Raw genomic sequence first — 115343 nt, 5'->3', positions numbered from 1 at the left:
TGGCTGCGAAAAGAGCGGCCATCAGTACGCCCGCGGTCATTACAGAAGTATGTACTTTCATGATGTGTTCCTCGTGGTTTTAGACTGTCTACGAAACCCATGTTACGCCCTTAAAACGTCAGGGAGCGTCAGGCTTGTGTAAAGGTTGGGTAAAGGGAAAATCTGGCGCACCAGAGGCGCCGGGGCACCGTGCTAGACTAGCTGCAGATAAAGGTTGAGGGGCAGAAATGCAGAATCGGGTATTGCTGGTTGAAGACGATGATGAGCTGAGGCAGTTGCTGGCGCGTTATTTAACAACACAAGGCTTCAGTGTTCGAGAGGCCGCCAATGGTCGTGATGGTCTGTCGCTGGCCTTGGGGCAGGATTGCGATATTGTGGTTCTGGACATCATGCTGCCGGACATTAATGGCTTAGATGTGCTGCGCGAGCTGCGAGGAAAAACCCATCTGCCCGTGATTTTGCTGACCGCCCGGGGGGATGAAACCGACCGGATTGTGGGTCTTGAAGTCGGCGCAGACGATTACATACCCAAACCTTGTAACCCTCGTGAGCTGGTTGCACGCTTGCAGGCCATACTGCGCCGGGTAGCCTGGGATCAGCAGGCTGACCTGGATGCTAGCCGGGTCTATGGAGATCTGCGTGTTGAGCCGGATCAGCGGCGTATCTACCAGAATGAGAAACCCCTTGAGCTGACCGCGACCGAATACGAGGTGTTGCAGGTGTTGCTTGCCCATGCGGGCAGTGTGGTTCGTAAAACCGATCTGATGCAGTGGGCTTTAGGGCGCAGGCTCGAAGCCTACGACCGCACGTTGGATATGCATGTGAGTAACTTGCGTAAAAAACTCGGAAATGACGACCCGCCCAGAATCGAAACGGTGCGGGGCCTTGGATACAGCTATCGGGTGCCCACCGAATGACGCGTTTTAGGTTTCCTTTGTTCTGGCGGATTTTTCTCTCCATTTGGCTGGCGATGGTGGTGACGGTGGTGGCCAGTCAGCTTGCTACCCGTTTCCTGCTGGACCGGGAGCGTCAAGCGATTGAGCGCCAGGTAGGGTTGCATGAAATTGCCAATGAGGCGGTGAATCTAAGGCAGCAACTCGGTAAAAGTGAGGCATGGCGATTCCTTCGCGTTGAAGGTGAGAGGCTGCAGCTTCACTTGATGCTGATTGAAAAGGAACGTGGCCACCATCGTTTGCCACGCAGCGTTCGCGACCGGATTAAATCCAGCTGGCACCCAAGCAAGCCCGCTGTGCTGGATTTGGACGGAGGTTTTCAGTTGATTGCCTGGCCCCGAATGGGCGGCGAAGGCTGGCTGCATCCGGGCTTTTTCCGAATGATTGAACTGGCGCTGGCTTTTTTCATCATATCGTTGGCCTGTTGGTGGATTGCGCGCTTTGTCTCCCGGCCGCTCAAGCATATGGAAGGGACGGCTCGCTCGATCGCCCATGGCGATACCGACTTGCGGGTGGCTGATGCCATTGCCCACCGCCGCGACGAGGTAGGGCAGCTGGCCACGGCGTTTAATGCCATGACCGATCGTTTGTGCCAGTTGCTGGATCGGCATAACCGTTTATTGAGAGACATCTCCCACGATCTGAGAACCCCTCTGGCCCGGCAGCGGGTTGCTATTGAATTGGCCAGCGACGAGGGCGCAGACCCGGCGCTCATGGAAAGTATATTGCGCCAGAATGAGAGGCTCGAAGCCATGACCGGCCAGATTCTGACGCTGTATCGTGTGTCCGAAAATGGAAGTTCTATCGAGCAGCAGCCGCTCAAACCTTTGGCATTGATGAATCGGGTGTTGGGTGATGCGAGTGATTACGCCGAGCAGCAAGGGGTAGATTGCAAGTTAGTGGCGAGTGATGACGTTGTCACCCTTTCCATTTTGGGCGATTCAGGCTTGTTACAGCGGGCATTCGATAATGTTCTGCAGAATGCGTTAGATCACACGCCGCCCGGACGATCTGTTGATGTTGAGCTATCGGTTTCGAGCGGGCAGGTGGAAGTGTCGATTGCCGATGAGGGCCCCGGCGCGCCAGAAGACATGCTCAATCAGCTGTTCGAACCCTTCTTCCGCACCGACGAATCTCGCGGCGGTAAAGGCTGGGGCTTGGGGCTTTCCATTGCTCGGGATATCATCCATGCCCATGACGGGGTTATCACTGCCCGCAATCGGCCGGGTGGTGGTCTTCAAGTCACCGTTCGGCTACCGGTTTTCTTCGGAAGCTGATTGGGCTTTTGCTGGCGGTGCCGTTGGCGCCTGTTCAGCTTCGTCGTCAACGGGTTTCAGGTGAGTGGCATTCGAGAAATCGATGCCTTCCTGCAACTCGTCTTCTTCAAACCGGATGCCGCAACCGGCTTTGCGGAATTTTGCCGGGCTGGCAGTGCCTGGTGTTTTGTTTTCACTGTCGTCGGATGTCATAGGTTGCCTCATGAGTAAAGATTACCCGGTTCCGTCAGGATACCTTGAGCGAGAAACGGAAGTGAAGAAAAGCCGTTTTATCGCCCGGGTGTGTCCGGTTGGTAGCCGTGATGAAGTCCGCGAGCGGGTAGCCGAGGCACATCGGGATTATCCGGATGCCCGCCACGTGTGTTGGGGCTACCAAATTGGCCGCCCCGGCTCGGCGGCAGAGGCCGCGATGAATGACGACGGCGAGCCGTCCGGCACAGCGGGCAAGCCGATTCTCAACGTGATTCAACACAAAGACATGGGCGATGTGCTGGTGATTGTGGTGCGCTATTTTGGCGGCATCAAACTGGGCGCTGGCGGCTTGGTACGTGCCTACGCTGGTGCTGCCGAGAGTGTCTTGTCGGAAGTGGGCAGGGTGGTTCAACAAACCAGAGTTCAGGCCCATGTAGAGCTGGATTTTGCCGATGAGCAGCCGCTGCGGCATTGGTGTGACGGTCACGAAGGAGCGGTTGAGTCGATTGAGTACGGCGCGCAAGTTCGTGCTCTGGTTTCAGTTCCTGAAGCCCGGCAGCATGAATTGTCTGCGTTTTGTGAGTCTCAGAAACTGGATTACCGTTTTGAAACCTGATCAATCTGGCGGGTGGCACTACAGGTACACTGGGTATAATGTGACAGACAACTCCAATGAAGGAGAACATCTATGCGAGTTTTAATGGTGGCGGCCCTGGCCATGATGATGGTCGGTTGTGCCAGCAACGTGGTAACTGATTACAACACAGCGACGGTTTTCGGAAATTACAGCAGCTGGGCCTATGCGCCAATGGAGAAAGGCTCGGGTTTTGCCTCTCTGGATGATGCGCGGGTGCGCAGTGCCGTTGAGCGGGAGCTTAACCGCAAAGCTATGAAGAAAGTGGCGAAGGGCGACGCGGACTTGTTGGTCAGCTGGCAGATTGTGTCGGAAGAGCGTCTGGAGCAAACCGGCGTAGGGCTTGGCTTTGGATTTGGTAGCGGAAACTTTGGTTGGGGCATGGCGGCGCCTGCTCCGGTTCGGGAAGTGACTGAAGGAAAGCTGGTACTGGAACTGGTAGATCAAGACAGTGCTGAAGTGGTCTGGCGCGCAGCCAGTCGTCGTTACCTGAACGAAAACCAGTCTCCTGAAACACGGCGCAAGTTGATTGATGAGGTTGTCTCGGAAATGTTTTCGAAATACCCTCCGGGCTTGAACTGATTAGCAGACAGGATTTCGTTCATGGGTATGAAAAAGCGTGAAGGCGGGCTGGTCTTCTCTACCGAGCAAGGCCGCATGTGCCCGGGCTGCCGAAACCCGGTTTCCGAGTGTTCTTGCGGCGAGCCCGTGCAGCCTGAAGGTGACGGCGTTGTGCGTGTCAGCCGCGAAACCAAAGGCCGTAAGGGTAAGGGTGTGACTTTGATAACCGGCATTCCCATGGACAGTAAAGCCCTGAAAGACTACGCCAAAGTGCTAAAAGCAAAATGCGGCACCGGTGGTACAGTAAAAGACGGCGTAGTTGAGATTCAGGGCGATCATCGGGATCTTCTGGTCCCCTTGCTTCAGCAAAAAGGATGGACGGTTAAGCGGTCCGGCGGCTGAGGCTCTATTCAAACGATTATTAAGGAATAAGAGGTATGCACCTTCTGGTACTGGGCGCTGGGGTCGTGGGAGTTACTACGGCTTGGTTTCTTCAGGCGCAGGGGCACCAGGTTACGGTGGTCGATCGTCAACCTCAATCCGGGCTCGAGACCAGTTATGCCAATGGTGGCCAGATCTCCGTCTCCCACGCCGAGCCCTGGGCGAATCCGGCAGCCCCGCTGAAGGTTCTTAAATGGTTGTCTCAACCCGAGGCACCCTTGCTGTTCCGCCCGGGGCTGGACCCATACCAATGGCGCTGGGCGCTGTCATTTCTCGGCCAGTGCACCTCTTCCAAGGCCGCTCATAATATTCGCCAGATGGTAAATTTGGGCACCTACAGTCGTGCTCAGCTTCAGGCGTTGCGCAAAAACATTGCTCTCGAGTACGACCAGCTCGACAAGGGCATTCTCCACTTTTATACCAACCCCAAAGAATTTGAAGCTGCGTTGGAACCCGCGCGGATTATGCGTGAACTGGGCTGTGATCGGCAGGTCGTCGAAGCCGATCGGGCGGTAGAGCTAGAGCCGGCCTTGAAGCCCATCCATCATCGAATCGCCGGGGCCACTTATACCTCGGAAGATGAAAGCGGCGATGCCCGAAAATTTACCCAAGCATTGGCCGAGCGTTGTCGGGAAGCGGGCGTCGAGTTCCTTTATGGCACCGAGGTGCTGGGGTTTGAGAAAGTAGGTGATCGGATTCTTGGCGTTCAGGCTCTTAGTGAAGGCAAACATCATACGCTACGAGCGGATAGCTACGTGCTGAGTCTTGGGAGTTTCAGTGCGGTGCTCGCCCGGCCGTTAGGGCTGTTTTTGAATATCTACCCGGCCAAGGGTTACTCCATTACGGTACCGGTCAAGAACGAAGAAGCCGCTTTTAAGGTGAGTCTGACCGATGACGAGTTCAAGCTGGTTTACTCAAGGCTGGGCGACCGTATTCGGGTTGCCGGTACCGCAGAGTTGGGCGGTTACAGCCGGACGCTGAACGGCACCCGATGCCGGGCTATCGTGCGCAGGGCGGCGGAACTGATGCCGGATGCAGCGCATTGGGAGCAAGCGGCGTTCTGGACCGGGCTTCGGCCAACAACGCCTTCCAATGTGCCTTACATTGGAAAAAGTCCGTTCAGTAATCTGTATCTGAATACCGGGCACGGCACTTTGGGATGGACGCACTCCTGTGGCTCGGCCGCGGCGCTTGCAGACATCGTCAGCGGGCAAAAGCCCGAGGTGGACTTCGCTTTTAGCGGGCTGTGAATCGTTCATAAAAAAACCGGTGCGCGAGAACGAACACCGGTTTTTTAGTTGGCTGGCGGATTACTCAGCCAGCTGGTCTCGAATCAGTTTCTTGTTGATCTTGCCCACGCTGGTTTTCGGGATGTCTTCCACGAAATCAATCTGGCTGGGAATCGCCCACTTGTTGATTTCACCGCTTTCCACAAATTTCTGCAGGTGCTGCTGAATGTCTTCCAACCCGACGTTTTCGCCGGGTTTGAGTGTCACCAAAGCGTAAGGTCGCTCGCCCCATTTTTCGTCCGGAACACCTACAACGGCGGCACCGGCCACAGCCGGGTGCTGGCTGATCAGGTTTTCCAGATCCAGAGATGACAACCACTCGCCGCCGGTTTTGATCACATCTTTAATGCGGTCTTTGATGGTGAGGGTATTATTCGGCTCCATCGACGCCACGTCACCGGTGTGCAGCCAGCCACCTTGCCAGAGATCTTCGCCTTTCTGTGGCTCCTTGAAGTAATTCTGGGTTAGCCAGGGCGCACGGGCCACCACTTCACCTTTGGCCTGTCCGTCGTGAGCAACCGGCTCGCCACTTGGGTCAACAATCTCCAACTCAACCATGGGTACCGCAATGCCGGTTTTCACACGGATGTGGGTTTGTTCTTCCAGCGGCAATTCCAGATCTTCCGGTTTGAGGTAGGTGGCACTCAAAAGCGGGCAGGTTTCCGACATGCCATAGCCGGTGTACATCTTGATGCCCAGTTTGGCGGCGGCATCACACAAGCCTTTGGTCAGAGCGCTGCCGCCGATCAGAACATGCCAGTTGCTCAGATCGGCGGTTTTGATCGATTCCGTGCCCATCATCATTTGCATAACGGTGGGCACGCAATGGGATGTGGTTACTTTGTGTGTTTTGATCAGATCGACCAGTAATTCGGGTTCGTACCGGCCCGGATACACCTGTTTGATACCCAATAATGTGGCCGCATAGGGTACGCCCCACGCGTGAACGTGGAACATAGGCGTTACCGGCATGTAAACCGAAGACGAGCGCAGGAACGGCATTTCATCGTAGGCAGACAGGGTGCCTGTCATAGCGAGCGTGTGCAGAACCAATTGGCGGTGGCTGAAATAGACGCCCTTGGGGTTGCCGGTGGTGCCGGTGGTGTAAAAGGTGGTTGCGACGCTGTTCTCGTCAAAATCCGGGAAATCGAATTGTGTGTCTGCATTGCCCAGTAACGTTTCATACTCACCCAGTGTTTCTATTGACGTGTCGGCAGCTGACTCGTTATCGGTGAGCTGAATCCAGGTTTTAACCGTCTGAATATCGTCTTTTACGCCTTCAATAATCGGCATGAAGTCATCGTGTACCAACACCACATCGTCTTCAGCGTGGTTCATGGTGTAGACAATCTGTTCCGGTGACAGCCGCACGTTCACGGTATGCAGGATGGCGCCAATCATTGGAATGGCGAAGAAGCACTCCAGGTAGCGGGGCGTGTCCCAATCCATCACCGCAACCGTGTCCCCGGCTTTTACGCCGGCATCCGTGAGCGCGTTGGCCAAGCGGTGCACACGCTCAACCAGATCGCTGTAGGTGTACTTGCTGCGATTGGCGTAGACGATTTCCTGATCCGGGTTGTATCGGGGCCCGGACATCAGGAGTCGTTTGATCAGTAGCGGGTACTGGTAGGCATTATCTGCTGGCTGAAGAATTTTTGTTTTGGCCATCTCTGAACACCTCGTGTCTTTTGTTTTTTGTTATTGCTCCCAGGGATTGCCTTGGGTGCCTTTCATAGATTTGACGCCCATATGCATGGCGGCTTTCGCCAGCATGTTGGCGCTTACTGGTGCTGTCATGAACAGAAATACGGTGATCAGTATTTCTGAAATACCAAAGCCGTGGCTGCTGAAGTAGATCACCGAACTCAGCATGATTGCGCCGACACCTACTGTGGTTGCTTTCGTGGGGCCATGCAAGCGGGTGAAAAAATCGGGCAGTCGTGCTAACCCAATGGCACCGACCAATGTGAATGCGCCGCCTACAATGAGCAGAGCCGAAACAATGTATTCAGTAATTGGACTCATGGAATGCCTCCTTCGGCCCGATTATTCGATAACGCTGCCGCGTTTCAGGTATTTCGCCATGGCGACGGTGCTGACGAAGCCCATAACGGCGATCAGCAGGCCTGACTCGAGGTACATGCGCGAGTTGAAGGCAATGCCCAGCAGAATGATCATGGCGATGGCGTTGATGTACAGCGTGTCCAGTGCCAGAACCCGATCCGGTGCGTCCGGGCCTTTGATCAGGCGATAGACGTTCAGCAAAGCCGCAACCATGACCATGGCGATGGTTAGGTAGAGTGCAGTTGTCATCATCGGAACATCTCCATCAACGGCTTCTCGTATCGTTTGTGGATCGCATCGATGACCTCTTGTTCGCTTTCTGCATCCAGGGCATGGATCAGTAGCGTCTTGTTGTCATCGCTGACGTCGGCACTCACTGTGCCCGGGGTCAGTGAAATCGTACTGGCCAGTAACGAAATGGCCAGCGGGTGCTCCAGCTGAAGAGGATAGTTTACGAACACCGGCTTGGGCGGCCTGGGGTTCAGAATCAACACTGCTACCTTGCAGCTGGCCACCAGAATATCCCAGACCACGATCAGAACGAACATCGGCATTCGCCATACCTTCACGAAAGCCGGCCTTTCCGGCCAGAAGCCGTGTGTGATTTGGGGGATGATCCAGGCCAGCAAAAGACCCATCACCACACTGGCTCCGGAAATACCGTCGCTGAGGAACTGCCAAGTGCTGAAAAGCACCAGACTTAACCAGGGTTGCGGGAAATTCAAACGATCGAACATCAGTTTTTCCCCCCAAAGACTGGCGTTTCGAGAATCTGAGTATAAGCAGAGGTGTCAAACAACTGGGCGGCAGTGGCCACCGTGTATTCGTTGATCGGGCCAGCAAAGGCCACGATCACTACTGTCAGCCCGATTAATGCACCGGTGGATACCGAGACGACGCCTTTCATCGGTTCCGGCGGTTTGATGTGGCCATCAATGGTGCGCCAGAAAAGAATACTCCCGGCACGGCTGTATGCGATAAGCGTCAGGAAACTGCCGATCAGCAGTACCGACCATAGCCAGGCCATTTGCGGACCGGTCTCTACCGATTTCAGAATCAGTACCTTACCGAAGAAGCCGCTCAACGGGGGTAATCCGGCCGCAGAAACCGCGCCGATCATGAATAGAACGCTGATGAGCGTCCGGTGAGGCATTTTGGGTGCAGTGACAATGCGGTCGCCCGCGCTGCCTCTTTGGATGGCGACCAGTTCGGCCACCAGGAACAGGCCAGCCACGGTCCAGGTGGTGCTGAGCAGATAGAACAAAGCGGCTGAAACACCCGCTTCGGAACCCAGGGCAACCGGCGCAAGCAAGGTGCCGACCGAAATAATGACTTGCCAGGCAATGAGCGTTTTCAGATTGTTCGCACCCAAGGCACCTACCACGCCCATCGCCAGTGTAATCAGCGCCAGCGGGAACAGCCAGTCCATGCCAAGAGATGCCAGCTCGCCCGCGCCTTCACCGAAGATCAAAACATAAACCCGGATAATGGCGTAAACACCAACCTTGGTCATAATCGCAAACAAGGCCGCCACCGGCGCAGTGGCTTTGGCGTAAGCTTTGGGGAGCCAAAAGCACAGAGGCAGGATGGCAGCTTTTAAGCCGAACACCACCAGCAGCATCATAGCGCCGGCTTTCACCAGTGCCAGGTTTTCGCCGGTTACCTGCGGGATTTTGACCGCCAGATCCGCCATGTTCAGTGTGCCGGTGACGCTGTAGATCATGCCTACTGCAATCAGGAAGATGGCGGAACCGACAAGGTTCAAGGCCACATAGTGCAGCCCGGGTACGGTTCGGATGGTGCCGCCGCCATGCATTAACAGGCTGTAGGACGCAATCAGCAGCACTTCAAAGGCCACAAACAGGTTGAACAGGTCGCCGGTCAGAAACGCGATGTTCAGACCCATAATCTGGAACAGGAACAGCGTGTGGAACTGCCGATTACCTTCGTCTGCTCCGCCAATCGAGAATATGTGAGCAAAGACAGCCAGTACTGATGTCAGCACCAGCATCAGCGCAGCGAGGCGGTCGAGTACCAGTACAATGCCAAAGGGCGGCTGCCAGTTGCCGAACGCGTATACCCGGTAGCTGCCGTCGTCGGCCAGACCCACCAGAACGATAGAGGCAACCAAAACCAGCACACTGGTGGTAATGGCCAGTGTTCGCCGCAGGCTGATGGGTGCATAGCCCATAAAGGTCTGCAGTATGCCGCCAAGTAACGGAATGGCGATGGGAGCGATGAGCCAGTGATTCATTTGCCGGTTTCCTCCTGTTCCTGCTTTTTCTTGGCAGGCTGTACCGGCGGGCAGCCGTCTACATGATCGTCGTCGTTGTCAGCCAGATTACGCAGAGACAACACCACCACAAACGCCGTCATGGCGAAACCAATAACGATGGCGGTCAGCACCAACGCTTGGGGCAGGGGGTCCGAGTAGCTCTCTGCAGTGCCGAGAATCGGCTGTTGTGCGGTACTCAGCCGGCCCGAGGCAAACAGAAACAGGTTGACCCCGTAAGACAGCAGCGTGAGCCCCATGACAACCGGGAAGGTTCGGGCCCGCAGTAACAGGTAAACGCCTGATGTGGTGAGCGCACCTATAGCCAATGCGAATACGAGTTCCATTATGATTTCCCCCCCGTGCTCTTAATGGCTGAGTGCGGCGAAATCCGGCCGATGCTGACCAAGATCAGCATGGTGGCGCCAATGACCGCCAGGTAAACGCCTAAGTCGAAGATCAGTGCCGAGGCCACTTCAAATTTGCCGACCACCGGCCAGGTAATGTACCCGAACGTAGACGTCAGGAACGGATAGCTGAAGGCCAGGCTGGCTGCGCCGGCAATGGTGGCAAACAACAAACCAAGGCCGATCACGTTGTGGTATTTGATACCGACGCGGTCCTGCGTCCAGATCATGCCATTGGCAACGTACTGGATGACCAGCGCCACCGAGGTGATCAGGCCGGCAATGAAACCACCGCCGGGCAGGTTATGGCCTCTCAGGAAAATATACGCCGACACCATCAGTGCCATCGGTAACATCGGACGCGCGACTTGCTTGAGCATCAGCGGATAGGCGTCTCGGGTCCATGTGTGGCCTTGGCCATCGCCCGGAGGCGGTGTCAGCGCGGTATTTTTGAGCATGGCGTAAATGCCCATAGCGGCAATGGCCAGCACAGTGATTTCACCCAAGGTATCGAAACCTCGGAAATCGACCAAAATGACGTTCACTACGTTGGTGCCACCGCCGCCGGGTTTACTGTTCTCAAGGAAGAACTCGGAGATCGAGGTGAACGGCTGGGTCAGCATGGCCAGGGTAATCAGTGTCATACCGGTACCCGCCAGCAAGGCCAGCACAATATCCCGCACCCGTCGGGTTTTTGGTGTTTCAATCGGTGTCCACGACGGCATGTAATACAGCGCGAGCATCAGCAGCACCATAGTGACCACTTCTACCGACAGTTGCGTCATGGCCAGGTCGGGCGCGGAGAAACGGGCGAATGCCAGCGCAACCATCAAGCCGACCACGCTGAGCAGCACCAACGCGGTGAATCGTTCACGATGAACGAACGCAGTGGCCAGTGCCGACACAATCAGGAATCCTGCGCCAAGCGCTGTGGGCCAGTCGATAGGTGACAGGCCATTGCTACCGACAAAGATACCCAGTTCCATAATGGGGGCGATCGAAACGGCGATGACACTGACCACCATCAACATGGCGTAGCGCTGCAAGGAGCCGTTCTCAATACGCGCCGTTAGCCTATGGGTAAAGCCTTCGACACGCATCAGCAGGGCTTCAAAAATAGCTTTTTCGTCAACTTCCTTGAAACGGGCGTGGAAGTCGAAAAAGCGCTGGCGTTGGCTGTACATCAACAAACCACCGACAAACGCTGCGAGACTCATCATCAACGGCAAGTTGATGCCGTGCATCACCGCCAACTGGTAATCCGGCACCGCGCCACCTAAGGTTGCCTGAGCCGCGGAGAATAACAGCGGGCCAACCGAAATGGCCGGGAACATACCCACCATGATGCAGGCGAAGACCAGAATCTCTACCGGGAACTTCATGTAGCGTGGTGGCTCATGAGGCGGGTAGATCGGCAGGTTTACCGGCTTGCCGTTGAAGAACACGTCGTGAATAAACCGGGCGGAATAAGCTACCGCAAAAATGCCCGCCAAAGTCGCGACGATCGGAGGCAACCAAGCCCAGAGCCCGGGCAGGTTCAGCGCTAGAGATTCGGCGAAGAACATCTCTTTACTCAGGAACCCGTTCAGCAACGGAACACCGGCCATAGACGACGCAGCCACCATAGCAAGCGTGGCGGTGTGGGGCATGTAGCGCCACAGGCCGTTGATTCTGCGCATGTCCCGGGTACCGGTTTCGTGATCGATAATCCCGGCGGCCATAAACAAAGAGGCTTTAAACGTGGCGTGGTTGATCACGTGGAAAAGCGCGGCAACGGCGGCCAGCTTAGTGCCCATGCCAAAGAGCAGTGTGATCAAGCCAAGGTGGCTGACGGTCGAATGCGCCAGCAGGCCTTTCAGATCGTGCTTGAACATCGCGGTGTAAGCGCCGATCAGCAGCGTCGCCATACCCGTGAAACTGACCATATAGAACCAGAGTTCGGTACCGGCAAGAGCCGGATATAAGCGAGCCATCAAGAAAATGCCGGCTTTAACCATGGTGGCAGAATGCAGGTACGCAGACACCGGTGTGGGCGCTTGCATGGCGTGGGGTAGCCAGAAATGGAACGGGAATTGCGCCGATTTGGTAAATGCGCCCAACAGCACGAGCGTCAGAGCGACCGGGTACATGGCGTGTGCTTTAATCAGGTCGCCTGCGGCCAGCACGTCGTCCAGCTCGAAACTGCCAACGATGTTGCCAATGATCAGAATGCCTGCAAGCAGCGCCAGGCCACCGCCGCCGGTTACGGCGAGGGCCATCCGGGCGCCTCGGCGGGCGTCCTGCTTATGAGTCCAGAAACTGATCAGCAAGAACGAAGTGAGACTGGTGATTTCCCAGAAAATGAGCATCAGCAGCAGGTTGCCGGACAGCACGATACCCAGCATCGAGCCCTTGAAGCAAAGAAGCAGCGAGTAAAATTTCCTGACGTTCTCGGTCGCCTTCAAGTAGTAATGGGCATAAATAATAATGAGCAGTCCGATGATCAGAATCAGCAGCGCGAACATCAGCGCCAAACCGTCGAGACGGAACGAGAAAGAGATCCCGATCGCCGGTAACCATTCGAAACTGTGAAGAACCACGCCGCCATCGGCCAGCGTTGCCCAGTGTGGGAAAAGGGCGGCCAACGCAATGAGTGCAGGCACGGAAGAAGCTATAGCAATCGCTGTACGCCCTCCCTGAGCAAACAGGGGAGCAGCAATCGCGCCTAAAAAGGGCAGTAGGACAACCAGCGGTAGCGACATCGCAACCTCGTTTTTGGTGTTTTCAGGCGTGAATGTAGGGCGAAATGCCCCTCAAAGTGTAGTGGGCGGCCAGCCTCACTGCACAAAAAAACCGAGTAAGCACCGGTTTATACAGGGGTTAGCCGAAACGTGGCGGATCCGGAAAATAGGGAAGACGCCCGCGCTGCAAGACAATGTCAGCGGGCGGTTGGAATCCTGGCGAAACTATGCGGCCGGTGGACCTTCCGGTCATGTTTGCTCCGTCAATGAAACTTGAAAGCCGATAATACGTGGCTAGCCGGGTAGGTCAAGTCAACTTGATGTCGATCGAGTGTATACTGCTTCAAAATAATCTTTGAGAGAGAACCATGAGCACACCGTATCCTAACCTCCTGAAACCTCTGGATCTTGGTTTTACCGAGCTGAAGAACCGCGTATTGATGGGCTCCATGCACACGGGGCTGGAAGATCGGTTCTGGAATATTCACAAGCTGGCGCGATACTTTGCCGAGCGTGCTGAAGGCGGTGTTGGCCTGATGGTGACCGGTGGTTTCTCGCCCAACCTGGCCGGGCAGCTGGCGCCGCTGGCTTCAACCATGAACAACCGCGCCACCGCGCTGTTGCACCGCCATGTCACCGGTGCGGTCCACGAGGCAGGCGGTAAAATCTGCCTGCAGTTACTGCACGCAGGCCGTTATGGCTACCAGCCGTTGATTGTTTCGGCTTCGGCCACCAAATCCCCCATCAGCCCGTTCAAGGCTCGTGCGCTGTCAACCAAAGGTGTGGATCGTCACATCAACGACTTTGTGAATGCGGCCAAGCTGGCAAAGTTCGCCGGTTACGACGGCGTTGAGGTGATGGGCTCTGAAGGCTACTTCATCAACCAGTTCCTGTGTGAACGCACCAACAAGCGCAAAGACAAGTGGGGCGGTCCTTACGAAAACCGCATGCGTTTGCCGGTTGAAATCGTTCGCCGTATGCGTGAAGCGGTTGGCCCCGAGTTCATCATCATCTATCGCTTGTCGATGCTGGACCTGGTGGAAGGCGGTCAAACCTGGGATCAGATCGTGACTCTGGGTAAAGCCATCGAGAAGGCCGGCGCCACCATTATTAACACCGGTATCGGCTGGCACGAAGCGCGTGTGCCAACCATTGTAACCTCGGTTCCGCGAGGTGGGTTCGCCGATGTGACCGCCAAATTCTACGGCGAAGTCGATATTCCGGTGTGTACTACCAACCGCATTAACACGCCGGAGAAAGGCGAAGAAATCATCGCCGGCGGCAAAGCCGACATGGTTTCAATGGCCCGGCCGTTGTTGGCAGACAGCGAATTCGTGCGTAAAGCTGAACAAAATCGAAGCGACGAGATCAACACCTGCATCGCCTGTAACCAAGCGTGCCTGGACCATGTATTCCAAGCCAAGCGGGCTTCTTGTTTGGTAAACCCCCGAGCCTGTTTCGAAACCGAACTGGTGCTGACTGTGGCCCCGGTGGTTCGCCGGGTTGCGGTCGTCGGAGCTGGCCCTGCGGGCTTGGCTGCCGCCACAACCGCAGCCAAACGCGGCCACAAAGTGACCTTGTTCGAAGCTGACGACAAAATTGGCGGCCAGTTCAACTACGCCAAACGCATTCCCGGCAAAGAAGAATTCTACGAAACCCTGCGTTACTTCCAGCGCCAGATTGAGCTGTTGGAAATTGATCTGCAGCTCAACACCCGGGTGGATGCCGAATCCCTGAAAGCACAGGGCTTTGACGATGTGATCATCGCCACCGGCGTGAAACCGAGAACGCCGAAAATCGAAGGTGTTGATCACCCGAAAGTGCTCGGATACCTCGATGTACTTCGCCACAACAAGCCCGTTGGTAACACCGTGGCAGTCATCGGTGCGGGCGGGATTGGCTTTGATGTCAGCGAGTTCCTGACCCATGACTTCGAACGTCAGCCGGAAGGCGAGCAAGCCAAAGTCAGCGATTGGCAGGCCGAGTGGGGCGTGCATCCGGAGTTCGAAGGCCCCGGTGGCCTGGCAGAACGCGAAGCAACGCCGACACCGCGCAAAATCTACCTGATGCAGCGGAAAACCAGCAAAGTGGGTGGCGGCTTAGGCAAGACCTCCGGCTGGGTTCACCGCAGCAGCTTGAACCATCGCGACGTAGAAATGCTGAAAGGCTGCAGCTACGACCGCATCGACGACGAAGGCTTGCACATTACGCTGTCAGATAAGGACGGCAAAGAAATTGAGAAGAAAGTGCTGCCGGTTGATAACGTCATTCTGTGTGCCGGACAGGAGTCCTACCGGGAACTATACGACCAGCTTGAAGGCGCGGGCGTGAAAGCGCACTTGATTGGTGGCGCGGATCTGGCTGAAGAGCTGGATGCGAAGCGTGCTATTCGCCAAGGTACGGAAGTAGCAGCAGCGCTCTGATGTAGTCATGTTGGGCCATAGAGTGACCATTAAGGTCACTTTATGGCGCATAGAGCTTGGAGCGTTACCGAACCGCTTTCAATGCGTTCGAGATGGCTTCAGCCTCGGCTTCAAGCACCTGACAACGGAGGCTTTGTCCTTGCTGAAGAGCGTGTTCGATTTGCTTGCACTTCATCTCATAAAGCCGGTTCAGTACCTCGGACTGGCTTTGCCTCAATAATGTGTCCACGGTCTCTTCCCCTTTATACATCTGTCGGGATTCCTTACATTAAGGGCCAGAAACGGACCTTATGCATAATATGCTGCATAACGCGCGCCACAATGACGCTGCTTTCGGTTACCGACCAAAGCGTGAGCGATACACGCCAGGGGCCAATCCCGTGTGTTTTCTGAATAACCGACTGAAAGAACTGACGTCCTCGTAACCCACCAGCCGGGTCACGTCTTCAATGGTGAGTCTCGAGTTTTCCAAATGTTGCCGGGCCGACTCGATGCGCAAAACCTGCAAATATCCGGTTGGGGTGTCACCCGTTGCCGCTTTGAACCGGCGAATCAACGAACGCTCCGTTAACCCACACCGCGATGCCAAAGCCACCAGCGTGATCGACTGGTGGTAATGCGTGTCCAGCCACTCCTGCAGTTTCAGAATGTCCGGGTCGGAATGGTAGCGGCGAGCCTGCAATGCGCTGTACGGGGCCTGACTCGACCGCCCAGCGTCAATCACAAACGCCTTCGCCAACTCCCGCGCGACCTGCGCCCCCGCATGTCGTTCCACCAAATACACCCCAAGATCCCACCAAGCCATACCACCACCGGCGCAGGCGACGTGACCATCCACCGTCACCAGCTTGTCCGGCTGCAAATCCACGCCTGGAAACCGCTGCCGGAATTGATTGCTGAACCCCCAATGGGTCGTCGCTTGCCGCCCGTCCAGAACCCCGGCTTCAGCGAGTAGAAAAGCCCCGGTGCAATTACTGGCAACTCGCACCTGATCGTCGTTCGTGGACTGGAACTGCGAAAGCCAATTCACCAGTCCCGGGTTATCGGCCAATACCTGATCAATCGGCGCGCCGATGGTGGGAATGATCACCAAATCGTTCTCACCCAGCGGTGCAAGATCCAGCCAAGAGCCGTCAGCACCAATGGTCAGCCCATTGATACACCGACAAGCCTCGCCGGTTTCGGTCAGCAAGCGCGTTCGGAAATAGGGTTGCGGCTGTTCACCGTGAACCCTTGCCCAAGTCACACCAGCCATCCGAAACAAATCAATAACACCGGTAATGGCGCTAGCAAGCGCGCCAGTAAAACCAATAATGGTGACAGTTTTCACAAAGATGGCTCCTGATAAAACTGGGTCAGCTATCCCAAAAGTAGGGAGCTTCTGCGGGAGAAGGCTTCCGGGAGTGTGCGCAGCAGGGATGCTGCGCAGAAGCCTACATGGATGTATTCACGGCGTCTCTCGGAAGCCTTCTCCCGCAGAAGCTTCCGGCAGGAAAGTGAATGGTATGGCGATATTCACCAAGAATAAGTCAGAAACGACAATTTCAACAACCGTAACGGTTGTGAGAGGCTATAGCCAATCAACAGGAGAACACGAATGACCGACACCCTGATCGACCGCCGCGACCTGGCATTCCAGCTCTACGAAGTCATGGACACCCAAGCCCTGACCGAGCGCGAGCGCTTCAGCGAACACAGCAAAGAAACCTTCGACGCCGTTATCGAAACCGCCGACAAAATGGCGAAAGAAAAGTTTGCCAACCACAACAGCGCCGCCGACAAAGATGAACCCAAATTCGTCAACGGCCAGGTCGAAATGCTCCCGGACGTAAAAGAAGCCTTCGACGCCTACGCCGAAGCCGGCTTTCTCGCCGGGCGGTACGATTACGAATTAGGCGGCATGCAATTGCCGGAATCGGTCATGGCGGCCTGCAACGGCTTCTTCACCGCCGCCAACCCCGGCACCGCAGGCTACCCATTCCTGACCACGGCCGCCGCCAACCTGATCCGCGTGTTTGGCAACGACCAACAGAAAGCCACCATCCTGCCGAATATGCTCAATGGCCGATTTAGCGGCACCATGGCGCTGACCGAGCCGCACGCCGGTTCCAGCCTTGCCGATATTCGAACCTCAGCTACGCCCACCGATGAAGGGCACTACCTGATCAAAGGCGCGAAAATCTACATCTCCGGTGGCGAGCAAAGCATCACCGAAAACATCGTCCACATGGTGCTGGCGAAAATCAAAGGCGCACCGGCTGGGGTGAAAGGCATCTCACTGTTCATCGTTCCCAAATTCCATGTGGACGAAAACGGCAACCCGGGCGAACGCAACGGCGTTAGCCTGGCCGGCCTGATTCACAAACTCGGCTACCGGGGCACGACCAGTACCGCATTGAGCTTCGGTGATGATGCGCCTTGCCACGGCTATCTGGTGGGCGAACCCCACCAAGGCCTGAAGTACATGTTCCAAATGATGAACGAAGCCCGCATCGGTGTGGGTATGGGCGCGGCCGTGATTGGCTACCGTGGCTACATGCACAGCCTCGAATACGCCAAAGACCGCCTGCAGGGCCGCAAAGCCAGCGAGAAAAACCCCGAAAGCCCGCAAGTACCGATTATCGACCACGCGGATGTGCGCCGCATGTTGCTGGCCCAGAAAGCCTACAGCGAAGGTGGCTTGGCGCTGTGCCTGTACGGCGCTCGCTTGATGGACGAGCAACACACTCATCCGGATGAGCAAAAGCGTGCCGAAGCCGGCAAACTGCTGGATCTGCTGACGCCTGTCATTAAAGCCTGGCCCTCAGAATACGGCCCGAAAGCCAATGATCTGGCCATTCAGGTATACGGCGGCGCAGGGTACACCCGTGAATATCCAGTGGAGCAATGCTGGCGCGACAACCGCCTGAACCCCATTCACGAAGGCACCAACGGCATACAAGCTCTCGACCTGCTGGGCCGGAAAATCTGGCAAGACCAAAGCCACGGCTTGCAGCTGTTGATGCAGGAAATGCAGGCCGATTTGCAAGCGGCCACTACTGACCGATGCCAGCAATGGGCCCTGTCGTTGAGCGAAACTCTGCAGCAAGCGGTGAAAGTCACCCAGAGTCTGGGTAAATCCCTGATGGGCGGAGAAGTGGACAAAACACTTGCCAACGCCAGCTGCTACTTGCACTTGTTCGGGCACATTGTGGTTGCCTGGATGTGGCTGCGTCAGGCGAATGCGGCGGCCAACGCCCTGGCCTCAGCCAACAGCGACAGCGAACGCAACTTCTACCAAGGCAAGCTGCAAGCCGCCCAGTATTTCTTCCACTGGGAATTGCCAACGGTGGCGCAGGACCTTGTTTTGCTGCGCAATCAGGATGATACGTGCCTGAATATGAAAGCTGATTGGTTCTGACTTTGGAGTAGGCACAATCGGCCGGGATCGCTTTCAGGGACACGCTACAAGCACATCCCTGTGCGCTCGACTGTGGCCATCCTTGGCCACAGACGGTCCCTGAAAGCGATCCCAGCCGCTTGTGCCCGCACATGGGCATAGCCTGCTGACAGGAGAACAGGAAAGGAATGCGTTATGGCTCTCGTTAATGTTGATAAGAAAAATCATATCCTGCTGATCGGACTGAATCGCCCCGACAAAATGAATGCCATGAACCGGGCCATGTACCACGAAATCGCGGCCGCTTATTACCAGCTGCAAAACGACCCGGAACTGCGCGTGGCAGTGATGTACGCTGAAGGTGACCATTTCACCAGCGGCCTGCAACTGGACGACTGGGCGGAAGTCTTCGCCAATGGCAAGGGCATCGAACCCGCCGAAGGCGAACTGGATCCATTTCATGTCACAGGCGAAGGGCTCACCAAACCGGTGGTTTTCGCGGCTCAAGGCATTTGTTTTACCTGCGGTGTAGAAATGATGCTCAACACCGACATCCGCGTAGCCGCCAAAGGCACCCGCTTTGCCCAGCTTGAGGTAAAGCGTGGCATTTTCGCCTGCGGCGGTGCCACCATCCGGCTGCAACGGGAAATCGGCTGGGGCAACGCCCAGCGTTATTTGCTGACTGGCGACGAGTGGACCGCTGAACAAGCGTATCAATGGGGCCTGATTCAAGAACTGGTCGAACCCGGTGAACAACGGAACAAGGCCATGGAAATTGCCGAAAAGATCGCGAAAGCCGCACCATTGGGCGTTCAGGGCAGCTTGAAATCGTCCAAAATCGCCGTTAGCGAAGGGCAGGAAACCGCGAAACAGCGCTTGTTTCCCGACCTTGGGCCGGTGATGGCCAGTGAGGATGTAAAGGAAGGTATTCAGTCTTTTCTGGAAAGAAGAGAAGCTGTTTTTAAAGGAAAGTAAGAGTAAAGCTGGTTCCGGTTGCCTGCCGGAACCAGCTCAAGGATTAGGCTGCGTCAGACTTAGGGGCTTTGGCGGCCGCAGCCACCTCAGCCGCATAATCCGCATATTTAGCCATTAGCTCCTCTTTACGATCCGGATCCCAGTTGATCTTCGACAAATCACCTTCGTAGTGATCAATCACCCGCTTATCCATGGTTTCTGACCACCACTTCGGGAAATAGGCTGGTAGCAACATCGACGCGTAACCGCTCGGCAGCTGCGGCGCATTCTCGAAATGACGCAAAGCCTGGAAGCTGCGGCTAGGGTGGGCGTGATGGTCTGAGTGGCGCTGCAACTGATACAGGAACAAATTGGTCACAATATTATTGCTGTTCCAACTATGCTCCGGCTTGGTTCGCTCGTACTTGCCGTTTTCCGTTTTCTGGCGCAGCAAGCCATAGTGCTCAATGTAATTCACGCTCTCCAGCAAACTGGCCCCATACACAGCCTGACCGGCCAGAAACGGAATCGCTCTCGGCCCGCAAATCAGAGTTGTTGCACCAAAGAACCCGGCGCTCATCGCCCAGCCCTGCAACAGCTCATTGTCCAAGCTCCAGAAACTCTTACCTTTACGAGCCAAGCGCGCCTTCTCAATTTTGACCGCAGACTTTAGGCCGCCCACCACAGTGCGCGGCAAAAACTTCCAGAAACTTTCGCCCATCTTGCTGCTGGCCGGATCTTCCGGGGTTGCCACGCGCTTGTGATGCCCGAAATTGTGCTCGACCACAAAGTGGGTGTAACCCGTCGGCGCAAGAGCCGCCATCGCCATCAGTTTGTTCAGCTTGTTCGATTTATGGCCCAGCTCATGGGCCGTGTTGATCCCGATGCCGTTGATCGCCCCCACCGAAAAGGTCAAACCGATTTTGTCTTCCAGCGGGACGTTCTTGCGGCTGGCCAGCCAGGCTCCCATAAACGTCAAAAGGTATTGGCTGGGAATGAAAGCCTTCACGATCCGGTCGTAGTACTTGTCCTGCTCGAGGGTTTTAACGGCATCTTCGGGCGGATTGCTTTTATCGACTCCCACGGCTCGGTCCAGAGCGGGAATCACGCCGTGGATCAAAATCGGGCCGGTCCACGCTAAGGCTTTAAGTTTCTTCGGAGCAATGGCGTAGGCTCCTAGTGCCACCACGCCAATTCCGGGAAGGGCCGGGCCTAGCAGCCACAGATAGCGCTTGGGATCCTTCCAGTCTTTACCAGCCGGGCGGGCTGACGTGGTGTTAGACGTTTTTGGTGTTGTTTTCAGTTTGGCGTTCATAGCGGGCGCTCTCCGTCTCGTTCGATGTCTCTCTCAATTTATGTCGGACAATATAGCAATACAACAAGATTGAATGCTTATGGCCTGTAATGATAAATCTGACGAGTTGGCGTAAATCGCCACAGTGGTCCATCCTTCCGTTAATAAAAACAACAAGGAAATGGCGACATGAGTACTACAAACGCGTCTCGGGAGGTTATTTCCTGGAGTGCTCAGGAGTGGATTCGGGAGTACATACGAACCAAGCGGCAAGCTGAAATTGTTTATCAGGATCCATCCGGGCAAATGATGATTGTGCACGAGGTTCTGCACGATATTTTAAGTCGGGCGGGCCATGACTTTTTGGTACTCGGGACTGGGAAAGTGTTGGGTGTAGAGCGGGTACTGCTGATCGACGGCAAAGAGTTAACCAAACAGTAATTCTGCGGTAATTGCGATTGACCGGCTGGGGCTCTACGCTAGAAACACTACAGACATGTATCAACAGAAGGAAATGTTATGAACAAGCTTACACTAAGTGCACTCGCGCTCCTGATGACGCTCGGCCTTGCCGCTTGTAGTTCCGAAAGCGATGAAGGCGCTGATTTCGAGCAAGCGGGCGAAAACGCTGCGGAAATGATGGACGATGCGGCTGATTCTGCTGAAGAGGGCATGGAAGAGGCGACAGGTACAGACGAGAGCGCCTTGGGTGAAATTCAGGAAGGCTTCGAAAATGCCGGTGACAAAATGGAAGAAGCCGCCGATGACACCAGCGATGCTTTGGAAGAAGCAGCAGACGATGTTGCCAAATAAGGCCATCGTTTAAGCTGTTTGTGAAAGGCGCCCAAGGGCGCCTTTTTTTATGGGCAATGGAAGGGTAACCGAACTGACACCCAATCGTTGTGAAGCTGTCATATGGACTGACGACACTGATCTCTCGACAACGCCGGATGGCCCAATCCTTCAAGAGAGAGAATGTATGGCTAAGCATGACCTAGACCCTAATTATCTGGACCCGAACTACGAGCCGGTGGTAAATCACTCGGGTAATCAGCCGTTTGATCAGGTATTGACCACCCGCATGCAGCGCCGGGCTGTGTTGAAGGGCTCAGTTGGTGCCGCTTTGGCCAGCCTTGTGGGCGTAGGGCTTGCGGGCTGTGGTGGCAGCAGTGATGACGATGGTTCAGTATCCACACCGGATGGCACGGGAGGCGATGGAGCGGCCGACCTGTCTATGGCCTTTGAAGCCGTACCTGTTTCCAATGCTAACCGCGTTGTCGTACCCGAAGGCTATGTCACTGAGGCTTTCCTGCCTTGGGGCACCCCGATTACCGGTAGCTACCCGGCCTACAAGCCGGATGGAACCAATAGCGGTTCAGATCAAGAGCAGCAAATGGGTATGCACCACGATGGCGTGCACTTCTTTCCTATCGATCTGAAAGCGGGCGGCAACAGTTCCACAGAGGGGCTGTTGGTGATGAACCACGAATACATCAATCAGGCCGCCTTGCATGCCAATGGTGCCACGGGCGCAAGCAGCAATGGCGGCGTGCGCCCTGCCGATGAAGTGCGCAAGGAAATTGCCGCTCATGGTGTATCGGTGGTTCATATCAAACAAGATAAAAACGGCACGTGGGACATCGTATTTGGCAGCCCGTTCAATCGTCGCGTGACTGGCGGCACCGAAATGGAAATTCGAGGCCCGCTCCGTGGCTACAGCAAGCTGGCCACCAAGTTCAGCCCGAGTGGTGAGCGCACGCGCGGCACCCTGAACAACTGCTCGATGGGGCCAACGCCTTGGGGTACCTATCTGGCTGCTGAGGAAAACTGGCACGGTTACTTTGCCAACAAAACCCAGGGCTTGCGTCCCCGTGAACAGGTTCGTCACGGGGTTGATGGCAACTCCCGTTACGACTGGGAACTGGCGGATAACGGTGCCGATGCGTATGTGCGCTTTGATGTGACCCCCGGAGCCGGAACGGCCGCGGATGACTACCGCAACGAAGCCAACACCTTCGGATATATGGTTGAAATCGACCCCTTCACTCCGGAAAGCGCGCCTCAGAAGCGCACGGCCCTGGGGCGCTTTGGCCATGAAGGCGTGATTTTCGCCCCGGTGAAAGAAGGGCAATCAGTGGTGTGTTACTCCGGTGATGATTCCCGGTTTGAGTACATTTACAAGTTTGTATCATCGAAGCCTTACTTCGCGGCGACGGCGGGTGGTTACCTGCTGGACGAGGGCACTTTGTATGTAGCGCGCTTTAACGATGACGGCTCGGGTGAGTGGCTGCCGTTGGATCTGAGTGATGCCGGCTTCGCCTCAAAAGTCACCGCAGCAATTGGCACTACCGTGGGCGAGATTGCCTTTGATGGTTTCGACGGTCAGGCGGATGTACTGCTGAATACCCGTCTAGCGGCCGATATTGCCGGTGCCACGCCTATGGACCGGCCGGAGTGGGGCGCCGTTGACCCGAACTCGGGTGAGGTGTACTTCACCCTGACCAACAACTCCAGGCGCACCGAAGAACAAACCGACGCCGCCAACCCGATTGCCAACAACCGAAATGGCCACATCATTCGCTGGAAGGAAGCAGAGAATAACCACGTGGCCACCCGTTTCGAGTGGGATATTTTCGTGTTCGCCGGTGAACAAGGCACGGAAACGGTGGTTGATGGCGAAGCCGTTGTCACACTGAACGACGACAACATTTTCAACAGTCCGGATGGCTTGTGGTTCGACTACAACGGCCGGCTGTGGATTCAGACTGATGGCCGCGACGAGGCACCTTACCAGAACAACATGATGCTGGCGGCCAACCCTGAAACCCGGGAGATCAAACGATTCTTCGTCGGCCCGGTCGGTTGTGAGGTGACCGGTGTAACCGGCACGCCGGACATGGCAACCCTGTTCGTGAACATCCAGCACCCAGCCGCAAACTGGCCGGATGCCAACGACCCACGACCAAGGGATGCAACGGTGATCGTGACCCGTGAAGACGGTGGCGTGATCGGAAGCTGATTCAATCGGCGGGCCAAGGCCGGAACATAGCGGGCTTTGCGGGAGGGCAAGCCCGCTATGCTAGACTTGGGAAAACCCATTTCTAGGAGCTGTACCCTTGGCAGAACCGGAATACATTCCCCGTAACGATGACCCCCAACACCCTTCCACGGACTCTGCGCGCAATTTGGCGATTGTCGTTTACATTCTTCAAGCGCTGTCGTTCTTCTTGGGCGGTATTACGGGCTTGGTGGGTGTAATCGTGAATTACGTCAAGATGGACGACGTTCGCGGCACCTGGATTGAAAGCCATTTCCGTTGGCAAATTCGCACCTTTTGGATAGGTCTGCTTTGGACAGTGATCGGAATTGTAACCACGCCGCTGATCATTGGGTGGTTCATTCTGTTGGGCACGTCTATCTGGGTGATTTACAAAATCGTCAAAGGCGCGTTGGCGCTGAACGACGGTCGAACCGTTTAGTTATTCTTTTCACATCTCGCCCAAGAGGGCGGGGTGTCACCTCTCCGCCGCCCTATAATTGTTAATTTTTTGTAAGACAATGCGGCAAGCCGCGCCATCCCTGAATAGTCCGCATTCATGTCTGTTTCTTTTGCTAATGTGACGCAGTTCCTTGTCTTGTCGGCCAAATTTCTAATGCGAATTTTGGCCCAAACTGCAATGCGAATTAATCGAAAGAGTTTCATTTGATTAAGTAAGCATGAGAGGAGGGCGTTTTAGATGGCAAGAAGGATATTTCGAGCGTTATCAGTGGCCGGTTTATGTATAGCCGCATTACCACTGGCGCAAGCCAAACCTGTTCAGCACGAGAGTGAAGTTTCTGTTCTAGGAAGTTATATCAAGCCGGACAACGATCGTGTTGATGACTACGGTACCGCCATGCGTGCGATGTACAGCCATCGATTGAGTCAGCACTGGTGGCTGGAACCGCAGTTCTTTGCGGGCATCTTCGAAACAGGTGTCGATGGTGGCACCGACTTTTACCAGCAGGGCTTGGGTGCTGATCTCAACTATCGGCTGTTCGGACCCGAGACTTTCTCCCCTTACATTTCTATCGGTGGCGGTGTTTCACGCAACGATGTGTTCAATAGTTCCAGCAGCGAATTTAACGGTTATGCGAACGCCGCTCTGGGTTTTATGTCTTCTCCTTTTACCAAGACTGGGCTTCGTCTGAGAGCCGATGCGAGATACCTGTGGGATGCCTTTGAAGAGGATTATTCGGATCTTCATTTCAGCCTCGGTTTGACCGTTCCAATCGGTGCGACTCGCACACGAATCGTCGAAAAAACCGTGGTCATTGAGAAGCCGGTTGTGGTTGAAAAGAGCTTGGCCGATTCAGACGGTGACGGCGTGGTCGATGGTGTCGATCAGTGCCCGAATACCCTGGAGGGTCTCGAAGTTAACGCCGTTGGTTGTGTTGAAACGAATCAGGCACAGACCGTTATTCTGCAGGGCGTAACCTTCGAATTTAACTCTGACCGCCTGACCGCCAATGCCAAAGATATACTGATCAGCACGGCTGATGCCTTGAAAGGCCAGACCGATCTCAAGGTTGAACTGGCCGGTTATACCGATAGCCAAGGTTCCGCGGCCTACAACAGTGAATTGTCGCAAAAACGTGCGAACGCAGTACGCAATTACCTCTTGGATCTGGGTGTCGCCCCTAAGCAGTTAACCGCAACGGGTTATGGCGAGGCCAACCCAGTACGTAGCAACGATACCGAAGAGGGTCGTGAAAGGAACCGCCGCGTTGAATTCAATGTGGTATCGGATACAGCCGGAGAGGGTATTTAATCATGAAGTTGAATAACTTGAATTTGCCTCTGATTTTATTGTTTACCGCATTGCTGGCGCTGGCCGGCTGTGAAGCCGATAGCTCCGGTGATGGCTCTAGCGTTAACGGTGGTGAACAGAACGTCGATGGTTCCGGCAACGGTTCGAACGATGATGGCTCGAAAGAGTTTGATGAAGATGGCGACGGCATTCCTGACAATGAGGATTCGTGCCCGGCTACCGGCAACGATGGCGTTGATGCCGATGCAGATGGCATTGACGACGCCTGTGACGGCCAAGTCTCAAATCAGGATGACCTCGACGGTGATGGCGTTCTTAACGGCGAAGATAACTGTCCGTTGATTGCCAATCCGGACCAAAAGAACACTGACCGTGACTTGTACGGCGATGCCTGCGACATCGATACGGACGGTGATGGTGTTGATGACAAGGTCAAAAATTCTGATGGCACGTTTAAAGCGAAACCCGCTGCTGATGGCGGAGATAACTGCCCGTTAATCGCTAATTCCTCCCAGTCTGATCGCGATGGCAACGGTGTTGGCAATGCATGTGATACCGATGCAGATGGCGATGGCGTAGACGATAAAGTAGAAGCTTCCGATGGTACCTTCAGCGTGTTATCGGTTGCTGATGGAGGCGACAATTGCCCGCTACAACCCAATGCGAACCAGCTCGATAGCGATGATGATGGTCTTGGTGATGCCTGTGAAACGGATGGTGCCATTTGGGATCAAACAGATAGAGACGGTGACGGCATCGCCAACAAAGATCTGGCAGGCAACGATATTAGTGACGACAACTGCCCGACGGTTGCGAACCCAAATCAAGAAGACTCTGATGGTGACGGTCTTGGAAATGTTTGTGACGCGGACATGGATAACGATGGTGTTAATGACAAAACCGATGTAGATCCCGTGGTCATGCTACCACTTGTCGGTGGTGACAACTGTCCGTATGTGCCCAACGGTGCGGATCAAGCGGGCGTTGCCGGCGTTGGCAACCAGACGGACACCGACGGTGATGGCGTCGGCGACGCGTGTGACCGTGTTAATAACATTGAGTTCGCTTGCGGCGTTGGAGAACAGTTCACGCCGATGTTGGCTAGCGATAGCCAGATCGCTGCGGTGGCTTCCGTAGACGAATCCGCTTGCTTGTTGCCTGCGTTGGGCGGCCTGCTGTGCAACGTCAGCGATGAAGGCAATGTGATTGATGATGACCTCGCCAATTTTGCGACCATTCAGAACACCAACTTGCTCGGTCTTTCGAACGTTAGCCTCCGCGTAGCGGCCACGTCAGGTTTTGCCTACCCTGGCCATAACGTGATTGGTGTGTCGATTGCCGAAGCCTCGCAATTGGTTAAATTGGGCCTGCTGACCAACGGCGGTTTGAAAGTTCGCACCCTGTTGAATGGCGAAATTCAGGAAGAATCTGATGGGCAGGTAGGTGCTGATCTGGATCTTCTGGGTATCGTCGGTCTTTTGGGTGGCAATGAATCTGAGTTCCTGGTGTTCCAGACTTCCAAGCGCTTTGATTCGGTGGAAGTGGTCAGTGGCGGATTCCAGCTGCTGTCACTGTTGGATGAGTTCAACGTACACGCTGTGTGCGCGTCCAAAACCGAGGTTCAGGTTCCGTAACAACAGCCTGAATCACGCAAAAAGGCCGGCAATTTGCCGGCCTTTTTGTTTCTTGTCGAACACGTTGGCTCAGTCTTCCGTCACTTCATCCAACCGCAACGCACTGATCATCCCCGCAAACCCCATTAGCCCCAGCACAATAATCACAGCGACATCGGATATCAGCGAAATAGCTGCGGTAAGCCCTCCGGTTGCCAGCAACAAAATACCAATCACTGTGTTACTCACTGAGGTGTAGTCCGTGCGCTTGTTGCCGCCGGCCATATCCACCAGATAAGTTTTACGGCCAAGGCGAACGCCCGCGTGGGCGATACTGAGTATGAAGAACGCAATCGGGTAGAACCAGGCACCACCGAAGCCGGGGCCGAACACGAGGGCCAGGCAACCCACACCCACGCAAACTCCACTGGCCATGGCGGCACCACGGATCATCACGCGGCGGCTGGACGTATCTGCAGCCCAGCCCCAGAAGCTGGCACTGAGGGAACTGGCAAGACTGCTGGCGAGCAGGAACACCCCGAGCATCCAGCCGATGTCGGATTCTTTCTGGGCCAACACCACGAAGTAGGGCGAAGCGAGCGCAGAGCAAAGCAGTAAAGCCCGGGTAATCACGAAGTTCCGGAACAGGATGTCAGTGCGCAAAAGCGACAGGCTTTTGAACGCTTCCGCCAACGCGTTGCCGCCGCCGTCGGTTTCGCCAGCGTATTCTTCCACCCCGGCAAACAGAAAGCCGGCGATAACCCACATGCTGGCGGCAAGCAACAGCAACAGGGTGTAAAAGCCGACGGTGGGATCGCCCCGGTCCCAGAACAGCAACGCGGTGAGGATCACCGTCGCCGTACCGCCCAAGGTGCTGGCCAAGCCAGATAGGCGGCCCCGGCGGGTTTTGGGAATGCATTTGCCTTGGACATCTTTCATCGAGACTGAACAAAACCCGCGGGACAGGGAGAACGCAATAAGCGCCGCGACAATTCCGCCACCGGCTGCGTAGCCTTCAAGAAACCACACACTGGCAGCCATGGCCATCACGCTCAGAGCTTGCCCGAAACTGCCCAGCGTCCAGAACCATTTGCGCACCGCCTTGCGGCGAACCCAGGCACCGATCACCATTTGCGGAACCATCGAGCCAGATTCACGAATGGGCACCAGCCACGCCACCAAGGCTGGCGCACCGACCGCGCTCATGAGCCAGGCCAGAACGGTTTTCGGGCTGATGAGCAGGTCGCCTAGCTTGGTCAGAACGTTGCTGAACAAGATCAAGAAAAAGTTGCGCGGGACTTCCCGGCAGGCTTCGGCAGGAATGTCTTTGCAAACGCGTGCATCTTCTTCGTTGGCGATCAGGCTGTATAGCTGATCGATCGAATACGAGGACTTTTCGGACAAGGTGGCTACTCCGGTCAAGGGTTTCGCCAAGCATAGCAGGAGCGGCGGAGTTGCTTAAGCTGCGGTTGGTGCCGGCTACACCAAGTGATGATCCCAATAAAGAGGCAGTTGGGCAATTTCCTGAGCGGGTTGGTTTGCGCCGAACCGAACCAGCTTGCCTTGGCCCGAGGAAATCAGAAAATCGCCGCCGGCTAATGCCTGCACGCCGGAACAATCGGGAATCGAGGCTTTTGCGAGCAGCTTGCCAGTGCTGCCTTGAAACACCACCGCCGTGCCGCCTACGGGAGATGCGGCAGCCACCAGGTCGTTCTCCGGGTGGGCGATTACACTTGCGATGTAGTTGCCGAGGTCGGCTTGGGTTTCATCGTCAAAACGAATTTCCTTCAGCCGGTGGTTTTCCAAGCGGGCAAGCAAGGCTGGCATTTCGTGCCTTGGGCCTTGGTGTTGATAGGCTACAAATACCTTGCCGGAAGGGTGAATGTCTAAATGCCGAAGGCTCTGTTGATGATGGCTTGGGGTCAGGCGGCTGATAATCGCGCCGGAGCGACGGTTCATCAGAATCAGTGCCGGTGCCATGGTGTCGAGATTGAGTTTAAGCCGGTCATAATCCGGGTGGGTGAGAATGCCGCCCAATGCGATGGCGAGGGTTTCACCGTCCGGATGTAAGGTGATTTGGTGCGGGCCGATACCGGCTAATTCGAAGGTGTTTACCCGTTGGTAGTTTTGCTCGGCATCGTAAACCGCCACGATGCCCTCGCCGGGTTCGTACCGACTGGCGGTGGCATAAAGCCAGCGCCCATCCGGGGAGAACACGCCGTGACCGACGAAGTGTTCGCCTTGGGCGGCTTCAATATGGTGCAGGCGTTTTCCGGTAGAGGCATCCAAGACATGGAGGCTCCAGCCCGGCCGGCGCTCGAAGAACACCAGTTGGTTGATCAAGGGGCGAGTACAACCGCTGTGGCAACGGGTATCCACTGATGAAACCCAAAGTGGTTGGCCTTCCAAATCGAAAGCGCTAACACCGAAGCTACCATCGGGTTTACCTACAGCTGCCGAGTACTGCTCGGGGTTAAACCCGGACTTTCGCGGCAACAGACTGCAGCCACTCAGGCTTAATGCAGCGCTGCCGGCGAGAGCCGCTTTCAGGAGTTTGCGTCGGCTTCTATCCATTTCACAAGGCCCTTCAATCACCGTCGCTGGAGTTGAAACCGCGTACCACACCCAAAGCTACGGCAGCTTGGTCGTTGACGAGAGTGGTGAGCTGAGAAACGTCGACGTACAGCCCTTGCAGTGTGCGAAAGGCGTTATCGTCCGACAGCAATGCGGTCATCGGGCGATCAGCTTCAGGAAAGTTATCCAGTGCCGCATCAAACTGACGCTGGATTCGCTCGGCGAGTTGTAATTCACCCTTTTGTTTCAACAGTTCCAGAAAATCAGGCAGGAAATGTTGCTGCAGCCCGCGTAGGGTGGCTTCTACCGATAACAGGCTGGTTCCACTGCGCCAGGCATCGGTGAGGTAAGGGTTGCGTTTGCCATTGCCGCGCAGCCCCATGGGTTTTGCGAGTCGCCGTTCCTCGAGAATTTCCAAGGCTGCCATGGCCGATTTGATGGTAGAGGCTTGATAGGCCTCGGTGTTCAGGTAAGGTGTTTTGAAATGATGCCAGTCGGCGCTAAGCTGCTTGCTGTTTGACGCGAGGTGCCGGGTGACAGTGGTTAAAAGTGCGCAGCTGTGCGTGGCCGGTAGCGCGTGCTTGCCGGTAGAGAACGGCTTATCAAACAACAGGTATTCCAGCATCGGAAAGCCCTGAACGGCTACGCCCGATTGTTCAATAAGATCGGCGGTGATGGGCTGGTCTGATGTCGTCAGGTAACCGGCTTTACGGGCAACCAGGTTTTTCGGGTCCGGCCAGAATTGAAATTGCCAGGCCAGATTGTTGTTTTCTACCGGCCCGAAATCGACAAAACGTACCTGTTGCCAAGCCATAAAGGCATCACGCCACTGTTGTTCAAGCCGTTCCCTGTCATTCGCGCCGGGTTCCGCGCAGTAGGTGCTGGCTTGCTCGGCAAGCTGGTTTGTTTCCTCGGCGAGCAGGTCATAGGCCGACTGAATCGCCGGGTGCCAGCCTGCGCGGGCACTCTGCGGCCCATCCATCGGTGCGGCCACGACACTGGCTGAGGCAACAATGGCCAGGGCTGAAGCGCAAAAGGCTCGAATGACGGGCTGCATGGCAACTCCTTAAAGCGAATTGAGAAAATCGATCAGTGCTTGTCGATCACTGGCTGACAATTGGCGGTATCGGTCGGCTGCTGTTTGCGCTTCGCCGCCGTGCCAAAGAATGGCTTCTTCTGGCGTTCGGGCGCGGCCATCGTGCAGGAATCCTGCTTGCGGATTCACCACTTTCACCAGCCCGGTACCCCACAGGGGCGGCGTGCGCCATTCGTTGCCGTCGGCCAGAAACTCGTCACGCCCGTCTGCCAGTGCCGGGCCCATATCGTGTAATAACAGGTCGGTATAGGGCCAGATGGTTTGGTTGCTGAGGTCCGGCCGATCGGCGACTTGTCCGGTGGTGTGCTTGGGGGTATGGCAAGCGGCACAGCCGATTTCGTTGAAATGCCGGGCACCTTGCTGAACGGTTTCCTGATCCAGGTTACGCCGAGCGGGAACGGCCAGACTCTTGGCGTAGAAGGTGACAAAACCGGCGACTTTATCGGTGACTTCGGGAGCACCGCCATCGGGGAATTGTTCACACTTCTGTTCGGGCGTGCAGTCGGTGTTGAGTTTGATGCTGGATGTCAGCCCCATATCGCCTGCAAATGCGCCCATGCTCTGCTGATGCACGTTCGGCTCGGCAGCCTTCCAACCGAAACGTCCCGGAGCGGTTTGCTTGGTTGCCAAATCCCATACCTGATTCAGCTTGCCGGAAATACCGTCTTTGTTACTGTCTTCTGGGTCGGCTAAGGCCTCTAGGTCGGCGACCGGAATGGCTTCCAGCAGCCCCATGCCAATCATTTGCGGTGCTACGCGAGGAGAGATCAACAGGTTGTCCGGTAGCGGACCGTAGTTGGGGGTCTCAATGTGGTACGCCGGCTTGCGTAAAGAAATCTGATGGCCATCGGGTAAGGTTTCAGTGACGGATTGCCATTCGATACGCAGGTTGGCCTCGGGCTTTGCCGCTGGCAGAGCGGCGGTCTGCAGCTGAGCACCGTAAACCGGAGCCGGTTTGAAACCCTGCATACGAAGCACATCGGCATCTTTTACCGGATCGGCAGGTACGGCCAGCCGAAGGAACAAGGAGACGGGCGGTTCGTTCACGCCCGGCGGGTGGCCGCGACCATCTTTGATGTGGCAGCCCTGGCATGAATTGGTATTGAACAGCGGTCCGAGGCCGTCGCGGGCATCGGTGCTGGCGGGTGCTTCAACCCAAGGGTTTCGAAAGAAACTGTTACCCACACTGAAATCCAGCCGCTTGGTCATCGACAAATTGGCTTGGGGCAGCGAATAGGCATTGGTGTCGGATTGTTGAACCGTACCTTCACCACCGGTATTCGGTGTGGTTTGTATCGGGTAGCCAGCATGGCTGGCAGCGAAAACGGGAACGCTGGCTAAAGCCAGCGTTCCCCAGATCAGTGCGTTTTTCATCGTGCCTCAGAATGCGTGGCCGGCATCGTCAGGGGACAGGGCTTCAATGCCGAGTTGGCGTGCGGCTTGTTCAATGGAACCGGTTTGTTCAACCAGTGCCATGATGGCGTTATTAACGATCTGTGCACCCTCGGTGTTGCCCGGTGCGATCATCGTATCAAAGGCCATCGGGTTGTCGCTGCTTTCCGCGTGTGCTTTCAGTTGGCCCAGCGCTTTCATGGAAGCATCCAGTTGGGCGTTCAGGCGAGCGTCCAATTCAGGGTTGTTGGCTTCCACCAGATCCGACAATGACGGGCCGCTGACCAGGCTGCCATCTACCCGGCGGTAGGTGCCGGCGTAAACGTTCTGAATACCCTGGCCATTGTAGTAATGGGAGTTGTGGGTGTTGTCGCTGAAGCAGTCGTGTTCGTCTTCATAGGAGTTGGCTTCCAGAGCCACTTTCATGCGCTCGCCCGCCAGTTCACCCAGAGACAAAGAGCCCATGCCAAACAGCATTTTCTGGACGGCTTCGTCTACATCGCCGTTTGTCAGCTCACTGCGGTAGTTGTTTTCGCTACCTGGGGCCCATTGCGCCACCATCCATTCCAGGTCAGAAACCAGCAGGTCTGTTACCGCGTCCAGATATTCAGCGCGGCGCTCGCAGTTGCCGTTGGTGCAGTCAGAACCTGTTGCGTAATCGGTAACCGGGCGCTCGCCCGCACCTTGTTCAAAACCGTGCTGGTCTTGTCCCCACAACAAAAATTCCACCGCGTGATAGCCGGTGGCTACGTTGGCTTCGGAACCGCCAATTTCGTTTAGGTTCGCGAGCAGTTCCGGGGTTAAGACCGTTGTATCCAGGGTTTCTCCGCCCACATTAACGCTGGTGTTTGCGATGATGTTGGCTGTTGCGCCGGCGTTGCCTAGCTCGTACTGGTAATCGTCGGCTTTGACGTAATCGATCAGCCCTTCATCCAGTGGCCATGCGTTCAGCTGGCCTTCCCAGTCGTCCACGACGGTGTTACCGAAACGGAATACTTCGGTTTGCTGATAGGGCACGCGGGCTGCCAGCCAAGCTTCTTTGGCTGCTTGCAAATTGGCTTCGGTGGGATTGGCTATCAGTTGGTCAGTGGCCTTATCCAGTGCTTTAGCTGTAATCAAGGCATCTTGGTAGTTGGCGTGGGCTACATCCGCATAATGGGAAACAACAGACGCTTTTGTGACCGACTCAGACTCGGCGGCGGAATTGGTGAGAGCACAGCCGGTGGAAAGGGTGGCGGCAATGGTTATGGCCAGTGGAGCCGGGCGGAACAAAACGGTCATTGGGAACTCCGTGTATTTTGGTGCGACTGGTAATAGGAAGCGTTAGCGTTTGCATTATGAAGGCGTTGGCAAGGTTGGCGCAAGAATTTTTGATTTGAAGTGACATTGGGCCTTCTTCGGGTGTTGTGTGTGGGGGGTGTCTGCGGCTTAATGGACGGCTGAAATCAGGAGTCCGATATGTTGAGTTACCTTCACGCCTTTCACGCAGGAAATTTCGCCGATGTTCAGAAACACGCGGCATTGACCCTGGCGTTGGGTATGATGCAAGCCAAGAAAACTTCCATCGCGTGTTTTGATACCCACGCGGGCAGTGCGCTCTATGACCTGACCAGTGAACGGGCCAGAAAAACCGCAGAGTCCGATGCGGGTATCCGTCGTTTGTGGGCGTTACGGGGCCAACTGAAATCACCAGACTGGCAGCCAATGCTGGAATTATTAGATAGCTTGAACAAAGGGGCAGGCACCTTGTCGCTGTACCCCGGCTCTCCCGCCTGGTTTGCGAATTTTGGCCGACCCGGGGATTCGGTGACGACATTCGAGTTGCACCCGACCGAGGGGCGGCATCTGGAAACTTGGGGCGAGAAGAGCGGTGTGCGTGTTCTGAATGAAGACGGATTAAACGGATTATTAAAGTGTTTGCCCCCCGCGCAGCCTAGATTGCTGACCTTGATCGATCCGTCCTATGAAGTTAAAGACGAATACACCTTGGTTGCGAAGACTTTGGCGCAAGCCTGGAAGAAATGCCGCCACGGGGTGTATCTGATTTGGTACCCCATTCTGACCAGCGGCCTGCAGCAACAGCTGATTGCCGGTGTGGAAGGCAGTGGCGTTCGCAAGGTACTACGCAGCGAAGTCATGCTGGATCAGCCACCAGAGCGGGGCATGGTCGGTTCCGGAATGTTGGTGATTAACCCCCCTTGGGGCTTTGATCAGCGGCTGAGCGATATGCTGGCGGAGCTTGAGGGCGCGGCTAGACTAGGAGTGTCGGCCACACTGGATTGGCTGGTGCCTGAATAACACAAAGGGAGACAGTTTTGGCAACGGAAAACGACAGTGGTCAACCTTGCTTGCCGGGCGGCTTAATACCTCTCGATCAGTGGAGTACTCCTGATGTTTCGGTACGCAAAACACTGCGCGCCGGATTTAAGGACATACTCGAACAATTGCGTTCAGGGCTTACCCCCGAGAGCGAAGCCTTTGAAAGTCTGGATGACTTGCCATCCTTGTCCGCTAAAAAACTGAAGCGGTATGCGCCGGAGCCAGATGCATCGGCTTTCGCATCGGCCATCCTGGAACAGCTCGGAGCACTGCGTCAGCAAGGCGTATACAACCGCGGGGTGAGTTTTATTGTCGTGCCGCCGTTTTCCGGGGTATCTGAGGCTCTGTTGACCTTGCCGTCCCGAGTCATCGAGCCACCGGATAACCTGTTTATGACGGAACAAGATGCAGATTGTTGGTGGGACGAACAGCTGGGTGACGACGACTGGGTGGTGCCTGAACTCGCGAATTTCTGGTTGCGCCATCGTTCTGGTTTGAACCTGATGAAGTCTTTCTTTGCTCGCGTCGCTCTGGATAGTGCCGGCCGTGGCATTGTGGCGTGTTCGAGTTGGTGCTGGCAGTTCTGGGTCAGGTACTGGCCAGAGTTACACGTAGGGCCGTTAACATTGGCGCCTTTGGATTCGGAACGTTTAACCGGTTGGTTGGATTTTTTAGCCCATGGTGGCACTGGGTGGTCACTGACGGCGCGCATGACCAACGACGGTCTCTATGTATTGCCACCCAAGACCGATGAGTCCAAAGAAAAGTACAGTTGTTTCATGCAGGATCTTGCCAACGCTGCCAGAGGAAACCGGGGGGTTGCCCACGCTATTTGGCGGCGTGCATTGCGAGCCAAACCGGAAGAAGATACCGAGCAAGATGAAAACGGAGCCGGTGCAGGTAAAACCGCTGAGTGCTGGGTAGTGCCGTTTGATCAGCTGAGTTTACCCGGCGTGCCGCAGAGCTCGGGGCAACAGGCCGGAATTGTTTTGCATGCCTTGCTGTTGCACAGCGGCTTAACCATTGACGCCCTTGAGTTGGTGACTGGCATTACGGCTCGGGAGCTGACAATGCTGCTGTCGCGCTTTCTCAGAGCAGACGTGATCGTGCAGGATGAAAACACGCAAGCTTATCAGCTGACCCCGCTGGGTTACCCGTCTGTCCGCAAGCACTTGCAGGCCCGCGGATTTTCGGTAGATGGGTGCTAGGAGCAGATGATGGAAGAGTTAGGGCTAAAAGGTGCGCTGTCTACGATCACGTCAGACGCCATCATAGAAGCTGTTGCGGTCGTCGCTTTGGCGTCGTTGTTGATCATGGCGGTTCAGAAACTGTTGCCGATGCTGGCGCAAAAGCTGTCGGGTAAACCTCGACTGTACTTGTTAGCAATGGTGCCGTTGCTGCGGCTGGTGATCATTGTCTTGACCATTGTGATGGTCGTGCCAATTCTGGTGGAACCATCGTTCGAAAACATGCTCGCTATTTTTGGCGCATTGGGTTTGGCCTTGGGGTTTGCTTTCAAGGATTACGCCAACAGTTTGATTGCCGGGATTGTCACCTTGTACGAAATGCCCTACAGGCCGGGTGATTGGATTGAGATCAACGGTCAATACGGCGAGGTTCGTGCTATTGGCACTCGGGCTGCCGAAATCGTCACCCTTGACGATACGGTCATCGTTATTCCGCATGGACTGTTGTGGAACAACCTGCTGGCAAACGGCAACGATGGAACCGATAACCTCATGTGTGTGGCGGAACTGTATCTTGAACCCAACCACGATGTTGCGCGCATGCGTGAACTGTTTCGAGATGTAATCTATATCTGCCCGCTGACCAAAACCTATCAGCCGGTTGTGGTGGCTGTGCAGGGAACGGATATGGGCATGAAGTATCGCTTGAAGGCTTACCCGTTAACACCGGGTGATCAAACCCGGTTTATCGCTGATTTGACCGCTCGCGCCGCAGAGGTTTGCGCCGCAGAGGGGGTCAAAATGATTTCACGGCCATTGCTGTTGCAGTGAAACGAAAAAGCCCCGCGTAAGCGGGGCAACTGAACGCTGGACAGTGGGGATTACATCAGCGCATCAACACGGTTGCGGATTTTCGGCTCGCTGCCGTATGCGGTCGCGATGGCATTGTAGGTAGAGATCTCGATGCCTGCGTCCTGAATTGCAGAAACCATTTTGTCGTTGGCTTTCATTTGAAGCTCCTGGGCTTCCTGCTGGGAATCCGCGGCCTCAATCTTCTCTATGTACTCTTCCCGAACTTCCATGACACGGTCCTGAGCTTTAATGAACTCTTTCAGCTGAGCGTCGCTGAAATTGGTGCTTTGGGTGCCGGCAGCCGCGGGATCAGAATAGCCCGGGCTTTGCGTCTGTGGATTGGCCGGGTTCTGTTGCCCCTCTTGCTGCGCCATGGTTGGCGTAGCGGCCATCAGTGCCAGAGATGCGGTTACGGAAATAAGTAGCTTATTCATAAATCAGGCTCCTTTCGCTTCATTGTGCCGGGACGGAATGTCTCAGTGCCCCGTTTCTGTGAATGTCACGTTGGTTATAGCAGGCGCCATGCCAATCTTTTGTTTCTTTTAATTCCTTTAAAATCAGTGTGTTGAAAGTTTTTGCGATTAATGGTTGGTAATGAAGGTTGTGGCAAAATGCCTCATGTGTCAGAAACGCTGTGACACATAGGAACAGGAGCCCTTTATGTTTCCTTTAAGCCGACGCATTCGGGATATGTTCAGGTCGCTTCAGCTGACCCTGGTCTTGAGCATCGTGGTGCCTCTGGTTCTATTCAGCGGTATCGCCATTTATATAGGCATGGGAGCCGTTGAAAAAGCTCTGAATGATCGCTTGAGAGAAGATCTGGAGCTGGTTGCTCAAGCCGTGAGCGGTCCGGTTTCCAACGCTTTGGCGCAAGGCAATGAGCTGGTGCTGGGAGAATCGCTGAAGTCCATTTTCAAGATTGGCCGGATATCCGGTGCGTCGGTGTTCGATGAAAATAGCGATCGGGTCGCTAGTTTGGGTGTCGCGGACACCGATGTATCCAACAGTGCGAGCGCTGAAAAAGTCATCGCCAGCGGGGAACTGGGCGGGGCATTCCGCCGGGTAGACGGTGAATCGGTATTTTCTCACTTTACGCCCTTAGTGGGAGAAGACGGTCGTATTCAGGGGCTGCTTCAGGTCACCCGCAAGCGTAGCGATTTCCACGATCTGGTGGCCTCGTCCCGCTGGTGGGCGGTTACGATCTGGACAGCCTTTTCCTTCATGATGATTGCGGTCGTCGTGTTGGGGCATTACGGAACGGTGGGGCGGCATGTTAGCCGTTTACTTGAAAACATGGCCGGACTGGCGCCCGGGCACTGGCTATTGGTCGTTCCTCCGTCTGGCCCCCGGGAGCTTCGGCAGATTCATCGGGGCATTCTGAAACTGGGCCGACGGATGGCCGCGGCAGAATCGGAAATTGAAGGGCGAATTGCTCGGGAGCGAGCCCTGGCCGAGCAATTGGAATATCAGGAAAAGGTGGCAATGATTGGCCGTGTTGCGGGCGGTGTCGCCCATGAGTTGGGAGCCCCCTTGAACGTCATACAGGGGCGTGCCCGTATTCTTGCACGTTTGGGATTGCCGGACGCACAGCAGCGCCACCTCACGGATATCGAGCACCAGGTCACGCGGATGACCACGATCATTCAGCAGCTATTGGATTGTTTCCGTCATGTTCCGGATTCACGCCGCTCGCTGGACCTGTCGTCGGTTCTTGCGGATGTTATGACATGGGTGGCTGAAGACAGCCGTTGTAATACGCCAATACTGGTTACCGAAGGGCTTGATCAAACGATGGCTGTGCGAGCAGAGCCTTTGCGAGTGGGCCTGGCTTGTCTGAACGTGATTCGCAATGCATGCCAGTCGGCCCGAAGCCAACTGAAAGTCTCGGCCCACGAGGCCGGTGATTGCTGGGAGGTGCGGGTGGATGATGATGGCCCGGGCATACCGGCTGAGCACCGAGCACGGATATTCGAACCTTTCTACAGTACACGCGCAGCCGGAGAGGGGACTGGCCTTGGCCTTGCCGTGGTCAGCAGTGTTGTGAAAGAACATGGTGGCCGGGTCGAGGTGGATGTCAGTGATCTGGGTGGCTGCCGAATGAGTCTTTATTTTCCGAAGGAGGTCGCATGATATCGGCAAACGCACCGCTGGTGTTGTTGGTAGAAGATGACCCGAGCCTGGGGCAACTGCTGACCGAGGAACTTGAAGCGGATGGCTACACCGTTGTGGGCGCGGCACCGGTGCAAGATGCGCGGAAAGCCTTAAAAGAGCAGCGGCCGGCATTAATTGTCTCGGATCTTCGGTTGCCTGATGGCGACGGTATGCAAGTGTTGGCTTTTCAGCAAGCGGAACACCCGGGAATTCCCTTTATCGTTATCACCGCCTTTGGCACGGTTGATCAAGCGGTCGAAGCTTTGCAGGCGGGAGCAGATGATTTTTTGACCAAACCACTGTCTACCGATCATCTGCGTCTGAAAATAAAAAGATTGTTGGCGCAGGCCGATATTAACCGACAACTGGCCGAGATTCAGTCCCGCCAATACGGTGAGTTGAATATGGGGTTGGTGGGTGACAGTTCAGCGATGGAGCGTTTGCGACGTGAAATCCGGCAGGTTGCACTCAGTCAGGCTGCGGTTTTGATTCATGGCGAAAGTGGCACGGGCAAAGAGTTAGTCGCACACGCTATCCACAACCAGAGCGAGCGGGCGGGCAAGGCCTTCTTGGCGGTAAACTGTGCGGGCATTCCGCCGGACCTGATGGAAAGCGAATTCTTCGGCCATGAAGCCGGGGCTTTTACCGGTGCGCGGCAGGCCCGTAAAGGGCTGTTTGCCGAAGCCAGCGGAGGCACTTTGTTGCTGGACGAGATTGGCGAGATGCCTATGTCGCTTCAGGCTAAGCTGCTTCGGGTGCTGCAGGAGGGGGCGATCAAGCCGGTTGGCGCAGACCATGAAGAAGCCGTTGATGTGCGCATACTGGCCTCTACACACGTCAATCTGATGAAGGCCGTCGAGGAGGGGGCATTCCGGGAAGACCTCTATTATCGGCTTGAAACTCTCTCTCTTTCTGTACCGCCGTTGCGGGAGCGTGGTGAAGACGTCGAACTTCTCGCCATGTACTTTCTCAAAGAAGCGTGTCTCAGGCATGGTCGTGGTTTTATCAAGTTTAGTGAGGTAACGCTGCGAGTGCTTATGGATTATCCGTTCCCGGGCAACGTGCGGGAGCTTTCCAGTGCCATCGAGAGGGCGGTCACGTTTTGCGATGGCGGCACCATTCAGCCGGAACATTTGCCGGAGCGTATTCGCAAACGACGAGGGAGTTTTCAGGCGAACACGATAGACCCGGAGGGCACAAATATCCCAGAATGGCCCACCTTGGAGGCGCTGCAGCAAAATTACGTTCGCCAAGTGATGAGCGCGGTTGACGGCAACAAACGTCGCGCAGCGCAAATATTGGGTATTAATAGGCGAACTCTTTACCGTTGGCTGGAATCCACTCTGGAGCAGAAGTGATGAAAAATCAGAAGCAGGCCATGTTGTACGGTCTGGCTACCGTGTTGCTATGGTCTACGGTAGCAACCGCTTTCAAATTGGCGTTGGCGGATTTGGCACCGGTTCAGATGTTGTTGGTGGCATGCTCGGCTTCTATCGTTGTGATGGCGGTGGCTCTGGTCATTATGGGCCGGTGGCAACAGGTTTTTCAGCTCAGCAAAACCCAATACTTGCAGTCAATAGGTATGGGCCTGATCAATCCATGCCTGTATTACTTTCTATTATTTGGTGCGTTTGACCGGCTGCCGGCCCAGGAAGCACAGCCCCTCAATTACACCTGGGCATTAGTGCTTGCATATTTATCGGTGCCTTTTCTCGGACAGAAGTTGCGTCGTATTGATATCTTGGCGGGGCTGGTGTGCTATGCCGGTGTTGTGGTGATAGCGACCCGGGGTGCCGTGACATCGTTGAATTTTTCAGACCCGCTTGGAGTTTCTCTAGCGTTGGCAAGCACCTTGGTGTGGGCGTCGTACTGGATCATCGCGACCCGAGATACCCGTGATCCGGTTGTCGGGCTGTTCCTTAACTTTTTGTTTGGCCTGCCGGTGATTGCCGCGGTGTGCTGGTACACGGTCGGGTTCGGGTTTTCAGGGGTTGGATCGGTTTCCGCCGCGATATACATCGGTGTCTTTGAAATGGGGATTGCGTTTATCTTGTGGTCTCAGGCTATGAAAAAGGCCGAAAATACGGCAAAAGTCAGTAATTTGATTTTCATTGCACCATTCTTGTCATTGGTCTTTATCTACTTCATTTTGGGTGAAGTGATTCTGCCTTCTACCTACATTGGGCTGGTGTTGATCATCGCCGGTTTATGGCTGCAGCAAAAGAAAGTTCAGGCTCGAGCGCAAGGGTTGGAGCATGGCTGAACAGTGGCACCTGTATTTGGTGCGCACGGCTGCTGGCAGCCTGTACACCGGGATAACCACTGACGTTCCCCGACGTTTTTCCGAGCACAAAGCGGGTGCCCCAAAAGGAGCGCGCAGCCTACGGGGCAAAGGCCCGTTGACGCTGGAGTTTCAGGCGGTAGCGGGCGACCGGAGCCGGGCATCCAAACTGGAGTGGCAAATTAAACGCTGGTCGCGGGCGCGAAAAGAAGCCCTGCTGCGAGGAGAGGTTACTCTGCCAGATGACGCCTGATGTGCTTGGCTGCGGTGACGAGCGCATCCGAGGCGCGCTGTAATTGGGCGCAGTGAGTCTGAAATACGTGCCAAAGGCTGTTGTAGATTTCGAGTGTTACATCGACCTCTGCTGTTTTCGCAGCGTCTGCCAGACGCGTAGCATCATTCAGCAAGATTTCCTGGCTGCCTACCTGAATCAGGGTTGGCGGTAGTCCTTTCAAATCGCCGAATGCGGGAGAAATCATGGGGTCTGTCAGCGCCCCTTCACCGGCATACATTTTCGCGGCTTTGAAAACCCAGCTTGCGTGAAGAACCGGTTCGCATTCGGGAGAGTAGAGTTGCTGGCTCGTCAAATCCGTCCAAGGTGAAAAACATGTAATAGAAGACGGTAGGGGCTGCCCATGTTCTCGAAGGCGCATGGCTAGCACCAACGCCAGCCCTCCACCGGCCGAATCCCCGGCTATCGCAATTCTTTCTGCGGGTTTGCCTTCGCGAATCACCGCCTGAAATACGGCTTCGGCATCGTCTGGTGCCGCGGGATACGGGTGCTCGGGGGCCAGCCGATAATCCGGAATGATGACTTCGCAACCCGTCAGTTTTGCCAAATGGCCGGCAATGCCTTTATGCGTGGCGGCAGAACCGAGGATATAACCACCGCCGTGGAGGTACACGATGGTGCCCGTTGAGCGGGTATTCGGCAGGCCGCGTAAAACCGGTACCTGCCCCAGAGTGTCGCTGGTGAACCGAACGCTTCGGGGAGGCAAAGACGTTCTATAGGCTTGTCGAATCAGCTTGCGTTGAAGCTCTAATGACACCCCGTTTGAAAGCAGAGGGCGCACGAGTCGGCACATTGTCTGGCGCAAGATGGCTTCAAGTAGCGGTTGGAACATCTGTGCTCTCCCCTGTGAATGCGTTACGATGAGCGTCAATTATTGACACATGACAGGCGTTTAACTCTACGTGTACTGGAAAACAGATACCATAGAAATACCGAACTGGGACAGGCACTCGTTGCTTGATCGGCTGGAACCGTTCAATCCGCAGAAGCCCCGGGAACTGAGTTCCGAAATGGAAGCCTATTGTCGGTTTTACGGTTTGGACCTGTGGGTGGAACACCCAGAGGTAACCTATCACCAAGGCTACATCAAGGCTCAGCATCATGAGGTCATGGTGCATTATTTCCGGTTGCCGGATGCGGTCGAGTCCAAAGGCACCGTGTTTATATTGCACGGTTACTTTGATCATGTCGGGTTGTATACCCAACTTATTGATCGATGCCTGGGGGCGGGCTTTGATGTCCTGGCGTATGACCAGCCGGGGCATGGTTTGTCCAGTGGCACGCCGGCAGCGATTGGTAGCTTCTTGGAGTACCAAGCGGTTTTGTCGGCCGTTATGACGCAGGTGGACGATAAAGTTCGGGGGCCGTGGTTTGCAGTTGGGCAAAGCACAGGCGGTGCGATTCTTATCGACTATCTGTTGTCTAACCACCATAACCAGGAAACATCGGCTTTCCGGAAGGTGGTGTTACTGGCACCGCTGGTAAGGCCTATGGGCTGGTTGGGTGCCAAGGTGCTGCACAGTGTCGCGCGCCCGTTCCTGAGCCGCTGGCGCAGAGCCTTTGGCCAGAATAGCAGCAATACCCGGTTCCTGAAGTTTCTTCGGGAGCATGACCCATTGCAGGCGCGTGCAGTGCATGTGGACTGGGTAACGGCTTTGCGCAAATGGGTGCCGCACATTGAATCGGCACGGCCGGTGGATTTCCCGGTAACGGTTGTGCAGGGTAAAAAAGACCTGACCGTCGACTGGCAACACAACTTGCGGATCATTCGGAACAAGTTTTCGTCCGTCAACGAACGCATTATTCCGGATGGGCGCCATCACTTGGTCAATGAGGCCAAGGATTTGCAGGCGACGGTATTTAATACCATTATTGATACGTTCTCGCAGTAATGCGGTCGAGAATGGCCGGATTAATAACTAATAGCATCAGGAGTTTGTGATGAAGAAAACAATCCTTGCCTTTGCCGTTGCTACGGTGGGCCTGAGTGGCTGTATGACCTACGACCCGTACACCGGGGAAGAGAAAACCTCCAACGCAACCAAGGGCAGCATCATTGGTGCTCTGGGCGGCGCGGCCATAGGTGCAGCTACCTCTAGCAAAAGCGACCGTGGCAAGGGTGCGCTGATTGGTGCCGCAGGCGGTGCTGCAGTGGGCGGTGGCATTGGTTACTACATGGACCGTCAGGAAGCGCAACTCCGTCAAAGACTGGAAGGCACGGGCGTTCGTGTGGTTCGTAATGGCGACCAGATCGAATTGGTTATGCCGGGTAACATCACCTTTAACACTGACCAGTCCAGCATCCGTTCCGGCTTTACCGGTACGCTGGAATCGGTGGCGCTGGTATTGAAAGAATTTGATAAAACCATCATTCAGATTGATGGTCATACCGACAGCACCGGTCGTGACAGCTACAACCAGCTGTTGAGTGAGCGTCGCGCTTCTTCTGTACGGGACTTCTTGATGAATCAAGGAATTGAGCCAAGACGGACCCGCGCGACCGGTTACGGTGAGCGTTCGCCCATTGCCTCTAATGAAACGGCAGCGGGACGTGAACAGAACCGTCGTGTTGAGCTGACGCTGGTGCCAATGCAGTAAGCGTTGTGCGTTCAGCATAGGGTTGTTTCGTTACCCGGCGATGCCGGGTATCTAGAAGCTTCGCTACCTTTGGGTCGCGAAGCTTTTTTGTTTTATAGCGTGCGGCTTTTGAGTTGGCCTGATTGGGTACTGTGAACTGGTTCTCGCTATGGCAAGTTCTCTTACTCAGCTAACGACAACAAGAGAGCAGTATTCTATGAAAAAACATGCACTGATCACCGCTGCCGGCTTAAGTGCTTGCCTTCTTTTCACAACTCCCGCTCAGGCTGGATTGTTTGATACGTTGGGCCTGACCGGTTCGGCAAACACTTCAGGCCAAACCGTTACTCTGCAAGCGGGCGACGCGATTCCCGGTCGATACATTGTGACGCTCGACCCCGCGCTTCCGGACTTGTTGGGGCTGGGTGATTTGACCGCCGGTATTCAGTCGCTGCTGATGGCCGTGGGCGGTGGTGAAGTGGTGCACGTATACCAAACAGCATTGACGGGAGCGGCTTTGGCGCTCACCGAGCAGCAGGCGGATCTTTTGTCTTCGTTGCCGGGTGTATTGAGCGTTGAGCAGGATCGCGTTGTTGCGGCGAACTCGGCAACTCAGCCCGGTGCTACCTGGGGGCTGGATCGCATCGATCAGACAGTTCTTCCCCTGGATGAGCAGTATCGTTACCCGGCTTCCGCGGGTGCTGGTGTCAGCGTGTACGTGATTGATACCGGGCTTCGTGACACCCATCAGGAATTTGCTGGCCGAGTGATTGAAGGTCGTAACTTTGCGGTCAACGATGCCGGCTTTCTAGGATTGGGAGCACTGCCTTTGGTTGGGCCGTTTCTTAACCTGGGTGGTGCGACCGATGCGACAGACACTACTGACTGTAACGGCCACGGCACCCACGTAGCCAGCACTTCAGTGGGCTCAACATACGGTGTGGCCAAACAGGCTTCGATTGCTGCCGTGCGAGTTCTGGATTGCTCCGGTTCCGGTAGCAACGCCGATGTGATTGCCGGTGTTGACTGGGTAGCTGCCAATCACCAGGCTCCGGCGGTTGCGAATATGTCGTTGGGTGGCGGTGCTTCCGAAGCGCTGGATAGCGCGGTGCGTGGCGCCATCGAAGAGGGTGTAACCTTTGTGGTCGCTGCGGGTAATGACGATGCCGATGCGTGCGGCGGTTCTCCGAACCGGGTAGAGCCTGCTATCACTGTGGGTAGTACGACTCGCGATGACCAGCGTTCATCCTTCTCCAACCACGGCCAGTGTTTGGACATTTTTGCACCGGGCTCGGATATTACCGCTGCATGGCATGAGGGCGACAATCAAACGAATACCATCAGTGGTACGTCGATGGCATCGCCGCACGTGGCGGGTGTTTCGGCTTTGATCTTGTCTGAGCAGCCGGGGCTCACGCCAGCTCAGGTTGCGGATGCCGTGATTAATCTGGGTACGGGCAATGTGCTGAACGGTATCAAGGCCGGTTCGCCGAACTTGTTGTTGCGTGCACCGCAGTAACCGTTAAAAAGGCACAAAAAAACCGGAACAATGTTCCGGTTTTTTTGTGCCTGAATTCGCCGTTACGGCTTATCTCAGAACAGTACGCGGGTACGAATCGTGCCCTTAACCTGACGCAGCTTCTCAAGTGCAAGCTCGCCGTAGGCTTTATCGACATCAACAACCACGTAACCAATGTCTTCTTTGGTTTGCAGGTACTGGCCACAAATGTTGATGTTGTTCTCGGAGAACACCTGGTTGATCTCGGACATAACGCCCGGCACGTTCTCGTGAATGTGCAGCAAGCGGTGTTGGTCCGGATGCGAAGGCAGCGCAACTTCCGGGAAGTTCACGGAAGAAACGGAGGTGCCGTTGTCGCTGTACATAGCGAGCTTTTCAGCCACTTCGCGACCGATGTTTTCCTGAGCTTCGATGGTAGAGCCACCCACGTGCGGGGTCAGGATCACGTTATCGAATTCGCGCAGCGGAGAAACAAACTCTTCGTCGTTGGACTTCGGCTCAACCGGGAACACGTCGATGGCAGCACCCAGCAGTTTGCCGGAGCGCAGTGTGTCAGCCAGAGCGTCGATATCGACCACAGTGCCGCGAGAGGCGTTCATCAGGATGGAGCCAGGCTTCATCTGAGCCAGCTGTTCTGCTTTGAACATATACTTGGTGGACGGCGTTTCCGGTACGTGCAAAGAAACCACGTCGGCGATGTTCAGCAGTTCTTTCAAAGAACCGACTTGAGTGGCGTTACCAATCGGCAGCTTGGAAACCACGTCGTAGAAGTACACGTCCATGCCCAGACCTTCGGCCAGAACACTGAACTGAGTACCGATGTTACCGTAACCAATGATGCCCAGCTTCTTGCCACGGATTTCGTAGCTGTCTTTGGCAGACTTCAACCACTCACCGCGGTGCGCTTTGGCACTCTTCTCGGGTACGCCGCGCAACAACAGGATGGCCTGCGCCAGAACCAGTTCAGCTACAGAGCGAGTGTTGGAGAAAGGCGCGTTGAACACCGCGATACCGCGACGGGTTGCGGCCTGCAGGTTAACCTGGTTGGTACCGATGCAGAAGCAGCCCACAGCGACCAGCTTTTTAGCGGACTCAAATACTTTCTCAGTCAACTGAGTGCGAGAGCGAATGCCTACGAAATGCGCATCGGCGATTTTTTCAATCAGCTCTTCTTCAGCGAGTGAATGAGTCAGGTACTCAATATTGGTGTAGCCCGCAGCGTTTAGGGTATCAATGGCAGATTGATGGACGCCTTCCAGCAGCAGGATCCGGATTTTGCTCTTTTCGAGAGACGTATTTGACATGGGCGTGCTTCCGAACCTTTCGTCACGTGAAATGACCTGCGGCCAGGATCGTCGGCCTAGCTCACAGAACAGGGGCGGTATGATACCATAAAGAACGATTTTCACAGTGCGCCGGTTTGCCTGGATCAATTCTTTTTGTATTGATTTTGATCAAACCAGAGCCCAAACCTACGAGACCGACACGCTCATGAGTTCCGAACAGATCATTGCCGCCCTTGAAGAACTGGTTACGACCGCTGAAAACCCGGGCAAAGTACTGACTGATCCTTCCGATCTGGACACCTACGGTAAGGACTGGACCAAAATTTATCCGCCCAAGCCGCTGGCCATTGTTCTGCCGAAAACCACAGAGCAGGTGCAGGCAGTGGTTAAGTTTGCCAACGAGAACAAAATCGGTTTGGTGCCATCGGGCGGGCGCACGGGGTTGAGTGCCGGCGCAGTGGCTGCCAACGGCGAAATCGTAGTGGCGTTCGACAACATGAATCAGGTGCTGGATTTTAACGCCAGCGACCGGACTGTGCGTTGCCAGGCCGGGGTGGTGACCGAGCAACTGCAAAACTTCGCGGAAGATAATGGTCTGTATTACCCCGTGGACTTCGCTTCCGCCGGTTCCAGCCAGCTGGGTGGCAACCTGTCTACCAACGCCGGTGGCATCAAAGTGATTCGTTACGGAATGAGCCGTGATTGGGTGGCCGGCCTGAAGGTAGTGACCGGTAAGGGCGACATACTGGATTTGAACAAAGATCTGGCCAAGAACAACACCGGCTATGATTTGCGCCATCTGTTTATCGGCGCAGAAGGCACCTTGGGCTTCATCACCGAAGCCACCATGAAGCTGACCCGCAAGCCGGATAATCTGACAGTGCTGGTGCTGGGCCTTAACGATCTGGTCAACACCATGGATGTGTTGCAGTCTTTCCAGAGTAAACTGGACCTGACCGCTTACGAATTCTTCTCCCACCAAGCCATGCAACACGTTTTGGCCCACGGCCAGGTTCAGGCGCCGTTTGAAACCGAAGCGCCTTACTATGCGCTTCTGGAATTCGAGGCCGTGTCTGATCAGGTGATGGACGACGCCATGACACTGTTTGAAGAGTGCGTGGAAAAAGGCTGGGTGCTAGACGGTGTCATCAGCCAGAGCGAAACTCAGGCCAACGGCCTGTGGCAGCTACGGGAGCGGATTTCCGAATCCATCGCCCCGCGCATTCCCTACAAGAACGACATTTCTGTAGTGGTTTCCAAGGTGCCGGGCTTCCTGCAGGAAATCGACAGCGTAGTGACCGAGCATTACCCGGATTTCGAAATCATCTGGTTCGGCCACATCGGCGACGGCAACCTGCACCTGAACATTCTGAAGCCTGAAGATATGGCTAAGGAAGACTTCTTCGAGAAGTGCCAGCAGGTAAACAAGTGGGTGTTCGAGATTGTTGAGCGCTACCAGGGAAGTGTGTCTGCGGAGCACGGCGTTGGCATGACAAAAAAGCCGTACTTGCACTACACTCGCAGTGAAGCTGAAATTGCCTACCTTAAAGGTATTAAGCTGGCATTCGACCCGAACGGCATCATGAACCCAGGTAAGATTTTCGACTGATGAAAGAGCATATCGTTGTACTCACCGGCGCTGGTGTCAGCGCCGAAAGCGGTCTTTCCACCTTCCGGGATAACGATGGATTGTGGGAAAAACACAGTGTGTACGACGTAGCCACGCCGGAAGCCTTCCAACGGAACCGTGACCTGGTGCTCCGGTTCTACAACGAACGGCGCCGGCAGCTTCAGGAAGTCGAACCCAATCCGGCTCACCGCTTGCTGGCGGAACTTGAAAGCCGGTACCGGGTTACGGTGATCACTCAAAACGTTGATGACCTGCACGAGCGGGGCGGTTCAACCAATGTGGTGCATTTGCACGGTGAGTTGACCAAAGCGCGAAGCACAGTTGATCCTCAGTTGGTCTACGACATTGGCTACCGTGATATCCAGCCCGGTGACACCTGCGACCGCGGCGGCCAGCTGCGCCCGCATATTGTCTGGTTCGGTGAAGAAGTACCAATGCTGGATGCGGCTGCTGAGTTGGTGGGCACTGCTGACCGCTTGTTGATTATTGGCACGTCTCTGCAGGTGTATCCCGCCGCTGGATTGGTTCATGAAGTGGATATTGATGTGCCGATTACAGTTATCGACCCCGGCGAGCCAGCAACAGTTTCCCGGGCCCGGGTAATCCGAAAAGGCGCCAGTGAAGGCTTGGCAGAGTGGGTGAATGCGTTAGGTTTTAGCGGATAGACTGAAGAGCTTGGGCCCTGTCGGGGGACGCTGTCCAAAAACCGCTCCTTCGGCACGTCCATGTGACGCTTCTGCTCCGCCATCCATGGCTGCGCACATTTTTGGACAGCGTCCCCCGACAGGGCTTGCACCTGATTACATACGCCTCAGCTTTGGAGGTATTTCTCCAGTTCTGTTTTGAATGCAGCTTGCACACCTAGTCGCTTCAACATCCAGTAATGCCCTGCAATCATCCTGTCTATAAAAATGCTTTCGACCGGTGGTTTAAACGAATCCAGGTACTTAAAGACCGTGCTGGTTTTTGCTGCCACTTGCTTGTGGATATCGGCTTCCGCAAAGTCATACGGCTCATCATCCACGAAAGGCACGATCAAGATATCGCGCCACATGGCGTAGTAGGCTTCGTCGATGGCCGGCTGGCTACCTACGCGAGCGCCTAGGTCGATCAGATGTTGATCGAGACTGCTGTAGTCTTCTTCCAGTGCAGAGATGAGAGCTTTCCGGTAAGCCTCCACAATTTCCGGTTTCAGTTTCTTCACGCAGCCAAAATCGTACATGACGATGGTGCCATCTGGCCGGTAGGCAAAGTTGCCTGCGTGCGGATCACCGTGAATGCATTGGAACCGGAACAATTGATCAGCCATGATGGTGAAGATGCGGTGGCCGATGAGGTTCAAGGTTTCCTGAGAGTAGCGGTCAGGTGTGACCTTGCTGATGTGATCGCCTTCGACCAGTTCCAGCGTCAGAACTCGGCGTGTGGAGTGGCTATCGATGACCTTCGGGATGATGACCCAAGGTTGGTCTTTGTGGAATTCACCGAAGATTTTGAGGTTTTGAGCCTCGTTCTCGTAGTCCAGCTCTTCCTTCAGGCGTTCCCGGATTTCTCCGAACAGCAGATCGACGCTTTCTTTTGGCATCTTCAGCAGACCGCCGAGTTTTAACGCCATGCGCAGTTGTTTCAGATCCGAGTCGCAAGATTCGTCAACACCGGGATACTGCACCTTTACAATCACATCTGTGCCATCGTGCATGCGGGCGCGGTGCACCTGGCCGATGGATGCCGAGGCGTAAGGGGTTTCCTGAAGGTATTCGAAGAGTTCGCTGACCGGTTTGCCAAGCTCCGATTCAACCTGCTCCAGAATGACCTCGAACGGCATAGGCGGCGCTTCTTTTTGCAGTTTTTCCAGTGCGTCGGAAAACTCTTTCGGTAAGAAGTCCTGAGTCTGAGAGGCTATCTGGCCTACCTTCATGACGGCGCCTTTCATTTCTCCGAGCGTGTCGGCAATCTGGCTCGCCATGCGGGTGTAGCTTTCGCTTTTCGCGCCTTCATCATCAACGGTGCGAAACAGGCCGCGGGCTTTTTGTCCGGCGTATTCAGTGGCTACGGAAGCGGTCATGCCGGCCAGTTTGAGAAAACGGCCTGAACGTGAAGTGACGGGTTTCTTGGCCATAGTGACGTGCGATTTCCCTAGCTCGGAAGTTTAACCGAAAGCCCATGGCAGCAGCCGATCAGAGGACTTTGGTTTCCACAAACAGTACATCCTCCAGCTCCAATGACAGCGTTTGCCCTGATTCCAGAGGGCCTACGCCTTTTGGGGTGCCGGTCAGCACGACATCGCCCGGGAGCAGTGAGAATTGGCTGCTCATGTGGGCAATGAGCGGTACGATGGTATTGAGCATATCACGGGTATCGCCGGTCTGTTGCCTGCGACCATCGATATCAAGGGTGAAGTGAATATTGTCTCTGGGGAGCTTGTCGGCCGGCACAAAGGGGGATAGCGGGCAGGCACCGTCGAAGGCTTTGGCGCGCTCCCACGGATGACCCTTCTCTTTGAGCTTGGTTTGCAGGTCGCGGAGCGTCAGGTCCAGTGCTAGACCGTAGCCGAGAATCGCCAGTTCGGCTTCGCTGGCAGAGGCGTTGGTCAGTGGTCGTCCAATGAGAACCGCAAGCTCGGTTTCGAAGTGCACCTGACCTTGATCGCGAGGTAGTTCGAGAGGTCGGGTGATGTGAGTCGCTGCGGTGGAAGGTTTGATGAACAGCAGCGGCTCACTGGGTACCGGGTTGTTCAGTTCCCGGGCGTGTTCGGCGTAGTTGCGACCAATGCACACGATTTTACCAAGGGGTAAATGGACCGGTGTGCCGTCTTTCCAAAGGTGTTGATAACCGGGCATGGTCGCCTCCTGACTGAGTGATTATTCTCCTTCGAACGAACACACAGTATAAACCGGCAAGCCTTCTTCCTGCAGCTTAGCGGAACCGCCTAGATCCGGCAGATCGATCATCGCGGCGACTTCTACGATTTCCGCGCCAATACGGCGGATCAGCCGGCTGGCGGCAAGCATGGTGCCACCGGTGGCGATCAGGTCGTCTACCAGCACAACTTTGTCGCCGGCATGGAAGGCATCTTTGTGCAGTTCGACGGACGCGGTGCCGTATTCCAGTTCGTAGTCTTCGACCATGGTGTCGAACGGCAGCTTGCCTTTCTTGCGGACCAGCACGAGCGACGCGTTCAGTTCGTAAGCCAAAGCGGAACCGATGATGAAGCCGCGAGCGTCCACCGCCGCGACGGCATCAATGTGCTGGCCATGGTAGCGGTGCACGAAGGCATCGATCAGTTTACGGAAGGCGGTTTTGTCTTGCAGGACCGTGGTGATGTCACGGAACGACACGCCTTCTTTTGGCCAGTTTGGAACGGTACGGATGGCTTGTTTGATGCTCTGGGAAAAATAATCCATAACTCACCTGTTCTGGATGCGGTTTACGCCACATCCAGGAAAATAAATTTCAGTACGAAAACGATCGCAATAACGGCCACACTCCAGTTCAGGTCCGACCATTTGCCGGCCAGAGCTTTAACGGCCACGTAGGTGATGAAGCCTAGCGCGATGCCGTGAGCAATGGAGAAGGTGAGGGGCATCATCAGTGCTGTCACAATGGCGGGAGCTGTATCCGTGATGTTGTCCCAATCGATCAGCTTCAGGCCGCTGGCCATCAGACAGGCGACATAAACCAAAGCCGGAGCCGTTGCGTAGGGCGGGATGATGCTGGCGATGGGCGAAAACAGCAGGCAGGCCAGGAACAAACCAGCCACAACAACCGCCGTCAAACCGGTGCGGCCACCCGCAGCAATACCAGCGGTTGATTCTACATAACTGGTGGTGGTTGAGGTGCCCAAGGCTGCGCCAGACATGGTGGCGACAGAGTCAGACATCAGGGCGCGGCCCAGGCGGGGCAGTTTGCCGTCTTTGTCCAGCAGGCCGCCACGCTGAGCGGCACCGACCAGAGTGCCAGAGGTATCGAACAAGTCCACAAACAAGAAGGCAAAAATCACGCTGATCATGCCAATGTTCAGGGCGCCCGCCAGATCCAGCTGCATAAAGGTAGGCGCGAGGCTGGGGGGAGCAGACATGAAGCCGTTGTACTCAACCATGCCAAGCATCATGGCAACGGCCGTGACAGCGATGATGCCAATCATCACCGCACCCGTCACCTGACGGTAAGCCAGTGCGCAAATCAGAATGAAACCACCAAAGAACAGGAGGCTTTCTGCGGCAGTAACATCGCCCAGGCTGACCAGGGTAGCTGGGTGGTCCACCACGATGCCGGCGTTCTTCAGGGCGATCAGCGCCAGGAAGAAGCCGATACCGGCGGAGATGCCAAAGCGCAAAGACAGGGGAATGCTGTTAATGATCCATTCCCGAACCTTGAAAATGCTCAACATAAAGAACAGGAAGCCGGAAATGAACACGGCACCCAACGCAACCTGCCAGCTGTAACCCATACTGCCGACAACGGTGAAGGCGAAGAATGCGTTCAAGCCCATGCCGGGAGCCAAGGCGATGGGGTAATTGGCCCATAGGCCCATAATCAGAGTGCCAATGACCGCCGCAAGACACGTTGCAACGAACACGGCGCCGAAGTCCATGCCAGTTGCTGACAGCATGCTGGGGTTGACCACAATGATGTAAGCCATGGTCAGGAAAGTGGTGATGCCTGCGATGACTTCTTTGCGAACGTTGGTGCCGTGGGCTTTGAGTTGGAACAGTCGTTCAAGCATGACGTGGGTCTGCCTCTCGGGGTGCCTGGGGTTGAGGGTGTGAAAAAAACTGATTAAATGCGGAAAAAAAAACGATTTGCGTGAAAAAAATGCAATGTTACCGGCTAGACGGTCCTGCGCCAAGTGATGATTTCGTGCTCAGTTATGAGCCTGATCGCGTTGCAGGCGAATATCAAAGCGCACGGCCAGCATTCGCACCAAAACGATGAACAACAAGCCAATGGTCAGCGCAGTGGTTTCGCTTTCGAGCAGCCACTGGCAAACGAAATACAGCCAGCAGCCAGCAAACGAGATAGAGGCGTAGATCTGGTCTTTTCGGAATATAAAGGGCACCTCATTGCAAAGCGTATCGCGCAAAGCGCCACCGAAGGTGCCTGTCATGACTCCAAGCATGGAGGCGATAAACCAGGAGTGGCCCAAATCCAGTGCCAATTGGGCACCAAGAATGGAGAAAATGCCCAGACCGATGGCATCCGGGAAAACGATCCGAGATTCTTTCAGGCTGTGTGCGCGGCTCCAGTAACTGAAAACAACGGCCATACCCAAAATTAAAATGGGCTGTTCCTGATGCTTGATCCAATACAGCGGATGGTTGTCCATCATCAAATCCCGCAGCGTGCCGCCGCCAAGTGCGGTAATGAAACCGATGGCAAACACCCCGACAGGGTCCATGTTTTTAGAACGCGCAACGATCATTCCGGAAATGGCAAAAGCCACGATGCCAATCATTTCAAGCGCGTAGATGATGTCAAACATGGTGAGCTCTGGGCTGAAAAGGTTCGGTTTAGATGTGTTCGGAACGGGCAGCGCGAAGAATAGCCGAAATTGCCGTTAAATTCATCCAAAATGGCGCGATATGACAGGCCGGAGTTGGCCAGCTGCTATATTAGCTGGGTTTATCGAGCTAGATAAGCGAACTTGATTTGCTTCGCCGTGCAACTCTGTTTAGCTTGAGTTCCATCAATAATAAGCACCTAACAGCCTTGGAGAGATCATGAAAGCAATACTGTGTAAAGAATACGGCCCCGCCGAAAACCTGGTTATTGAAGACGTACCCAGCCCGGAGGTTAAGGGCCGAGGCGTTAAGATTCGGGTTAAGGCTGCCGGTTTGAACTTTCCGGATACGTTGATTATTCAGGGTAAGTATCAGCTGCAACCGCCGATGCCTTTTTCGCCCGGCGGTGAGCTTGCCGGAGAGGTTATAGACGTTGGCGATAAAGTGACTCGCTTCAAAGTCGGCGACCGTGTGGCGGCTTTAACCGGTTGGGGCGCATTTGCCGAAGAGGTGGTGGCACCGGAATCCAACCTTCTGCCGTTGCCTGAAGGTATGCCGTATGAAAAGGCGGCGGGTTTTATGATGGTGTATGGCACGTCTTATTACGCATTAAAGCAGCGTGCCAATATTCAGCCAGGTGAGACTTTGTTGGTGTTGGGCGCTAGTGGTGGTGTGGGCTTGGCCACGGTGGAACTTGGTAAGGCGATGGGCGCGAAGGTTATTGCCGCTGCCAGTACTGCTGAGAAGTTGGCTGTTGCCAAAGCCGCCGGCGCGGATGAGTTGATTAACTATTCCGAAGAGTCGCTAAAAGATGCGATTAAAAAGCTGACGAAAGGTAAGGGTGTAGATGTGGTCTACGACCCGGTGGGTGGAGATTTCACTGAGCAGGCTTTACGCTCGATGGCTTGGAACGGTCGCCATTTGATCATCGGTTTCGCTGCGGGTGATATTCCGAAAGTACCGGCGAATCTGACGTTGCTGAAGGGCTGTTCGGTAGTGGGTGTGTTTTGGGGCAGCTTTACCCAGCGAGAGCCGGAGGTCAGCGCTCAGAACATGATGGAGCTCCTTAAACTCTACGCCGAGGGCAAAATCGATCCGAAAGTCAGCGAAGTGTTTGCGTTCGAGCAGTACGCTGAGGCATTAGGGGCGTTGTCGGGGCGCCGGGCTACCGGGAAGATTGTTCTTAACGTGGGTGCTTGATTTAGGTTTGGGCACTTGTGCGGAAGTTTGATGGTGAGAGTGGGGCCGAAGAACGACCCCACCACCAATCAGAACCGAACGTCACCAGCATCAATATCAGCAATCAGCTCTGGAGTGACCTTGGTATAGCCAGACGCTTTCGGAAGCCAAACGTAAACCTCGTCATCCGGACGGTCTAGTGAATAACCCAGTTTCTGAATGTCCACTTTGCGGTATTTAAAGGTGCCTGTTTTCTCGATGGCCTGAGTGACCCGAATAAATACCGGAACCGCATAAGCCGGCAAATTCTCTTGCAGGTAAGCCAGCAGCTTGTCGGCATCAAAGTCACCGCTGGTTTTTTGCGGAACCAGCGTTACCATGCCGGCTTTGCCGTTGGTGTGAGGGATTTCAACACCGTAAACGATCGCTTCTTCGACCATGCCGGAGCCGTCAATGATGTTCTCCACCTCGTTGGTGGACACGTTCTCGCCTTTCCAGCGGTAGGTGTCGCCCATACGGTCCACGAACTGCAAGTGGCGGAAGCCGATTTCCCGCAACACATCGCCAGTGTTGAACCAGGAATCTCCTTTTTTGAAGCCATCCCGCAGGATCGACTTTTCGGTCGCTTCTTTTTGGGTGTAGCCCTCAAACGCCCACTTCTTGGTGATCTCGCCGAGCAGAAGACCGGGTTCGCCTTTCTCGACTTCTTCCAGAAAACCCTTTTCATTACGAATCGGGTCGCGGGTGCCATCGTGGAATTTTACCAAGCGGTAAGGGGCCGTCGAAAAGCCCACGGTGTTATCCATGTTGAAAAAGTTCGAGAACCCGATGTTGCCTTCGGAAGACGCATAAAGTTCGGCCACTGTTTCAATGCCGAACCGCTCTTTGAACTCTTTCCAGATGGACGGGCGCAAACCGTTACCGATCATCTTGGTCAGCGGGTGGTTGCGGTCCTGGGCACTGGCGGGTTGGTTCAGCAGGTAGCGGCAGAGTTCGCCAACGTAACCGAAGGTGGTGGCCTTGTACTTGCGCACGTCGTCCCAGAAGGCGCGGGCAGAGAATTTTCTGCGCAGTGCGATGGCGGAACCGCCAGCCAATACCGAACCCCAGCAAACCAACAACGCAGTGCCGTGGTAAAGCGGAAGGGTACAATAAAGCACGTCTTCCGGCTTCATGTTCAGTGATAGCATGCCGAAGCCGCCGTAGGCGCGCACAAACTTACGGTGTGAACCCGGCGCAGCTTTCGGGAGCCCGGTGGTGCCAGAGGTGTACAGGTACACCGCGGTGTCGCCCATCAGCACGGGCTGATTGAGTTCGGGCAGGGTAGATGGGAACTTGCTGACTTCAAGAGCGAGGTTTGTGTAACCCTCGGGCGCGTCACCAAAGATGTTCCGGGTGTTGGTGTCTGCCAGATACAGCATCGGGTTGTCGTGAGCCAGTTTGATGTCGGAGCGAACCCCCTCTGCCTGTTCAACCAGCTCTTCACCGACCACGAACATTTTCGGTTCGATCAAGTTAATGCTGTGGGCCAGCACTTTACCTTTCTGGGAGGTGTTCAGCATGGCGCACGCCACACCGATTTTGGCTGCACCGGCCACGACGGCCAGCAGTTCCGGGCGGTTTTCGAGCATCACGGCGATGGCATCGCCTTTTACCAGCCCCTGATTTTTAAGGTAGTGCGCAATGCGGTTGCTCCAGGCATCAAACTCTTGCCAGGTCACCGTCAGATCGTCACAGAGGATTGCCGGCCGGTTCGGATATTTCCGAGTGTTCCGGGCAATCAGTTTGTTCAGGTTCAGGTCTTTTTCATTGTCTTTGGCGAGGTAATAGTAGAGCCCTCGTGCAATTGAAGGGAAACGGCCGAGCACCGGGGGGATGCTGCGCATCATGTCGCGGGTGGAGATTATGTCTTGACTCATTATTATTTCATTCCCTTCGTCACGAGAGCCTACGTTGTGCTCACGAATTATGTTGTGTGTTAAGCGTCTTCGGGCGCCAGTTCAACCAACAGTTGGCTGCGCTTTACCTGATCCCCGGTATTGGTGTGCAGGCCAGCCACGACACCGTCCCGGTCTGCTTTGACGGGGTGCTCCATTTTCATTGCTTCCAGCACCACAAGAGTCTGGCCTTGGGTAACGGTTTCACCTTCATTAACGAGTACGTCGATGATGGCACCGTCCATCGCGGCTTGTATGCGGCCACTGCCGGCTCCTTGGGCACCTGCTGCTGGTTGATGTGTGCGGTCAACAATAGCCCACGAGCGTCCGAAAGCTTGTAAATATAGGGAATCACCGGTCTGGTGATATTGGCACCGGTGACGAACGCCATTGTCGATAATGCACAGCAGCCCCGGCTGGTGGCTTTGGAGTTGCAGCTCATATTGCGCCTCTTCGTGGGAGACAATGAGCTTTTGACCGGATCGACGAACGAGCAGTTCGACGGTTTCGTCCTGTACTTCAAGGCTCATGGGCATCACGGTCGCAGGGGCGTTACTCCAGCCATGTTGGCCCGAAGTGCCGAGGCTGAGTGCGCAGGCGCTGAGCGCCAGTTCGCGAATGCTGAGTGCTTGTGGTGCGAGCGACGGGTCGTCTTTGAACGACTGCTGGAGGAAGGCGGTTGTGGCTTCTCCGGCACCAAAGGTTTCATCGGCAATGATGCGGCTCAGGAAGTGGCGGTTGGTAGTCACGCCGAATACGGTGGTGTCTTCCAGTGCACGAATCAACCTGCGACGCGCTTCGTCGCGGTTTTGGCCCCAGGCGATCACTTTTGCCAACATGGGGTCGTAGTGAGGGCTGACCACATCGCCGGAACGTACGCCGGTATCGAAACGCAGGCCTTCACCCGTGGCTGGCGAGAACTGGTGCAGGGTGCCGGTTTGCGGCGTGAAGTCGGTTGCGGGATCTTCCGCGTACAGCCGCACTTCGATGGCATGGCCGTTGAGCTGGATCTCTTCCTGTGCCAGCGGCAGAGTCTGGCCTTCCGCGACCATAAGCTGCCAGGCGACGAGGTCTTGGCCGGTGATCAGTTCGGTAACCGGGTGCTCTACCTGCAGACGGGTGTTCATTTCCAGGAAGTAGAAGTTGCGGTCTTTATCGACGAGGAATTCGACCGTGCCGGCGCCTTCGTAGCCGCAGGCCAAGGCTGCTTTCACCGCGGCTTCGCCCATGGCTTGGCGGAGTTCCGGGGTGACGAAAGGCGAGGGCGCTTCTTCGACGACTTTCTGGTGCCGGCGCTGAACGGAGCAATCTCGCTCTCCTAGGTAGACGGCGTTGCCGTGGCGGTCCGCGAAGACCTGGATTTCGACGTGGCGAGGTTCGATCACGGCTTTTTCGATGATCATTTCGTCGTCGCCGAAGGCTTGTTTGGCTTCGGAGCGCGCGCGTTTGATGCTGTCGGCCAGTTGGTTTTGGTCTTCGACCAGTCGCATACCGCGGCCACCGCCGCCGGCAGAGGCTTTGAGCATGAGGGGTACGCCGATGTCTTTGGCGGCTGCGATGAGTTCTTCATCGCTGGCGTTGTTACCTTCAAAGCCCGGGACGACGGGGACGCCGGCTTCTTGCATGGCGATTTTGGAGCGGCGCTTGCTGCCCATCAGTTCGATGGCGTTTTCCGGTGGGCCGACGAAGATCAGGCCGGCTTGTTTGATGGCTTTTGCGAAGCCGGCGTTTTCGGACAGGAAGCCGTAGCCGGGGTGGATGCAGTCGGCGCCGGTTTTCTTGGCGGCATCCAGGATTGCCTCTGCGTTCAGGTAAGAGGCGGAGACTTGTGCCGGGCCGATGCAAACGGCTTCGTCGGCTTGTTCAACGTGCAGGGCGTTGGCGTCGGCTTCTGAGTAGACGGCGACGGTCCGGTATCCGAGCGCTTTGGCGGTTTGGATAACTCTGCAGGCGATTTCGCCACGGTTTGCGATGAGTAGTTTTTTTAGCATTTGCATGATCTCTTACCTTGGAGCTCGTCCGCGTAGGTGTAGGTGGTTCTCCAGAAAACCGCTCCTTCGGCACATCCATGTGGCGCTTCTGCTCCGCCATCCATGGCTACGCACATTTTCTGGAGAACCACCTACACCTACGCTCCCGCTGACTCTGTTAAACCGTTATCGTCGCTACCAGAAGTCCAAGCAGCGATGCTTTTGTTTTTAGTTACTGGCCCACCTAGGCTCACGCTTCTGCACAAAGGCCATAGTGCCTTCGGCGCCTTCCGGGCCGCGCACGGCGGTGGAGAACATCTCGGCCGCATCGTCCAGCAAATCGCTCATGTTTTCGTTGCCGACTCTGTGCAGAAGCGCTTTGGTCTGGGCGGTTGCGTTTGGGGCACAGAGGCGGGCTCGGTCGAGTGCAGCGGCTAACAACGTCTCGATATGCTCTTCGTTCCCGGCCACTTCGTGCACGATGCCCAGGCGCTGTGCTTCTTGAGCATCCACACGCAGGCCGAGCAGGGCCAATCGACGGGCCTGGGTCAGGCCAGTTCGGGCAACCACGAAGGGGGCGATCTGAGCGGGGATGATGCCCAGTGTGGTTTCGGGCATGCCGAACCTGGCGGTGGGACCGGCAATGGCGAGGTCGGAAACACACGCCAATCCGAAACCGCCGCCCATGACCGCGCCTTCGGTGATGGCGATGACGATTTTGGAGGATTCGTTGACCTGTTGAATCATTTCGCCGAAGGCTCGGTTCAGTTTGTAGAACGGGTTGTCGCGGCCTTCGCCTTCCTGATTTTTAGCGCCGGCCATGTCTTTGATGTCGCCGCCGGCACAGAAGTGGCCACCGGCACCACGGATGACGACGGCTCTGATGGTGTTGTTGTTTTCAACCTGGGTGAAAATGGCCGAGAGTTCGTCGACCATTTTCAGGCTCATGGCGTTCCGGACTTCAGGCCGGTTGATGGTGACCATTAACGCCGGACCGCGTTGCTCGAGGGCGAGGGTTTCGCAATTTGGTAATAGCTGTTCCATAAGGACTCCACGCATTTTGTCTGGGGGCAGCCGCGGGGTGGTGCTTTCCGGGACCGTTGAGGGCCAAGGACGGCCCGAAACGAGCCTACAGGGACGTACTTGTAGCGTGTCCCGGAAAGCACCGCCCCGTGGCTGGCCTTCCTCCTGTTAGATGCCTTAGCCTTTTTGCTTGCCCGGCAAGATGTTCATGGTCTTGCAGATAATGCCAAGCATGATTTCGTCGGCACCGCCGCCAATGGAAACCAGACGTACGTCCCGGTAAGCGCGGGCGAGCGGGTTTTCCCACATGTAACCGTTACCACCCCAGTATTGCAGGCAGGTGTCTGTGACTTCACGGCCTAAGCGGCCGGCTTTGAGCTTGGCCATAGACGCAAGTTGGGTGACATCTTTGCCAGCAATGTGCAGCTCACAGGCTTTGTAGGTGAGGGCGCGCAACGCCTCCACTTCGGTTTGCAGCTCTGCCAAACGGAAATGGATGTACTGATTGTTGATCAAGGGCTGGCCGAAGGTTTTGCGCTCCTGACAGTACTCGATGGTCTGCTCAATGCAGCTTTCCAGCGCTTTGATGACGTTTGCCGCGCCCCACATGCGCTCTTCCTGAAACTGGATCATCTGACACATGAAACCCGTGCCTTCTGCACCAATACGGTTGCGCTGTGGCACCCGCACGTCGTCGAAGAATACCTGTGCGGTTTCCGAGGAGCGCATGCCCAGCTTGTTCAGGTGCGGGCTCAACGTGATGCCTGGTGTGCTCATGGGAACCACAATCAGGGTTTTGTTCTTATGTGGCTGATCGTCACTGGTGTTGGCCAGCAAGCAGATGAAGTCGGCTTTCGGGGAGTTGGTGATCCACATCTTCGAACCATTGATGATGTAGTCATCGCCGTCTTTCTTGGCCGTGGTTTTAAGGCCAGCAACATCAGACCCGGCGCCCACTTCACTGACACCGATAGAGCCGATCAGCTCACCCGTAATAGCCGGAGTCAAAAAGTTACGCTTCAGTTCGTCGGAGCCAAAGCGGGCAATCGCCGGCGTACACATGTCAGTTTGCACACCGATAGACAGAGGAACACCGCCGCACTTGGCCATGCCCAGCTCTTCCGCTGCAACCAGGTTGTAGCTGTAGTCCAAACCCATGCCGCCGTATTCTTCGGGCTTTTGAATGCCCAGCAGGCCCAGGTTGCCGAGTTTTTTGAACACATCGCGAATCGGGTATTCGCCGGCTTCTTCCCATTCATCAACGTATGGATTGATTTCTTTTTCGACGAAATCTCTTACGGTTTTTCTAAGGGCATCGTGCTCTGATGTGAAATTCATGGGTACTCTCCTGCTCTAATTCACGGTTGTTCTGTTTGTGTTGTTCGAATTAAAAACGTGCCACGCCATAGACATTCGGTCGCAACGGACGCTGCTCGGCTTCGCGGCAGACGGACAGAGCGGTTGCCAGTACCCGGCGGGTGTCTCTCGGGTCGATCAGGCCGTCATCCCACAGTCGCGCGGTGCCAAACAAGGCCGTGGAGCCTTCTTCGAGTTTTTTGGCGGTTGCCTGCTCCAGAAATTCGAGGGTCTTTTCATCGGGCTCTTTGCCGCTTTTGCGCTGTTTCTCTTCGGCCACAATTCGCAATACCTTGCCAGCTTGGGCCGGGCCCATGACGGCGGTTCGGCTGTTGGGCCAGGCGAAGATGAATCTGGGGTCCAGGCCGCGGCCGCACATGGCGTAGTTGCCGGCGCCGTAGGAACCGCCTACCACCACGGCAATTTTGGGTACACGGCAGTTGGCGACGGCCTGAAGCATTTTTGAGCCGTGTTTGATAATGCCGTTCTGCTCGGAGTGGGTGCCCACCATGAACCCGGTGGTGTTGTGCAGGAAGACGATGGGCGTGCCGGCCTGATCACACAACTGGATAAATTGGGCCGCTTTCGTAGCACCGGCGGTGGTAATCGGGCCGTTGTTGCCGATGATGCCGACACTGTGGCCTTTAATACGGATGGTGCCGCACACAGTTTGGTTGTCGTATTCGTTCTTGAAGTCGAGGAAGCGAGAGCCATCGCTGATTCGGGCGATGATTTCGCGCACGTCATAAGGCTTCTTGGCATCGGCCGGAATCACGCCAATCAGTTCATCCGCCGGGTACAGCGGCTCGTCCCAGCTAACCTCCCGCTGCACAGGGAGCTGATCGTTCCAGGGTAGGGCGCCCATAATCTCCCGGGCCTGGCGAATACCGTCAGCATCGTCTTCAGCTAGATACTCAGCCGTTCCGGCAACCGTCGCGTGCATTTCCGCACCGCCGAGCTCCTCGTCGTTGGCGATTTCACCGGTGGCCGCTTTCAGCAGCGGAGGACCAGCAAGGAACATTTTTGCTTTATCACGCACGGTGATGACGTAATCCGACAGGCCGGGCTGATAGGCACCCCCCGCTGTGGCGTTACCGTGGACAACCGTAACCTGCGGAATACCCGCTGCTGACAACCGCGCCTGATTGGCAAAGCCCCGGGCGCCGGGCACGAAAATATCCGTGGCGTAATTCAGGTTGGCACCGCCAGATTCGGACAGTGACACGATGGGCAGTTTGTTTTCCTTGGCAATCTCATGCAGCCGAAGAGTTTTATCCAGACCGGCAGGCGTAATGGTGCCGCCCTTGATGGCGCTGTTGCTGGCGACCACCAAGCACCGGATACCCGCCACCCGGCCAATACCGGCAATAATGCCACCGCCGGCCATGGAACCGTCTTTGTCGTCGTGCATCTGATAGCCAGCCAGAGAACAAAGCTCTAAAAACTCACTGCCACGGTCCAGCAACCGGTTAATGCGGTCCCGGGGGAGAAGTTTGCCCCGCTTGGTGAACTTTTCCCGGGCAGCTTCTGCCAGATCCAAAACCTTTTGCTCGACATCACGAAAGGTTTTGATATGGGCTTCCATGGCTTCCGCGTTCGCCTGAAACTCGCTGGACTGGGGGGTAATGGTTGACTCTAGTACCTGCATGTAATGATCCTCAGTCTTCCGACAATACTTTAGGGGTCGTCGCTCGGTGGAAGCCGTTGTACGGCTCATTATTCTTGGCGTTCGGCATGGGCCAAATGCGGCTGCCCTGAGAGCCCCCTCCGTCGATGCGCCAGCAGTCACCGCTGATAAACGCCGCGCCTTCGCTCAGTAAGAAACAAATCACCGAACTGACCTCCGACTCCGTACCCATACGCTTAATGGGAACCGCATCGGCCAGGCTGCGAATCCATGACTTCATGTGCGCGGGATAGTTATCCATGCCGCTGGAAGCTATCCAGCCCGGCGCAACCGCATTCACCCGAACGCCCGACGGAGCCCATTCCACGGCGGCGGTTTGGGTGAAATTCACCATGCCCGCCCGAGCAGCCCCGGAATGTCCCATGCCGGGCATTCCGCCCCACATATCAGCAACAATATTGACGATCGAACCGCCGGTTTTGCTGAGCGCCTGAGTGTAGGCTTCGCGTGCCATCAGAAATCCGCCAGTCAGATTGGTACGCACCACCGTTTCCCAGCCCTTCTGGTTAATTCCCGTCAGTGGCGAAGCAAACTGACCACCGGCGTTGTTCACCAACCCGTCCAACCGGCCGTGTTCGGCAATAATGGCTTTAACCGTGGCCCGCACAGACTCTTCCTCGCGAATGTCGCAAGAATGAGCACTGGCCGTGCCATCATCCTCTTCGATCTCTGCTTTGACGGCATCGACCTTTTCCTGTTTGCGGCCAACTAGTGCAACCTGTGCGCCCAGGGCAGCCAGTTCGTGAGCGGTGCACCGACCTATACCGGAGCCGCCACCGGTGACGATGTAAACCCGGCCTTCAAATAGCCCGGGTCGTAAAACGGATTGGTAGCTCATAAGCAATTTCCTGTTTAAACCTGATGAATCCATATACAGCGTTTGTGCGCCTCGCCGGAGGAGGGCTGTGCAAAAATGTGCGGAGCCATGGATGGCGGAGCCCAAGCGCCACATGGATGTGCCGAAGGAGCGTTTTTTGAACAGTCCTCCTCCGGCGGGGTGCTTGCACCGAATTAAGACTCAAAAAGTTGCGATGGCACCGGCACTGGAAACTCCAGAAGCTGCTGGGCAAACGCCTTACCTTGTGGGTCAATCCGCAAGCTGGCGATACCGCCACCACCCAGACTGTGCTCCAGCAAGAAGTTAAACGCATTCAGCCCCGGCAAAGCCCACCGAGTCACCTTGCCGGACTCCGGATTCAGCGTATGCGCCATCCATTCGGCAACTGCCTCTTCTGTCAGCGCGGCCTGAATGTACGGCACGAACTCCGCTTCCCGTGCAATCACACCAATATTGCTGTGATCGCCCTTGTCCCCGGAGCGCGCCCACGCCAACCGAACCAGAGGAGCCGTCGTATCCGTTGAAACCTCAACGTTGTCCTGCGGTTCGGGCGCCAGCTGAGCGGGGTCAAAGCTGCCATCACAGGCAACATCGACAGGCACAGCTTCGCCGCCGATATCCACCGACACAACCACCTCGGATTTCGGAACCAAACACGAATAAAGACGAATCTTGGGGAGCACAGAAGGGCGACCGCCGACAATGCCGGTCAGGCCGGGGGCCATACCAGTCGCAGCTTGGGCAATCTCTCTCGAAAACAGCACCAAGGCTTCCTTTTTGGGATGGGCTGCAGAAATTTTGACGATTACTTCCCGAGTGTCGCTGCGACGGCCATGAGGGCCGTAAGTCGCTTCGGTACCCAGCAGCTCAATGCTGGTTTCGGAATAGCCTGGCAAGCCTTTGTCTGCAAACATCGCCGATGTTTTGGCCAGAATAGCGTCCGCAACCTTCTGGGCTTTGGCTGGCGCGTCGATACCCCCTAGCAGGAAAGACGCAGTACATTTGAAGCCATCGGGCCAGGTGCCAGACACCTTGTAGCTGTCGGTGGGCTCCAACCCTGTCGCACGGGACACGTGAACCCGGTTCGGCGCAATTTCATCCAGCTTAACTTGCGTAAAATCGCAGGTAACATCGGGCAGCAGATACGCTCTTGGATCTCCGATTTCGTAAACCAGTTGTTCAGCAACCGTGCCGCGGCTAACCAAACCTCCGGTATGGTCGGGCTTGGTCATAACAAAATCGCCACTGGCGCTGACCTCGGCAATTGGAAAGCCCATATTGGTAAAGCCGTCTGCAACGGCTTCCCAATCGGTAAAATTGCCTCCAGTAGACTGAGCACCGCATTCCAGCAAATGCCCGGCAAGACTGCCTTGGGCCAGTTTGTCGTAATCGTCCCACTGCCAGCCAAATTCATGCACCAGCGGCGCCAGCACCAATGCGCTATCGGCTACGCGACCGGTCAGAACAATATCGGCGCCCTGGTCCAGTGCCGCGGCCAGGCCAGGTGCGCCGAGGTAGGCGTTCAGGCTGACCATCATGGCCGGGAAAGGCTGGCCGGTGGTCATTTCCGTAATGCCATCATCCGCCAGCTTCTTCTTTTTGGTGATCAGATCGTCGCCGAGTACCAGTGCGATCTTCAGGTCCACACCTGCCTCTTCGCACAGTGCCTGAAGCGCATCACGGCAGGCAATCGGGTTAACACCACCGGCGTTGGCCAGAACCCGTATCCCTTTTGCTTTGATGTCGGCAAGCAGCGGGCCCATGACCGTTTGAACGAAATCCCGGGCGTAACCCTGGGACGGGTCTTTCATCTTCTGACCGGCCATGATCGACATGGTCACTTCGGCGAGGTAGTCGGCCACCAGATAGTCGATGTTGCCCTGGTGTACCAGTTGGGCGGCCGCAGTTTCGGTATCACCCCAGAATGCCGAAGAGCAGCCGATGCGGATGGTTTTGTTGGCTTCTGACATGTTGTTGGTCCCGTTTTTTTTAGCGTTTTAACGTGGATCTTCAGTGAATGGTCTCAACGTTACCAAGCAAGCGCTTGGTTTGTAAATAGGCGGGAGTCAGGTAAAATGGGTCAACCTTCTCTGCAGTTGGATATTCATGTGAAGCACAGCGATATTTTTCAGGCACTTATTAAAGATCAATTGGTTTCCGACCCTGCCAGCGCGCGTGGCCGGCTGCTGGCTGAGGCCGCTACTTTATTCCGCGACAAAGGTTATGAGCGTACCACCGTGAGGGATCTGGCGGCCGCCGTGGGCATTCAGTCGGGAAGCTTGTTTCACCATTTCCGAACGAAAGAAGAAATTTTGAAGGCCGTAATGGTTGAAACCATTCGGCTGAATACCGCGGTTATGCAGGCAGCGGTGGAGCGCGAGACCGAGTCGGAAGCGAAGCTGCGAGCGTTGATTCGTGCCGAGTTGGAATCGATCAACGGTAAAACCGGTGAGGCAATGGCGGTTCTGGTTTACGAATGGCGCAGCTTGTCGGAGGCTTCTCAAACGGAAGTGCTGGCATTGCGGGATGTGTACGAAGAGTTATGGCTGACCGTGTTGAAACGGCTTAAAAACGAGGGGCAGTTGAATGCCGATGTGTTTATAGCCCGCCGGATGTTAACGGGTGCCTTGAGTTGGACGGTAACCTGGTACAAGCCCGAACGTGGTGGTTTGACCCTGGACGGCCTTACGGATCAGATCATGGCGTTGCTGGGTTTTGGCGGTGCAGCAGGTGCCCCGGAGTAGAAAAACTGGCTAAGGCGGGGTCAGTTTTTCTCGATGGTTTCCATAGTAGAAAGGTCCAATTTTTAAGTTTCTATACGTAATTGGCCTGATCGGCATTATATTTCGGCAAACAAGCCATTTCTGTTTGAGCGCTTTCCCCGCATCCTTCGTCCTGTGAATGAAAGTCTCCGTGGTTTCGGTGATCTGGTTCACGGAACGTTGATAGTTTGCATGCTAATCCGTGCAGCAATGATCACGTCTAAAAAAACAAACATACAAAGAAAAGACAGGTCGCATTATGATCTCCTCTAAGCTCTCCCGGGCATACCGTTTCTCGGCTCGTATGCCTAAAATGATTGCCGCAGGCTTGGTTCTGGTTCTTTCCGGTTGTACGGTTAACCCTGTTTATCATACGACGGGTGTCGTACTTTCCAGTTACTCGGAATCCGAGGCTACCCCTTATGTCATGCAAATGACCGACACCCGGATGGCGTGTGCATTGGGCGAAGGGATTGATCCGTTGCTTTACTCGTTCTCTCGAGTTGTGGACGCGCCTGATACCACGGGTTCGTTGCTGATGCTGCTGGCTGGCAACTGCATGGAATACAGAGCTTGGGACGCAGAGCTGGATTATCTGAGGCATGATTACAGCGGCAACGTACCTGCGGCTAAAGACGCCCGTGAGGTTTCGAAGCGCTTGTACGCGCAAACAGCGACCCGCCGATACGAATCTTTCCGCCGCGCCATGGCTGCGTACGACTTTGATCCTGCAGCAGAGCCGATGGAGTGTCCGTTCCTGTTTACTGACCAGGATGAGATCACCTTCCTTGCTGGCCTGCTTACCGGTATGCAGGCCATCGTGAATGATGCCAACTCGGGCGCCATGGCGGGTGTTCCTCGCAATATCGCACCTCAAGCCGAGCGTGCGGCACAGTGTGTTGATAACGAAAAATGGGGTGGGTTACCGAATGCTGTTCGGGCGTTGGTGTGGCTGTTGCTTCCTGATACTCGCCCGGCGTTGTCTCCAGACCCATGGGTAGTGCTTCAGAATAGTGCTGACTTGGGTGTGAAAGCAGGCTTTAGAACATCCCATGCACTGCAAATTGTTGCTGCAGAAACATTCGGTCGCCCAGATGTGCTTGCTGATGCGATTGCAAACTTTGCTGCCTCTGATGAGGGGTTCGAGGTTTTCGACGACTATGTGCTTCTCGATGAGGTTGCACGCACCGTTGTCACTTTCTCATCAGATAAGCACTGGACAAAAAACTACGGCCATCGTACGCCCACCCGCTTTTTCGGCAAGATGAGCCCCGAGCGTGACACCAGCAATATTGAAACCATGAGTTTGGATGGGCTGCTGTAACCAGCAGCTTCATCGCCCCGCTTTACTTGCGTTAACAACCATAACAATGATGACCCGGAGGTTATTGTGATCCGTAAAACACTTGCAGCCCTTTCCATTGCAGCCGTTGCGCCCATATCGTCTGCCCAGGCAGCCACCATGTGTGTCTTTGATGTCATTGGTGCCAACGGCGACGTTTACAACATGGTGAAGGATTTCACGCTTGAGCTGAAAAGCCATGGAATCGACTTCGACCTGAAACCTTATACGGATGAAGGCGTTGCCATTGGCGATTTCAACTCTGGTCAGTGTGATGCGGTCGCAGCTACCGATTTGAGAACGCGTCCCTTTAACCGCTTTACGGGAAGTGTCAGTGCGGTCGGTGCATTGCCGACTTACAAAGACCTGGAAACCTTGCTGGCAACCCTCGCTCAGCCCAAAGCCGCACCTCTGATGAAAGAAAACGGTTACGAGGTGCTGGGTATTGTTCCGGCCGGAGCCGGCTATCTGTTTGTTAACGATAGAGAAATTGATACGGCAGCGGAGCTGGCTGGTAAGCGTGTCGCGACTTTGGACTACCAGAAAGACGCTATTCACATGGTTAACTATGTGAAGGCGACGGTTGTTCCTTCGGACATCACGAATTTTGCCGGGAAGTTCAATAACGGCTCGGTTGATACGGCCTACGCACCAGCCTTCGCTTATGAAGCACTGGAGCTTTACAAAGGGATCGGCGAAAAGGGCGGTATCGTGGACTACCCGCTCGCACAGCTGACGGTGCAGATCATTGCCCGTGATGAGGTGCTGGATGATGACGTAGCACAGAAGGCGCGTGAAGTGGCCTGGGGCATGTTCCCGCAGGCGATGAACATGATTGGTGGCCTCGAAAAAGCGATTCCGGACGAAAAATGGATTCGCATTCCTGAGAAGGACATCGTTGGCTACCAGGAAATGTTCCGTGAAAACCGTCTCGAAATGCGCGATGGGGTTAATGGTGCGCCTGAAGTGTACAGCCCGAAAATGCTCAGCCTGATGAGTAAGATTCGGTGCTCCAGCAATCCGGGCGCTTCCGAGTGCACCGCAGATAATCGCGAATAAACGGGGATTCCGATCATGAACTGGCGTGCAATGACTGCGACAGGCGTAAGGACTCTGTATCCCGTGCACAGGCTGCACGGGGTTGTTCTCCTGCTGTTGCTCCTGGCGACTTTGTTGCTCGGGATGGGTAATTCGCTTCACTCCCGGCTGTTATGGGTTGGTGAGCAAGTTTGGCCGAATTACTATCTGCTCAATCCGGATGCGGTTGAGCCCAGTTGTAATCTGACCATGGATGTAGACCGAGAAGTAGAGCGTCGGATTCAGGCTTATAAGCCTGATCCCGACGATCTCTTCAGCTCTCCACCCAATGCTCAGGCTATTCGTCAATCCCTTGAAAGCAATCTGGCGCTTTGTGAACAGCGCCACGTGCAGTTTGCCGAAAACCAGAAGCATGCAACTCCGGCGTTGGGTGTCTTTAAGGACATCGAACAAGGGTTGGCTGATTTTCTACTCAGCAATATCGATCTGACCAAGTTCTTGTTTATCGGTATGTTTGCCTTGGCGGCGGCCGTTTCGGCCCTGGATGCCGATCATATTGCGCTGCGATTGCCGCGTAATCGGGCGGAGTGGCGATTGAGCCAAGGTGCGCAGTTTGTCGTTAACGGGCTGATGCTGCTTTCCCTGAATTCCTATTTGGGCAATCTGGAGCGAACCCCGGACTCGGGCAGCGCCATGACGCTTCAGTATGCGTGGGTGATGGTGTTCGGCCTGTTCATGGTCATTAACGCCGTTCGCTTTGTTGTGGTCCCTGAGCGGATCAAGTCTGGAAGTATGGATTTGGCTTCAGGGCTGGTGGTGCCGTTGTATTGCACCATGGGCCTGATCGCGATGAGTTATTTCTTCTTCGTGGACGGCTATTCTTCAGGCCTTGCGATTTACTTCGGCATGATGTCGAACCTTTCTTCGATGTTCATCAATATCGGCCTGTATGTGTTGGTCGGTATGATGCTGAAGCAAACCCGAGTGCCGGAGCTGCTGCTGGGGCTGATCAAGCCGTTCAACTTGCCCGCGCCTTTGTTGGCATCTGTCATTATCTTTGCCACAGCGTTCCCGACAGCGTTCACCGGTGCCTCCGGTATCTTTATCCTCGCCGTTGGTGGTGTGGTGTATGACGAGTTGCGCCGGGCCGGTGCAGGGCGTCAGCTGTCTCTTGCAACGACCGCTATGTCGGGCAGTCTGGGTGTGGTTCTGAACCCGTGTCTGTTGATTGTGGTGGTTGCTGCGCTGAACAAGGAAGTAACCACGTCTGAAATGTATGGCTGGGGCTTCTGGGTGTTCATCATGTCGGCCAGCTTGTTCTCCTTTATCGTCTGTAAAACTGAGGGTAACTGGAAGCCGCGGCCTGCCCCGGGTGCGTTGCGGGAGTCTTTGCGGGCTACCAAGCCGCTGATTCCTTATGTTGCAGTGGCAGCCGCGGTTATCCTGGCAATTTGGGTCATCTTGGGGCTCAAGTTCAACGAATACAGTGCGCCTCTGATTTTGCCTTTGGTGATGCTGGCCATCGTGATGCTGGATTCCAGCAAGACTCAAGATGATGCTCCGGCAGCTTCAAGAGTGCAGGAGTTTTTTGTCCGAAGCAGCTCTGCAGCCAGTGATTCCGCGGTGCACATTGGCGCGCTGCTGGCTCTGATTGGTTTCTCTATCTGTTTGGGCGGGATTCTGGAGCGCTCAGATATCGTGCACTTCCTGTTCCCGGAAAGTCTCACCAGTCCATGGGTGGCCATGCTGGTGATCGTGGTCATGCTGACCTTTATCGGTATGGTTATGGATCCGTTTGGTGCGGTCATTCTGGTGTCTGCAACCATTGCTCAGCCGGCGATTCAGATTGGTATCGATCCTCTGCACTTCTGGATTGTGTGTCTGGTGGCCTTCGAACTGGGTTATCTGAGCCCGCCGGTCGCGCTTAACCACCTGCTTACCCGACAAGTGGTCGGTGAGACGGAAGTGGTGGCAGCGGAGCGTACAGGGACATTCTGGCACCGGTATGAGCGCCTGCTATTGCCGCTGGCGGTTATGTTGCCAACCTTGTTATTGGTGGCCTTTGTTCCGATGCTGTTTTACGCTTTATAAAAGCATCGGATTCAAAAACCCGCGAGAGTCCTGCTCCGCGGGTTTTTTTGTTTGAGAGTCCGGCAATCTCTAGACTGATGGAGCACTCGTGAGAGCTTTAATTGCGTTTTTTGTATTATCACCATGGATGGTGGTGCTGGCCGGCTGCAGTGATTCGAGTCGCTCGGACATAGAGGCGCCTCAAGGCTTTGTTAGCCCGCTGTCAGGTGCCATCTCTATCGAGGCGAACAGTCGCATTGATCAGGACACCATGGATCAACTGCGCCGAGAGGGTGCGTCTCCAGCTGCGGCTGAACAAAAGCTACCGGCCAGTTTTGTTCTTGCAGGGTATGTGAGCCCGAACGCGGGTACGTACCCGGCTCCCGCCAGGGCCTGTCAGGCACAGGATTACGAGTTAGACCCGAGCGATACCTTTTCGGTGCCTTTGGCCGTTGGTGAAACGGTTGTACTCAAGAGTTTCGGGACCTGCGGGCTTGATGTGGCTCTTGAATTACAGGTGGAAGGTTATCCACCGATACGAACATCCGGCCGGGACGAAACCGCGCAGTTTCGTTTAAATGCCGGGCAAGCTGGCGACTATCAAGTGGTGGTGCGGAGCGTTGGTGATATGCCGGCTCGTTATGTGCTTTTGAAAACCGCAGGAACCGCGCAACAAAATGCCGCTTACGAATGGCCAGATCATGGATTTGTGGAAGGCGAAGCGATTGTCACGTTGAACGAGTCTGCTGCTGCGTCCGAGCAGGTCTCTGTCAAGGGGGCGCAACGTGGTGCCCCGGCTCGGAAGCTGGGCAAGCGTACTTGGTTGCGCGCAATGCCAACCAACGCACGCGCGATGGCGGGAGGTCAGAAATCGCCGGATACGCTTGCCTGGATTCGAGCACTCCGAGAGCAGCCAAACGTAGAGTCGGTTGTTCCTAATTATCAGATGCGTAGCCAGTCCCCGGTTGGTGAGCCGCTGTACTCCAAGCAATGGCATTACGAGATCATTAATGGCCCGGTTGCCTGGCAGATTGAGCCTGGTGGCGGTGCTGGCGTGAACGTGGCGGTGTTGGATACCGGGTTGTTCCGGAAGCAAGGTTCGTCAAATTGGCACCCGGATTTGGACAGGAATGTGGTAGCAGGCCGGGACTTTGTCGAGAACGACAGTGACCCTAGAGATCCGGGGAGCAGTATAGGTGGCAATGTCTATCACGGTACTCACGTAGCGGGAACGATTGCGTCTGTTATTGATAACAAGGGCAGTGGTGGCGTTGCTTTTGGGGCTAACTTGCTGCCAGTGCGGGTGCTGGGCGAAGGGGGTACCGGTTCCTCCGCCGACTTGATTGATGCCATCGCCTGGCTGGTAAATGGCAGCAGCGGGCAACCGCCAAGAGCCCAAATTGTCAATATGAGCTTGGGGGGATTGCCGGAGATACCCCAGTTGGAATCGGTCATTGCTGCGGGCGTAGATAAAGGCATGCTCTTTGTCGCTGCGGCGGGCAATGGAGCCGGTTCAGAAAAATCCTATCCGGCAGCTTCCCGGAACGTGCTTGCCGTAAGTGCGGTAGACAGCGCCCGCAACTTGGCGTCGTATTCAAACTATGGAAGTTGGATAGATTTAGCGGCTCCGGGCGGTGACGCGGGGCGAGATGCGAATACCGATGGCGAAGCCGACCTGATTTGGAGCACCAGTGCGGTGCTCAAATCCGGGCAATACGAGCCGGATTTTCGAGGGCTTCAGGGTACCTCAATGGCAGCACCTCATGTTTCCGGCGTGCTGGCTATGATGAAAGCGCAAAAGTCTGGCCTCAATTACGGCGATGTCAGGGCATTACTTGAACGTGGTGAATTGACAGAATATTCGGGGCGACGCTCGGATCAACTCGGGTACGGCGTGCTGGATGCGGCCAAAGCTGTGTCGGCAGCCAGTCAGGGATTCACGGGCCCGGTATTGTCTGCGTCACCAGCTGTGGTGTCGTTGAGCAACGAAGGAATTGAGGCCCAGAGGGTTGAACTCAACGTCTATGGCTCCGCGCCGGTGACGGACGCTTCGGTTGATTCTTATCCTGCCTGGTTACAGGTAAATGGGGACTTCTCCCAGGAGCCGCTAATTCTTGATGTCGTTTTGTTGCGGGATCGGCTGACCCCTGATGTCGCGGCCAGAGGTGACATTGTGGTGAGCTACAATGTGACTGAACAGTTGCGCATACCGGTTATTGGCCAGTTGATTACCGATGAGAAAGCCCGGAATGCGGGTAAACATTTTGTGTTGCTGGTCGGTACCGAGCCAAACGAGCAAGGTGTGTATCTGGCCGAGGCGCAGGTGACGGCAACGGTGGAAGATGGCCAGTATTCGTTTCAGTTTGAGGCGGACGATGGCGAGGAGCCGCGGATGCTTAGCGAGGCGACTCCGGGCGACTATTATTTGGTTGCGGGAACCGACATCGATGGCGATGGGTTTATCTGCCAGTCCGGGGAAGCGTGCGCCGAATATCCCGTTTCGGGTTTGCGAGAGGTGGTTACCATTCAGGCGGGGCAATCTATTAACGGTCTGCGCATGACCACCGGGTTTAGCCGCCCGACCATTTCGGCCGCCAGCCCGGACGTTCTGCCCAGACCCGCGTTTAAGGGCTACCGACTAATCCAAACCAGCGATCGCGTAGCCTCCACGAATTCAAATATAAAGGCATTGCAATGATCTCTTTTTCGCAGAAATTATTCACAGTCCCTGCAATTCTGTTGCTGTTAACAGGCTGCGCAGCCTCTGGAGGCGCAGCACCTAAGCAGGAGCCTCAGGTGCGACAGATTACCCAGTCTGCCCATTGTGGTTTGACCGGCCCGGGTGTCGCGTATGTCGATTCGACAAAGGATTTAGACTCATTTTTAGGGGTGCGGGGCCAGAATATGGCGACCGGCGTGATCCGGCAGGTTGATTTGGCGCAAGAGCAGCTTATCTTCGTGACCCTGGGACAAAAGCCCACTGCTGGTTATAGCCTTGGGTTGGCGGAAGTCGGCCAGGAAAATGGTACCCTCAAACTGCAGATGGACTTAAAGGCGCCCGAGCCAGGCATGATGGTGGCGCAGGTGATCACCTCGCCGTGTGTCGTGTTGGCCGTAGCCGGTGGTAACTGGGGCCGGGTTGAAGTAACCGGTGTCACCGAACAACCTCTGATAGAGCCTATTAAGCGCTGAGTTCTGTTGCTTGGACTAAAAATCAATCGTTGATCTTTCAGCGCCAATCAATAAGCTATGGCGCAACGATCATTTTCGGAGTTATGCCCTTTCTATGAGCCAGCAACAATACAACGCCGATGCCATTGAAGTTCTTAGCGGCCTTGATCCGGTGCGAAAGCGCCCGGGAATGTACACCGATACATCAAGGCCAAACCATCTGGCGCAAGAGGTGATCGACAACAGCGTCGATGAGGCCTTGGCTGGGCATGCTCGAAAGATAGAGGTGATCCTGCATAGCGATAATTCGTTAAGCGTGGAAGACGATGGCCGTGGCATGCCGGTGGACATCCATAAAGAAGAAGGCGTGCCTGGCGTTGAGCTTATCCTTTCGCGCTTGCACGCAGGTGGTAAGTTCTCGGAAGGAAACTATAACTTCTCCGGCGGCTTGCACGGTGTGGGTGTTTCCGTGGTTAACGCGCTGTCGACTTTGCTGGAAGTTACCATTCGCCGGGACAGTCAGGTTCACCGAATGACCTTCGAAAACGGTGAGAAAGCCACCGAGCTCGAAGTCATTGACACGGTAGGCAAGCGCAATACGGGTACGCGGCTTCGGTTTTCACCGGACCCCAAGTATTTCGACAGCCCCAACTTCTCGGTCAGCCGCCTGCGCCATAATCTGCGCGCAAAAGCGGTGCTGTGCCCGGGTCTGACCGTCATATTCGTGCAGGAAAAAACCGGCGAGAAAGACGAATGGCTGTATGAAGATGGTCTTCGGGATTATCTGCGCACCGCATTGGCGGATATCGAAGCGGTGCCGCTGGACCCGTTCACCGGCAGTTTTTCCGGTAATCAGGAAGCGGTTGACTGGGCCATACAGTGGCTGCCGGAGGGCGGTGATGCCGTTCAGGAAAGCTACGTTAACCTGATACCTACCGCGCAAGGTGGAACCCACGTGAACGGGCTCCGCACCGGTATGTTGGAGGCCATGCGAGATTTTTGTGAATTCCGAAATCTCCTGCCTCGTGGCGTTAAGCTGTCGCCGGAAGATATCTGGGAGCGGGTTGCATACGTATTGTCGTTCAAAATGCAGGAGCCCCAGTTTTCAGGCCAGACAAAAGAGCGTCTGTCTTCGCGTGAAGCTGCGGCTTTTGTGTCCGGTGTGGTCAAAGATGCGTTCAGCCTGTGGCTGAATCAGCATACCGATGTGGCTGAAGTGTTGGCGGAGTTGTTTATCAGCAATGCCCAACGTCGGTTGCGAGCGAGTAAAAAAGTGGCTCGCAAAAAAGTCACGTCTGGCCCGGCCTTGCCCGGAAAGCTGGCGGACTGTTCGGGCTCGGATACCAATCGTTCAGAACTGTTCCTGGTCGAGGGGGATTCGGCCGGAGGTTCCGCGAAGCAAGCTCGTGACCGGGAATTTCAGGCCGTGATGCCTCTGCGAGGTAAGATTCTGAACACATGGGAGGTCGATTCCGGTGAGATTCTTGCCTCGCAAGAAGTTCATGATATTGCGGTAGCGATTGGCGTGGACCCGGGCTCGGAGGACTTAACCGGTTTGCGTTACAACAAAGTCTGCATTCTTGCCGATGCGGACTCCGATGGGCTGCACATTGCCACGCTGTTGTGTGCGCTGTTTGTGAAGCATTTCAGGCCGTTGGTCAGTGCTGGCCATGTTTTTGTGGCAATGCCGCCGCTGTATCGGGTCGATCTGGGCAAGGAAACTTTCTACGCTCTGGACGAACACGAAAAGCAGGGCATTATTGACCGGTTGGCCGCAGAGAACCGCAAAGGTAAGCTGCAGGTGACGCGGTTTAAAGGGTTGGGTGAAATGAACCCGCTGCAGCTGCGAGAAACTACCATGGCTCCGGATACCCGCCGTTTGGTGATGCTCACCTTGGAAGAGGGTGACGACACCGATGAGTGCATGGACATGCTGCTGGGTAAAAAGCGCGCATCAGATCGAAAAGCCTGGTTGGAAGCCTACGGTAATATGGCCGACGTAGCAGGTTGATATGCCTTTTTGGGCTATTAAAAGCTCTCCTTATTCTTTTTAAGTTTTTGTCTGACTCGTTATCCTGTCTGTTTTCCGGGTGGAACAGACAGGCTTATGGATTGGGAAGGCTGGTTTTCTCTATTTTTGGCGGGTGCTGCACTGGCTCTGATGGTGTCGGGGCGTTTTGCGCCGCACTTGGTGATGTTGGCGGTGCTGGTCTTACTCAGTGCGACCGGTATTCTCAGTCACGAACAAGCGTTGATCGGGTTTAGTAACCCTGGTCTGATCACCGTTGTTGCTTTGTTTGTCGTTGCCTCGGGAGTTCACCACTCCGGAGGCGTCGATCTGCTTGTTCGCTATATTCTTGGCAAACCCAAAACTGTTCGGGCAGCCCAGGCCCGTATCGCGTTGCCGGTTACTTTGCTTAGTGGCTTCCTGAATAACACGCCAGTGGTCGCCACTATGATTCCTGCTGTCCATGGCTGGTCGCGGAAGATTGGTGTTGCCCCTTCTAAGCTGATGATCCCCCTGAGTTATGCCGCTATTTTAGGCGGCACGCTGACCATGATTGGCACCAGTACCAATCTTGTCGTCAATGGCCAGTATCAGCAGTTAACCGGCAGTGACGGGTTTTCCATTTTCGCGATCACTCAAGTCGGGCTGCCGGTGGCGGCTATTGGTGTGTTGGCGATGCTGGTGTTCCTGCCGCGATTCCTGCCTGAAAGGAAGGATTTGCAAAAATTCGGTTCGGTCAAAGAATTTACCCTTGAAGTGGCGGTTGCCGCCAATGGCCCTTTGGTTGGCAAGTCGGTGGGTGAGGCTGGTCTGCGGGAGCTTGAACGGCTTTATCTGGTCGAAATCGAGCGCGACGGAAGCGTTGTTACCGCTGTGTCCTCTGAAGAACGGTTGCGGGGTGGGGACCGGTTGGTGTTTGCCGGCGACACTCAGGCGATATCCGATTTGCTCCGGATCAATGGCATTGTGCCCTCCGTGCACGATGATGAACCGGCGCTCAGTAAAGATCGGGCTGAACGGCGGCTGGTTGAGGCGGTGCTCTCACCCCAATGTGATGTGCTCGGGCAGACCATTCGCGATGCCCGGGTGCGGGATCGTTACGGTGCGGTGGTGTTAGCGGTAGCCCGGGGCGGTGAAAGGGTGCCGGGTAATCTGGGCAACATAAGGCTGCGCCCCGGCGATGTGTTGCTGTTGGAAGCCCGCCCTGCATTTGTGAGTCGTCAGCGTTACAACAAAGATTTTCTGTTGATTAACGATTTGGAAACCGAGGCTCCTCGACACGACCGGGCCTGGTTGTCTTGGGCGATTCTGCTGGTGCTGGTGGGCCTCGCAGCCTGCGGCGTTATGACGATGCTTAATGCCGCGCTGGTAGGGGCGTTTTTGATGATTGCAGCGGGCTGTTGCTCGGTGGGGCAAGCGCAGAAGGCGGTCGATGTACCGGTTGTGTTAACCATTGCCTCGTCCTTCGCGCTGGGCGGCGCGCTTGAGCAAACCGGCGCGGCGCGGTATCTGGCCGATTCGGTGTTCGGATTGAGCCAAGGTAATCCGTTGGTGGCTCTGATTTTGGTGTATTTGGTGGTGTCTGTCCTGACCGAAGTGATCACCAATAATGCGGCTGCGGTGCTGATCGTGCCGGTTGTGTTGTCGCTGACGAAGGCCATGGGGGTACCAGACGAGCCCTTTATCATCTCTGTGATGATGGCTGCCTCAGCGAGCTTTGCGACCCCGCTAGGTTATCAAACGAACATGATGGTATTCGGGCCCGGAGGCTATCGTTTTACCGACTTTCTGCGGGTGGGGTTACCTATGAATATTTTTGTAGGGATCGTCTCGGTAAGCGTAATCGCGCTGATTTATAACATCTGATCCGAGTTGCTCATGATGTCACAGCAGAGAACTCTCAAGCTGCCCTGAGCTTCGTAGGCAAGCGAGAGGGTGACGCACATGTTAGCGCCGGTGACGCATAAATAGGGCGTTGTCACGTGCAAACTTCCCGGCTGATCAAGTGCCTTGCTCAGGTATTGCTGTCGGCACCAGTCCGCACTGGCGGTGTCTTCGAGTGGTTTGAAACGAGGGTCCTGTTTGGCCGGGCTGCCATTGGCAAGAAGCGTCTCGGTGATCTGAATCCCGTCCGCATCGACCAGATAGCAGCGTGAAACCACAGGGTGAGTGATCAGTTCGGCACAGGCTTCGCTGATGCCAACACCCTGCAGGAGCCGCTCTGTAGCCTGCATAAAGGGTGTCGTGAAATAGTTGACCAGTTGGCGTGTCGGGTCTTGTTTAACCTGTTTTCTTTGTTTGTATTCCGAAAGTAAGTCGTCGAGATCTGCCGGCGCGTGCGCCATTGCCTCCAGATCGGTGCTGGGGCGCTGAAAGTAAAAGCCTTGAACGAAATCGACCCCCGCATCAATGGCAATCATAACCTGGTCGCGAGTCTCAACACCCTCTAACAGAACAAGACATCCGGATTGGCGGAGTAGCGATACAATACCGTTAAGAATTTGCCGGGCGCGTTGGTCGTCAACGGCCCGCATTAATAAGGACCGGTCTAGCTTCACTATATCCGGAGAGAGATTCCAAATGCGCTCAAAATTGGAGTGCCCCGCACCAAAGTCATCGATCGCTGTGAGACAACCGAGTTCTCGGTAATAAGCCACGGTTTCTTTTAGTTTGACCGCGTCGTCAGTGGGCTGTTCAACGATCTCCATAACGATTCGATGAGCGGGCAGGCCGGTCTTCTCAAGAATTTGTCCGAAAAACGAATCTGACTGGTTGCCGTGGGTAACGACTCTTGGCGACACGTTCAAAAACAGCCAGTTCAGTTGGTCTTTGATGCTGCTGTAGTTACGGACATGCAGATAGCGACAGAGCCGATCGAGTAGCAGGTTTTCCGCGTCGGAAGAGGGCAGGTCAAACAGATGTGGCGGTAAAACCGCGGCATTGTCGTTATCGAAGGCCCGAATCAGTGCTTCATAGCCAACCGTGCGCTTGTGAGCGATGCTGTAGATGGGCTGGAGGGCGGTATGAAGGGTCAGACCACGGAATGTAGCAGTCCACATATCGTCTTGCTGGCTAAGCATTGGCGACAGTAGATCTGCTTCAGGAGCCGCTAGCATTTCGTTGAGGCTGTAGGACATAGGTGGGTCTGGGCCGTGTAATAGATTTAAACAGCGATTGCTTACATAAACGGCAATAGCTGAACTAATCGCCAGAGTGCCTATATCCTTGGCACGACTCATTTTATTTCAATATCTTACTTCCTGAAGAGTGCCAAAAAATGACAACGATTACCACTGGCTAATGTGTATAGCCGGAAACAGTTTGTATCTGGGGCAAAGTGCGGGAAGGGTAGAACGAAGAATCCCGGCACGGGGCCGGGATTCTAGTGTCATTAGTTATTGCTGGGGATGACCACGGTTTCGTCGAAATCGAGTTCCATATCGCTTTCCTCTGTCATTTAAACCCCTGAACGGGGCAGTTCGTAAGTTTGGTTAAAGTCTATCTCAGCGATAAATTCCGACAATCCGTAAAATCCCTATACGACCAAAGTGGCCGAGGCGATACCCTCCTAGTGGTATAGGTTATTCAAAGAAACTGATCAATGACGACAGAATATTTCGATTTGATTGGTTATCTAAGGGCTTTAGACTAGGTCCTCATATATAAGGTGAATTCTGTTGGCCCTGCACGATAGATGATTAAGCTGGAGTAAACATGGCAGTTCGAAATTCTGATGACCGGTACGGTTGGCTTTCCATTTTATTGCACTGGTTGGTTGCGGCCGCTGTGATCGGGCTGTTTGGGCTGGGATTTTGGATGGTTGATTTGTCGTATTACGACGAGTGGTATCGTCGGGGCCCTGATATTCACCGTTCAGTGGGCATATTGCTGTTTGGTGCCATGTTGTTCCGCGTGTTGTGGCGACTTGCGACACCGACACCCAAACCGTTGCCTGAGCATAAGCGTTGGGAGGTGGCATCGGCTCACATCGCACACGCCTTGCTCTACGTGTTGATTTTTGTGGCCATGATCAGCGGTTACCTGATCTCTACGGCCGATGGCTCCGCTATTGATGTGTTTGGGTGGTTTCAGGTCCCTTCTGTGACCGGTCGCATCAAAGGTATGGAAGACACCGCCGGCCTTGTGCATTACTGGAGTACCTGGGCGCTGATTGCGTTGGCAGCCGTTCATGCTCTGGGAGCACTAAAACACCACTTTATCGACAAAGACGCGACCTTGCGCCGAATGGTCGGGAAATCGTAAGTGGTTCAATTCAGGAACTGAGTAATACCAAAGTAAATTAAGGAGAACGTTATGAAAAAACTGATACTGGCTTCAGCCGTTTCCATGGCCGTAATGGCCTCAGCCCAAGCTGACGAGCACAGCGGTACCTACGACTTTGATAACCAACAAACGCATCAGTTTATTACCTTCAAGATCTCTCACTTGGGTTACAGCTGGCTGTACGGCCGTTTTAACGATTTCGAAGGTCAGTTTGTTTACGACGCTGAAAATCCCGAGAACAGCTCTGTGTCTGTGACCATCGACACAGCGAGTGTTGATAGTAACCACGCGGAGCGTGATAAGCACTTGCGCAGCGATGACTTCCTGGCGGTCAGCGAATTCGGTGAAGCGACGTTCAAGAGCAAGCGTATTGTCATGGAAGACGATGGTGAAGCCGATATCATCGGTGATCTGACGCTTCGTGGTGTAACTCGCGAAGTGACCCTTGAGGCCGAGATGCTGGGCCACGGTAAGGACCCCTGGGGTGGCTACCGCATGGGCTTCGAAGCCGAAACAGAAATCAAGCTGAAGGATTTTGGTATCCCGATGGATCTCGGCAAGGCGTCCGAAACTGTTGAGATCGAAATTTCTGTAGAAGGTATTCGTCAGTAAGCTTTGCAGTGTGTAGTCTGAGGTTCCGACACGTCGGAGCCTCAGACTAGTTTCCCTCCGGCGATTCCATCGCCAATACTCCAATAAGACAGGGTGTTAGTGGTTCTCTGGTTGCTCGTTTGCTCTGCAAAGGTGGCGCTGACGAAGAAACTGGGCCACAAAAATAACGACCCAGATGACCAGTCCAGCCCAGAGATAAGGGGCCGGAAGTTGGAACGTGCCACTGATGGCAAATTCCACCAACAGCATCAGAATGACCGCAAGAGTGGCATTTACCAGAGCCGTTATCATAGCGTGCCCGCAGGCTTTCAGATTGGGAATCATAGGTTTCCGCTTGCTTAGAGATAAGACGGCAATCTAACTAGATCAGCGAGAATACGGTGCACGTTACAGACTCTCCATGCGGGAATTCCGCTATTGGAAATTGGTGTATCGCGGCTGGCGTCCATATAATGTGGGCCACATTTCCCGGTGTCTCTTTCGGGTAACGAATCGACATTCCAAATCAGGCAGTTAAGGCAAAGGGGCGTTCATGCCAGAGTTTCAGACGACCGATGAAGGTTTCGAGCGGGTAGCGCTACGCGATTATACCGAGAAGGCCTACCTCGACTATTCCATGTACGTAATCCTGGATAGAGCCTTGCCCAATGTGGGTGACGGGCTCAAGCCGGTGCAGCGACGGATTGTGTACGCGATGTCGGAGTTGGGGCTGAAGTCCACCTCCAAGTACAAGAAGTCGGCTCGAACCGTGGGTGACGTTCTGGGTAAGTTCCACCCGCACGGCGACAGCGCGTGTTATGAAGCCATGGTGCTGATGGCCCAGCCGTTTTCATACCGCTACCCGCTGGTAGACGGGCAGGGTAACTGGGGGTCGCCGGATGACCCCAAATCGTTTGCCGCCATGCGTTATACGGAATCCCGGCTTGCTCGTTTTTCCGATGTCTTATTGAGCGAATTGGGGCAGGGAACCGTCGATTGGGTACCCAACTTCGATGGCACCATGGATGAACCTTCTGTTCTGCCGGCTCGGTTGCCGCACGTGCTGTTGAACGGTACGACCGGTATTGCTGTGGGTATGGCCACTGACATTCCGCCCCACAACGTGCGGGAAATCACAGCGGCTTGTATTCGTTTGCTGGATGAGCCGGAGGCCACGGTTGATCAGCTGTGCGAGCATGTGAAAGGCCCTGATTTTCCAACGCGCGCAGAAATCATTACCCCCCGTAACGACCTCCGTAAGATGTATGAAACGGGGCGGGGCTCATTGCGGATGAGGGCGCGCTGGGTTAAAGAGAGTGGCGAGATCGTGGTTACCGATTTGCCGCATCAGGTGTCTGGCAACCGTGTTCTCGAGCAGATCGCCCAGCAGATGCAAACCAAGAAACTGCCGATGGTGGCGGATTTGCGGGATGAGTCGGATCACGAGAACCCGACTCGGCTGGTGATTGTGCCGCGCTCGAATCGTGTGGACCTCGACGGTTTGATGGCGCACCTGTTTGCCAGTACCGACCTTGAGAAGACCTACCGGGTAAACATCAACGTGATCGGTAACGATGGCCGCCCCGGTGTGAAAGGCCTGTATCAGATGCTGACGGAGTGGTTGGTATTCCGAAAAACCACAGTGACACGCCGTTTGCAGCACCGTTTGGACAAAGTGCTGGCCCGCCTGCATTTGCTCGAAGGTTTGTTGATTGCCTACCTCAACATTGATGAGGTTATCGAGATCATCCGTACCGAAGACAAACCGAAAGTAGAGCTGATGGCCCGCTTTGGTTTGTCGCCGGAACAGGCGGAGGCGATTCTTGAGTTGAAATTGCGCCACCTCGCCAAGCTGGAAGAAATGAAAATCCGTGGCGAGCAGGATGAACTTGCCCTGGAACGTGATGAGCTTCAGGCCATTCTGGGCTCTGAAGAACGCATGCGGGAACTGATCAAAACCGAGCTTCAGCAAGATGCGGAAACCTACGGTGATGATCGTCGTTCGCCCATCGTTGAACGTGAAGAAGCGAAAGCCTTCAGTGAAACCGATCTGGTGTCTAACGATCCGGTGACGGTCGTGCTGTCGGACAAAGGCTGGGTGCGAGCTGCGAAAGGTCACGATATTGACCCGTCTGGTTTGAGCTATAAATCGGGTGACCGTTTTTCTCTGGCCGCCAAAGGTCGCAATAACCAGCAAGCCATATTCCTGGATTCCACCGGTCGGGCATACGCCTTGATGGCCCATACCTTACCGTCAGCACGAGGGCAGGGTGATCCGCTGACCGGCCGGATTAACCCGCCTTCTGGCGCCACCTTCTCGGGCTTGCTCATGGGTAATCCTGAACGGAAAGCTCTGTTGGTGACTGACGCGGGTTATGGCTTTGTTACGACCCTCGGCGACATGACCAGCAAAAACCGGGCGGGGAAAGCCGTGGTGACAGTGCCCAAAGGCGCCAAAATTATGCCTCCGGTGACGGTGCCAGAGACAGCGTCAACTCTGTATCTTGCCGCAATTACCAATGAAGGCCGCATGCTGGTGTTCCCGCTCAACGAGTTGCCCGAGTTGGCGAAGGGCAAGGGCAACAAAATTATCAGCATTCCCTCTGCGCGGGTGCAGAACCGGGAAGAGTTTGTGGTTGCAGTTGCGGTGTTTGGCGAAGAAGACCAGCTGGAGATTCGGGCCGGAAAGCGAAAGCTGGGTTTGAAATTCAGTGATCTTGAGCATTATCTCGGAGAACGTGGTCGCCGAGGACATAAATTGCCCCGCGGGCTGCAGCGCGTGGACGGTATCGATGTGATTCCCTCTGCCGCCAGAGCAGAGGAAGAGGAGAACGTAGACAGTGAGTGAACTGGTGCTGGTGAACGTATCCGGGCGCGATAAGCCCGGACTGACCTCGGAAATAACGGGGATCATGGGGCAATACGATGTACGCATTCTTGATATCGGTCAGGCCGTCATCCACGATTATTTGACCTGGGGCATCCTGATCGAGATTCCGGATGCATCCAAGTCGTCTCCGGTTATCCGCGATATCTTGTTTCGATTGCACGCGCTGGATCTGCAGGTGCGCTTTGCGCCGATCACCGTTGAGGAATACGAATCCTGGGCCGAAGGCAGAAACCGAGCCTGTTACATCGTTACGCTGCTGTCCCGGGACATCAAGGCGGAGCAGATTGCGCGAGTGTCTGAGATTACCGCTCGCCATGGTTTGAATATTGACAACATCACCCGGCTGTCGGCGCGTCCATCGCTGAATGTGTCCGAAAACCGGATCGCGTGTGTGGAGTTTTCAGTGCGCGGAACACCGCTGGATCTCGAGCAGCTGCGCTCGGATTTCTTGCACATTGCCGGTGAGATGAACGTAGACATCGCCTTCCAGGCCGATTCGATTTTCCGCCGTAACCGCCGATTGGTGGTGTTCGATATGGACTCGACACTGATCGAAGCGGAAGTGATCGATGAATTGGCTCTGGAAGCGGGTGTCGGGGATCGTGTTTCAGAGATTACCGAGCGGGCCATGCAGGGTGAGCTGGATTTCAGCCAGAGTTTTGCGGAACGTTTGTCGCTGTTGAAAGGCTTGGACGAGTCGGTGCTTGAGAGCATCGCTAATCGCCTTCGGATGACAGAAGGGGCAGAACACCTGATTCGCAGTTTGAAGGCGCTAGGCTATCGCACAGCCATCCTGTCGGGCGGTTTCACTTACTTTGCTCGTCATTTGCAGAGCAAGCTGGGCATCGATTACGTTTACGCCAATGAACTGGAGATCGTGGACGGCAAAGTGACCGGCGAGGTGAAGGGCCAAATTGTTGATGGTCAGCGCAAAGCCGAGTTGTTGCTGGAAATTGCCGAGAAAGAGCATATTGCCAGAGAACAGGTGATTGCTGTGGGCGATGGCGCGAACGACCTGCCGATGCTGAGTCAGGCAGGGCTGGGTGTGGCGTTTCGGGCGAAACCCTTGGTCAAAGAATCAGCCAAGCACTCGATATCAACACTTGGGTTGGATGCTATTTTGTATCTGATCGGTTTCCGCGAGAGTGAAACCAACCAGACGTTGTAAGCTTGTCTTCAGGCAGGTTCGAAAGGGGCGGAAGATTGATTCTCCGCCCCTTTTTTACGACTGGTGATAAAGGGAGGCGATCAATGATCGCCGAAGTCGTAGTTCATCTCAGGCGCCGGAGCTTGCAGGTAATAACCCTGAATGTAATTAACCCCCGCTTGCCAGAGCGTGGCCAGAATGCTGGCGTTCTCGACCTGAGGCACGATGGTGAGCTTGCCGGATTTCTGGAGCGAGTTTGCCATTTCTTTCACCTGAGCTTTGATCTTGTCGTCCTTCTGGATTGTTTCCGTGAAGGAGCCGTCAAACTTCACGTAATCGGTATCGATGTGTTTCAGTGCGTTGAACGGATTAATGGCAACGCCAAAGTGTTTGATCGATATTTTGCAATTGAGTTCGTGCACCGCCTTGGTGAAGTCTTTCGCTTGCTTTGTGAAATTACTGGCGTCGTTTTCACTTATTTGGAAAATCAGCGCGTCGCCAGGCAATCGGGCTGCTTTGAGGGCTACGCTTAACCAGGGGGTGAAGGTGATATCCTGCAGGGTTTCAGCGCTCAGGTTCACAAACAGCTTGGTATCATGACCGCGAGAGCGATGGCTGGAAAGCTGTTTAATGGCTTGCAGAATCACCCAGCGGTCGATCTTGATGGCGGTTTCCGGAGGGCAAATGGCCGGCAACAGATCGTAAGGCGTAACTTCTTCGTCGTCACTGTTGGTCATGCGGGCCAGCGTTTCATAGTGCTCTTCGCCTTCGCCGCGCAAGTTGATGATTGGCTGGAACAGCAAATACAGTCGATCTTCGTCCATGGCTTTGCTAATCATTTCGAGGGCGTTCGACTCATCGGGTGCCTCAAAATCAACCGGGTTGTAGATAACAACACCATTACCGTTTTCGTGTCCCGGCTGTTTCCTGACCTCGGCAGAAGCCAAATGAACGCGACTGAGGAGTTCTTCTGCCTTGGGAGAGTTCTCGGTAATGGCGGAAACGCCAATGGAGACGGTCAGGGATACCGTGCGACCGTTGATTTCGAACAGGTGGTCATCCACCGCCTTGCGAATCGTTTCGCACAGCTTCGCCAGACCTTTGTCGTTGCACGGCAGGCACATTATGCAGAAGGCATCGTCGCTGAGGCGCGCGAGTGTCATGTCATCAGGCGTTTGTTCTTTCAGCAGCGACGCCAGATCGCCGAGTAACAAATCGGCACCGGCAATGCCGACATCGCTCTTCATGCTCAAAAAGTTGTCGATGCCAATATAGGCGAGCGCGCCGGTTTCATTAGTCTTGGCAGAGGTGGCCAGAGTCTGGGCCAGCTGCTCCATCAAGTGTTGGCGGTTATACAGGCCTGTTAGCAGGTCTTGGCTGCTGATTTGTTTGAGTTTTTCTTCCAGTTCAGCATCGCTGTGTTCCGGTTGCAGGACTACCTGGATACAGGCTTCGCCGTCGTAAGTCGCGGCTGATACTGACATGGTGACATTGAGTTCGTTATCGTCGCTGCGGCGAGCCGTGCAGTTAAAGGTCATGCCGTTTGCCCCGGCTTCCTCAAAGGCTTTCATGAACTCTTTGTACTGCTCCTGATATTCCGGCGTTAACGTGTCCAGGACCGGGACGCAGATCAGGTCATCAATATCCTCGTAGCCGAGAAATTCCATATACGACTGGTTGGCATAGATGTGCATGCCATCGTTTATATAAGCAATCGCATCTTTGGAACTCTCCAGCAGTAGCTGGCAGCGTTGTTCGGCTTCGCGCAGGTGAGATTCCAGAACGCGCCGTTTACGGCGTTCGTTCAGGGCGGCGAGTTCCCGCTTGATCGCCAGTACCAGCATGTCTGTGTACTCGAAGGGCACGGCGTCTTGCGCGCCAAGGCGCATGATCGATAGATCCCGTTCCCGGTTCCGCTCATTGGTTAACAATATGAACGGGATATCTTTGTCCATCCGTTTGACCATAGCGAGCGCCGCATCCGGCCCGAATTCCAGTTCCTCTAGGTCCCGTGCCAGCAGCAAGTCCCAATGTGAAGCTTTCAATGCTTCTTCGAGATCTTCTTCCGAGGTAATGCGATGGGCTCGGGTTGCTTTGCCGGCGTTGCGGAGCAAGCTGACCAAAGACTCAGCATCGTTTTGGGATGGGTCTAGGACTAGCAGCTGTACCGTGGAGTTTTTTTTCTGCATTCGTACGATGTCTCATCATGCCGTTTGATGGTGCCGAAGCGTTTGCCCGCCAGTAAAGCGGAAGACAAAAGGCTTCCGAACTTTCAGCAAACAACCGGCGTATCATTGGAACAGAATGATGAAGGGGTTGTTGATTAATAACAACCCTGGCATCAATGGACTGTTAACAGATCGCTCTAAAGCGACGGCCACAGAGAGTCAAATTCGTCTTCTGTTGTGCCTGGGCCGGAGCTTCGGCTTCCCTTTGAGTGGGAGGAAGTTGCAGCCGTGTGCAGCTTGAGCTCAAACTGGCTAACACTGCCCGTCGCGGAAACTTTCTTCAGTAATTGGCCCTGGTCTTCGCAGCCGTCGTGCAGGAGCGAGATCCGGCTGCCACTCTGGAAAGGCAGGCGCGGAGTGATCAGGGTTGCAGGCTGGTTAACCACGCTGATCTCAGGCAGCATGAGCCCGCGGAGGTATTCGCTGCTATTGCCCACCTTTTGAATGAGGCGCACTGCACAGGGTGCGGCGCTGGGCGCGAGCAATTCGATGCCCACTTGAGTGCCCTGATTTCGAACCTGTCGAAGCCATCGGACCACCGCCAGGCTCCACGGGTGCGAGCTTTGTTCCCTGACTCCCAGAACCTCTCCTGCCTGCAGGGAGGCCGGGATGTTGGCTTCCCAGCCCACGCAATAACCACCAGGGCTGGTGTTGATCAGGGACGCTTTATGGGAGACCGGCTTGGTTTTGCTTGGCTTGGTTCCTGAGCTGTTCCGGAAATTAATCGGAGCGTCTGATGGCGGCAGGCTGCGCTCTTGGGCGGCTGCGTCGTGCGCGCCAGACCAGGCATCAGGTTTTTGCTTGGAATTGCGAATAAAAAAGTTTTCTTCCTCATTATGTTGCTCATCGTTGCCGTCAATGAACTCCGGGAAGGTTTTTTCGCCAGCAATAAAATAATGTGCGGCGGTTAGCCCGACACAAACCTCCAGGGTTCCCTGGCTGGCGATTCGATTGAAGTTGCGCTTGGCTAAAATGCCCAGTGCCTGGCTCAGGTGAGTCAGCAGAGTATCGCTGATGCTCGCGGGGATTTGCAGCTTCGTCGGGCTCGAGGATTTTTCGTGGCGGGCCTGTACTGCTTCGGCCAAATGAGTTGACAGTTCACGGGTGTCGAAGCCGACATTGTTTTCGCCCAAAACCTGCTCAAGCAAGCTTCGATAGATCGGTGAAGAGTCTTTCTCCAAATTCACAACGAACAGGCTGTCGTCGCCAAGTTCCGGGCCGCATTCGCAATAATCCGTCCAGGTTTCAAACAGGTCGTAGATCAGTGTCAGTTCGGTTTGGCGGAGCTGATTCGGGCGTGCGCAACCAAGCAGTAAAACGCGTTTGTAGCTGTCGGCTACCGTGCTTGAGCGGCGATGTTTGAGGAGTTGGTCATCAACATCGTGGGAGTCCAGCTTATAACGCTTGGCGAACCGGAACAGGCGATGGCATTCCAGCCAGCTGTTGGCCGGGCTAGGGCAATACAGCTGATGAGCGCGGAGAATGGTAGAGCCAAGCTCAGAGATTGCGCGGTGCGCAGCTATGCTGATCTGGCGTTTGTTTTTGTCCAGCCCGCCGTTATCAATAAACTCAAGAACGCAGAGCTTGTAACCGCTGGCTAAATGAAGCTGAAGCGCTTGAGTGAGGTTCGCAATTTTGCGTTGCTTTTCAGGCAGGGCGATGGCCAAGCCGAGGAAATGCCTGGACAGTTCGTTACAGACAAAGTGAATTTTGTCTCTCGCCAACTCGAGAAATTGCATGCGCTGTTGTGGCGGGAGAAACAGTTGATTTACTTCTATAATCGCGTGATACAGCTGGCGCGATGTTTCACCGATATTCGCCATAGGCAGCTGGCGGGTCCAGGCACGGAACGCTTTGGGCGAAGTGTCGCAAAAAGACAGGCTAGCTGTTTTTTGCTCAGGGACCTTAAGTTTGGGTTTCAGAGTCATGCCTACTATGATCTCGCACCAGTGGCTAAATTACGGTTAGTGGTTAAGTGAAAATACCGAAAATACAGATCGTTATTGTTTCCCAGCACTCAACTTTAAAGTAGCAAAGCGATGACAAAAAGCGAGAAAGTCATTAGTTAACAATCTTTGACAAGTCAGAAACTGATTGTTTTTGCGACATGCCTCACTAAATTGCTGGTATTGGGGTTTTGCTGGTTTCGCCCGGAACTTCCCGAACGAGTTTCGGGACCAGGAATCCGGGGAGTGTTTCAAGCATTTGTCGCACAAGCGAGGCAGCGTCGGTATCGCTGACATCGAAATGGTGCGCTCCTGCTACCGGATCGAAAGCGTGTAGATAGTACGGCAATACACCGGCATCAAACAGCACCTCGCTCAACTCAGACAGTGTGCCAGCATTATCGTTCACTCCTTTCAGAATAACACTCTGATTTAGAAGGGTAACACCGGCCTGCTTTAGGCGCTTGAAAGCGTCACGAGTGGCTTGATCAATTTCGGCCGGGTGGTTTACGTGAACCACCAGCACTTTTTGCAGCCGTGTACGGTTCAGCCAAGCTAGCATGTCGTCACACACCCGTTGAGGAATCACGACCGGCAGGCGGGAATGAATGCGCAATCGTTTCAGGTGCGGCACCGTATCGAGCAGGTCGACCCACTGCGAAAGCAGGCGGTCATTGACCGCCAGCGGGTCGCCGCCGCTGAGAATGACTTCGTTGATCTCGGGGCTGGCGCTCAGTGCAGTGATAACCCGGTTTCGGTCATCCCGGCTGAGTTTGTGTTCACCATAAGGAAAGTGCCGCCTGAAGCAATAGCGGCAGTTGATCGCACATTGCCCGGTAACCATTAACAGGGCTCTGCTGTGGTATTTTCTGATCAGGCCGGTCGTTTGGATGGCGGTGTTTTCTTCCAGCGGGTCCCGGACAAACCCGGGGAGAACCACCGTTTCGTCGGCAATGGGTAGTACTTGGCGCAACAGCGGATCATTCGGGTTTCCGGGTTCCATGCGTTCAATAAAGGGTTCGGGCACCCGGATCGAAAAAAGCTTGTGGCCGTTTTTGGCGCCTTCCAACCAAGTTTCTGTGGGCAGTTTAAGGCGATCCAGCAAGTGCTCCGGATTGCTCACCGATTGGCTCAGAATCGTTTGCCAGCTTTGGTTTTCGGGGGAGTTGGTGCCGTGTTCCGGAAGATGACTGGTGTCACGGGCTTCTATACGGACCGGAGTTCGCTGTATCATAGCGGCCTTTGAATTTTTAACGACAGTATGTCAGGTGGACATTTCATGGCTTCATATTCTACCAACGAATTTCGTGGCGGGCTCAAGGTTTTGCTGGATGGCGACCCTTGTATCATGCTGGAAAACGAATTCGTTAAGCCCGGTAAAGGGCAAGCTTTTAACCGTGTAAAGCTTCGCAACCTGATGACCAACCGGGTTTGGGAGCGTACTTTCAAATCGGGCGAGAGTCTCGAGGCGGCGGACGTAATGGAACAAGACATGGAATACCTTTACTCCGATGGTGAGTTTTGGCATTTCATGCTGACAGACGGTTCTTTCGAACAGTACGCCGCAGATGCGAAAGCCGTCGGTGATACCGTTAAGTGGCTGAAAGAGCAGGACGTTTACACCGTGACGTTGTACAACGGTGCCCCTTTGTCTGTGACACCGCCTAACTTTGTTGAACTGGAAGTGGTGGATACCGATCCGGGCATGAAGGGCGATACCGCACAAGGCGGTTCCAAGCCTGCGACTTTGTCTACCGGCGCGGTAGTGAACGTACCTCTGTTCATCGTCATCGGTGAAGTTCTGAAGGTGGACACTCGCACCGGCGAGTACGTAAACCGCGTAAAAAGCAGTTAATTCCCGATGACTGATTCTCCTGTCTGGCAGCCTACTGCCTCGCGGGGCGCTCTAAAAAGCCGTGCACAGCAACTTGCTTACGTGCGCGGCTTTTTTTGTGAGCGGGATGTGCTGGAAGTCGAAACGCCGGTACTTGGCCGTCATGGTGTTACCGATTTGAATCTCGACGGCATCCCGGCAGAGGTGAAGGCTGCGGGTGTTCAAGGAGGCTGGCTTCAGACGTCCCCCGAATATCCCATGAAACGGCTTTTGGCTGCAGGTTCCGGCTGTATTTATCAAATTGCCCGGGTATTTCGGAACGGTGAGCGAGGGCGTCGTCACAACCCGGAATTTTCGATGCTGGAATGGTATCGGGTCGGGATGGACGATCAGGCGTTAATGGCCGAGGTGTCGGATCTGGTGTGTGGCTGGTTAGGCTGTGAGCGTCCTGATCAGGTGAGTTATCGTCAGGCGGTTATGGCCAATGCCGGTTTCGATCCGATGGAAATCAGCGATACAGACTTGAAGCAGTACTGTGAGCAATGGCTGGAAGCTGAGCAACTGGCGGATCTAAGCCGAAACGATTGCCTGGATTTGGTGATGAGTTTTGCCGTTGAACCAACGCTGGGCCTAGAACGGCCGGTTTTTATTACCCGCTATCCAGCGGCGCAGGCGGCACTGGCAAGGGTTTCCCGGGAACACGGCCATCCCGTTGCACACCGGTTTGAGCTTTACATCAACGGGTTAGAGCTCTGTAACGGTTATTGGGAATTGACCGACCCTGATGAGCAGAGGCTGCGCTTTGATGCCGATAACCAGCAGCGCAAAGCGGCGGGCAAACCTGAAATGGCCGTGGATGAAGCGTTTATGGCGGCGCTAAACGCCGGCCTGCCCGATTGCTCGGGCGTGGCATTGGGGTTAGACCGCCTGCTGATGCTGAAGGTGGGCGCAAAAGCCATTGAAGAGGTACTGGCCTTCCCGATAGAGAGGGCCTGACCGTATCAGGCCTTGGCGGGCTTCAATCGGCCAAACGCTTCGCCCATTTGTACGGATTTGCTTGCAACTTGGTCGGCATTCCAGTTAACAGCGCCTTTAGGCATCACCAGAACAACCGTGGAGCCTAAGCGGAAGCGACCCATCTCATCGCCTTTCTCGAAACGCACGGCCTGATCACCGGAGTACTGCCACTCGGTCACCTTGCTTGGCTTGGGTGCAACGACACCTGCCCAAGTCGTTTCTACACTGCCGACGATCATAGCGCCCACCAATACCAGCGCCATTGGGCCTGCTTCGGTATCAAAGATACAGGCTACCCGTTCGTTACGCGCAAACAGATTCGGTACGTTCTCTGCCGTTACCGGGTTAACCGAAAACAGTTTGCCGGGAACATACACCATTTCCTTCAGTGTGCCCGCCACCGGCATGTGGATGCGGTGGTAGTCTTTTGGTGACAAGTAGATGGTGGCGAATTCGCCTTCGCGAAACGCTTCAGCGCGCTGTTCATCACCGCCCAGCAGCTCCGTCAGGCTGAAAGACTGGCCTTTAGCCTGAAATACACGGTCGTCTGCAGTGACCTGGCCAAGTTGGCTGATGGCGCCGTCAACCGGGCTGACAAAGACATCCGGGGTTTGATCGACGGTGCGTGCGCCGGGCTTAAGCGCGCGAGTAAAGAATGCGTTAAAACTGTCGTAAGCGGTGGGGTCTGATTCGGCGGCCTCACTCATGTTTACGCCGTAGCGGTCGATAAACCAGCTGATTACGCGGTTTTTCAGAGCGGGTGTCCGGTCATAGTCTGCGAGGCGGCCAGCCAAGCGGGATAGCGTCAGCTGCGGCGTGACGTATTGACTCAGGACGAACAGTTTATCAAGCATTTGAGACATCTCTCGGTTCTATAAAGCGGGGCAGTTTACCAAACTGGGCGTAGTGTATAGAAATTGTTTCTCCCCTTCGCTGTTCTACCGTGAGCTTGCTATGATCGAACGCTGTTTTTAAATAGGTTTCAAACGGGCGACTATTTTTTATGCTGCTGATTATTGGTGCAGTGATTGTTATTGCGAGTGTTCTAGGCGGCTACACATTGCACGGCGGGAACTTGGCTGTGCTCTGGCAGCCGACGGAAGTGCTGATTATTGGTGGGGCAGCGGTAGGCTCGTTCGTGATTGCCAATCCGATGCACACCGTGAAAGAGGTGTTTGGCGGGTTGTTACGTTTATTAACAGGTTCCCCGTTCAACAAAGCCTATTACACAGACCTGCTCAGCCTGCTTTACGAAATCTTTGATAAATCGCGCAAGCAGGGTGTGATGGCGATCGAAGAAGATATCGATAACCCCGAAGAAAGTCCGATCTTTGCCCGTTACCCGGCCATCATGAAGTCCAAGCATTTACTGGATTTCATCACCGACTATTTGCGCATCATCAGCTCTGGAAACATGGCGCCTCACGAGCTGGAAGGCATGATGGAAAACGAAATCGAGAATCGCCAGCATGAGTTGGAAGAACCCGCTCATGCTGTGAACAAAATTGCCGATGCGTTGCCGGGCCTGGGGATTGTGGCAGCGGTTTTGGGCATTGTGATCACCATGAACTTCCTGACCGAAGGGCCTGAAAAAATTGGTTTGAGCGTCGCGGCGGCTCTGGTGGGTACTTTTTTAGGTATATGGATGGGGTACGGCTTTGTCGGACCGGCCTCCATTGCGCTTGAGCATGCCGCCAAGTACGAATTGAAAGCCTACGAGTGTGTGAAGTCGGCCATCGTGGCTACGGTTGCGGGGCAGGCGCCTCAAATGGCCATTGAATTTGGTCGCAAAGCTTTGCCAACCGAGAAACGGCCGGGCTTTCAGGAATTGAACGATCATGTTCGCTCCAAGTGATGCCGCTCAACGATAGCCGGAGTTAAGCGTGGACCAACAGCCGATCATCATCAAACGCAAAAAGAAAGTCGTTGCCGGCCACCACGGTGGTTCGTGGAAAGTTGCGTTTGCCGATTTCGCCACCGCGATGATGGCGTTCTTTCTGGTGCTTTGGTTAACCGCCACCGCTTCACCCGAGCAAAAGCGAGCGGTTGAAGGCTACTTCAAAGACCCGGTTGGCTTTACCGAAGGTGGGTCGCCGAACCCGATTGATCTCGGTGGAAGTGCATCGGTGGTTAACGAAAGCTCTCTGGATATCGAATCCAGCACCATTCAGATTGAAGATGAGATTGTGGATGAGCTGGCAGATACACTTGAACAGCGCCGCATGGAACAGCTTTTTCAGGAGCTGAAAGAGCGGATCGAGCAGAATGAAACGCTGCAAGAATTCAAAGATCAATTGCTGATTGATATCACCGAGGAAGGTTTGCGCATCCAAATCGTTGACCGTTCGGGGCGCCCGATGTTTGATTCGGGGCGGGCAGAGCTCAAGTATTATACTCAGGAACTTTTGTTCGAACTCGCGAAAACATTGGGCTCCGTCAATAACAAGATGAGTTTGACCGGGCACACCGATGCCACGCCGTTTAGTGGCCGGCCGGGGTATACCAACTGGGAATTGTCTGCTGATCGGGCTAATACAGCTCGGCGGGCTTTGGTGGCAGGTGGTGTCAGGCCTGAACAAATTGCCCGGGTGGTGGGGCTCAGTGACTCGGTCTTATTTGACACTGAAAACCCGACGGCACCGATTAACCGCCGAATCTCTATTATTGTTCTGAAGAACAAAAGCGTGGCGGACGCTCGGCCCAAGACGGGTTCGGCTGCGCAACCTCTGATTGATTTAACCCGTCCCAGCGAAGCGCAAGAGCAAGAAGCATTGGATAAACTGGAAGATGGCAGTTGGCGAGAAGATCGCCCGGAACCCGCTCCGGGAGAACTCAACTGGTAGTGCCGTAGCCGGTGCCGATCACCGGTTCAGGTCAGCTTTAACCCACGCGCTTGTTGTTCGGCCATATCTTGAAGAATCCGGTGAAAGCTTTTAAGCCTTTCCCGGGAAATCTCGCCGCTCTCGGCCGCGGCATCCAGTGCACATCCCGGATCGCCCATATGCCGACAGTTCCGGAACTTACACAGCCCCATCAACGGCCGAATCTCCCGAAAGCCGTACTCGACCTCTTGCGGTGTCATGTGCCACAAACCAAACTCCCGAATACCCGGCGAGTCAATTAAATCGCCGCCGCTGGCTAGATGGAACAGTTTGGCGGTGGTGGTTGTGTGCACGCCCTTGCCGGTACTTTCCGACACCGCACCGACCCGCAATTGCTCATCGGGCAGCAATGTCTGGATAATCGACGATTTACCCACGCCAGACTGGCCGACGAAAACACTGGTCTGGTTGCGAACCAGTGCTTCAACCTCCGGTGCCGGCGCACCTTCGCAGGCCGCAGCCGACGTTTGTTCGACTTGATAACCCAGCGCTTCATAGCGGGCCAGCAGAGCTTCGATCTGCGGACGGTTCTGGTCGTTAATCAAATCGGTTTTGTTGAGAAGCAGAACGGCAGGAATATCCGAGCTTTCGGAGGCCACAAGATAGCGGTCAATCAAGCTGTCGTGAGGTTCCGGCTCTGGAGCAATCACCAGAATAATGTGATCAATGTTGGCGGCTACCGGCTTCAGGGCGCCAAAGTTGTCGGGCCGCTGCAGCAGGTTTTCCCGGTCGCAGCGAGCAACAATGACTCCGGTTTCGCTTTTGCCTGGTCGCCATACAACTTTGTCCCCGGTCACCAGGCTGCTGATGTTTGCCCGGACAAAGCATCGAAACACTTGTCCTGCGTCATCACCTTGGAGAGCTTCAACGTCCAGTTGTTGGCCGTAATGAGCGATGATCAGGCCTTCTTGCTCGGGCCCCAGTTCACCGGCTTCAGCCTGAGCCTCAACAGCCTTTTCCTTGCGGGCCATTCGGGTGGTGCGCTCTTTCTGGATCTTCTCGATGCGCCATTGCTGGCGTTTGTTCAATTTGCGTTTTGCCATCTGCTCTTTAGTATTCCGGGGAAGTGATGTACCACATGATACGTGAATCATGGACAATAGGCAGAGTTTTGAAAAACAAGCTACATCTGATTTTTCGGGGCTTCCGGGTTTGGTGCAAGCGCCGGGTCGGGAATGCCTTTTCGGGAGACGCTACGAGCACATCCCTGTGCGCTTAGCTGAAGCCATCCATGGCTTCAGATACTCCCGAAAAGGCATTCCCGACCCAGCGCTCCAGCTGAATTGCGGGCCTCTGATTTTGGTAGCGGTAAGTAGCAAGTTTGGCGTGCGGGTGTGGGGCGCGTTTCCGGAAATGTCGGAGGCCATGGATGGCCGGAGAGAAGCGCACATGGATGTGCTTGTAGCGGTTTCCGGAAACGCGCCCCACACCTGCACATGCACTTGAGAACAACGGCATAGGTGTAAAAGAGAATGAGCATTGGAAACCATCTGGTCTGGATAGACCTGGAAATGACAGGTCTGGATCCCGAGAACGAGCGGATCATCGAAATGGCCACGATTATTACCGATTCGGAACTGAATCTGGTCGCTGAAGGCCCAGTGATTGCGATCAAGCAACCGGACAGCCTGCTGGACTCCATGGACGAATGGTGCACCAAAACCCACGGCGAAAGTGGTCTGACCCAGCGGGTTAAAGACAGCAAAATCAGCGAAGCGGAAGCCGAGCAGCAGACTCTGGAATTCCTGAAACAGCACCTGTCAGCCGGCGCGTCTCCGTTGTGCGGCAACAGCATCGGCCAAGACCGGCGCTTTCTCGTGAAATACATGCCAGAGCTGGAAGGCTTCTTCCATTACCGAAATCTGGACGTATCCACCATCAAAGAACTGGCCCGCCGCTGGCGCCCGGATGTCTTGGACGGCGTGAAAAAGAAAGGCAGCCACCTGGCGCTGGACGACATTCGCGACTCCATCAACGAACTGCGTCACTACCGCGAACATTTCTTTAAACTATAAACCGTGTTGGCGCAGCGCCCAGACTACGTGCTCCCGAACCACCTCTGATGGGTGCTCCGCCCGCTGTTTCAATGCCTCGATGACCGGAATGGTCGACGGGGCGTTGCCCAGCCCTACCGCAATATTGCGCAGCCAATTCTCATAACCGGTGCGGCGAATCGCTGAACCTTCGGTGCGCTTCAGGAATTCATCTTCTGTCCACATAAACAACTCGGCAAGTTCGGTGTTGTTTAAACCGTGCCTGGGTTGGAAATCGCTTTCGGCGGTAGGTTTGCTGAACTTGTTCCATGGGCACACGATCTGGCAGTCATCGCAGCCAAACACCCGGTTACCCATTTTTGAACGCAGCTCTTCCGGAATCGGGCCTTTTAGCTCGATGGTGAGATAGCTGATGCACTTGCGGGCATCCAGTAAGTGAGCGCCCACAAAGGCATCCGTGGGACAAATTTCCAAACAGGCAGAGCACGAGCCGCAATGCTGCTTGTCGAACGGCTCATCCACCGGTAAAGGCGCGCTGGTAAAAATTTCACCCAGAAAAAAGAACGAACCTGCTTTGGGGTGAATCACCATATTGTTCTTGCCAATCCAGCCAAGGCCCGCGCGCTGCGCCAAACCGCGTTCAAGGACAGGCGCGCTGTCCACAAAGGCCCGGTAATCATAACCGGCGACCGCTTCGTCGATCCATTTGGCCAGCGTAGCAAGCCGCTTCCGCATCAGCTTGTGGTAGTCCCGGCCAAGGGCATAGCGAGTGATGTAGGCGGTTTCCCGGTTAGTAAGCGCTTGTTTCGGGTTGTCCGGTGAGGGCAGGTAATCCATGCGTACCGAAATCACCCGTTGGGTGTTCGGTACCAGAGAGCTCGGGGTGTAGCGCTTGTCGCCGTGATCGGCCATGTAAGCCATGTTGCCGTGATAACCGGCGGCGAGCCACTGCTTGAGACGCTCGGCATGGGGGCCGGTGTCGGCATAAGTGATGCCGGCATCCGCGAATCCTAGCTCTTTAGCCCATTGGCGGATTTTCTCTGGCAGCGCCTCCAAAGAAGCGTTCGAGGGCGTATTGTCTGTACTGGTGACCATGACGGAGCCTTCGGCGGTGAAAGCCTGCGGAGATTTAATTTGATTAAGTTATGACCTTTTTTCCTGTTTTGCTATGCTTTACAGGTATCTGGCCAATTTACTTAAACCGTTTTCTTTAGCGGGATGCCCCATGCGTTACGAGGACAGTCTACCAGAAGCCTTGTATTCCGCCGACTCTGTACGAGCGATGGATCGCTATCTTATTGAAGAACAGGGAATTGATGGGTTCGACTTAATGCAGGCGGCAGCCCGAGCGGCATTTCGGCAGCTCAGAAAACGCTGGCCGTCACCCGGCTCGGTGCTTGTATTATGCGGCGCTGGAAACAATGGCGGCGACGGGTATCTGATTGCGGCCAATGCCCATCGGCTCGGCATTTTTGTAGAGTGTGTTGCTGTGGCTCCGAGCGCAAAGCTGACGGGGGATGCCCTGAAAGCGTTCGAAGTTGCCCAGACGGAAGGCGTGCCGATTACGGAAATTTCCGATTTACCGGAAGGTTTGCTTCAGGAGAAGCTTGCCGCATCAGACGTGATTGTGGATGCCATGCTCGGGACCGGGGTAACCGGTGCGCCAAGAGCTCCGTTTTCAGAAGTGATCCGCGCCGTTAATCAGGCAAAACCGCCTGTATTGGCGGTCGATTTACCGTCCGGCCTTGATGCCACAACCGGTGCAGCATCAGGTGATGTAGTCCAGGCGGAGTTGATCGTTACCTATATCGGCGCAAAAACCGGGTTGTATACCGGCGTTGGTCCTGCAGTTTGTGGTGAAGTGGTTTTTGAACCTCTGGCGACGCCAGAGCAAATAAGTGGTTGCCCGGAGCAGCCGGTCGCACAACTTGTTCGTTGGCAAGACTGCAAAGGCGGTTTTCGACAGCGGCCCCTTAATGCGCACAAAGGGCAGTTCGGTCATGTTTTGATTGTTGCTGGCGAGTCTGGCTTCGGTGGAGCTGGCATTATGGCCGCGGAAGCGGCTTCTCGTGCAGGCGCGGGATTGGTGTCGCTGGCGACTCGGCCTGAACATGTGACCGCGGCGTTGGTGCGTTGCCCCAATGTGATGGTGCGCGGGGTTGTCCACGGCTCAGAGTTAACCGCATTGATCGAACAAGCGGATGTGATTGTGTGCGGTCCGGGTATCGGCAAGTCTGCTTGGGGCCAACAAATGTTGCAGCAGGTGCTGGACAGCGCGAAGCCCCGGGTGCTGGATGCGGATGCGCTTAATTTGATGGCCACTCGCGCAGCGATTCCTTTTGGTCAGCACGTACTGACTCCCCATCCGGGTGAAGCGGCGCGTATGCTCGGGTGCAGTGTTGCAGAGATTGAAGCCGACCGGCTGGCGGCAGCGCAAAAGATTCAGCGCATTTGGGGTGGTGTGGTGTTGCTTAAAGGCGCAGGAACCGTCATCGCTGCGAATTCCGGGTTGCCGGTTGTGATTGCCGGGGGAAATCCGGGGATGGCCACAGGAGGCATGGGAGATGTTTTGTCCGGCATCTTGGGGGCGTTTATCGGCCAGTTAGACAATGTGAGGGGCGCGACCCGTGCAGCGGCATCGGCGCATTTGGCTGCAGCGGATAGGGCGGCCAATCGAGTGGGTTATATGGCGTTGCTGCCCACCGATGTCATCAAAGATTTAGCCTTTGTACTGAAAGAAATCGACGTGATCGGCGTCCGAAATGACCGGGAGGAAGAATGAGCATTATAGGTAACGAACGCCGGTTATTTCTGGAAGGGGAAGCCGAGACTGAACGCTTGGGCGGAGAGCTGGCGCGGCTGGCAAAACAGTCGGAGCAAAGCCTGACAGTGTTTCTTGAGGGTGATTTGGGGATGGGGAAAACCACCCTTAGCCGTGGTGTTATGCGTGGTTTAGGGCACGAAGGCGCGGTGAAAAGCCCGACCTACACGCTTGTGGAGCCTTATGAGCATTTAACACCGCCGGTTTACCATTTTGACCTTTACAGACTTGGTGACCCGGAAGAGCTCGAATACATGGGTATCCGGGATTATTTTTCAGCCACAAATTTTTGCCTGATTGAATGGCCGGAGCGGGGCGAGGGTGTATTGCCTGAGCCGGATGTCGAAATCCAGTTGGAGCGGCAGAACGAGGGACGAACCGTAATTTTAAGAGCGCGTTCCGAGTTGGGCGCCTCCTTGTTGAATCAAATTGAAATGATAGGGCCGGGTTCATGAGAATCGCACTGTGTATACTGCTGGCGCTCTCGGCAAGCGTTGTTCAGGCAGCCACCAAGATTGAAGGCGTGCGCATATGGCCTGCGCCAGACCATACCCGTTTGGTATTGGATACGGCGGGGAAGGTGGACCACAACATGTTTTCCCTCTCCAGTCCGTCCCGATTGGTGATTGATATAAAGAACGCGGCCAAACGTGCCGATTTCAGCAAGGTGGATTTGTCGGGAAGTCCGATTAAGCGAATCCGCAGTGCACCTAGAAACGGCACAGATCTGCGGGTTGTGCTGGATCTGAAAACCGACATCAAGCCCCGTAGTTTTGTGCTAGAGCCTAATCAGCAATACGGTCACCGCTTAGTGGTGGACTTGATTGACGAGTCGGGTACGCGGCTTGAAAAAGACGTCAGCCCAACGGTAACCCAGAATTCAGCGGGTAAGCGCGATATTGTTGTGGTGATCGATGCCGGTCACGGTGGCGAAGACCCCGGAGCAATAGGGCCACGAGGAACCCGCGAAAAAGACGTGGTTCTGAAAATGGCCAAAACCTTGGCGGAGCTGGTGAATCAGCAGCCCGGTTTTACGGCAAAACTCACCCGCACAGGCGATTACTACATAGGTTTGCGAAATCGAACCATTTTGGCCCGCAAGCACAATGCCGATTTGTTTGTGTCGGTCCATGCCGACGCCTTCCGCACACCGCAACCCAGCGGGGCTTCGGTGTTTGCTCTTTCTCAGCGCGGAGCAACCAGTGAAACGGCTCGTTGGTTGGCCCAAAGCGAAAACCGGTCTGACTTGATTGGCGGTGCTGGTGCGCTGTCTCTGGAAGGTCGGGATGAAATGCTGGCGGGCGTGTTGCTCGATTTGTCGATGACCGCGAGCATCAACGCCAGCTTGGGTGTTGGCAGTTCCGTGCTGGGGCAGCTGGGCAGTGTCGCCAAGCTGCATAAACCGGGCGTGGAGCAAGCGGCGTTTGCGGTGCTCAAGTCGCCGGATATTCCTTCGATTCTGGTGGAAGCGGGTTTTATTTCTAACCCCAAAGAAGAAAAGAACCTGTCGGCCGAGTGGTACCGCGAGAAACTGGCCAAGGCGATGATGGACGGAATACACGATTATTTCCGGCGTAGTCCGCCTCCGGGAACGTTATTGGCGTGGCAAAAAGAGAATGGCAAAGGCGATGGCCGTGTGGGGCAGTATCGTATTCAGCGAGGGGACACTTTGTCAGGTGTGGCGCGAGAGAATCAGACCACCGTCAGTGAGCTGATGCGCTTTAACGGGATGAACGACGATCGTGTTATGGTAGGGCAAACCATACGTATCCCCTCATCCTGAACAAGAGGTAGTTCCCGGCTATGCCCCACATTCAATTGCTCTCGCCCCGGCTTGCCAACCAGATAGCCGCCGGTGAAGTGGTGGAGCGTCCTGCGTCAGTTGTTAAAGAACTGGTGGAAAATGCTCTCGATGCCGGCGCCAGCCGGGTTGATATTGAACTGGAGCAAGGCGGTGTAAAGCTGATTCGGGTTCGGGACGACGGCTTCGGGATCGCAGAATCTGACTTGCCGCTCGCCCTGAGCCGGCATGCAACCAGCAAAATCCTGACCCTGGATGATCTTGAGGCCGTTGGCACTTTGGGCTTTCGCGGCGAAGCGCTGGCGAGTATCAGTTCGGTATCTCGGCTCTCGTTGACTTCCCGCACGGCAGAGCAAGAAGCCGCTGCCCGGGTGGAAGTGGAAGGTCGGGATATGGACGCGAAAATCTCGCCGGCCGCGCATCCTGTTGGCACCACCGTTGAAGTGCGGGATCTGTTTTTTAATACCCCCGCACGCCGCAAGTTCTTGCGTACGGAAAAAACCGAATTTAATCACGTTGATGAATCCATCCGCCGCCAGGCCCTCAGCCGTTTCGATGCCGGCTTTACCCTGCGCCATAACCAGCGTGTCATTCAAAGCTTGCGGCCCGCTGAATCGAATATCGATAAAGAGCGGCGAATCAGCTCACTGTGCGGCCAGCAATTTATTGATAACGCCGTGGTCATCGAGGCCGAAGCCAGTGGTTTGCGTTTATGGGGTTGGGTCGCACTGCCGACGTTCTCCCGCAGTCAGGCTGATCTGCAGTATTTCTTCGTCAATGGTCGCGTGATTCGGGATAAGTTGGTCGCTCATGCGGTTCGTCAGGCGTATCGCGACGTGCTTTACAACAATCGTCATCCGGCGTTTGTGCTCTATCTCGAAGTGGACCCGGCCACAGTGGATGTTAACGTTCATCCGACCAAGCACGAAGTGCGGTTCCGTGATGGCCGATTGGTGCACGACTTCATTTTCCGCACCTTGCACAGGGCGCTGGCGGACGTGCGCCCCGCGGACCATTTCAGAGGAGCAGAAGCACAGGCCTTGAGTCGCGAACCCGAGGTGTCCCAGCCAGGAAACGGTCCGGCAGCCTTTCCGCTTTCGCAGGGGGCCGGAGCTGCACCTTCGCAAGCATTCACGCACTCTTCTTCAGGGTACGGCAATGCGTCGCCAACACAGCCCCAGCAAGACTGGAAAGCCAGTGATCAAATGGCCTTTTATAATTCGCTCAATGCCGGCGGAGGTGTGACCAACGAGTCGCGGCCCGATCCATTTGAGTCGCAGCCGGTGCCCACGCCGCCTCAAGATGGCGAAGAAGAGCCCCCTCTGGGTTATGCGATTGCACAGCTTCATGGCATCTACATACTTGCTCAAAGCCGAACCGGCATGATCGTGGTGGATATGCACGCGGCACATGAGCGGATCACTTACGAGCGTATGAAGCGGGCTCTGGTCGAGCAGGATTTGAAGAGCCAGCCTTTGCTGGTGCCGGTCTCGCTGGCGGTCAGTCAGAAAGAAGCTGCGCTGGCGGAAAGTCACGGTGACGAATTGCAACAGCTCGGCCTTCAAATCGAGCGGATTGGGCCGGAAACGCTGGCGGTGCGACAGATTCCTGCTTTGCTACGCGGAGCGGATACCGAGCAGTTGGTGCGTGATGTTCTCGCTGATCTGATTCAGAACGGCCAAAGCGATCGCGTGGAAGCCGTCACCCACGAATTACTGGGCACCATGGCTTGCCATGGCTCCGTGCGGGCCAACCGGCAGTTAACCATTCCCGAGATGAATTCGCTGCTGAGGGATATGGAAGCCACCGAACGCAGTGGCCAGTGCAACCACGGTCGCCCGACATGGACACTGATGACACTGTCCGAACTGGATAAATTGTTCCTGAGGGGGCGCTAGACACCATGGCAGGCGAGCAACAGGCTGCGTTTCCTCCGGCCATATTCCTGATGGGGCCTACGGCGTCGGGTAAAACCGATTTGGCCATGGCCCTTTGTGAGCATTTGCCCTGCGAGATCATCAGCGTGGATTCCGCCATGATCTACCGAGGTATGGATATCGGCACAGCCAAGCCGACGGCCGAAGAGTTGGCTAAAGCGCCTCACCGACTGATCGATATTTGCGACCCGGCAGACATCTACTCCGCCGCAGACTTTGTGCGGGACGCTTTGGCAGAAATGGCGGAGATTACCGAGCGCGGGCGGATACCGCTGTTGGTAGGTGGAACCATGATGTATTTCAAGGCCTTGTTGAATGGCATGTCAAATCTGCCATCCGCTGATCCGGAGCTGAGGGCTCAGATCGAAAAGGACGCAGAGGAACAGGGCTGGCAGGCGCTGTACGAAGAATTGGTTGCCAAAGACCCGGTTGCCGCAGAGATTATTCACCCCAATAATCGCCAGCGCCTGATGCGTGCCATTGAGGTTATTCGGTTGACTGGCCAGCCTATTTCGTCGTTTTGGCAGGCCAGCTCAGGAAACTCTGCCGATGAAAAAACGTCGGATATTAAGGATTACACCTATTTCACCAAGTGGCAGGCAGACGAAAGTGCCGACCTGCCGTATACTGTTTTCCAGTTTGCGCTCGCTCCGACAGACCGTAAAGTCCTTCATGAGAGGATTCGAATGCGTTTTCTGGCGATGCAAGACGCAGGGTTTCTGGACGAAGTCCGGCAGTTGATGGGGCGAGGTGATCTCAACCTCGATATGCCCTCCATGCGTTGCGTGGGCTACCGCCAGGCGTGGGAATACCTGTCTGGTGAATGCGATCACGAAACCTATTTGAACAAAGGCATGGCGGCAACGCGCCAATTGGCGAAGCGTCAGCTGACCTGGTTACGAAAATGGCCTGATGTACAGTGGCTGGATAGCAATAATTTACAAATGGTGCTGGAAACCTTGAAAAAATCAGGTCTACACACCACATTTAACTCTGCAAATTGACGATCTGCACCTACCTCTAACAGGAGAATACTCATGTCAAAAGGGCATTCCTTACAAGACCCTTACCTCAATGCTTTGCGCAAGGAACGCATCCCCGTTTCTATTTTCTTGGTTAACGGCATCAAGCTTCAGGGCCAGATCGAGTCTTTCGATCAGTTCGTAATCTTGCTGAAAAACACCGTCAGCCAGATGGTATATAAGCACGCTATTTCCACGGTTGTACCTGCTCGTAATGTTCGTTTGCCGCAGGCGAATCCCGGAGAGGAAGAAGCTGAAGGTTAAATTCCGGTGTATCCGGTTCTGACACCCGCGGTGCAGGGCAGCCTTTGAGCTGAGCTGGCCGCGGGTGTTTGTTTTTATGGAGTTGAATATATTTTGTTTGAACGTCCTGACGTTGGAGAACGGGCGGTTCTCGTACACATCGAATTCACCGCCCACGATGGTTCTGAAGACCCGGGTGAATTCCGTGAGCTGGTAACCTCGGCGGGTGTCGAGCCAGTGGATATGGTGACCGGTACGCGTAAGCAGCCCAGTCCCCGGCTATTCGTTGGTGAAGGTAAGCTCGAAGAAATTCGCGATGCGGTTGCTGCCAATGAAGCCGATGTGGTGTTGTTTAACCACGCCTTGAGCCCGAGCCAGGAGCGTAACATCGAGCGTGAGCTCAAGTGTCGGGTATTAGACCGAACCGGCGTTATTCTCGATATCTTCGCCCAGCGCGCCCGTACCCATGAGGGTAAACTGCAGGTCGAGCTGGCGCAGCTTGAGCATATGTCCACGCGGTTGATTCGTGGATGGACCCACCTTGAGCGTCAGAAAGGTGGTATTGGTCTGCGTGGCCCGGGTGAAACACAGCTTGAAACCGACCGTCGTTTGCTGCGTGAGCGCATCAAATCGATCCATAAACGATTGGAGAAGGTCCGCAAACAGCGGGATCAGGGGCGGCGGGCTCGTAAGCGTGCCGATGTGCCAACCCTGTCGTTGGTGGGGTACACCAACGCCGGTAAGTCGACTTTGTTCAATCAGGTCACCACTTCGACGGTTTATGCGGCGGACCAGTTGTTCGCAACTCTCGATCCAACCCTTCGCAAGCTGGAACTTCCAGACATTGGCTCGGTCGTAGTCGCGGATACGGTAGGGTTCATTCGCCATCTGCCGCACAAATTGGTAGAGGCCTTCCGCGCAACACTGGAAGAAACCCGGCAAGCATCGTTGTTGTTGCACATCATTGATTGCCATGATGAGCGGCGCGACGAAAACATCGAACAGGTGGAAAACGTGTTGCTGGAAATCGGTGCTGATGAGGTGCCTCAGCTGCAGGTTTTCAACAAGATTGACCTGTTGGATGACTTTGCCCCCCGAATCGATCGAAACGAAGACGGCATTCCGGTCAGAGTGTGGGTGTCGGCGATAACCGGACAGGGCATGGATTTGCTCTTTGATGCGGTTGTCGAGCGTCTGGCAGAAGATGTGGTGCATCATTTTGTTCTGCTTGGGCCGGCAGATGGCAAGCTTCGTGCCTCGTTGCATGAGGCTGGTTCTGTGCTGAGCGAAGAGCACCGGGAAAGTGGTGATACAGTAGTAGAAGTTCGGCTGCAGAATCGCGATTGGCTGCAGTTGCTCAGTCGAGCAGGTGTAAGCCAGGAAGAGGTTCGGCTGGAAGACCGGGCACTGTGAATCAGGCCGCCTATTGCCGGGGGCTTGATAAATCCCTAGTATTTGCAGCCATTCGAATAAACACGAACGGAGAGAATTATGGCCTGGAATGAACCGGGTGGTAACCGTAACGACAACGATCCCTGGGGAACCGGTGGTCGTCGCGGCAATGATCAGGGGCCACCAGATCTGGATGAGGCTCTGAAGAAGGGGCTGGACAAGCTGAATCGTATGCTGGGCGGCAAAGGCGGCTCTGGCAATAACGGCAGCTCAGGCTCTGGTAGCAGCAACAGTGGTTTTGGCGCCATTTTGGCCATCGCCGCCATATTGGCGTTCGGTTATGTCCTGTACCAGTCGTTCTACACCGTAGACGAACAGGAGCGAGCGGTCGTGCTGCGCTTCGGTGAATTCAGTCGAACTGAAAACCCGGGTCTGCGTTTCAAGGTACCGTTGATTGATTCGGTGACCAAAGTCCGTGTAACCAACGTTCGCTCAGCCCGCTCCAGCGGCCAGATGCTGACTCAGGACGAAAACTTGGTCACCGTGGATCTGCAGGTTCAGTACCGGGTTGGCGATGCCAGGGCTTACGTTCTGAACGTGCGTGATTCTAACCAGGCTTTGGCCTTTGCGACCGACAGTGCTCTGCGTCACGAAGTAGGCAGTTCCTCACTGGATGACGTATTGACGGAAGGGCGTGCGGAACTGGCTGTTCGCGTTGAGCAGCGGCTGCAAAGCTTCTTGAAAGAGTACGGTACTGGTCTGGAAATCGTTCGAGTAAACGTTGAAAGCACACAGCCCCCGGCGGCCGTGCAGGATGCTTTCCGCGAAGTTCAGCGAGCTCGAGAAGATGAACAGCGTGCGAAAGAAGAGGCCGAAACCTACCGCAACAAGATTGTTCCGGAAGCACGGGGCCAGGCGCAGCGCATGATTGAAGAAGCTAATGCGTACAAGGCCGAGGTGATTGAGCGGGCTCGCGGTGAAACGGCGCGTTTCAACCAGCTGTTGGCCGTGTACGAGCAGGCACCGGTGGTCACGCGTGAGCGTATGTATATTCAAACGCTGGAGCAGGTTCTGGGTAATAGCAGCAAGATCTTTGTGGACACCCAAAGCAGCAGCAACATGATGTACCTGCCTTTGGATAAGCTGACTCAGGGGCGCTCGTCGGGCTCAGGGGGGCGGAGCTCCCAATCAGGTAATCAGCAAGTCGACGTTCAGACGCTGACCGATCAGGTTCTGCAAGAGCTACGTGCGCGTCAGGATGGAAACACTCGGAGGAGTAGATAAGTTATGGGACCTAAAGGTGTATTGGGCCTTGCAGGCACTCTTATCGTCGTCCTGCTCGTGCTGTCTAGCGTATTCATCATTCCCGAGACCCATCGTGGTGTGAAGCTCCGCTTTGGTGAATTGGTTGAAACCGATATTCAGGCGGGCATCCATTTTAAGGTGCCGGTTATCGATCAGATTCGGGAATTCGATATTCGGGTTCTGACCATGGATCTGCCGTCGCGACAGTACCTCACCATCGAGAAGAAGCCGCTGGATGTGGATTCCTACGTGGCGTGGAAAATTCGTGATGTTGACCAGTTCTATCGTGCAACCGGTGGTGATGAGCGCCGGGCGGAAACGCTGATTTTGTCTCGAGTTGATAACGGCTTGCGTGACGAGTTCGGCGTGCGGACCATGCACGAGGTGGTCTCCGGTCAGCGCGATGAGTTGATGCACGCACTGAGAGATCGTGCCAACGAAACGGCAGTGAAAGAGTTCGGTATCGAAATTCTTGATATCCGGGTGAAAGCGATTGAGTTCCCGGGTGCGGTCAGCGAAAACGTTTATCGCCGGATGGCGACCGAGCGTCATAAGCTGGCTCAGGAATTTCGTTCCCGAGGGTTGGAATTGGCGGAAGGTATCCGCGCCGATGCTGATCGGCAGCAAACCGTAACCTTGGCGAACGCCTTTGCCGAAGCGGAAATGACTCGAGGTGAGGGCGACGGTGAAGCGGCTCGGATTTATGCCGAAGCTTATGGCAGCAATGAAGAGTTTTACAGCTTTTACCGTAGCTTGCAGGCTTACGAGAAAACCTTTGCCGGCAAGGATGACATCATGGTGATCGACTCCGACAGTGCTTTCATGAAGTTCCTGAAGGACCCGGCTGGCGCCAACTAAAACCGGCGGTTTGAAAGGAAAACCGGAATACGTAGGTGTTCCGGTTTTTTTGTGTCTGCCAAGGGTGTAGAATCCTTCCGGTTTTGTTTGGGTATTTCTTCGCCTGGACATCTTGAACCCTGAGTCATTCCCCCCGGCAGCTGAGCCGGTGACGGAAAAACGGACAACAGAATCTCATGACAGTATCTGATCGCTGGTTACTGCCAGATGGAGTTGAAGACATTCTTCCTCCGCTGGCCGGACGGATCGAGTCCCTGCGCCGGGATGTAATGGACACCTGCCAACGCTGGGGTTACCAATTGGTTATCCCGCCCCTGATCGAGTACCTGGAGTCCCTGTTTACAGGAACCGGACACGATCTGGAGTTGCAGACGTTCAAGCTGACCGATCAACTCACTGGCCGCATGATGGGTGTGCGGGCAGATATGACACCGCAAGCCGCACGAATTGATGCGCATACGCTGGGTCAGGAAGGTATTACCCGCCTTTGTTATGCCGGCCATGTGCTGCATACCCGCCCGCGCCATATGCTGACAGGGCGAACGCCGATTCAGGCGGGCTGCGAGTTGTTCGGTAGCACCTCGGAAGCGGCGGATCTGGAAATTATCAGCCTGATGCTGGAAGCACTCCGGGTAGCCGGATTGCCTCGGGTGCATCTGGATCTGGCCCACGTTTCGATTTACGAAAGTCTGATTGCCAGCTCCGGGTTTGATAAAGACACCGAGGCGGCTGTTTTTGATGCTATGGCTCGAAAGTCGGTTCCGGAACTGGATCGCCTGCTGGGTGGCTGTGAGCCCGGCTCTGCAGGTGCACGGTTACGTGAACTCGCTCGTGTAAGCGGCGGCGTAGAAGCGCTGGAGCAGGCCCGAGTGATTTTGGGAGGTGCCTCCGAGGCGCTTGATGCCGCTTTGAATAAGCTGACTCGCGTGGTCGAAATGCTGAGTCGCGACTTCCCGGAAGTGAGTCTGGGTTTCGATTTTTGCGAGCTGCGCGGATACAACTACCACACGGGTTTGGTATTCGCCGCCTATGTTCCCGGTCACGGTGATGCGGTTGCCAAGGGTGGTCGTTACGATGCCATTGGTAGTGATTTCGGGCGCGCCCGGCCTGCCACCGGCTTCAGCTTGGATATACGCGCGTTGGTGGCTCTGGGTGAGCGAGTGCATCACCGTTCGGGCGCCATCTGGGCACCTGCCGCTGAAGACTCTGCGCTTGAAGGTGTGATTTCCGGCCTGCGAATGACTGAAACAGTGATTCGACAATTGCCGGGTGACGAACCTGCAGATCCCGCGTTGCAAGGTTGTGATCGTCAGCTGGTGAAAAAAGACGGGCAATGGGTTGTGGAAATGCTGAGCTGATTGTATCGCCGGTATTCAACGAATATTCCTGAGTAAATGTGCAAGGCGCGTTCCTTCGGGCCGCCTGATGTGAGAGAGAATCATGGGTAAAAATGTTGTTGTGCTGGGTACCCAGTGGGGTGATGAAGGTAAAGGCAAGATCGTCGACCTTCTGACTGAAAAAGTGGCAGCGGTGGTGCGCTTTCAGGGCGGTCACAATGCCGGCCACACACTGGTCATCGAGGGCAAGAAGACGGCCTTGCACCTGATCCCGTCTGGTATTTTGCGGAAGAATGTCCATTGCTTGATCGGTAACGGTGTTGTGCTGTCACCGGAAGCGCTGCTCAAAGAAGTACGTGAACTGGAAGCCAGTGGCGTTGAAGTTCGTGACCGCCTGAAGATCAGCCTGGCTTGTCCGATTATTTTGCGTACTCACGTTCGCATTGATCAGGCGCGCGAGCGGGCGAAGGGCGAAGACAAAATCGGCACCACTGGCCGTGGTATTGGGCCAGCCTACGAAGACAAAGTGTCTCGCCGTGGCGTTCGTGTAGGCGATTTGCACAACATGGCAGACTTCGAAGTTAAACTTCGCGAGATCATGTCTTACCACAACTTTGTGCTGACCGAGTACTTCAAAGAAGAAGCCGAAGACATCGATGCGGCTTTGGCTGAGTTGAAGCAAATGGCCGAAGAAATTCTGCCGATGGCTGCCGATGTAACCGACATCCTGCATGGTCACCGCAAGCGTGGTGAGCATATTCTGTTCGAAGGGGCTCAAGGCTCCCTGCTGGATATCGATCTTGGCACCTACCCGTATGTAACCTCGTCTAACACCACCGCGGGTGGCACGGCGACCGGTTCCGGTTTTGGTCCTTTGTACCTGGATTACGTGCTGGGTATTACCAAGGCTTACACCACCCGTGTCGGTTCAGGCCCGTTCCCGACGGAATTGTTTTGCGACATGGGTGAGCACCTGGCGGTCAAAGGTAACGAAGTTGGTACCACGACTGGCCGTTCCCGTCGTTGTGGTTGGTTCGATGCTGTCGCTCTGCGTCACGCCATTCAGATCAACAGTGTGTCTGGTATCTGCCTGACCAAGCTGGACGTTCTGGATGGTTTGGAAACCGTGAAGGTGTGTGTCGGCTACAAAATGCCGGACGGAGAGATTACCCGTCCGCCCATTGGCTGCGACACCTTCAAGGACATTGAGCCGATCTACGAAGAGCTGCCAGGCTGGAGCGAAAGCACGTTCGGTCTGACGTCGATCGAGGAACTTCCGGAGAACGCGAAAGCGTATATCCGCTTCCTGGAAGAGCAGATCGAAGCGCCGATCGACATTATCTCTACTGGTCCGGACCGCGTAGAAACCATCACTCTGAGGCACCCGTTCGGGGAATAAGCGTCAGAGTCAAAAAACCGCCTTTAGCGTGAGCTTCTGGCGGTTTTTTTACGCCTTGAAGGTTTGATCAGGGCTTCTCGGCAATGATCGTTGCCCGTTTCGGGCCGGGGTAACCTTCAATGGTTTTAGTAGGATCATTGGGATCCAGAAAGTCGGCCAGCGAGTTATACCGCATCCAGTCGGTTTGCCGTTGTTCTTCCGTCGTGGTGTCGCTGACATCCACGACTCGGGCGTTGCGGAAGCCAGCCCGTTCGAGCCAGCGAATCAGTGTCGGGCAACTGGGTAAGAACCAGACGTTGCGCATCTGTCCGTAACGATCCTCCGGCATCAGGCTGAAACCTTCAGGGCCATCCACAACCAGTGTTTCCAGCACCAGCTCGCCGCCCCGGCGCAAGGTGCCTTTTAAATCCAGCAGGTGGTCAATTGGGGAGCGCCTGTGGTATAGCACGCCCATGGAGAAGGTGGTGTCGAAGTGTTCAAGATTGTCCGGCAGATCTTCCATGCGAATGGGTAAGAGATCTACCAGAACGTCTCCGAGGTAACCTTTGACCGCCAGAAACTGAAACATAAACAGCAGCCCGGGATCGATGCCAACAACCTGCCGGGCACCTGCGCCCGCCATGCGCCAGCAGTGATAACCGGAGCCGCAACCGACATCGAGAATCGTGCGTCCTTTCAAATCTGCAAGGTGAGGTGAAACCCGGTCCCACTTCCAGTCTGACCGCCATTCGGTGTCCACGTGGGTGCCGAAAAAATTGAAAGGGCCTTTCCGCCAGGGCATTAAACCGCGTAAACCCCGCTCGAGATTTTCGGCGTCCTGTTCGCTTAAGGGTTGCTCTGAGGTTACGGTCACGGCTGACGAATTCAGTTCTACTTTCGCCGGGAGATCTGACGGCAAGGCCTGGAGGGCTGCGTGCCAGCGCGCCATATCACCGTGTGGGTTGTCTTCAAAACGGCGGATCAGCTGAGCCGTCAAAACCTCGGCCCAGGCTGCCTGATCACTGTGGTTGAGGGAGTCGATAAACGGCGAGAAATGTTCGCGCCAGTCGAAAGCAGGCATAGGTTTCGTGGTATCCGGTAATTAAGAGTTCTTGATGGCCAGCATGGAAACAAAATTGAAACACTGATACCACACCAGCACCTGATTAAACCCGGTATCCAGCAGCCGTTGTTTGTGGGTGTTCAGGGTTTCGGGAATCATGATGTTTTCGATCGCAGCGCGTTTTTGGCTGATCTCCAGATCTGAGTAGCCGTTGGCGCGTTTAAACTCATGATGCAGCTGCGTCTGGGTGTTCTGTTCCGAATCGGATTCGAAGCGGATCTTTTCGGACAGAATCAGTACGCCGCCCGGCAAGGTGGCATCGGCGATTCGTGCCAGCAAATCCTTTCGCTTCTCAGGCGGGACAAACTGAAGCGTAAAGTTCAGGGTAGTGACCGAAGCGCGGCTGAGTTCTGTGGTGAGGATGTCTTCGCAGCGCAAGGTGACCGGCAGCTCGTGATCGTCGAGAGCGACATAGTGTTCGCAGCGCTCGATCATGGCGCTCGAGTTGTCCACACCCACCAACGTACAGTCGGTGTGAGGTATCCCGTGGCGCATGGCCAGTGTTGAGGCTCCCAGTGAGCAGCCCAGATCGTAGCAGTGAGAACCGGGTTGAACGTACTGTTCGGTAATCACTTCGATCATCGGAATGATCGTGGTGTAACCGGGCACTGATCGGCGAATCATGTCAGGAAATACCCGGGCCACCGAGGCATCAAAGCGAAAGTCTTCCGGGTTGCGCTCGGTGGCGAACAAACGGTCTGTCATCTGAGGAGCGGGGGTTGGTTTTTTACTGCGCATCACTGTCTCCGACTTTGGGTTTTGCCGGGTCCCGATCGGTTGGTGACGGGCGAGCGCAGCGTACACCGCGGTTTTTGTAATCGACCAGGATGCCGCGAAACGATGGGTCTACGTCTGCGGCAATGGCTAGGTAGCCGTTTTCACAGACGGCGTGCAGTCCGGAGGGCTTGCGGGACATTCGGAACTCTTCGCCGGGCGCCACATGGATGGCCTGAAAATCACCGACAGGAACATGGTCTTTGTTGTCGGAATGTTTGATTCGTCCGCCGACCTCCAGCGCTGTGACTGTGCCGATGATGGCAATCACCGCGGTCACAATAAGGGCACGTGCCGAATAGCGGTTTTCACTTTCGCTCATGGTTACCTCTTCGAGAAGTCAGGATTCAGAATTGCCCCGGAAGCGTCAGAGCAGGCTCTTGCAGGGCCGAGAGTTGTTCACGCAGGGACAGGATTTGGTCAGACCAGAAACGCGGCTGCGCAAACCATGGGAAAAAACGGGGGAATGCAGGGTCTTCCCAGCGCCTTGCCAGCCAGGCGCAGTGAGCAATTTGGCGATAGCAACGCAGAGGCTCGATCAGATGCCGTTCCCGGCGATCAAAATCCCGGAAGGTTTCGTAGCCTTCGAGTAGCTCGCCCAACTGGCTGCCGCGCTCATTAGCTTCGCCGTTCAATAACAGCCACATATCTTGCACGGCGGGGCCGGTGCGGCAGTCGTCTAAATCGACAAACAGCATGGCTTCGTCACGGCAAAGAATATTGCCGGCGTGGCAATCTCCGTGGATGCGGAGCGTGTTTACATCGCCGGCGTCTTCCATTCGCCGCTGGCAGCCTTCGATTAAATCCGGGATCAGGCTGTCCCAGGCGGGGCGAAGATCGTCAGGAATCCAGCCTCCGTTAATGAGTAATGCGTTGTGTTCTTCCAGCCCCCGAATCAGATCAAACCCCGGCCGATGCGCAAAGGTTTTAGTAGCGCCCAGATTGTGGATTTGGCCCAACCACTGGCCCAGGCGGTAGAGTGTATCGGTCACGCTGGTGTCGGGGGCTTGGCCGCCGCGCTGAGGAAATACCGCGAAACGGAAATCGCCATGACGACCTAGCGAGTCGCCGTTGCGCAATGCCAATGGCGCGACTACGGGGATGTCTGCTGCTTGCAGGTCCAGCGTGAATTCGTGTTCTTCGCGGATGGCGGCATCCGACCAGCGGCCGGGGCGGTAGAATTTCGCGATGACAGGAGAGCCTTCGTCCAGCCCGATTTGATAGACCCGGTTTTCATAACTGTTCAACGCAAACAGCCGTCCACTGACAGGGAAGCCGGCTTCTTCCATGGCATCCAGAATGGTATCCGGTTGCAGAGTGTCGTACGGATGGGGAGAAGCGGTTATGTCAGAAGACTCGTTTTGCATAGTAATCAGAAGGCCGAGTGTTGTTGTGACTTCATGAATTGTAAATGGTACCAGTTTTCATCCAGTTCCCAGCGCACGCGGTTAATGCTCGGCGATGCCAGAACAATGTCGCCAGCTCGCGCCTGCACCTGAGCCAGTTCCCGTTCCGCTTTTTGCCAGTCGCGATGGGTGTCGGCCAGATGTGTCATTCCGGGAAATACCACCGACAAGGCCTGCTGTGTTGAAAGGCTATGGGACCGCAGAGAGCTGATCGTGGCTGTATCGCCTTCTACCCGAAGCACCCGATGTTGATAAGGGTAGCTGGATACCACTTTGTCGGCTTTTAGTTGATCGTTCAGGCTGGTGACTTCAAAGCCACGCCAAGCAATCCAGCCCACAAAGAGTGCGGCGACGATCATTACCGTAAGAAACTGCTTCCTGTCGGACATTTTCCATGCTCCGTGCATCCGTTGCGCTTGGTGTAAAGTATAACGGTTCTGAAAGCTCAGGTAATGCAACGCTGGGCTATCTGGGTTAATTTCAGGCATTGGATCGGTTTGCGGGGCTTAAAATTGAATTCCGAAAGCTACAAAGTTCAAACGGTTGTCATTGGAGCCGGAGTTGTAGGCCTGGCCATTGCCCGTGAGCTGGCTCGTTCGGGGCGTGAGGTTTTGGTACTTGAAGCCGGGTCCCGATTTGGAGAAGGAACGTCTTCGCGCAATAGCGAAGTGATTCATGCCGGCATCTATTATCCGACCGGCTCCCTGAAAGCGATGCTTTGCGTGCGGGGCCGGGAGCTGCTTTATGAGTATTGTTCTAGCAGGATGGTGGGGCACCGGAAATGCGGCAAATGGATTGTGGCGTCTGACGATCG

The 115343-nt window shown here is 55.2% G+C and carries 103 protein-coding genes (2 of these 103 only partly in view); 58 read left to right on the top strand and 45 right to left on the bottom strand.

The window, feature by feature from the left end; translation table 11 throughout:
- On the bottom strand, positions 1-61 hold the 5' portion of the coding sequence (locus DOQ08_RS07265; protein ID WP_114334247.1) for a hypothetical protein. It extends 275 nt beyond the left edge of the window; the window shows 61 of its 336 coding nt (coding positions 1-61); its start codon is at positions 59-61; its stop codon lies beyond the left edge, outside the window.
- Between the two features lie 166 nt (positions 62-227).
- Between DOQ08_RS07265 and DOQ08_RS07260 the strand changes: the two genes are divergently transcribed.
- Positions 228-917 (top strand): response regulator transcription factor, encoded by a 690-nt coding sequence (locus tag DOQ08_RS07260; RefSeq protein WP_114334246.1) that lies wholly within the window; start codon positions 228-230, stop codon positions 915-917.
- Complete coding sequence (locus tag DOQ08_RS07255; RefSeq protein WP_114334245.1) at positions 914-2230, top strand: sensor histidine kinase; 1317 nt, start codon at positions 914-916, stop codon at positions 2228-2230. The genes DOQ08_RS07260 and DOQ08_RS07255 overlap by 4 nt, the downstream gene beginning before the upstream one ends.
- On the opposite strand, the gene DOQ08_RS07250 is transcribed toward DOQ08_RS07255, so the two are convergent.
- Complete coding sequence (locus tag DOQ08_RS07250) at positions 2207-2422, bottom strand: hypothetical protein (protein WP_114334244.1); 216 nt, start codon at positions 2420-2422, stop codon at positions 2207-2209. The two genes, DOQ08_RS07255 and DOQ08_RS07250, sit on opposite strands and share 24 nt — an antisense overlap.
- A 10-nt stretch (positions 2423-2432) precedes the next feature.
- On the opposite strand from DOQ08_RS07250, the gene DOQ08_RS07245 reads away from it, so the two are divergent.
- The 4 genes from DOQ08_RS07245 (at position 2433) to DOQ08_RS07230 (ending at position 5308) form a co-directional block, all read left to right on the top strand.
- Entirely contained in the window at positions 2433-3038 is a 606-nt protein-coding gene (locus tag DOQ08_RS07245; RefSeq protein ID WP_114334243.1) for a YigZ family protein, read from the top strand.
- A 72-nt stretch (positions 3039-3110) separates the two neighbouring features.
- A complete protein-coding gene (locus DOQ08_RS07240) occupies positions 3111-3638 on the top strand; it encodes a DUF4136 domain-containing protein (protein ID WP_114334242.1) in 528 nt (175 codons plus the stop codon).
- A gap of 21 nt (positions 3639-3659) precedes the next feature.
- Positions 3660-4019 (top strand): translation initiation factor Sui1, encoded by a 360-nt coding sequence (locus tag DOQ08_RS07235; RefSeq protein WP_114334241.1) that lies wholly within the window; start codon positions 3660-3662, stop codon positions 4017-4019.
- A gap of 35 nt (positions 4020-4054) precedes the next feature.
- The gene (locus tag DOQ08_RS07230) at positions 4055-5308 is read left to right on the top strand and encodes a D-amino acid dehydrogenase (protein ID WP_114334240.1); all 1254 of its coding nucleotides are present in this window, start codon (positions 4055-4057) and stop codon (positions 5306-5308) included.
- Between the two features lie 60 nt (positions 5309-5368).
- Here the strand turns inward: DOQ08_RS07230 and DOQ08_RS07225 are convergent, their stop codons facing one another.
- From DOQ08_RS07225 to DOQ08_RS07195, 7 genes are read right to left on the bottom strand one after another with little or no spacing between them, the layout of a single operon-like run.
- On the bottom strand, positions 5369-7015 hold the full coding sequence (locus tag DOQ08_RS07225; protein WP_114334239.1) for a fatty acid--CoA ligase: 1647 nt from the start codon (positions 7013-7015) through the stop codon (positions 5369-5371).
- Between the two features lie 30 nt (positions 7016-7045).
- Positions 7046-7372, bottom strand: coding sequence for a Na+/H+ antiporter subunit G (locus DOQ08_RS07220; protein ID WP_114334238.1), 327 nt, complete (start codon positions 7370-7372; stop codon positions 7046-7048).
- Positions 7373-7393: 21 nt separating this feature from the next.
- Positions 7394-7663, bottom strand: a complete 270-nt coding sequence (locus tag DOQ08_RS07215) for a K+/H+ antiporter subunit F (protein WP_114334237.1) — start codon at positions 7661-7663, stop codon at positions 7394-7396.
- The gene (locus DOQ08_RS07210; protein ID WP_114334236.1) at positions 7660-8148 is read right to left on the bottom strand and encodes a Na+/H+ antiporter subunit E; all 489 of its coding nucleotides are present in this window, start codon (positions 8146-8148) and stop codon (positions 7660-7662) included. Before DOQ08_RS07210 ends, DOQ08_RS07215 begins: the two co-directional genes overlap by 4 nt.
- The gene (locus DOQ08_RS07205; protein ID WP_114334235.1) at positions 8148-9665 is read right to left on the bottom strand and encodes a monovalent cation/H+ antiporter subunit D; all 1518 of its coding nucleotides are present in this window, start codon (positions 9663-9665) and stop codon (positions 8148-8150) included. Before DOQ08_RS07205 ends, DOQ08_RS07210 begins: the two co-directional genes overlap by 1 nt.
- Positions 9662-10030 (bottom strand): Na+/H+ antiporter subunit C, encoded by a 369-nt coding sequence (locus DOQ08_RS07200; RefSeq protein WP_114334234.1) that lies wholly within the window; start codon positions 10028-10030, stop codon positions 9662-9664. Before DOQ08_RS07200 ends, DOQ08_RS07205 begins: the two co-directional genes overlap by 4 nt.
- Positions 10030-12831 carry a monovalent cation/H+ antiporter subunit A gene (locus DOQ08_RS07195; RefSeq protein ID WP_114334233.1) on the bottom strand — a complete coding sequence of 934 codons (2802 nt, stop codon included), beginning with the start codon at positions 12829-12831 and terminating at the stop codon, positions 10030-10032. Before DOQ08_RS07195 ends, DOQ08_RS07200 begins: the two co-directional genes overlap by 1 nt.
- Before the next feature lie 347 nt (positions 12832-13178).
- On the opposite strand from DOQ08_RS07195, the gene DOQ08_RS07190 reads away from it, so the two are divergent.
- The gene (locus DOQ08_RS07190) at positions 13179-15233 is read left to right on the top strand and encodes an NADPH-dependent 2,4-dienoyl-CoA reductase (RefSeq protein WP_114334232.1); all 2055 of its coding nucleotides are present in this window, start codon (positions 13179-13181) and stop codon (positions 15231-15233) included.
- A 64-nt stretch (positions 15234-15297) separates the two neighbouring features.
- Here the strand turns inward: DOQ08_RS07190 and DOQ08_RS07185 are convergent, their stop codons facing one another.
- Entirely contained in the window at positions 15298-15483 is a 186-nt protein-coding gene (locus DOQ08_RS07185; protein ID WP_114334231.1) for a hypothetical protein, read from the bottom strand.
- Positions 15484-15570: 87 nt separating this feature from the next.
- Positions 15571-16563: a GlxA family transcriptional regulator gene (locus DOQ08_RS07180; protein WP_114334230.1), complete on the bottom strand. Its 993-nt coding sequence runs from the start codon at positions 16561-16563 to the stop codon at positions 15571-15573.
- A 267-nt stretch (positions 16564-16830) separates the two neighbouring features.
- On the opposite strand from DOQ08_RS07180, the gene DOQ08_RS07175 reads away from it, so the two are divergent.
- Entirely contained in the window at positions 16831-18633 is a 1803-nt protein-coding gene (locus DOQ08_RS07175) for an acyl-CoA dehydrogenase (protein WP_114334229.1), read from the top strand.
- 174 nt (positions 18634-18807) lie between these two features.
- A complete protein-coding gene (locus DOQ08_RS07170) occupies positions 18808-19587 on the top strand; it encodes a crotonase/enoyl-CoA hydratase family protein (RefSeq protein WP_114334228.1) in 780 nt (259 codons plus the stop codon).
- 43 nt (positions 19588-19630) lie between these two features.
- On the opposite strand, the gene DOQ08_RS07165 is transcribed toward DOQ08_RS07170, so the two are convergent.
- A complete protein-coding gene (locus tag DOQ08_RS07165) occupies positions 19631-20881 on the bottom strand; it encodes an alkane 1-monooxygenase (protein WP_114334227.1) in 1251 nt (416 codons plus the stop codon).
- A gap of 168 nt (positions 20882-21049) precedes the next feature.
- Between DOQ08_RS07165 and DOQ08_RS07160 the strand changes: the two genes are divergently transcribed.
- The 6 genes from DOQ08_RS07160 (at position 21050) to DOQ08_RS07135 (ending at position 27305) form a co-directional block, all read left to right on the top strand.
- Positions 21050-21301, top strand: coding sequence for a hypothetical protein (locus tag DOQ08_RS07160; protein WP_114334226.1), 252 nt, complete (start codon positions 21050-21052; stop codon positions 21299-21301).
- 78 nt (positions 21302-21379) lie between these two features.
- The gene (locus DOQ08_RS07155) at positions 21380-21673 is read left to right on the top strand and encodes a hypothetical protein (protein WP_114334225.1); all 294 of its coding nucleotides are present in this window, start codon (positions 21380-21382) and stop codon (positions 21671-21673) included.
- A gap of 166 nt (positions 21674-21839) precedes the next feature.
- A complete protein-coding gene (locus DOQ08_RS07150; RefSeq protein ID WP_114334224.1) occupies positions 21840-23879 on the top strand; it encodes a PhoX family protein in 2040 nt (679 codons plus the stop codon).
- 97 nt (positions 23880-23976) lie between these two features.
- Positions 23977-24339 carry a DUF4870 family protein gene (locus tag DOQ08_RS07145; RefSeq protein ID WP_114334223.1) on the top strand — a complete coding sequence of 121 codons (363 nt, stop codon included), beginning with the start codon at positions 23977-23979 and terminating at the stop codon, positions 24337-24339.
- Between the two features lie 258 nt (positions 24340-24597).
- Positions 24598-25671: an OmpA family protein gene (locus DOQ08_RS07140; RefSeq protein WP_114334222.1), complete on the top strand. Its 1074-nt coding sequence runs from the start codon at positions 24598-24600 to the stop codon at positions 25669-25671.
- A 2-nt stretch (positions 25672-25673) separates the two neighbouring features.
- Positions 25674-27305 (top strand): thrombospondin type 3 repeat-containing protein, encoded by a 1632-nt coding sequence (locus DOQ08_RS07135; RefSeq protein WP_114334221.1) that lies wholly within the window; start codon positions 25674-25676, stop codon positions 27303-27305.
- 69 nt (positions 27306-27374) lie between these two features.
- On the opposite strand, the gene DOQ08_RS07130 is transcribed toward DOQ08_RS07135, so the two are convergent.
- The 5 genes from DOQ08_RS07130 to DOQ08_RS07110 all read right to left on the bottom strand — a co-directional run bounded on the left by DOQ08_RS07130 (position 27375) and on the right by DOQ08_RS07110 (position 33627).
- Positions 27375-28688: an MFS transporter gene (locus tag DOQ08_RS07130; protein WP_114334220.1), complete on the bottom strand. Its 1314-nt coding sequence runs from the start codon at positions 28686-28688 to the stop codon at positions 27375-27377.
- A gap of 75 nt (positions 28689-28763) precedes the next feature.
- Entirely contained in the window at positions 28764-29858 is a 1095-nt protein-coding gene (locus tag DOQ08_RS07125; RefSeq protein WP_114334219.1) for a DUF1513 domain-containing protein, read from the bottom strand.
- Positions 29859-29871: 13 nt separating this feature from the next.
- Positions 29872-30915: an imelysin family protein gene (locus DOQ08_RS07120; RefSeq protein ID WP_114334218.1), complete on the bottom strand. Its 1044-nt coding sequence runs from the start codon at positions 30913-30915 to the stop codon at positions 29872-29874.
- Between the two features lie 9 nt (positions 30916-30924).
- Positions 30925-32328, bottom strand: a complete 1404-nt coding sequence (locus tag DOQ08_RS07115; RefSeq protein ID WP_114334217.1) for a di-heme oxidoreductase family protein — start codon at positions 32326-32328, stop codon at positions 30925-30927.
- Positions 32329-32334: 6 nt separating this feature from the next.
- Positions 32335-33627 carry an imelysin family protein gene (locus tag DOQ08_RS07110; RefSeq protein ID WP_206074802.1) on the bottom strand — a complete coding sequence of 431 codons (1293 nt, stop codon included), beginning with the start codon at positions 33625-33627 and terminating at the stop codon, positions 32335-32337.
- A gap of 177 nt (positions 33628-33804) precedes the next feature.
- Here DOQ08_RS07110 and DOQ08_RS07105 point away from each other — a divergent pair, with 177 nt between their 5' ends.
- Genes DOQ08_RS07105 through DOQ08_RS07095 form a run of 3 tightly spaced genes read left to right on the top strand, consistent with a single transcriptional unit; the run spans position 33805 to position 36683 of the window.
- On the top strand, positions 33805-34644 hold the full coding sequence (locus tag DOQ08_RS07105) for a 23S rRNA (adenine(2030)-N(6))-methyltransferase RlmJ (protein WP_114334216.1): 840 nt from the start codon (positions 33805-33807) through the stop codon (positions 34642-34644).
- A gap of 17 nt (positions 34645-34661) precedes the next feature.
- Positions 34662-35873 carry a hypothetical protein gene (locus DOQ08_RS07100; protein ID WP_114334215.1) on the top strand — a complete coding sequence of 404 codons (1212 nt, stop codon included), beginning with the start codon at positions 34662-34664 and terminating at the stop codon, positions 35871-35873.
- Between the two features lie 9 nt (positions 35874-35882).
- Positions 35883-36683 carry a mechanosensitive ion channel family protein gene (locus DOQ08_RS07095; RefSeq protein WP_114334214.1) on the top strand — a complete coding sequence of 267 codons (801 nt, stop codon included), beginning with the start codon at positions 35883-35885 and terminating at the stop codon, positions 36681-36683.
- 50 nt (positions 36684-36733) lie between these two features.
- Here the strand turns inward: DOQ08_RS07095 and DOQ08_RS07090 are convergent, their stop codons facing one another.
- Complete coding sequence (locus tag DOQ08_RS07090; protein WP_114334213.1) at positions 36734-37138, bottom strand: DUF4168 domain-containing protein; 405 nt, start codon at positions 37136-37138, stop codon at positions 36734-36736.
- A 226-nt stretch (positions 37139-37364) separates the two neighbouring features.
- On the opposite strand from DOQ08_RS07090, the gene DOQ08_RS07085 reads away from it, so the two are divergent.
- From DOQ08_RS07085 to DOQ08_RS07070, 4 genes are read left to right on the top strand one after another with little or no spacing between them, the layout of a single operon-like run.
- Complete coding sequence (locus DOQ08_RS07085) at positions 37365-38834, top strand: sensor histidine kinase (RefSeq protein WP_114334212.1); 1470 nt, start codon at positions 37365-37367, stop codon at positions 38832-38834.
- On the top strand, positions 38831-40213 hold the full coding sequence (locus DOQ08_RS07080; protein ID WP_114334211.1) for a sigma-54-dependent transcriptional regulator: 1383 nt from the start codon (positions 38831-38833) through the stop codon (positions 40211-40213). Before DOQ08_RS07085 ends, DOQ08_RS07080 begins: the two co-directional genes overlap by 4 nt.
- On the top strand, positions 40213-41118 hold the full coding sequence (locus DOQ08_RS07075) for a DMT family transporter (protein WP_114334210.1): 906 nt from the start codon (positions 40213-40215) through the stop codon (positions 41116-41118). Before DOQ08_RS07080 ends, DOQ08_RS07075 begins: the two co-directional genes overlap by 1 nt.
- Positions 41111-41389, top strand: coding sequence for a GIY-YIG nuclease family protein (locus DOQ08_RS07070; RefSeq protein ID WP_114334209.1), 279 nt, complete (start codon positions 41111-41113; stop codon positions 41387-41389). The genes DOQ08_RS07075 and DOQ08_RS07070 overlap by 8 nt, the downstream gene beginning before the upstream one ends.
- Here the strand turns inward: DOQ08_RS07070 and DOQ08_RS07065 are convergent.
- Positions 41367-42260, bottom strand: coding sequence for an alpha/beta hydrolase (locus DOQ08_RS07065; RefSeq protein ID WP_114334208.1), 894 nt, complete (start codon positions 42258-42260; stop codon positions 41367-41369). The genes DOQ08_RS07070 and DOQ08_RS07065 overlap by 23 nt on opposite strands.
- 70 nt (positions 42261-42330) lie before the next feature.
- Between DOQ08_RS07065 and DOQ08_RS07060 the strand changes: the two genes are divergently transcribed.
- The 3 genes from DOQ08_RS07060 (at position 42331) to DOQ08_RS07050 (ending at position 45524) form a co-directional block, all read left to right on the top strand.
- Complete coding sequence (locus DOQ08_RS07060) at positions 42331-43320, top strand: alpha/beta hydrolase (protein ID WP_114334207.1); 990 nt, start codon at positions 42331-42333, stop codon at positions 43318-43320.
- Positions 43321-43369: 49 nt separating this feature from the next.
- Positions 43370-44026: an OmpA family protein gene (locus tag DOQ08_RS07055; RefSeq protein WP_114334206.1), complete on the top strand. Its 657-nt coding sequence runs from the start codon at positions 43370-43372 to the stop codon at positions 44024-44026.
- A gap of 196 nt (positions 44027-44222) precedes the next feature.
- A complete protein-coding gene (locus DOQ08_RS07050; protein WP_114334205.1) occupies positions 44223-45524 on the top strand; it encodes a S8 family peptidase in 1302 nt (433 codons plus the stop codon).
- Positions 45525-45598: 74 nt separating this feature from the next.
- Here the strand turns inward: DOQ08_RS07050 and serA are convergent, their stop codons facing one another.
- The gene (gene serA, locus DOQ08_RS07045; protein ID WP_114334204.1) at positions 45599-46828 is read right to left on the bottom strand and encodes a phosphoglycerate dehydrogenase; all 1230 of its coding nucleotides are present in this window, start codon (positions 46826-46828) and stop codon (positions 45599-45601) included.
- Positions 46829-47015: 187 nt separating this feature from the next.
- On the opposite strand from serA, the gene DOQ08_RS07040 reads away from it, so the two are divergent.
- Together DOQ08_RS07040 and DOQ08_RS07035 are read left to right on the top strand one after the other, a co-directional pair.
- A complete protein-coding gene (locus DOQ08_RS07040; protein WP_114334714.1) occupies positions 47016-48419 on the top strand; it encodes an FAD-binding oxidoreductase in 1404 nt (467 codons plus the stop codon).
- A complete protein-coding gene (locus tag DOQ08_RS07035; RefSeq protein ID WP_114334203.1) occupies positions 48419-49105 on the top strand; it encodes an SIR2 family NAD-dependent protein deacylase in 687 nt (228 codons plus the stop codon). Before DOQ08_RS07040 ends, DOQ08_RS07035 begins: the two co-directional genes overlap by 1 nt.
- A gap of 146 nt (positions 49106-49251) precedes the next feature.
- On the opposite strand, the gene DOQ08_RS07030 is transcribed toward DOQ08_RS07035, so the two are convergent.
- From DOQ08_RS07030 to DOQ08_RS07010, 5 genes are all read right to left on the bottom strand, one after another.
- The gene (locus tag DOQ08_RS07030) at positions 49252-50556 is read right to left on the bottom strand and encodes an ABC1 kinase family protein (RefSeq protein ID WP_114334202.1); all 1305 of its coding nucleotides are present in this window, start codon (positions 50554-50556) and stop codon (positions 49252-49254) included.
- Between the two features lie 58 nt (positions 50557-50614).
- Positions 50615-51277, bottom strand: a complete 663-nt coding sequence (locus tag DOQ08_RS07025; RefSeq protein ID WP_114334201.1) for a fumarylacetoacetate hydrolase family protein — start codon at positions 51275-51277, stop codon at positions 50615-50617.
- Positions 51278-51298: 21 nt separating this feature from the next.
- Entirely contained in the window at positions 51299-51841 is a 543-nt protein-coding gene (locus DOQ08_RS07020; RefSeq protein ID WP_114334200.1) for an adenine phosphoribosyltransferase, read from the bottom strand.
- A gap of 23 nt (positions 51842-51864) precedes the next feature.
- Positions 51865-53163 (bottom strand): NCS2 family permease, encoded by a 1299-nt coding sequence (locus DOQ08_RS07015; protein ID WP_114334199.1) that lies wholly within the window; start codon positions 53161-53163, stop codon positions 51865-51867.
- A gap of 138 nt (positions 53164-53301) precedes the next feature.
- Positions 53302-53919 carry a trimeric intracellular cation channel family protein gene (locus DOQ08_RS07010; RefSeq protein ID WP_114334198.1) on the bottom strand — a complete coding sequence of 206 codons (618 nt, stop codon included), beginning with the start codon at positions 53917-53919 and terminating at the stop codon, positions 53302-53304.
- 238 nt (positions 53920-54157) lie between these two features.
- Here DOQ08_RS07010 and DOQ08_RS07005 point away from each other — a divergent pair, with 238 nt between their 5' ends.
- Positions 54158-55138, top strand: coding sequence for an NADPH:quinone oxidoreductase family protein (locus DOQ08_RS07005; protein ID WP_114334197.1), 981 nt, complete (start codon positions 54158-54160; stop codon positions 55136-55138).
- Between the two features lie 68 nt (positions 55139-55206).
- Here DOQ08_RS07005 and DOQ08_RS07000 read toward each other — a convergent pair whose 3' ends face one another.
- The 7 genes from DOQ08_RS07000 to DOQ08_RS06970 all read right to left on the bottom strand — a co-directional run bounded on the left by DOQ08_RS07000 (position 55207) and on the right by DOQ08_RS06970 (position 65898).
- The gene (locus DOQ08_RS07000) at positions 55207-57036 is read right to left on the bottom strand and encodes a long-chain-acyl-CoA synthetase (RefSeq protein WP_114334196.1); all 1830 of its coding nucleotides are present in this window, start codon (positions 57034-57036) and stop codon (positions 55207-55209) included.
- Positions 57037-57095: 59 nt separating this feature from the next.
- Complete coding sequence (locus tag DOQ08_RS06995) at positions 57096-59045, bottom strand: acetyl/propionyl/methylcrotonyl-CoA carboxylase subunit alpha (RefSeq protein WP_114334713.1); 1950 nt, start codon at positions 59043-59045, stop codon at positions 57096-57098.
- Positions 59046-59252: 207 nt separating this feature from the next.
- Positions 59253-60068: an enoyl-CoA hydratase/isomerase family protein gene (locus tag DOQ08_RS06990; protein ID WP_114334195.1), complete on the bottom strand. Its 816-nt coding sequence runs from the start codon at positions 60066-60068 to the stop codon at positions 59253-59255.
- A gap of 156 nt (positions 60069-60224) precedes the next feature.
- Positions 60225-61385 (bottom strand): acyl-CoA dehydrogenase family protein, encoded by a 1161-nt coding sequence (locus tag DOQ08_RS06985; protein ID WP_114334194.1) that lies wholly within the window; start codon positions 61383-61385, stop codon positions 60225-60227.
- Positions 61386-61434: 49 nt separating this feature from the next.
- Positions 61435-63051, bottom strand: coding sequence for an acyl-CoA carboxylase subunit beta (locus tag DOQ08_RS06980; protein WP_114334193.1), 1617 nt, complete (start codon positions 63049-63051; stop codon positions 61435-61437).
- 10 nt (positions 63052-63061) lie between these two features.
- The gene (locus DOQ08_RS06975; protein WP_114334192.1) at positions 63062-63928 is read right to left on the bottom strand and encodes an SDR family oxidoreductase; all 867 of its coding nucleotides are present in this window, start codon (positions 63926-63928) and stop codon (positions 63062-63064) included.
- A 173-nt stretch (positions 63929-64101) separates the two neighbouring features.
- Positions 64102-65898, bottom strand: coding sequence for an acyclic terpene utilization AtuA family protein (locus tag DOQ08_RS06970; protein ID WP_114334191.1), 1797 nt, complete (start codon positions 65896-65898; stop codon positions 64102-64104).
- Positions 65899-66003: 105 nt separating this feature from the next.
- Here DOQ08_RS06970 and DOQ08_RS06965 point away from each other — a divergent pair, with 105 nt between their 5' ends.
- From DOQ08_RS06965 to DOQ08_RS06930, 8 genes are all read left to right on the top strand, one after another.
- On the top strand, positions 66004-66672 hold the full coding sequence (locus DOQ08_RS06965; protein WP_114334190.1) for a TetR/AcrR family transcriptional regulator: 669 nt from the start codon (positions 66004-66006) through the stop codon (positions 66670-66672).
- A gap of 277 nt (positions 66673-66949) precedes the next feature.
- Positions 66950-68014, top strand: a complete 1065-nt coding sequence (locus DOQ08_RS06960; protein WP_114334189.1) for a hypothetical protein — start codon at positions 66950-66952, stop codon at positions 68012-68014.
- 66 nt (positions 68015-68080) lie between these two features.
- Positions 68081-69091: a putative solute-binding protein gene (locus DOQ08_RS06955; protein WP_114334188.1), complete on the top strand. Its 1011-nt coding sequence runs from the start codon at positions 68081-68083 to the stop codon at positions 69089-69091.
- Between the two features lie 15 nt (positions 69092-69106).
- Positions 69107-71161 carry a TRAP transporter large permease subunit gene (locus DOQ08_RS06950; protein ID WP_114334187.1) on the top strand — a complete coding sequence of 685 codons (2055 nt, stop codon included), beginning with the start codon at positions 69107-69109 and terminating at the stop codon, positions 71159-71161.
- A gap of 88 nt (positions 71162-71249) precedes the next feature.
- Complete coding sequence (locus DOQ08_RS06945) at positions 71250-73838, top strand: S8 family serine peptidase (protein ID WP_227537539.1); 2589 nt, start codon at positions 71250-71252, stop codon at positions 73836-73838.
- 98 nt (positions 73839-73936) lie between these two features.
- Positions 73937-74332 (top strand): protease complex subunit PrcB family protein, encoded by a 396-nt coding sequence (locus DOQ08_RS06940; protein WP_227537538.1) that lies wholly within the window; start codon positions 73937-73939, stop codon positions 74330-74332.
- A 94-nt stretch (positions 74333-74426) separates the two neighbouring features.
- Entirely contained in the window at positions 74427-76322 is a 1896-nt protein-coding gene (gene parE / locus DOQ08_RS06935; RefSeq protein ID WP_114334185.1) for a DNA topoisomerase IV subunit B, read from the top strand.
- 96 nt (positions 76323-76418) lie between these two features.
- Positions 76419-78185: an SLC13 family permease gene (locus DOQ08_RS06930; RefSeq protein ID WP_114334184.1), complete on the top strand. Its 1767-nt coding sequence runs from the start codon at positions 76419-76421 to the stop codon at positions 78183-78185.
- On the opposite strand, the gene DOQ08_RS06925 is transcribed toward DOQ08_RS06930, so the two are convergent.
- Complete coding sequence (locus tag DOQ08_RS06925; RefSeq protein WP_114334183.1) at positions 78173-79456, bottom strand: EAL domain-containing protein; 1284 nt, start codon at positions 79454-79456, stop codon at positions 78173-78175. The genes DOQ08_RS06930 and DOQ08_RS06925 overlap by 13 nt on opposite strands.
- A 577-nt stretch (positions 79457-80033) precedes the next feature.
- On the opposite strand from DOQ08_RS06925, the gene DOQ08_RS06920 reads away from it, so the two are divergent.
- Entirely contained in the window at positions 80034-80582 is a 549-nt protein-coding gene (locus DOQ08_RS06920; protein ID WP_114334182.1) for a cytochrome b, read from the top strand.
- 51 nt (positions 80583-80633) lie between these two features.
- Complete coding sequence (locus tag DOQ08_RS06915) at positions 80634-81215, top strand: YceI family protein (RefSeq protein ID WP_114334181.1); 582 nt, start codon at positions 80634-80636, stop codon at positions 81213-81215.
- 96 nt (positions 81216-81311) lie between these two features.
- Here the strand turns inward: DOQ08_RS06915 and DOQ08_RS06910 are convergent, their stop codons facing one another.
- The gene (locus tag DOQ08_RS06910) at positions 81312-81539 is read right to left on the bottom strand and encodes a hypothetical protein (RefSeq protein WP_114334180.1); all 228 of its coding nucleotides are present in this window, start codon (positions 81537-81539) and stop codon (positions 81312-81314) included.
- 208 nt (positions 81540-81747) lie between these two features.
- Here DOQ08_RS06910 and parC point away from each other — a divergent pair, with 208 nt between their 5' ends.
- Together parC and serB are read left to right on the top strand one after the other, a co-directional pair.
- On the top strand, positions 81748-84042 hold the full coding sequence (gene parC / locus DOQ08_RS06905) for a DNA topoisomerase IV subunit A (protein WP_114334179.1): 2295 nt from the start codon (positions 81748-81750) through the stop codon (positions 84040-84042).
- A complete protein-coding gene (gene serB / locus DOQ08_RS06900) occupies positions 84035-85252 on the top strand; it encodes a phosphoserine phosphatase SerB (protein WP_114334178.1) in 1218 nt (405 codons plus the stop codon). The genes parC and serB overlap by 8 nt, the downstream gene beginning before the upstream one ends.
- An 80-nt stretch (positions 85253-85332) precedes the next feature.
- Here serB and DOQ08_RS06895 read toward each other — a convergent pair whose 3' ends face one another.
- From DOQ08_RS06895 to epmB, 3 genes are all read right to left on the bottom strand, one after another.
- The gene (locus DOQ08_RS06895; RefSeq protein ID WP_114334177.1) at positions 85333-87420 is read right to left on the bottom strand and encodes an EAL domain-containing response regulator; all 2088 of its coding nucleotides are present in this window, start codon (positions 87418-87420) and stop codon (positions 85333-85335) included.
- Between the two features lie 176 nt (positions 87421-87596).
- Entirely contained in the window at positions 87597-89396 is a 1800-nt protein-coding gene (locus DOQ08_RS06890; RefSeq protein ID WP_114334176.1) for a GTPase, read from the bottom strand.
- A 178-nt stretch (positions 89397-89574) separates the two neighbouring features.
- Positions 89575-90639, bottom strand: a complete 1065-nt coding sequence (gene epmB, locus DOQ08_RS06885; RefSeq protein ID WP_114334175.1) for an EF-P beta-lysylation protein EpmB — start codon at positions 90637-90639, stop codon at positions 89575-89577.
- A gap of 45 nt (positions 90640-90684) precedes the next feature.
- Here epmB and efp point away from each other — a divergent pair, with 45 nt between their 5' ends.
- The gene (gene efp / locus DOQ08_RS06880) at positions 90685-91260 is read left to right on the top strand and encodes an elongation factor P (protein ID WP_114334174.1); all 576 of its coding nucleotides are present in this window, start codon (positions 90685-90687) and stop codon (positions 91258-91260) included.
- A gap of 6 nt (positions 91261-91266) precedes the next feature.
- On the top strand, positions 91267-92235 hold the full coding sequence (epmA, locus tag DOQ08_RS06875; protein WP_114334173.1) for an EF-P lysine aminoacylase EpmA: 969 nt from the start codon (positions 91267-91269) through the stop codon (positions 92233-92235).
- Positions 92236-92240: 5 nt separating this feature from the next.
- Here epmA and asd read toward each other — a convergent pair whose 3' ends face one another.
- Entirely contained in the window at positions 92241-93110 is an 870-nt protein-coding gene (gene asd, locus DOQ08_RS06870) for an archaetidylserine decarboxylase (protein WP_114334711.1), read from the bottom strand.
- 149 nt (positions 93111-93259) lie between these two features.
- Here asd and motA point away from each other — a divergent pair, with 149 nt between their 5' ends.
- Together motA and motB are read left to right on the top strand one after the other, a co-directional pair.
- Positions 93260-94111 carry a flagellar motor stator protein MotA gene (gene motA / locus DOQ08_RS06865; protein ID WP_114334172.1) on the top strand — a complete coding sequence of 284 codons (852 nt, stop codon included), beginning with the start codon at positions 93260-93262 and terminating at the stop codon, positions 94109-94111.
- A 28-nt stretch (positions 94112-94139) separates the two neighbouring features.
- Positions 94140-95099, top strand: a complete 960-nt coding sequence (motB, locus tag DOQ08_RS06860; protein WP_114334171.1) for a flagellar motor protein MotB — start codon at positions 94140-94142, stop codon at positions 95097-95099.
- Between the two features lie 26 nt (positions 95100-95125).
- Here motB and rsgA read toward each other — a convergent pair whose 3' ends face one another.
- Positions 95126-96181, bottom strand: coding sequence for a small ribosomal subunit biogenesis GTPase RsgA (gene rsgA, locus DOQ08_RS06855; RefSeq protein ID WP_114334170.1), 1056 nt, complete (start codon positions 96179-96181; stop codon positions 95126-95128).
- Positions 96182-96230: 49 nt separating this feature from the next.
- Here rsgA and DOQ08_RS06850 point away from each other — a divergent pair, with 49 nt between their 5' ends.
- Together DOQ08_RS06850 and orn are read left to right on the top strand one after the other, a co-directional pair.
- The gene (locus DOQ08_RS06850; protein WP_114334169.1) at positions 96231-96584 is read left to right on the top strand and encodes a hypothetical protein; all 354 of its coding nucleotides are present in this window, start codon (positions 96231-96233) and stop codon (positions 96582-96584) included.
- A 26-nt stretch (positions 96585-96610) separates the two neighbouring features.
- Positions 96611-97153: an oligoribonuclease gene (gene orn, locus DOQ08_RS06845; protein WP_114334168.1), complete on the top strand. Its 543-nt coding sequence runs from the start codon at positions 96611-96613 to the stop codon at positions 97151-97153.
- On the opposite strand, the gene queG is transcribed toward orn, so the two are convergent.
- Complete coding sequence (gene queG, locus DOQ08_RS06840; protein ID WP_114334167.1) at positions 97148-98227, bottom strand: tRNA epoxyqueuosine(34) reductase QueG; 1080 nt, start codon at positions 98225-98227, stop codon at positions 97148-97150. The two genes, orn and queG, sit on opposite strands and share 6 nt — an antisense overlap.
- A gap of 130 nt (positions 98228-98357) precedes the next feature.
- Between queG and DOQ08_RS06835 the strand changes: the two genes are divergently transcribed.
- The 11 genes from DOQ08_RS06835 (at position 98358) to DOQ08_RS06785 (ending at position 111247) form a co-directional block, all read left to right on the top strand.
- Positions 98358-99914, top strand: coding sequence for an NAD(P)H-hydrate dehydratase (locus DOQ08_RS06835; RefSeq protein ID WP_114334166.1), 1557 nt, complete (start codon positions 98358-98360; stop codon positions 99912-99914).
- Complete coding sequence (gene tsaE, locus DOQ08_RS06830) at positions 99911-100408, top strand: tRNA (adenosine(37)-N6)-threonylcarbamoyltransferase complex ATPase subunit type 1 TsaE (protein ID WP_114334165.1); 498 nt, start codon at positions 99911-99913, stop codon at positions 100406-100408. Before DOQ08_RS06835 ends, tsaE begins: the two co-directional genes overlap by 4 nt.
- Positions 100405-101736: an N-acetylmuramoyl-L-alanine amidase gene (locus DOQ08_RS06825; RefSeq protein WP_114334164.1), complete on the top strand. Its 1332-nt coding sequence runs from the start codon at positions 100405-100407 to the stop codon at positions 101734-101736. The genes tsaE and DOQ08_RS06825 overlap by 4 nt, the downstream gene beginning before the upstream one ends.
- Before the next feature lie 20 nt (positions 101737-101756).
- Entirely contained in the window at positions 101757-103652 is a 1896-nt protein-coding gene (gene mutL, locus DOQ08_RS06820) for a DNA mismatch repair endonuclease MutL (RefSeq protein WP_114334163.1), read from the top strand.
- A 5-nt stretch (positions 103653-103657) separates the two neighbouring features.
- The gene (gene miaA, locus DOQ08_RS06815) at positions 103658-104695 is read left to right on the top strand and encodes a tRNA (adenosine(37)-N6)-dimethylallyltransferase MiaA (protein ID WP_114334162.1); all 1038 of its coding nucleotides are present in this window, start codon (positions 103658-103660) and stop codon (positions 104693-104695) included.
- Between the two features lie 33 nt (positions 104696-104728).
- Positions 104729-104977: an RNA chaperone Hfq gene (hfq, locus tag DOQ08_RS06810; protein ID WP_114334161.1), complete on the top strand. Its 249-nt coding sequence runs from the start codon at positions 104729-104731 to the stop codon at positions 104975-104977.
- A 90-nt stretch (positions 104978-105067) separates the two neighbouring features.
- On the top strand, positions 105068-106369 hold the full coding sequence (hflX, locus tag DOQ08_RS06805; protein ID WP_227537576.1) for a ribosome rescue GTPase HflX: 1302 nt from the start codon (positions 105068-105070) through the stop codon (positions 106367-106369).
- 78 nt (positions 106370-106447) lie between these two features.
- Complete coding sequence (gene hflK, locus DOQ08_RS06800) at positions 106448-107632, top strand: FtsH protease activity modulator HflK (protein WP_114334159.1); 1185 nt, start codon at positions 106448-106450, stop codon at positions 107630-107632.
- A gap of 3 nt (positions 107633-107635) precedes the next feature.
- A complete protein-coding gene (gene hflC, locus DOQ08_RS06795; protein WP_114334158.1) occupies positions 107636-108511 on the top strand; it encodes a protease modulator HflC in 876 nt (291 codons plus the stop codon).
- A gap of 176 nt (positions 108512-108687) precedes the next feature.
- Entirely contained in the window at positions 108688-109869 is a 1182-nt protein-coding gene (locus tag DOQ08_RS06790) for an ATP phosphoribosyltransferase regulatory subunit (RefSeq protein WP_114334157.1), read from the top strand.
- Between the two features lie 82 nt (positions 109870-109951).
- A complete protein-coding gene (locus tag DOQ08_RS06785) occupies positions 109952-111247 on the top strand; it encodes an adenylosuccinate synthase (RefSeq protein ID WP_114334156.1) in 1296 nt (431 codons plus the stop codon).
- 67 nt (positions 111248-111314) lie between these two features.
- Here the strand turns inward: DOQ08_RS06785 and cmoB are convergent, their stop codons facing one another.
- The 5 genes from cmoB to DOQ08_RS06760 are packed head-to-tail and all read right to left on the bottom strand — an operon-like array spanning position 111315 to position 114918.
- Positions 111315-112307: a tRNA 5-methoxyuridine(34)/uridine 5-oxyacetic acid(34) synthase CmoB gene (gene cmoB, locus DOQ08_RS06780; protein ID WP_114334155.1), complete on the bottom strand. Its 993-nt coding sequence runs from the start codon at positions 112305-112307 to the stop codon at positions 111315-111317.
- A 21-nt stretch (positions 112308-112328) separates the two neighbouring features.
- Positions 112329-113087 (bottom strand): carboxy-S-adenosyl-L-methionine synthase CmoA, encoded by a 759-nt coding sequence (gene cmoA, locus DOQ08_RS06775; protein WP_114334154.1) that lies wholly within the window; start codon positions 113085-113087, stop codon positions 112329-112331.
- Positions 113077-113445 carry a kinase gene (locus DOQ08_RS06770; protein WP_114334153.1) on the bottom strand — a complete coding sequence of 123 codons (369 nt, stop codon included), beginning with the start codon at positions 113443-113445 and terminating at the stop codon, positions 113077-113079. Before DOQ08_RS06770 ends, cmoA begins: the two co-directional genes overlap by 11 nt.
- 25 nt (positions 113446-113470) lie before the next feature.
- Positions 113471-114490 carry a serine/threonine protein kinase gene (locus DOQ08_RS06765; RefSeq protein WP_114334152.1) on the bottom strand — a complete coding sequence of 340 codons (1020 nt, stop codon included), beginning with the start codon at positions 114488-114490 and terminating at the stop codon, positions 113471-113473.
- Between the two features lie 5 nt (positions 114491-114495).
- Complete coding sequence (locus DOQ08_RS06760) at positions 114496-114918, bottom strand: hypothetical protein (RefSeq protein WP_114334151.1); 423 nt, start codon at positions 114916-114918, stop codon at positions 114496-114498.
- 123 nt (positions 114919-115041) lie between these two features.
- Between DOQ08_RS06760 and DOQ08_RS06755 the strand changes: the two genes are divergently transcribed.
- A protein-coding gene (locus DOQ08_RS06755; RefSeq protein ID WP_227537536.1) for an NAD(P)/FAD-dependent oxidoreductase crosses the window boundary here: on the top strand, positions 115042-115343 show its beginning. It continues 808 nt past the right edge of the window; only the first 302 of its 1110 coding nucleotides appear in the window; it begins with the start codon at positions 115042-115044; its stop codon lies off the right edge, out of view.

The organism is Marinobacter litoralis, assembly GCF_003336705.1.
Taxonomy (GTDB): domain Bacteria; phylum Pseudomonadota; class Gammaproteobacteria; order Pseudomonadales; family Oleiphilaceae; genus Marinobacter; species Marinobacter litoralis.
Note: the sequence above shows the minus strand (reverse complement) of the source record. Positions and strands in the feature narration are given on the sequence as shown.

What these genes read in the sequence shown, in the direction of transcription:
- DOQ08_RS07115 (WP_114334217.1), bottom strand. Translation starts at nt 32,328, where the DNA reads ATGAAAAACGCACTGATCTGGGGAACGCTGGCTTTAGCCAGCGTTCCC.
- DOQ08_RS06995 (WP_114334713.1), bottom strand. Translation starts at nt 59,045, where the DNA reads ATGCTAAAAAAACTACTCATCGCAAACCGTGGCGAAATCGCCTGCAGA.
- DOQ08_RS06975 (WP_114334192.1), bottom strand. Translation starts at nt 63,928, where the DNA reads ATGAGCTACCAATCCGTTTTACGACCCGGGCTATTTGAAGGCCGGGTT.
- cmoA (WP_114334154.1), bottom strand. Translation starts at nt 113,087, where the DNA reads ATGCGCAGTAAAAAACCAACCCCCGCTCCTCAGATGACAGACCGTTTG.
- efp (WP_114334174.1), top strand. Translation starts at nt 90,685, where the DNA reads ATGGCTTCATATTCTACCAACGAATTTCGTGGCGGGCTCAAGGTTTTG.
- DOQ08_RS07120 (WP_114334218.1), bottom strand. Translation starts at nt 30,915, where the DNA reads ATGCAGCCCGTCATTCGAGCCTTTTGCGCTTCAGCCCTGGCCATTGTT.
- DOQ08_RS07010 (WP_114334198.1), bottom strand. Translation starts at nt 53,919, where the DNA reads ATGTTTGACATCATCTACGCGCTTGAAATGATTGGCATCGTGGCTTTT.
- DOQ08_RS06925 (WP_114334183.1), bottom strand. Translation starts at nt 79,456, where the DNA reads ATGTCCTACAGCCTCAACGAAATGCTAGCGGCTCCTGAAGCAGATCTA.
- mutL (WP_114334163.1), top strand. Translation starts at nt 101,757, where the DNA reads ATGCCCCACATTCAATTGCTCTCGCCCCGGCTTGCCAACCAGATAGCC.
- DOQ08_RS07140 (WP_114334222.1), top strand. Translation starts at nt 24,598, where the DNA reads ATGGCAAGAAGGATATTTCGAGCGTTATCAGTGGCCGGTTTATGTATA.
- hfq (WP_114334161.1), top strand. Translation starts at nt 104,729, where the DNA reads ATGTCAAAAGGGCATTCCTTACAAGACCCTTACCTCAATGCTTTGCGC.
- DOQ08_RS07255 (WP_114334245.1), top strand. Translation starts at nt 914, where the DNA reads ATGACGCGTTTTAGGTTTCCTTTGTTCTGGCGGATTTTTCTCTCCATT.
- motA (WP_114334172.1), top strand. Translation starts at nt 93,260, where the DNA reads ATGCTGCTGATTATTGGTGCAGTGATTGTTATTGCGAGTGTTCTAGGC.
- DOQ08_RS06760 (WP_114334151.1), bottom strand. Translation starts at nt 114,918, where the DNA reads ATGTCCGACAGGAAGCAGTTTCTTACGGTAATGATCGTCGCCGCACTC.
- DOQ08_RS06825 (WP_114334164.1), top strand. Translation starts at nt 100,405, where the DNA reads ATGAGAATCGCACTGTGTATACTGCTGGCGCTCTCGGCAAGCGTTGTT.
- DOQ08_RS07075 (WP_114334210.1), top strand. Translation starts at nt 40,213, where the DNA reads ATGAAAAATCAGAAGCAGGCCATGTTGTACGGTCTGGCTACCGTGTTG.
- DOQ08_RS07065 (WP_114334208.1), bottom strand. Translation starts at nt 42,260, where the DNA reads ATGTTCCAACCGCTACTTGAAGCCATCTTGCGCCAGACAATGTGCCGA.
- DOQ08_RS06910 (WP_114334180.1), bottom strand. Translation starts at nt 81,539, where the DNA reads ATGATTCCCAATCTGAAAGCCTGCGGGCACGCTATGATAACGGCTCTG.
- DOQ08_RS07030 (WP_114334202.1), bottom strand. Translation starts at nt 50,556, where the DNA reads ATGGCCAAGAAACCCGTCACTTCACGTTCAGGCCGTTTTCTCAAACTG.
- DOQ08_RS07175 (WP_114334229.1), top strand. Translation starts at nt 16,831, where the DNA reads ATGACCGACACCCTGATCGACCGCCGCGACCTGGCATTCCAGCTCTAC.
- serA (WP_114334204.1), bottom strand. Translation starts at nt 46,828, where the DNA reads ATGTCAAATACGTCTCTCGAAAAGAGCAAAATCCGGATCCTGCTGCTG.
- DOQ08_RS07005 (WP_114334197.1), top strand. Translation starts at nt 54,158, where the DNA reads ATGAAAGCAATACTGTGTAAAGAATACGGCCCCGCCGAAAACCTGGTT.
- DOQ08_RS07135 (WP_114334221.1), top strand. Translation starts at nt 25,674, where the DNA reads ATGAAGTTGAATAACTTGAATTTGCCTCTGATTTTATTGTTTACCGCA.
- DOQ08_RS07080 (WP_114334211.1), top strand. Translation starts at nt 38,831, where the DNA reads ATGATATCGGCAAACGCACCGCTGGTGTTGTTGGTAGAAGATGACCCG.
- DOQ08_RS07220 (WP_114334238.1), bottom strand. Translation starts at nt 7,372, where the DNA reads ATGAGTCCAATTACTGAATACATTGTTTCGGCTCTGCTCATTGTAGGC.
- DOQ08_RS06950 (WP_114334187.1), top strand. Translation starts at nt 69,107, where the DNA reads ATGAACTGGCGTGCAATGACTGCGACAGGCGTAAGGACTCTGTATCCC.
- DOQ08_RS06915 (WP_114334181.1), top strand. Translation starts at nt 80,634, where the DNA reads ATGAAAAAACTGATACTGGCTTCAGCCGTTTCCATGGCCGTAATGGCC.
- parE (WP_114334185.1), top strand. Translation starts at nt 74,427, where the DNA reads ATGAGCCAGCAACAATACAACGCCGATGCCATTGAAGTTCTTAGCGGC.
- DOQ08_RS07025 (WP_114334201.1), bottom strand. Translation starts at nt 51,277, where the DNA reads ATGCCCGGTTATCAACACCTTTGGAAAGACGGCACACCGGTCCATTTA.
- DOQ08_RS07230 (WP_114334240.1), top strand. Translation starts at nt 4,055, where the DNA reads ATGCACCTTCTGGTACTGGGCGCTGGGGTCGTGGGAGTTACTACGGCT.
- epmB (WP_114334175.1), bottom strand. Translation starts at nt 90,639, where the DNA reads ATGATACAGCGAACTCCGGTCCGTATAGAAGCCCGTGACACCAGTCAT.
- DOQ08_RS07225 (WP_114334239.1), bottom strand. Translation starts at nt 7,015, where the DNA reads ATGGCCAAAACAAAAATTCTTCAGCCAGCAGATAATGCCTACCAGTAC.
- DOQ08_RS07105 (WP_114334216.1), top strand. Translation starts at nt 33,805, where the DNA reads ATGTTGAGTTACCTTCACGCCTTTCACGCAGGAAATTTCGCCGATGTT.
- DOQ08_RS06790 (WP_114334157.1), top strand. Translation starts at nt 108,688, where the DNA reads ATGACAGTATCTGATCGCTGGTTACTGCCAGATGGAGTTGAAGACATT.
- DOQ08_RS07210 (WP_114334236.1), bottom strand. Translation starts at nt 8,148, where the DNA reads ATGTTCGATCGTTTGAATTTCCCGCAACCCTGGTTAAGTCTGGTGCTT.
- miaA (WP_114334162.1), top strand. Translation starts at nt 103,658, where the DNA reads ATGGCAGGCGAGCAACAGGCTGCGTTTCCTCCGGCCATATTCCTGATG.
- DOQ08_RS07035 (WP_114334203.1), top strand. Translation starts at nt 48,419, where the DNA reads ATGAAAGAGCATATCGTTGTACTCACCGGCGCTGGTGTCAGCGCCGAA.
- DOQ08_RS07205 (WP_114334235.1), bottom strand. Translation starts at nt 9,665, where the DNA reads ATGAATCACTGGCTCATCGCTCCCATCGCCATTCCGTTACTTGGCGGC.
- DOQ08_RS07185 (WP_114334231.1), bottom strand. Translation starts at nt 15,483, where the DNA reads ATGTATAAAGGGGAAGAGACCGTGGACACATTATTGAGGCAAAGCCAG.
- DOQ08_RS07000 (WP_114334196.1), bottom strand. Translation starts at nt 57,036, where the DNA reads ATGAGTCAAGACATAATCTCCACCCGCGACATGATGCGCAGCATCCCC.
- DOQ08_RS07015 (WP_114334199.1), bottom strand. Translation starts at nt 53,163, where the DNA reads ATGCTTGAACGACTGTTCCAACTCAAAGCCCACGGCACCAACGTTCGC.
- rsgA (WP_114334170.1), bottom strand. Translation starts at nt 96,181, where the DNA reads ATGGCAAAACGCAAATTGAACAAACGCCAGCAATGGCGCATCGAGAAG.
- DOQ08_RS07160 (WP_114334226.1), top strand. Translation starts at nt 21,050, where the DNA reads ATGAGTACTACAAACGCGTCTCGGGAGGTTATTTCCTGGAGTGCTCAG.
- asd (WP_114334711.1), bottom strand. Translation starts at nt 93,110, where the DNA reads ATGCTTGATAAACTGTTCGTCCTGAGTCAATACGTCACGCCGCAGCTG.
- DOQ08_RS06965 (WP_114334190.1), top strand. Translation starts at nt 66,004, where the DNA reads ATGGGTCAACCTTCTCTGCAGTTGGATATTCATGTGAAGCACAGCGAT.
- DOQ08_RS07165 (WP_114334227.1), bottom strand. Translation starts at nt 20,881, where the DNA reads ATGAACGCCAAACTGAAAACAACACCAAAAACGTCTAACACCACGTCA.
- DOQ08_RS06765 (WP_114334152.1), bottom strand. Translation starts at nt 114,490, where the DNA reads ATGCAAAACGAGTCTTCTGACATAACCGCTTCTCCCCATCCGTACGAC.
- DOQ08_RS07055 (WP_114334206.1), top strand. Translation starts at nt 43,370, where the DNA reads ATGAAGAAAACAATCCTTGCCTTTGCCGTTGCTACGGTGGGCCTGAGT.
- DOQ08_RS07040 (WP_114334714.1), top strand. Translation starts at nt 47,016, where the DNA reads ATGAGTTCCGAACAGATCATTGCCGCCCTTGAAGAACTGGTTACGACC.
- DOQ08_RS06835 (WP_114334166.1), top strand. Translation starts at nt 98,358, where the DNA reads ATGCGTTACGAGGACAGTCTACCAGAAGCCTTGTATTCCGCCGACTCT.
- DOQ08_RS06980 (WP_114334193.1), bottom strand. Translation starts at nt 63,051, where the DNA reads ATGCAGGTACTAGAGTCAACCATTACCCCCCAGTCCAGCGAGTTTCAG.
- hflC (WP_114334158.1), top strand. Translation starts at nt 107,636, where the DNA reads ATGGGACCTAAAGGTGTATTGGGCCTTGCAGGCACTCTTATCGTCGTC.
- DOQ08_RS06985 (WP_114334194.1), bottom strand. Translation starts at nt 61,385, where the DNA reads ATGAATTTCACATCAGAGCACGATGCCCTTAGAAAAACCGTAAGAGAT.
- DOQ08_RS07070 (WP_114334209.1), top strand. Translation starts at nt 41,111, where the DNA reads ATGGCTGAACAGTGGCACCTGTATTTGGTGCGCACGGCTGCTGGCAGC.
- DOQ08_RS07095 (WP_114334214.1), top strand. Translation starts at nt 35,883, where the DNA reads ATGGAAGAGTTAGGGCTAAAAGGTGCGCTGTCTACGATCACGTCAGAC.
- DOQ08_RS06770 (WP_114334153.1), bottom strand. Translation starts at nt 113,445, where the DNA reads ATGAGCGAAAGTGAAAACCGCTATTCGGCACGTGCCCTTATTGTGACC.
- DOQ08_RS07125 (WP_114334219.1), bottom strand. Translation starts at nt 29,858, where the DNA reads ATGGATAGAAGCCGACGCAAACTCCTGAAAGCGGCTCTCGCCGGCAGC.
- DOQ08_RS06785 (WP_114334156.1), top strand. Translation starts at nt 109,952, where the DNA reads ATGGGTAAAAATGTTGTTGTGCTGGGTACCCAGTGGGGTGATGAAGGT.
- DOQ08_RS07155 (WP_114334225.1), top strand. Translation starts at nt 21,380, where the DNA reads ATGAACAAGCTTACACTAAGTGCACTCGCGCTCCTGATGACGCTCGGC.
- queG (WP_114334167.1), bottom strand. Translation starts at nt 98,227, where the DNA reads ATGGTCACCAGTACAGACAATACGCCCTCGAACGCTTCTTTGGAGGCG.
- DOQ08_RS07200 (WP_114334234.1), bottom strand. Translation starts at nt 10,030, where the DNA reads ATGGAACTCGTATTCGCATTGGCTATAGGTGCGCTCACCACATCAGGC.
- DOQ08_RS06990 (WP_114334195.1), bottom strand. Translation starts at nt 60,068, where the DNA reads ATGGAACAGCTATTACCAAATTGCGAAACCCTCGCCCTCGAGCAACGC.
- DOQ08_RS06930 (WP_114334184.1), top strand. Translation starts at nt 76,419, where the DNA reads ATGGATTGGGAAGGCTGGTTTTCTCTATTTTTGGCGGGTGCTGCACTG.
- DOQ08_RS07085 (WP_114334212.1), top strand. Translation starts at nt 37,365, where the DNA reads ATGTTTCCTTTAAGCCGACGCATTCGGGATATGTTCAGGTCGCTTCAG.
- DOQ08_RS07235 (WP_114334241.1), top strand. Translation starts at nt 3,660, where the DNA reads ATGGGTATGAAAAAGCGTGAAGGCGGGCTGGTCTTCTCTACCGAGCAA.
- DOQ08_RS06895 (WP_114334177.1), bottom strand. Translation starts at nt 87,420, where the DNA reads ATGCAGAAAAAAAACTCCACGGTACAGCTGCTAGTCCTAGACCCATCC.
- epmA (WP_114334173.1), top strand. Translation starts at nt 91,267, where the DNA reads ATGACTGATTCTCCTGTCTGGCAGCCTACTGCCTCGCGGGGCGCTCTA.
- DOQ08_RS07195 (WP_114334233.1), bottom strand. Translation starts at nt 12,831, where the DNA reads ATGTCGCTACCGCTGGTTGTCCTACTGCCCTTTTTAGGCGCGATTGCT.
- DOQ08_RS07050 (WP_114334205.1), top strand. Translation starts at nt 44,223, where the DNA reads ATGAAAAAACATGCACTGATCACCGCTGCCGGCTTAAGTGCTTGCCTT.
- parC (WP_114334179.1), top strand. Translation starts at nt 81,748, where the DNA reads ATGCCAGAGTTTCAGACGACCGATGAAGGTTTCGAGCGGGTAGCGCTA.
- hflK (WP_114334159.1), top strand. Translation starts at nt 106,448, where the DNA reads ATGGCCTGGAATGAACCGGGTGGTAACCGTAACGACAACGATCCCTGG.
- DOQ08_RS07090 (WP_114334213.1), bottom strand. Translation starts at nt 37,138, where the DNA reads ATGAATAAGCTACTTATTTCCGTAACCGCATCTCTGGCACTGATGGCC.
- DOQ08_RS07150 (WP_114334224.1), top strand. Translation starts at nt 21,840, where the DNA reads ATGGCTAAGCATGACCTAGACCCTAATTATCTGGACCCGAACTACGAG.
- cmoB (WP_114334155.1), bottom strand. Translation starts at nt 112,307, where the DNA reads ATGCCTGCTTTCGACTGGCGCGAACATTTCTCGCCGTTTATCGACTCC.
- tsaE (WP_114334165.1), top strand. Translation starts at nt 99,911, where the DNA reads ATGAGCATTATAGGTAACGAACGCCGGTTATTTCTGGAAGGGGAAGCC.
- DOQ08_RS06970 (WP_114334191.1), bottom strand. Translation starts at nt 65,898, where the DNA reads ATGTCAGAAGCCAACAAAACCATCCGCATCGGCTGCTCTTCGGCATTC.
- DOQ08_RS07170 (WP_114334228.1), top strand. Translation starts at nt 18,808, where the DNA reads ATGGCTCTCGTTAATGTTGATAAGAAAAATCATATCCTGCTGATCGGA.
- DOQ08_RS07020 (WP_114334200.1), bottom strand. Translation starts at nt 51,841, where the DNA reads ATGGATTATTTTTCCCAGAGCATCAAACAAGCCATCCGTACCGTTCCA.
- DOQ08_RS07250 (WP_114334244.1), bottom strand. Translation starts at nt 2,422, where the DNA reads ATGACATCCGACGACAGTGAAAACAAAACACCAGGCACTGCCAGCCCG.
- DOQ08_RS07240 (WP_114334242.1), top strand. Translation starts at nt 3,111, where the DNA reads ATGCGAGTTTTAATGGTGGCGGCCCTGGCCATGATGATGGTCGGTTGT.
- DOQ08_RS07215 (WP_114334237.1), bottom strand. Translation starts at nt 7,663, where the DNA reads ATGATGACAACTGCACTCTACCTAACCATCGCCATGGTCATGGTTGCG.
- DOQ08_RS07190 (WP_114334232.1), top strand. Translation starts at nt 13,179, where the DNA reads ATGAGCACACCGTATCCTAACCTCCTGAAACCTCTGGATCTTGGTTTT.
- DOQ08_RS07245 (WP_114334243.1), top strand. Translation starts at nt 2,433, where the DNA reads ATGAGTAAAGATTACCCGGTTCCGTCAGGATACCTTGAGCGAGAAACG.
- DOQ08_RS06920 (WP_114334182.1), top strand. Translation starts at nt 80,034, where the DNA reads ATGGCAGTTCGAAATTCTGATGACCGGTACGGTTGGCTTTCCATTTTA.
- orn (WP_114334168.1), top strand. Translation starts at nt 96,611, where the DNA reads ATGAGCATTGGAAACCATCTGGTCTGGATAGACCTGGAAATGACAGGT.
- DOQ08_RS07260 (WP_114334246.1), top strand. Translation starts at nt 228, where the DNA reads ATGCAGAATCGGGTATTGCTGGTTGAAGACGATGATGAGCTGAGGCAG.
- DOQ08_RS06960 (WP_114334189.1), top strand. Translation starts at nt 66,950, where the DNA reads ATGATCTCCTCTAAGCTCTCCCGGGCATACCGTTTCTCGGCTCGTATG.
- DOQ08_RS07110 (WP_206074802.1), bottom strand. Translation starts at nt 33,627, where the DNA reads ATGACCGTTTTGTTCCGCCCGGCTCCACTGGCCATAACCATTGCCGCC.
- DOQ08_RS06850 (WP_114334169.1), top strand. Translation starts at nt 96,231, where the DNA reads ATGGACAATAGGCAGAGTTTTGAAAAACAAGCTACATCTGATTTTTCG.